Origin of the sequence: Legionella massiliensis (assembly GCF_000756815.1) — a bacterium.
GTDB classification, from domain to species: Bacteria; Pseudomonadota; Gammaproteobacteria; order Legionellales; family Legionellaceae; genus Tatlockia; species Tatlockia massiliensis.
On record NZ_CCVW01000005.1, the window covers coordinates 57,672 to 171,529 of the forward strand.

The following is a 113,858-nucleotide window of genomic DNA, read 5'->3' on the forward strand; positions in this document are numbered from 1 at the left end:
ATCATCTTCATAACTTGCTTCTTTAATAAAATTTGACGCATTAGCAATCAAATTATTTTCATAACTAGATACAATATAATTCAGAGCGTTATTTGGATTTGGAAAAGGTTTCAAAAGGTAGTTATTAGATAGTTTGTGGTTTAATGCATTTAAAAAATTTTCATTGTCATCAGTTAAAACAACCTCTGTTTTAAAATAAAATGCCTTAAAATCTTGATTCACTCAAATTCCTTATTAGTTCCATTATCTGTAAAAAACGTTTTTTCTTTTGTATCTTAAAATCTATCTCATTGGCTTTTCGCTTAAAATAGAAAATCGAAATTTAAGCAAATATGGCAATTATCTATTGCGATAAAAATAGATGCAAGAAAAAATCATAAAAACGTTAGTATTTTCCTCTTATATCTTGTGTCAGTTTATCTCCCCAGAAATATCAAATAAGTAAATGATTGCTTCTTCAAAGTGTTTAGATATTGTGGGAAAGAAAAATATTTACTACTCAGTTTTGCTGTTTGTTGGGGTATTGTTGTTTACTATATAATGCCTATATATAGGAGCTGCATATAGTAATCTCGTATTTATAATTGCTAGGTCTTGGCTTTTAGATAGAGGGTTTGTGCTTATAAGTGAATAACAGTCCTTTGACGTTCCTCTTTTAAGATACCGAATTAATTTTTTTCCATCAATTGTTTGCACAATACATAGTTGATTGACTGCCAAGCTAATTTCTTGGTCATACAATTTTACACCAGCTAAATAGTCACCCTCTTTAAAGTTGGGTAATACTGAATCATCATCTACTCGTTCTAGCAACGCATTTTCTAATAAACTTTGAAAAACAGTAAATTCTTTCTCTATAAGATTTAATGAAGATACTTCAATATTATCGCCATCTGTAAGATTACTTTTAGTAGAAGCAAGTGATGGAGAAGGATCCTTTCCATAAAGAAGCCAATCTGTAGTACAAATCACCCCTAATCTTATTACATGACTAATAATTTTTTCAGCCCCATCAGCAGGCAAACCACCAAATCTACCTAACTCCCACCCTTTGTATGTATTTAGATTAAGGTTACAAAATTCACAAATTTCTTTTCGACTCAAATTAGTTAAATTTCTCAGGCGCTTTAAACGATCCGCTCTTGCTTCTGGCGTTGAAAGCTCATCAGTAATCAAAACTTTTTTTATGTATTCTTTTGTATTCATATCACTCAAAATATTTTCAATCCATTTCGGATTAAATTTAATTGACAAAACAACGAATCGAAGTAAAATGATTTTCGACATAAATTTTTCCTCCATTATGGAGTAAAAAGCATCTTAAATAAAGACACTCATTTTATAAATAACATGGAGGAATAGTGAATACGATTGAATTGTATTGCCAAGCTAGAATAAGTATCGAGCATAAATTTAGAGGTCTTCCTTATGCACATACTCTGTTAGTTAATCACTTAATAGGGCGAGCCAATCCCTTTAATGGAACAGTTAGCAAGATCAGTTATAATGATATTGCCCTTCTTCTAACAATAAACAAGGCTCCTGGACGAAAAGAAAGTGGCACACCGACAAAGCAAACTATCCGCAATTATATCAAATCCATAGAGCGTGAATGTGGTGATCACTTTAAGGTCATTTCAGAAGGCCAGTCGCTCAAATTTCTTTTCCCTCAGTTGCCTAAGATTTTTAGTGAGTTCCTCAAGAACACAGAAGGTAACACAGAGCTTAACTCACCTGATTCCCTTATGGGATTTGGTGCAGAAGGGAATTTAGACGTCCAAGATAACAGAGAAGTTAACACAGAAGCCAACACACCAAAAAGTGCTGTAAAGAATATTAATATATTTAACATAACAAAAACTAACAAACTAACTAACACGCCGACTTCACGTTTTTGTCACAGCAAAAAACCAATTGATGACAACTTTTATCCTAATACAGCAACGATTGAGTTAGCGCTCTCTATGGGACTTAACAAAGTCCTTGATCAAGACGAAATAAATGCCTTTATCCAACACAACAAAAATCACAACACGCAATGGGCTGATTTTAATCCTATCTTTGTTACCTGGTTGGAACGGGATGCTCAATACATAAAAAATAAACAACAAAAGGCACAAAAACCATCAAGGAGTGATAAGAATGAGCGTAACAGCAATCAAAACTCTCTTTACCCAGAAGCACTTAGGCGAGTCAGTGAACTTCATGGCATTTCAATTGAGTCAATCTGGGGCAACCAAAGCAGCGAACACAGCACCAGTGCACTTATCGAAGGAACAGTTATCCAACCTATGGATACAACTGACTGCAATCTACGGGACACTTTTCACCTCTAAGCATGGCATTAGAGATACGGGTGTTTGGTTTACGGCACTTAAGGATTTAACGCCGAAAGCCTTAGAAAGTGGTGTAGAGCGTTTAATGACCTTGAATAAAGACGATAAACTTTGTGAGTTCCCACCCAATTGCCTACAGTTTCGTGCACTGTGCCTAGGCTTTTACAGTGATTTACGCATGCCTTCGGCCGCGGAAGCTCATCGAGAGATTTTGAATTGTGCTTATGCGAAGAAGCCAAAATGGAGTCATGCCGTCGTTAAATTTACAGCTAATCGCCTGGGTCCAAAATTTTTAGCAATCGAGAACGAAGGCCATTCTTTCGCAATATTCAAAGAGGCTTATGAACAAGTTTGTCATTTAATCCGTCAAGGTCATCAACTCCCAGCAATTGAAGAGCCTGTATGGTGTATCCCGCCCCAGTCAAAAGAGATTGCAACAACACAGCTTGCAAAAATACGTCAGTTACTAGGAGTTGTCTAATGAAACAGATTCCACAGTTAAAGCAGTTTACTAGAGAAGAGCTATACAGCCTGCTACGCGCTTGTTCAGAGTCATTGGCTCTAGCCTATCAAGACAATCTTCAAAGCGATTTCTTAGATATTGCTATGGCTGCGCGATTAGCTTGTGAATCGCTCAGGTTCGAAATTGATTCGCAAAACAAAGAGTATTCCATTCATTAACCAGTAGTCTAAAGGGAAGCAACATGACAGCAATGAACGATATTTCAACCTACAGAACAAAAGTTGATGATGTTTGTAGTTCATTACGTACCCTAAGCATTCCTTATTTTTCTATGGTGCTTAGTTTTAATAAGGGTGGCAATATAGTCTTATCCAATTGTGATGGGATTATTCAAGCCTATCAAAGACAGGCTCAACTAGCAGAGTTAAATGCAGAATCGTTAACACTGCGCCTCAATGCGATGTGTGCTGAAAACTACGGCCTATACCCTGTCTATCATATACTACGAAAGCACTCTGAATGCACGTTCTCATTTAGTGTGATTTTGGATAAACCTATCGCGAATGAAATCGATTTTTACTACACAACCCTCAATCAGTTTGAATCTTTTTGTGTGAATTTTGTAGATGAATTTGTTGATTTGATTATTGAAACCAATCCGGCTTATCGGTTTTCCTTTGTGTTTACCAATAAGGCGTTGCGAGAAGCTGTAATCAAACAGGGTTATGAAAATAAGATATCACTCTCTCTAAGAGAGCAGGAATGTATCCTGTTAACGGCACAAGGCAAACAGCCTAAACTCATTGCAAGAGAATTAAATATTAGCCCATTTACCGTTGAGCAGTATCTAAAAAAAATTAGGCGACAGCTAAACTGCGAAACGATAACCCAGGCGATATTTGAATGTATTCAACGAGGCCTGATAGGCTGCGACAATCCCTTTCAAAGAGAAAAACCATCTGTGGCCATGATCTAAGTTATTCCCCCAAAATCATCTGAGCGCCCAGAATGCCTAACCATCAATAGCTAGGCATGGGTATTACATCAAATACGAGACACTTTATTAAGTACACGGTTGATAACTGTCCTACATACACAATGAAAAGGTAAATTAACGATTTGCGGAGGGAAGGATGATTGAATTTTTCACACAATAAAAACAAGTCTTATCACAATTTAATTTGGATTTCAATTCCCCAAATTTGGGGAATAGTATTCACGATATAAACCAAGAATAATGGCTCAATATTAATGAGCGATAGCCACAGACATTGGAGAGAAAAATGTTGGTTATTTCAAAAACTATTGGTGAGGGTATTTCACTCTCCAACGAAGTAAAGCTAACCATATTAGGGATTCATAATAATCAAGTCCGTTTGGGGATTCACACTGACAGTTTATCGGATGTCGTTTTGGAGGATTTGAAGAGTAACGAGACTCAATTGCCCAATATTCAGGATAAGGACAATCACATAATCAATGCACGGGATCATGTGATTTATAGACTCAACAAACCAAACAAGGAACTATAAGCATGTTAATTTTAACCAGGCGAATTGGTGAAACCCTCATCGTTGGGGATGATGTAAATATTACAGTATTAGGCGTGAAAGGAAACCAGGTGCGCTTAGGAGTTAATGCGCCAAAAGATGTTTCTGTTCATCGCGAAGAGATTTATCTGAAAATTCAACAAGAAGACTTCGCGCTACATCAGCAAATCTCAGATTCCATTGCGCCAACAAAGACCAATGTTAGATATAAAAAAAGCCACAATAAGCATTAAAACAAGCGGCTTGCAGTCTAAGTAACTAAAAAAACCATTTCTAACAACAAGGCTGTTAAACGCCTAAAGGCATTTTATTATCAAAAAAAGGAGTAGAACAATGTATTTGGGTAGGAAATCAATCAATAAAGCTGTGGGTTTGTTAAGCGCATTATTACTATCAGGAAATTGTCTTGCCGCGCAGTTCGATAAAGACTCCTTAGCAATTCAGGCAACGTACTTAGGCGTGAGCCTAAATGAATTAGCGAAGGCAAATACCAAAGAGTATTGCTCTTTCGACGTTGACTATTCTGGGACGATATTAAAAAACACAGCCTCTCTAATTCGCGGCAATCGCAATGAAGTAGCCCAAGAAAATTTAGCCTTTGCAGCACGAGCGTTGGAGCGGGTGAGATCTAATAGCGCTGATTGTCGTTTTTTTTCATCAATGGTTCATCCTTATATCGAGCAGACAAGGCAGTTAATCAGTGAATTAAATTGGCTGTTGCATGCCACGGCTCATTAAACCTTAATTCATTGGAAAGGGGAGAACCATGAAACTCAACAAAATAATAAAATCAATGCCTTCAATTGCGGGTGTGGCGGTACTGCTAACGAGCTGTGCTGCAACACAAACCGCCTTAGAACACAGCGCGCTGCAAGTCAGTACCAAGCAAAGTGAAACAATCTTTTTAGAGCCTGTCTCAAAGGCTCAAAAAACGGTTTACGTCTCAATAAAAAACACTTCCGATGAGGACATCAATATAGCCCCTCAATTAAAGGCCGCTTTAAGTTCGCAGGGCTATAAAATCGTTAATAATCCGAAATCAGCACACTACCTGTTGCAAGCCAATGTGCTAAAAGTCGGAAAAATGAGCGTTGCGGCAAGCCAGTCAGCATTGGGTGGTGGTTATGGCTCAGCCCTTGCGGGAACTATCGCGGGTGCTGCCGCAGGCAGTTTGACGCAGTCAAGCACAGGAATGATTGCAGGCGGTCTTGCAGGTGGTGTTCTAGGTTTGGCTGCGGACTCTCTAGTCAAAGCAGTGAACTACACAATGATTACGGATGTGCAAATCTCTGAGCGGGTGGGGAAGGGTGCCGTTCACGAACAGTTTAATGCCAATCTTCAAAATGGGTCTGCATCCGGCACGAGCCAGATAGCCAGCAAACGCAGCGATTATCAGCGTTATCGCACCCGGGTGGTCTCTAATGCAGACAAGGTTAATTTAAAATTTGCTGACGCAAGACCGGCCTTAGAGCAAGGGTTAGTTAAAGTCATCTCAGGGGTATTTTAATGCGCCATAACACATAAAAAACACCGTTAATTCGTTATATAAACCACGTTGATTTGTGATTGAAAATTAGGCAGCTAAGCGCCTAAGGGATTTTTACAACCTAAAAATGGGGGAAAGCCATGAAAATGGGAAAAAAGATAGCAACCTTGATGAAAAAGGGAAGCTATTCACTGGTGTTTGCACTGCTTTCAAATAGTGCTTTTGCCAATGACTTATTGGCTCGTGCCTTAGATGGCGATGTCAAAGACTCGCTGGGAAGTGGATCGATGTTTTGGAAAGTCTTTATTTTGGTGGACATCATTCTTGCAACCGCCGCAGCCGTCAAAACGAAAAACCCCATGGTCTTTGTTGGGGTGACAGCGATTGCCTTTGTTCCAGCATTCTTACTGAAAACCTTTGTTTTTTGAGAGGGTATGCGAATGAGCAACATGAACTATGTTTTCCTAAATCTTATCGATGCACCAAAACGAGTCTTAACCTTAACCTGCGATGAGCTGGTGGTGGCAGGGCTTGGCTTTATGTTGCTCATTATTGCCAATCAAAAACTAGTGGTGGCGATGCTTGGATTGGGCTTGCTGAGTGGTTTGCGCTACTTGAAGAAAGGGGAGGGGCCAAAAGCACTTTTAGTGCTGGCTTATTGGTATTTGCCAAGCGTTATCACCCAGCTTTTCCTGCCCAAATTGCCGCAATCCCACCATCGCGTTTATGTGGCTTAAGGAGAGCAAATGGATTTTAAACCCTATCAAAGTCGCTTAAGCCAGTTATCTGCACGCTTTAATCTGATGGTGGCTTTAGTGTTTGGCCTTCTGCTGTCTAATATCTTGCTGGCTTGCTTTGTGTTTAAGGCATGGAATCACCATAGCATCGAGGTAACGCCCTTTTCAGGCGCGCCGGCTTATTTGAAATCAGCATCGGAGGTCGATGGCCATTATTTAAGTCTGATGGCCGAAAATTTTGTCAATGAACGGCTAAACGTCACACCTGAAACAGTGACAGCCAACCACCAACGCTTGCTTGCCTATGTGAGCCATCAAAGCTACCCACAACTGCTACGGCGCTTAACCAATGAAGCCAAGATTATCAAAGCGAAAAAAATGTCGTCCATTTTTTATGTGGATACCAATAAGGCCAACCCTCACAAACTGACCGTCGTTGTTTCTGGCACCTTGAAACGCTTCGTAGGGCTACACGCCTTAAATGATGAGCGCAAAACCTATGTGTTGCAGTTCCACTATAACGACAGCCGCTTGTCCATCGTGAAGTTTTCGCAGTTATTGGAGAAAGACCATGCGTAAATCATTAAGCCTCGCATTGGCATTATTATCATCGGCCGCTCTAAGTGCCATTCCCGTGAAAGACAATAGCGATACTGCCTTAGCGCTCAGTCAGGGGAACTACAATCGCCTGGTGGTCAAAAACGATAAAATCATGGAAGCAGTGTTTCCTCCAAATTCTATGGCGATAAAACGTGACGAGCAGGATGGCTCCGTCTATATCCTGTTGTCAGCTAGCAATCCCTTTACTTTGTTTTTAACTACAGAAGCAGGTCGGCATTTTTCCCTGACCCTGTCAGGTGAAGAGGCCTTGGGCAAGACCATAGAGCTTATTCCCGCAACGCATGACGTGGCTGTATCCAGAGCGAATGCCCTAAAAACAACCCCTGGGAAAACTGCACAAGAATCAGTCCCCGAAACGATTCTTGCCCTGCTTAACGCGATGGAGCAACAAAAACCACTGGGTTCAGTGCAGGTAAAACGCCAATATGGCAACGTGCAACGTTGGTCAAAGGGGTTAACGCTACTACCTCGCGAATCATGGGACAATAGCAGGCTAAAAGGTGAAATTATTGAGTTGTACAACGGCGGCAAAAAGCCGTTGGACTTAGAGCAGGAGTGGTTTGCAAAAGACCAAACACTAGCGGTTAAATTTTCAAAGTCCACGATTGCACCAGGTGAAAAAGCCATGCTCTACCGTGTTCAGGGGGTCGGTCATGGCTAATTGGCAATGGAATAAGCAGGTGTTAGGGCGTCAGGTGCGTACCTTAGGTTTAGTAGGCGTCGGTCTTTTCTTGGTCGTTGCTGTGATGGTTGGACTTGCGGCAGAGGGACGCCCCAAAAAGAACCTGGCAGCCAAAAAATCAGTCGATTTAACGGGAATTGTGGACGAATCGTTTACTGATGCCGTGGCAGAGCATGCCTTAACCGCTCAACAACTAGAGCTTGAATCATTAAAAAAGCAAATCAATCAATTGACTCTTAACCTTAAATCAATGGGAGAGGCCCAGCAAAAGCAATTGCAGGCGCAAAAAGACGCCTTTAGAGCACAAGTCCAAGAATTGATGGTATCCGCTAAGGAAGAAAAAGACAACGCAACGCCTCAAAGCTCTAAGCCTGCTGGACTAAACACCGTTCAAAACCCACAGCTGTGGCATAACCCCAACGCCTATGCCATGAATACTAGAAGTCTGGGTGGTACACGCCTCTCCGATACAACCTTAACCATTCACACCGTCTCTTTTCGCCCTAAACGACGCCTAACGAAAATAAGACCGCTTAGTTACCTCAACCCCGCTCATTACGTCCCGTCCAATACCTCAGTAAAGGCCGTTATTTTAGGCGGGGCGGATGCGGATGCCTCGGTCAATGGCCAATCGAAAAACAATGGGGTGATGTTATTTAAATTCATTGAAGACGCGAGACTACCTAATGGTCAGCGTGCACGCCTGCATGGCTGTCGCGTCAGTTCGAATTCCTATGGGGATATCTCCAGTGAACGTGCTTTTGCAACGCTTTATAAGTTGTCTTGTGCCTATCCAGGGGAAGCGATTATTGATAAAGAAGTGACCGGCTGGGTGTTTTACAAAGGAAAGGTAGGCATTAAAGGGCAACCGGTCATGAAAGATGGCAAGGTGATGAAATGGGCGGGCCTTAGTGGTGCTTTAGCGGGGATTGCCTCTGCTGCCCAATATGCTCAAAGCACGCAAAGTGTCAGCCCACTTGGAGCAACCTCTGTCGTTTCATCAGGCCATATCGCACCCTTTGCCGCCTATGGCGCGGGGACTAAATCGGCTGACTTATTATCGCAATACTACATCAAGCGCGCCGAGCAATACCATCCCATCATCCCGGTAGGTGCTGGCAATGAAGTCACCATCGTCTTTAAAGATGGCTTTTACTTAGAACCCGATGAGGAACACAAAGCGCATGCGTTAAATGGCGTGAAGATTGAAGGGGTAGCCCATGGATTAAAGGCGCTCAATCAAAACGACACAGACGAACTGATTGCATCCTCGAATGAGCAGCAACCCGCTGAGATGAATTTTACGGTTCCCCCCGAAGTCTTAGAACAGATTGATTCAAGCCGCATAGCCACAGGAGGACTCCGATGAAACAGCTCATTGTTGTTTTCACACTCACTCTCTCAGGCCTTGTAACCGGCTGTGGCACAGTAAATTCCAATGTCAGTTGCAAGGCAGAGGCCACCGATAGTTGCTTGACCATTGAGCAAGTCGATGCCATGACTCGTTTTGCTGATGATGCAAAACCATCCCGCCAACAACGCGGGGCGATGAATGCAGACAATAATCGCCAAAACCTTACAGGCCAACTCATCAAGCAAAACACCGGTCAGTCCATTTGGGTTGCCAAACAGGTGGAGGGGCAATCATGGGCTTAAAGGTGACTGTTTGGCGTGATAAAGCAAGACAGATTCTACATCGGTTTAGCCATCAACTGGGCGAAACGCTAAGCCATGAGCCCCAATCACTCGTTGACCAGCAAAAGGGCTGCGACTCATTGCAGGTGGATTTACCGTCTTTTCGCAGTTTACTGCCTTATGAAACGATGGATGAGGCCTTGTTGTTCATCAATCAGAACTCCATAGGCTTTGGTCTAGCGGTACTACCCTCTTGTGGGGCTGATGAATCACTGATGCACTCACTGGCACAGCTTTATAAAAACAAGCTGCCCGCAGGGGTTGATTGTACGGTGATGCTTTATAAGCATCGCTATGTATCCCAGAGGCTTTCAGAGAGCTTTTCGCCCATTTTAAAACGAGGAGGCATCTTTGCTGAACTGGCTAGAATGAGCATTGATTTTCATCTTAAGGCCATTAAAAAAGGCTATACAAATGGTCGCAATGTGCCGGCACAACTTGCCGACTACTCAGCCTATCTCTTTATCTCAACACGACACCATGCGGCTAACCGACAGGGTTTAATGCGTTTGCGAGAGGATTGGGAGTCTGAGTTAAAAGCAGCCGGCTTTGGTTTTTATCGCCTGGAACACCTTGAGTTTAAGTCCTTAATGCGAACACTGGTATCACCGTCTTTAGATGACATGGTATGGCCATTCATTGACAACGATGAAGACGGATTGGTTCGCGATGCCATTCCTAGTCTTACGAGCGTGTATGAGATTCATGATAAGAACGTTGATATCTCAAGCCAAAATTCAGCGCATGAGGAACAAACCGTCCGAGTTGTTAATTGCCAAATTGCTAAATGGCCTGACTCCAAAGAGGGGAATAATCGCTTTGGTTTATGGCAAACACCGGATTTATTCGCCAATCTGCTAAAGCCTGAGCATGGTATTCAATGCCCCTTTTTAATCTCATTTACCATTCGCGGCGTTAATCGTGAGAAAACAAAAAAACTCACGAAGCGTCGCGCAAAAGATGCGAATAGTAATAACAATGCCGTACAAAATTTTTTAGCACCAGGCACAGCAGAGCAGGCGGCGCAATGGAATCTCGTTCATCAGGAAGTGTCGCAAGATAACATGGATTTATTACCGACCTTTTATAACCTGATGTTGTTTACCGATCCTGAACACGAGCGTGAACACGTCGCGAAGGTTGTCAGCAGTTATCGCCAACACGGATTTACGCTCACCCAAAGCCATGGCACGCAATGGCTTCGCTTTTTAGGCTCCTTGCCGTTTGTGTTAACCGAAGGGCTGTTTTCGCGTTTGGAGTTAATGGGACTGACGAAACGACTGAGTAACTATAACGTGGCGAATCTGCTGCCCTTGGTCGCTGACTTTAAAGGCTGTAAGGAAGGGTTGTTAATGCCCACCTACAGGCATCAATTGTTCTTTTACGATCCCTTTGACGACCGCAATTTATCGATTTCCAATTACAACCGATTGACGGTTGCCTCATCTGGGGCAGGCAAATCCTATTTGCAGCAAGCCTTACTGTTAGACGGGTTATCTCGCGGCCATCAAATTTTTGTCATTGATTTAGGCGAATCCTACAAACATTTATGCCAGATGGTTGGCGGTACCTATGTTGATGCAACGACCATTAGCTTAAATCCCTTTACCCTGTTTGATTTTGAAGGCACGACGGAAATTGAAGGCACAGAGGTCAACAACTACATTCAAATTAGGGACTTACTCGCTATTATGGCAAGTCCTGAACAAGGATTGGATGAAGTTCAAAAAGACTGGCTGCTGGATGCCTTATTAACCGCATGGCGGGCCAAGAAAAATCGCTGTTGTATCGATGATGTGCTGGAGGCATTAAAAGAGATTTTGCACACACCGGTAGGAAAAAATGACCGGCGCCTCAAAGACTTATTAGTGCTGTTAGGTAAATACGGCAAAGACGGGTTATACGGCTCTCTTTGCAATGGCCAAACACCCTTGTTTAACAAATCGATGTTCACCGTGTTTGAGTTAGGTGGCTTTGAATCGAACCCCCAATTACTAATTATTGTGATGTTTGTGATGATAGTGATTATTCAAGGCCAGTTCTATCACGCTGACAGGCGATTAAAAAAGCAATGTAATTTTGATGAAATCTGGCGTGCCTTGATGAAAAGTTCCAACCCCTTGATGGCAAATTTTATTGAGCAGGGGTGGCGTACCGCCAGAAAGTATCTGGCAGGATTTTCAGGGGTGACGCAACAGTTATCCGATACGGAAAATACGGCACAAGGCCGAGCCATTGCCGCCTGCTCTGATACTAAGTTTATTATGAAGCAAGGGGCGTTTAAAGAATATATCGCAGAACATCCCACTTTGTTTAGCCCTTTACAACAACGCGTTATTGAGTCCTTTGGTGAGGCCAAATTACAAGGCTTTTCTGATTTCATGCTCCAGTGTGGTGGGGTGACGACCTTTCATCGCTATTTTTCCGATCCCTTCTCCAGGGTTTTATTCTCCACATCAGGCGATGAGTTTGGGGAGATTGAAGCCTTGATTCAGTCAGGCGTTTCCTTAACCGACGCGATTAAGCAGGTCGCGCTCAAATATTATGGAGCCCTGTTATGCGATTAAGTCCTGTTTATAGTGCGCTAAGCATCACATCGCTCCTGATGGCAGGGTTGTGGTATTCGATGAAAACAACAACAGCGATTGCCTTTTTTGATAAAGAGGCCGTTCAGGGGCAATTTATTCGTCAACTGGCCGAAATAAAGGCGACTGAACCTCAGGTGGAGCAGTCCACAAAACGATTTAATACTGTGCTTAACAACGTACTGCGGGATGCGGCCAAGCAGGGGAATCTAGTCATTTTAAGGAAAACCGATGTGCTTGCTGGCGGTGTTGATATCACTGATGAGGTGCGAACTCAGTTAAGCGTTGCCATGAGGAAGCCATCGTGAATCTAATGTATTACTCAATGCTTCTTTGGTTCGCAATCGCCCAGATCCACGCTAAATCTTTTGGTGTCGTCGGTGAGGTGTTTCCAATTGCTGAAAAGAACTTTTTAACGCTCATCGAAGAACGGTTGGCGACACTAAAAGACAATGGCGAACTAGACGCAATGAATCAGCGCTGGATTCAAACCGCCGCGGCTCATGCGAATAGGCCGGATCCCCTGCCACTTCGAAGAACCCAGCAGTCAACGACTCATAATTACCGGCCTGAAATCTCTTTAAGCCAGGATATCCGCGACGATAAAGGCCACGTGCTGTACGCGCGAGGTACGACGGTCAATGCACTTCAATCCTTGCCATCCTATCAACCCTGTTGGTTATTCTTTAATGCCGATGATGAGGCGCAACTTCATTGGGCTGAAAAACAAATAACGCGCTGTGCAAACCCTAAATTGATACTGACTGGCGGGGCTATCAAATCAACATCAATGCGCTTGCAATCGACCGTTTATTTCGACCAGGCAGGGCGTATCACATCCAAGCTTCATATTACTCACGTGCCGGCAAAGGTAACACGTGAGCAAAATCACTTAGTCATTGATGAACAGGCAATCAAGGAGAATAGCGATGCGCTTTAATGCTCTAGTCCTGCTGTTGTTACTCTTCACCATGACAACCACCAACGCCCGCCAATGCACAGGCCATTTTGTGAACCCCTTGACCGATGTCTGTTGGCGCTGTTTATTTCCTTTATCCATTGGTCATACCCAAGTGGTGCATGGCGCCCTTCCAGATACCGAAAATGCTGCCAGCCCCATAGGGGTGTGTCCTGCTAGTATAGGTGGCGTTCGTGTGGGATTGAACATTGGCTTTTGGGAGCCGATGGCGCTTACCGATGTAACGGATACCCCCTATTGTTTGGTTAATCTCGGTGGCACAAAACTTAACTTAGGCTCAAAGACCAAGCGGGGAGGGCGGCATGTTGTAGGACTTGGGCAAATGCGCGCCTTCTTTCATGTGCATTGGTATAAATACCCACTCATTAATTGGTTAAATTTAATTACCTCCGCAGGTTGCCTGCAAAAAGGGGATTTTGACCTTGCCTATTTAACCGAGCTCGACCCCACTTGGCGCGATTCGGAAATGAGTTTTGTGTTAAGTCCTGAATCCGCTTTGTTTGGTAATCCAGTGGCCGCAAGCGCCTGTAGTGCCGATAGCCTTGCCTCGACCCTCACCAAAAAACCCATCGATAGACTTTTTTGGTGCGCAGGCGCCCAAGGCACGCACTACCCATTGACCGGCCATGTCAATGCCGCCTTATCCCCTGTGCAAACGGCACTGCTTTTGACTGAGCGCATGAATTATAAGATGCATCGCGAGCCACCCTACATCCAGGACTCAAGCCCCAAAGAGGGCGCGATTTGCACGGAGCATCGCTATTTTGTCACGCCCAAGTCCCGTTACCGCTATGAACTGGTCAATCAGGTTGCCGATGGCAAGCATTGCTATCCATCTGGCTTTACAACCCTTGCCTGGGAAGCTGGGAAAATCAAGCCGCATACGCCTGACCAATATGGCTTTTTGGTATGGCGCAAACGTAATTGCACCTTTTTGTGATGGGAGATGGAAATGGTTAATAAAGGCCTGCTGTTTATTCTTGGTTGCTTGGCAATCACGGCCTTGCATGCCACACAGGTTTCTGTGTTTATTAGCTTTTCAATGCCCCAGTTGCTGCTAGAGGAAACCTTAAAAGAAAGCAGCGAGCGACGAATTCCTGTTTATTTGCGGGGGTTATACAAAGACTCCATGAAGGAAACAGCAGCCAAGGTGATGGCGCTAAGCAAGAAGATACCCATGCTCAATCTACAAATTGACCCCACCTTATTTGAGCGCTTTGGCATTGAACAAGTGCCAGCCCTGGTTCTCGATAATGGTAAGGCCTTTGATGTGATTTATGGGCATTTGACCATCAAAGAAGGCTTAGCTCGTATGGCAGGCCACGGCGATGTGACTTTATCGCCACAAGCTGCAAGGAGACTCGCTAATGACTAGAGGCCTTCTCTTCCTACTTTGCTGTCAGCTTATCAGTCTTGCGATGGCGCAAACTCAAAGCGATGCCTTGAATGCACGCAATGCAGCTTTAAACGCCTTAAAGGGGTTTAATCCTTCCAATGTATTCAGTGAGTACACAGCCAATCCAAAAGAATCGGCATTTAAACCGACGACAAACAATAACTCGTTAAGCATTCTCGGATTGAATGGATTGGCAACCAATCCGACGGCCAAAGAGCTCTACCAGCAAGCACAGACTCGCCCCAAAATACAACCAAACACGAACTCTATCGAGAATCGCTATGCGGAGACTTTGTTGGATGAGGCTGATAGGGTTTTAGATGGCGGCTGCTATGTCCAAAAAGGGGGATGCACAATAAATTCGGTCACAGAGCGCTGCGACGAGGCACTCCAATATCAGGCTAATGAATGCCAAGTTAGGCGAGAGGTCAGTATTGTACAAGATGTGCAGCAAGGTATTCGCGTAATTAATGCCGCCAAACATCAACAACAGGTCAGTTTTGATTTAGCAACTTGCGGACAAGACGAGTTCTTTTGTTTTACTGATAATTTAATGGTTTTAAAACCAATCTGTGAAACAGTCGATGTCGTGGTGACCCAATTAGGATTTCCCCTTCGTTTGATTAAAGCCCCCAATTGCCAGGAGTTGACCATTACAGTTGAATTAAGGGGCTTCTCGCCGTTTTACTATCCGCTAACCATCACCTTGACTGAGCGATTTTCAAAAGACGTTGATGCAGGTGAGGATTGCACACACTTCCAAGACAGGATGGCAAGTCAACATTGCTTGTTGTCGGAATCGACCGATTGCCTAAATCCAAATGGCATCGAAATGATTGATGGGTTAGCAATCAAAAGAGCGTGCTGGGGACGCTTTTCGCGCTATCACTGCCCACAAGTGGTATCGACGAATTGCAGTGCATTCATCAATAAGGGCTGCACGCAAACCGGTTCGTTGTGCCTATCCCAAGAGACTAATCGCTGCGAACGTTATGCGCAAACTTTTCAATGTCTGGAGCAAACCTGTTTGCCTGAGCAAACGATTTGCCCTGAAAAACCATTTTGTGCGGCGGGTGATTGTGTGAGTACCAACAATGAGACCAGTGATGATTTTCAAGAGGGGTTCACCCGATTAGGGGCGCTCACGGGAGCAGCCTCTGGGATTGCAGAATCACAAGTGCAACCCGGTGAGCCTAAGCTCTTTAGTGGCCAAAACCTGCAATGCCGCATAGCCGCCCTTCACGTGGGGAACTGCTGTAAGGATAAGGGGCGATTACTTCACTGTCGGCCAGAAGAAAAGCAATTGGCAGTGGCCATTGAAGAAGGGAGGGCAAAGAAAGTAGGGCGCTATTGTGCCCATAAAGCCGCCGGACTCTGTGCAGAGGAGAAAGAGTCCTGGTGTGTATTCTCGTCAAAATTGGCTTCAATCATCCAGGTTCAGGGTCGTTTTGGTCAACTTCACCTGGATTTTGGTTCGGCAAAAGGAACCCACAATCGCGCAAATTGCCGAGGGATTACGCCTGAAGAGTTAGAGCAAATTCAATTCGATACACTCGATTTAACCGCTTTAATGGCTGAGTTGAGCCAGCGCCTGGTTTTGCCAAAGGTCGATACTATCACCCAAAGCACGCAGGAGAAGGCAGAGGCGCTGTACCTGCAAGGAGAGGCTAATGGCTAGGCTTTTAGCTTGTCTTGTTGTTTTGTTGATGGGAGGGGCGCTCATGGCGTCCCCCATGCATACCACAAAGCCTTCTGGTTTTCTTTGGTACAAACTCGATAAAGACCACTCATCGCGTAATAAAGAGAGCAAACGAGGTTTAGCTTTTAACCAACTAAGCTACACGGAACGTGATGCGGTGTTGCGCTACTACACCATGGAAGCACTGCATAAAGCACGATACACCAAAACCGTAAAAGACATGCGCATTTTTTTAGGTCTGCAAGATTACTGGCTTAACGAATCCTCTCGGTTTAAATCGCTGTTTCAACAAACGATGCTAGCGCATCCTGACTATGATTATGCAGTGACTCATCCAACCTCCAATCTTGGTGCCAAAATTACCGATGAAGTTCGTGAGTCTAAAACCATAGCTGTGATAAGCCACTTAGCGCAATCACATGGCCTGCTATTTTTCTATCGCGGAAAAAGCCCTTATGACTTGAAACAAATCCCTATTGTTGTTGATTTTAGCAAGCGCTTTGGCCTTCCCCTAATCCCGATTAGTGTTGATGGCGTCATCAGTCCTGAACTGCTGAATTCCCGATTGGACAAAGGACAGGCTAACCGGTTAGGTGTGCGCTATTTTCCGGCAATACTCTTGGTGAATCCTACGAATAAGCGTGTATCGCCCGTGGCCTTTGGCTTAACCACCCAAGATGTCTTGATGATGCGTATCAAACAAGTAGCAACCCAATTTAAAGGAGATGAGTAATGCGTGCGTCTGTAGTTTTGAGCTTAAGTCTAGCCTTTATTGTCTCTGGTGCGAAGGCCGAAGGGTCACAATGGCTTACCCACATGATTGCGGAAAATGAACAGTCTTCTGCACATCAGGTAGTGCTGGGTAGCAATAAGAAAGATGAGGGATTTTTTAGCACCCATGAGTTGATTGTGTTTTATGGCAGTCAATGCCCCCATTGCAAGCAGTTTGCACCGATAGTCAAAGCGTGGGCGACTCGCAACAACGCACAACTGTTGCCGTTATCCTTGGATAATCAACCCCTACCTGAATTTCCCCAATTCTTACCGGCGACCACCGAATGGATTAACGCTGCCTTTGGAGGCAATGCCATTAATTATCCAGCCACTTTTATTCTAAACCCTGAATCGAAAGCATTGTACCCCGTGGGTTTTGGTTCAATGACTGATGCTGAGCTCAATGGGCGTATGACAATGCTCATTGTAAAAATTAAAGCCTATGAGCGCCGAGGAAGCTTGTCATGAAGCAATTAGCTCTCGCGCTTAGTTTGCTTGGATTTATCCTTCCTACTCAGGCCAATGTCAGTAGCGACCTGGATAATTTTTTTAATGGGATGGGCTATGCCTCTAATGTGACATCACCGGCGGCGTTTGAATCCCAGGCCGCAGGTTTTTTTGGTGGTGGGTCGCTTTATAGCCGTAATCAGGTACGCCAGTATCAGTTGGTGCAATTGGATTTACCCAGCTACCGTGCTGGATGCGGCGGCATTGATCTATTCACCGGCAGCATGAGTTTTATAAGCGAACAAAAATTAGTGGATTTGGGCAAATCAGTGATGACTAATGCGGGGGCTTATGCGGTGGATGTGATGCTGGCCTCTACAATACCTGAACTTAAACAGGTCAGGGATTACTTACAGCAATTGGAACAAATGGCTAATCAGGGCAGCATTAACACCTGTCAGCTTTCGCAAAACATGATTGGCGGCATCTGGCCAAAAACCGCAGAGAGTCAGCAAAAAATTTGTAAAGACCAGGCGGCCATGGGTAAGGAGGGATTATTCAGCGATTACGTGAAGGCACGTATGGCCTGCTCGGGCTCTGGCTTTGATCAGGTGATGAATAAAGCATCACAAGATCCCGAGCGTAAAAAGCAGGTGGTTTTAAATAAGAATCTTGTCTGGTCTTTGTTGCAGGCTAAATCGTTTTTAAATAGTGATAGTGAGCTCGCTGAAATGGTCATGAGTTTAACAGGAACCTTGATTATTGATAAAGAAGGCAAGGTGACCAATGTCCCTTCGCTTGCAGGAAATGCTGATTTAGTAAATGCATTAATTGGAACAGGAAACGGTATTCGGTCAGCAAAAATATGGCGTTGCAAGGACGCTGGTAGCAACAGCCAGTGCATGCAGGTAAGCTTGCAGGATATCAACATTCCACAAGAATCAACACTCACGTACAAGGTGCGGGATATTATTCGCACTATCAATACCAAGCTAGTTAATGACGAAAAGCCAGGTAATCGTGAGCTTAATTTTTTAAGCATGACGTCTTTGCCGGTGATGAAGTTTTTGTCGGTATTAAACAGTATGCACTACGGAAGTAGTGCGGTAGACATTGAAGAATATTCAATGTTGATAGCCCAAGACTTGTTAACTAATTACCTCACTGAATTAATGACTGAAGTAGGCCTTGCCACTGCGGGCTCTGAATTAAATACCGATTTGATCAAGGAAATTCAAAAACGGATTAATGAGGCAACAACTCGTGTGGCCGCTATTGATCCCAAGGTAGGCCGTAAGCTTACAGAAAAGCTCACGCTGATTGAGCGCATGGCGCAGATTGAAAAGCAGGTGGCCTCTCAAATGAACAGTACGGCAGGTTAGGAGAGCAACCTATGATAACGATTCATGTTTTGGCGGGTGGCGAATTATTCCAGCATGTTTTAAATGCAATCACTACCTTTATGAAACAGGACAGCTTTTTAGGTCTTTTGCGAATTACATCGTTGATTGGAATCGTCATGGCCATCATCGGGTTTATTAAAACCCATGATCCGATGGCTTTTGCTCGATGGTTTTTAGGTTATGTATTGTTTGTGAATTTAGTGTTACTACCTAAAACCGCCGTACTGATTGACGATATTTCCGCTGAAACACCGAAACTCGTGGATAATGTACCGGTGGTGTTTGCCTTGAGCGCAAGCCTTGTAACGACTATCGGTTATGGTTTAGCGCAATCCTACGATGCCCTACTTACTCTGCCCAATGATTTGCAATACACCAAATCAGGAGCTCTTTTTGGTTCGCGCCTGATTTCTGCGTCAACGTCCTTTCGTATTAAAGACCCTGAACTCAAGGAAGAAATGAATGAATATTTCCGTGTCTGTGTGGTCGGAGATATTCGCCTCAATCGAAAGTACAGTGTTAGTGAGTTAGCGCATTCCACGGACATTTGGAACCTTATTACTGCGAAAGCCTCACCGCTTCGCATGATTTCTGTGAGCGGCCAATTAGTGACTTGCCAAGATGCTTCAAAACCAGATGGGCAATACAGTTTGCGCAAAAAGCTGGACGCTGAAATCAATAAGGCTTACAAATTTTTTGGAGTGAATTTGTTCGGAAAGCCTAAGAATACCAAGTACGAAGCGTTATTCAGTACTCATCTCAAATCAGCCTTTGATTATTATCAGGGTCTAACAGACTCTTCCAGCAATATCTTTCTGCAAAGCATGATGATTAATGCCATGGGCGATGGTGTGGCGCATTATCAGGCGTTTACCGATGCAACCGCAGGCATTGTGAACCAACAATTTACCAAATCCCAGGTACAACACCGCTGGAGCTGGGAAGTGCTAGGGCAAAAAGCGCTGTGGATTTTGCCGATTACGCATACCTGCGTGACTCTTTTATTGTTTGGTGTGTTTCCTTTGATTATTGCATTAACCACCTTACCTGGCGGAATACGCATTCTTTATGGTTATATGCAGTTTTTTATGTCGCTGCAATTTTGGCCGGTGCTCTTTGCAATTCTTAATGCAGGTATGACTATTTACGGGGCTTCATCATCAAGTGAATACGGTCAGTTTACGATGATCAATCTAGATAAGATTGATGAACTGCATGCCGATATTTCAGGGGCATCGGGCTATTTGATGATGCTCATTCCTTTTCTATCGCATGGCCTAGTGTCTAATTTAGGAGGGGCTTTTAGTAATTTGGCAACCAGCATGATGAGCCATATGCAAGGCTCCAGCATGTCTGCGGCAGGAGAAGCGGCGAGTGGTTCCTTTGGTTTGGGTCAAACCAGTTTTTACAACACCACGGCCAATAATTTTTCTGCCAACAAACACGACTCCAATTGGACGCATTTGCATGGCATGCATACCGAGCAATTGAGTTCCGGGGTATTAAAAACCCTTACAGGCAGTGGCGATAGCGTTTTTGATGTCAGTCCTGGGATGACCAGAGGCGCTATATCGATTAACGCCCAGGAAGGATTAAGCGCCTCGATGAACCAGGCTTATGAGCATTCTACCCAGGCCGCTAAAAACGAATCAGCCCACTATCAACGTTCACTATCTAATTTTGCCCATCGGGCGTTGCAATTATCACAGTTAACAGGACATGACATGCGCTTAGGCGAGGGTGTGTCGGAGTCTGAGACAGGGCAATATTCTAAAGCACTATCCACTATTAGCCATATTGCAGAGGACGTGGCCGCCAAAACAGGGATGAGCAAGGAGGATGCACTGGCACATTTAACCAGTGGTGGATGGGGCGGTACGGCTGGCGTGAAAAGTCAGGGAAGCATTTGGGGTAAATTGGCACAGTGGGGTACTGGTTTTCATGGTGGTGTTGATGCACATGCTAAATTTGAGCGCTCTTCAACCAGTAGTGACCGATATCACACGGGCGTTGATAGTTCGCTTTCGGCAAGAGAGTCAAAAGACTTCAATGAAGCGCTTAATTACGTGAATCATTTTGCGAAGAACCATCATTTTGATGATAGCCATTCCAAGGCAGCGAGCTTAAGCAATCAATTAGGTGCTGACTTACGAGAGGCTGCAACGGCAAGCCATAATGTGGATTCCAGTTTAAATCACGCAGAACGTATCAGTCATGCAAAAAGCTATGTGGAATCCCATTCGGCGCAAATTTCTAAAAATTTGGATCAAGCCTTCCCATCTTATGTTGCTAATGCCCTTGGCGAATCAGCGCGTGATGAGTTGTACAGCCACCCAGGGGACATGCAATCGTTGAATAAGTTACAGGCCTTAGGTCAGGAGTTTATTGCCCATAAACGCGATGAGTTAATTGCTCAGTTTGGTAATCAGGGTAAATCAGCGCAGGTTGAAACGTTCTATCAAAAAGAACATGACTATCTGATGAATAAGGAGCCGCAATTGGCAAGTCAGTTCCATCAAAACAGTGAGCACTTGAGTCAGGAGGCTAAGCAATTGGAGGTGGGCTTTGATTCTAATAAGGCCACCCAACTTCAATACAAGGTTGAAGGTACTATCCAAAACACACAGACACAAAGCGCACAAGGCAAAGACGACATTCAATACCAACACGATGCGCAGTCTACTGACATGAATCATCGAATGGCCGAGGGTAAAACTGATGCACAAAAAAACTTAGTTTTGCCTGAGGATTGGAAATTCACCAACTGGTTCCATAAGGATAAATAGTGATGAATACGAACGAATTAAAACAGGCAATTACTGAGGATTTAAAGCGACTCAAACATCTGGATATAGACATCATTCCTGCAAAAACCTATTACACCGGCTTATTAAAATTAGCGTTCAATGCCTTTTGGAAACTAGGCCTGGTTTTGTTTTTATCCCTATTGTATGTCTATTTAACCTATACCGAGCCCCATGCGTTAATGAACGAGGTGTATTGGGGAACTAGCAAAACACAACCTTCTTATGGAGAGCACATTCAAAAGGCTTTATTCTTAGCAACAGGTATAACGCTGATTGCAACCTTACTCTTAACCCCAACGCTTAATAGCTATTATTTAATTCACTATCACTTGAAAGACAAACTCAAAACGGGCGATTTGCTGATTAGCAAACTACACAACTTCGCCTGGTTGTTTTTTGGTGCCTTTATTCTTTTTTCAATCCTCTTTGCCAGTTATGCAGAACCTGATGCGATGTTTTTATTTGAGATTATCGCCTTAGTGTTAAGTGCCGTGGTCACTTATTTTGTGATGGGCATGGAGTTCAATCGCGTAGGATTGAGTCTCTTACTTACGGGCATCGGGGGGCTATTGAGCAAAAACGAAAAATCCACTCTCTAATCTAACCACTAAAAGACCATAACGTCACATTTTTAGCCATCAACCGGGCATGGCCAGCCACTGCTTTGCCTAAATAACCTTGAAGGAGAACTAATGCGCAATGAGCCCAATTTCAAACACTATACCCGTGGTGGTCAAATTAGTTTTCATAATCTTCGGATGTGGGATCAAATCACCAAAACCTTAACCTTTCTCTGTCTTTTCCTTTGGCTTGTCTTCACCGGAATCATTACCTGGTGGGTGACTTCCTATGAACAAATACAACAAGCAATCGCCTATTACTATGCCTGCTTTTTACATCTCGTGGGGCAAAAACAGTCGTTTACCTTGCCCTTTCATGGGCAAAACTACCGCCAGACGGTGGAGTCACTGCTTCATTACTCCTATTTTAAATCGAATGCTAATCACATGGTCGAGTTGCTGGGTAAGTCAGCCTTGGCTGGGTTTGCTCTCGCTCTTTTCTTAGGACTTGCGCTTGCCGCCTACTTCATTAAACGAGGCAAGGCGCAGCGTGCTAACCAGTTTATAAGGGGTAGCCGCCTAGAAACCATGGACAAGGTGAAACAGCAAATCATTGAGGAACAAGCCTCTTCGGATATTCGAATTGATGGGTTTCCGCTTCTTGCAGGGAGTGAGGTTCAGCATCTGTTAGTGCATGGCACAGTGGGTACAGGGAAAAGCCAACTCATTATGAAAATTCTTGATGCGCTGCGTCAACGAGGGGATAGGGTCATTATTTATGATAAGGGGGCTGCATTCATCCCGCACTATTTTGATGCCAATAGGGATGCCATTTTAAATCCCTTTGATGCGAGATGCCCTAATTGGGATCTGTGGGCAGAGGCACCTCGTGATTCCGATTTTGAAAATATGGCAGAAAGCCTTATTCCCATGCACGGCGACTCTGAGCCTTTTTGGGTGAATGCCGCGCGCACGGTGTTTTCCAGTTGTGCAAGCGTTATGCGTAATGACCCTGAACGCTCGATAGAAAAATTACTGTTATTGCTTTTAAGTTGTGAATTTTCACAACTTGAGCACTACCTTCGGGGGACGCCTGCGGCAACCCTTGTATCTAGCAAGATAGAAAAAACAGCCATCTCTATTCGCTCGGTCATCACCACCTATCTTAAATCCCTCATGACCTTATCAGGGCTTCATTCCGAGGGGTCGCCGTCGTTTTCTATACGCGAGTTCATTATGAATGAACAACACAAGGGCTGGCTTTTTATCTCCTCCAACGGTGAGCAACATACCACCTTAAAACCGCTTATCTCGATGTGGTTGGCTATGGCCTCCTTAACGCTGTTAAGTCTTACACCGAATCCAGAGCGCCGTATTTGGTTTATTTGTGATGAGTTGCCAAGCCTTCACAAATTACCTCTTTTGGGGGAAACCATTGCCGAGGTCAGAAAATTTGGCGGCTGCTTTTTATTGGGCATGCAGAGTTTCGCCCAGCTCACTAAAGTCTATGGTCAAGCAGGAGGGGCTAAGGAACTCTTTGATTTACTCAATACTCGCTTTTTCTTTAGAAGTCCAAGTGCTGATATGGCACGTCTTGTTGCCTCAGAGCTTGGGGAAGAAGAAATTGAAGAATCGCGTGAGAATTATTCCTATGGTGCTAATTCTATTCGTGACGGGATTTCTTTAGGTTCTCAGCGTGTGACACGTCCCATTATCTCCTATCCGCAGGTTCTGGAATTAAAGGACTTAAGCTGTTTTGTTCGCCTGCCAGGACACTATCCAGTCACACAACTTGAACTCATTCATCAAAAACGCCCTATGCAGTTTAAAGGATTTGTCGCACGAGACATGCCGATTATTGAGCATAAGGTACCTCATGATGAAGCGCTTGACTCAATAGAAGACGACTCAAGCCTAGGCAGTGAGATTGTGACCACAACATCTAAAGCCTCTAAACCCAACTCCAATCAAAGAAAGTGCAAGAAAAAAGCGGAAGTCCTTGTGCAAGAAGAAGCTCAACTTTTATAACAACGCCTAAGGATCTTCATGCTTAGTATTCAACCCCTTAAAAGTGCGTCAGGTTCTGCCAATTATTATCTCAACGTGGTGAACTATTACGCCAATGATTCCAAGAGTATTCGCTGGCTAGGCGAAGGTGCCAAAGCCTTATCGCTTCATAATCAATTGGTGGAAAAAGAGCAGATGTTGGCACTGCTTGAAGGTAGACTTCCCGATGGCAGCCAATTAGGTCGAATCGATAAAGACGGCATTCATCACCGACCAGGGTTTGATATGACAGTCTCAGCACCCAAATCGTTTTCAATCCTTTTAGAAAGTGGTGCCGACTCCCGATTGGCCGAGGTTTTAGATAAGGCTGTGGAATGGTTTGTTGCTGAAATGGAACAGGAGTTTGCAGAAGCCAGACTCATGGTCAATGGTGAAATTGAGTACGTGGCTACAAAAAACTTTGTGGTAGCCTCCTTTCGCCAACCTAATTCACGAGCGAACGACCCTCAATCCCATGTCCATTTGGTGGTCATGAATATGACGCAATGCAAAGACGGGAAGTGGCGCTCTCTTGCCTCCGATATGAGTGCTGAGCGGGGCGTTGTCGAACAAATCATGAAAAACCACATTTATGGCGGTTTGAAATTCAGAAACAAACTGGCTAATTTAACCAAGGAACTCGGTTATACCCTGGAAACAACAGGGGAGGGTCTTTGGGAAATAAAAGGTGTTCCCAAAGACCTACTGACCCATTTTTCCAAACGCCGAGAAGACATTGAGCTCTACATGGAAGAACATGGACTTCACGGCGCGCGAGCTGCGAGCAAAGCGACTCAACGAACGAAAATGGATAAAGAAATTGTTGATTTTGCTGCATGGAAAGCCGATATTTTAACCGCTTGTAAATCGTTGGGTTTTGATGCCTTGCAATTTGTGGCACAAACAAAGGAACCTAAACCCCTTTTTGCACGTATCAAAGAAACGGTTGTGCATCAGTTTTTTGATAAAGAAAAATTTCAAACGATTAAGGGCAAGGAAGCAGTCACCCTGGCTATTGAATCGGTCAGCCAACTACATGCGGTATTTTCACCCCAAAAGATTAAAGAGCATGCGTTAAAACACCTCATTGCCTCCGATTGGGTGGTTGATGAGCGTTATATCAATCAAGCGATTGACTACCACATTCGCGAACAAACCCTCTATTGTGCTAGGCATCCTGTCACGCAAAAGCCGCTACTCACCACACCCTGGCAATTGCAGCTCGAAAGCGACACCCTTTCTCGGATGGAACAAGGAAAAAGCGCCATTCACCCGATTGCATCAGCCTTTCAGGTGACCTCCTTTATCACAAACAAAGAAGCTGAACTTCATTTGTCCTTATCACCGTCACAAAAAAAGGCCATGCATGGATTTTTAACCTCCAATGACCGATTCATGGCCATTCAGGGGTATGCGGGAACCGGAAAAACCACCATGCTTAAATTAACCCGAGAATTGGCAGAATCAAAAGGCTATCAGCTACGAGGAATTACCGCAGGAAGCTCTGCGGCCTGCGAGCTGCAATTAAAAGGGGGACTTAATGCGTCTACGTTTGCCCGTGAGCTTATACGTTTAAAAAAGAATGGGGATGATTTAACCCGTACGGTGTTTGTGGTGGATGAGGCCTCGATGTTGTCTAACCCTCAAGGGCATAAAATCATGCAACTTATTGATGAGGCAAAAAGCCAGTTAAAAATTATTGGCGATAGGGCGCAGCTACCCAGTCCATCCTCTGGCCGTTGGTTTAGTCTGATTCAAGATTATGGCATCAATACCGTTGAAATGACGGATAATCTCCGCCAAGAAGAAGGATTACTTAAGGAATCAGCCATTCATGCCAGTCGTGGTGAAATCTATGACGCCGTTGAAAAACTAACGGTGGTTAAAGAATACGAATCCTACCAAGAACGCATTGAAGACCTAGCCAACACCTGGCTAAACCTCTCACCCCTTGAGCGTAAGGAAACGCTTTGCTTTGCGCCAACGCATAAAAACAGAAAAGACATTACGGAAATTATTCGGCAGCGCTTAAAAGAAGAAGGGGTTTTAACTGGCAATACGCATTATCAAAGTATTTTAATCTCACGTCCCATAACCAGTATAGAACTTCGAAACAGTATTTATTACGCGCCAGGTGAAGTGTTGCGATTTAATATGTCGATTCCAAGGTACAACATCAAAACAGGAGATTATTTAACTGTCCAGGACATTAGCTCCAAAAATAAAAAAGCAAATACCTTAAGTCTGTCACGTGATAATGGCCGAAGCATCACCTTACCTTTAAGCGCTCTACCTAAATTCAATCCCTCTGAGAAAGACTTAGAGCGGCCTATCGAGGTGTATCGCGAGGGCAGAATTGAGATTCAAGTCGGCGATACTATTCAATGGAAACGTAATGACCAATCCAAAGCAATCCACAACTCGGATATTGCAACCGTCAAAGCCATTTCCAACGATGAAGTACTTATCATTAATAAAAACAATCAGGAACTTGTCTTAAAACACAGGGACTCGGTATTAAAACATTTAGATCACGGTTATGTCTTAACAACCTATGGGGCGCAGGGTAAAGACAGCAAACGAGGCATTGGTTTAATCGAGAGTTTAAACCGATTTGCAGCAACCATAGAAAACTTTTACGTCGAAGTCACTCGCGCAGTAGAAGAAATGATTGTAGTGACCGATGATAAAAATCATTTAGTTAAGGCAATTACCACCCGTGATTCAGAAAAGGGCTCATCCATTGAGGCAATTGATAGTACGACACTCAAACGCCATGCAATGCAACACAACCCAACCGAACTCGCTTTGCAGCAGGTTATCGCGAAAAAACAAGTCCGTGAAGCGCAGTGGATGCAGATGGAGCAGAATATTGCGTCATACAATGAGGCGCATCTAGGCACTAACCAACTGGCAGCGCCCATTCTGGCTTATAAGATAGTCACTGATAAGGTCTGCTATCGGTTGGCACAAGCGCGATTATCACATGGATACAAAAGTTATCGCCGGGATGCACTAGCGCTTCAAACAGCAAAACTATCTACAAGCTTAACAGACGCTGAGAAAAAGCATTTTAATCACGTCAAACAGTATGTGTGCCTCGCTGAACGGGTCGTTAAAGAGACACAACGTTTAGTTCAACTAAGAGATGTTAAAAATGATAAGGGAATGAATCAAAAAGCCCTACAAAAAGACTACAATGCCTTAAATCAATTGGCGTTTACAATCGCTGCCGATCTTAAAAGCCATAAAGAGTGGCTCACTCATTTTTCCATCGGGGAAGCGAACCGCTTAGGTCTGCCACAACATCATATTGAGACAGAAAACCAGAAAGCCTATACCCGACTGGAGCGCTTATGCAAGCGTGCAAGCCAGTTTCAAATGCGCCAAAAGGTTCTGGATTACATCAAAAGTGATGCGGAGCAAAAACCGTTTCTCGCCCAGCAAATCAAACGAGACTCCAAACTGGCCCATCGATTCATTATGGATTGGGCAAAAACCGAAGGCCAAACTGCCGATACGTTATGGAAAGCGATTCATACCGATGCGCGCACTCAAAGCGATAGACTCTTTCGACAGGGTTTAAGTAGTGAAGGCAAAAAGGCTTTTGATCAAATTAAAGCGCTTAAAACCCTACAGCTGGAACTAAGAACGTCCTGGCAAACTGCTTTAAACGTAGCAGGAAAAACAGACGGACAAAAAATTGCTCCGCAAACCCAGCAATTGCTAATACTTAAAAATAAAGTGTCCGCAGAGCTTATCAAAGCACCTGCTCTCATGGATGTGGCATCTTATTTTAAACTGGATCTCGATAGATTAAAAAAGCACAGTACGCAACACCACTATCGGGAAACAGTCTACCAATTTCAATCTTCAACCAGTCATTTTAAAAAGCGCCTACAGTGTGCACGCCTTATTAAAGAGAACGTTCAGGGGCATTACCCCTATCTAGTTGAAGCGAATATGGACAAACGACTCTTAGCGAAGTATTTGCGTGTGGTAGAGCGAGCAGAACGCCTTGAGGAACTTAAAGACGGTGAAAAGGACGATTATAAAAAAGTACTTCATTATAAAAAGGCAAATCATGAGGCTAAAAGGCATTGGAAAGCCCATTACGCACTCTCGCCGCTAGAGCGCAAAGCCAATGCCCAATTAACTCAAAGTGCAAGCCAACAATCAGGGATTCGAGATGCGCTTGCTTATTCGTTACGTGATTCGCCTTGGCTTGACACTCATTTAAATTTAGAACGCATCGATAGGGATAAAATCAATCAACAGGCAAAAAACCATGAAACAAAGCGCCAGCAAATTCAAGCAATCAACCTGTTGGCTTCAAAACTGATTCAACAATACGCTACTCTTGAGAATCAAAACAATGCAGCCCACATTAAAGCCTGGAAGACGAATTGGACACAGCTCACCGAGGAGCTAAACCGTATTCAAGGTAATTCTTCATTTAAGGAAGCGCTCAAAGGGCATGAATCCCTACTGAAACAGGTGAAGCAATTCGATGCGACCTATAAAGAGCGCTATCAGCTAGAAGAGCCGACTAGACCACCAACACAACAACTCAAGAATCCAACCCTTAGAAAAATTAAAAGCGAGACGCCTTTTCTTGATGCACAGACTATTAATGAAGCTTTAATGGTTAATCCAATAACGTCCTACACTGCCATTTTTGGGGAACCTAATTCGTTAAGCGCAAAAGAAATGCGTTATAGCGGAGGATTGCTAGTGGCACTAAAAGGCAGAAAACAAGGGCTTTGGTATGATTTTGGCGAAGGGCAGGGGGGAACACCCATTGATGCCATTATGTCGTCAAGGGGAATGAACTTTAAAGACGCGCTTCAAGTTGCCGCAGATTTAGCAGGAATTGCCCCAAACAAAAGCACCATTACGTTTATTACGCCCAGATTCAATGCACTCATACAAAAAGATGAACAACAACTGATTGAAAATAAACAAGCCTCTGCAAAAAGTATTTGGGAGGGAAGCTTGCCCATTCAAGGGACATTGGCAGAAACCTATCTTAAAACGCATCGAGGCATTGAACAATGTACCCAGCTCAATGTGCGGTTTTGGCCAAAGGGTGCCAAATGGATTAATTGCGATGAGGAGGGGATTCTAGTTGAGAAAACCAATCAAATACCTGCTCTTATCGTTCCTGCACAGGATGCCAATCATCAATTGACAGGGGTGCAACGGATTTATCTAGATGCGCAGACAGGCGGTAAAAACCGATTTATGGATAACCCAAAACTGTCTAAAGGAGTCATTGAAGGCAGCGCTGCCATTCTACAAAAAGGGATGAAAGGCGCGACTGTATACCTTTGTGAAGGGCCAGAGACTGCCGCCTCAATTGCCGAGGCCTTTCCTACTGCAACAGTCATTGCGTCACTCGGCATCTCAAATATCAAAAATATGGCTCCATTGATTCAACAAGCACAGGGTAAAGAGGTGATTATTGCCGGCGATCATGATGGCGATCAATCAAAAACATCCCTCATTGCCCAAGAAGCTCATGAGGCATTAAAACGCGATGGAATGGATGTGAAAATCGTATTCCCTGAGCCTATAAAAACGTTGACTAAAACAGATTGGAATGATGTGTTAATCCATAAAGGGAAAGAATCAATTAAGGTGCAACTCTCTAAAATTATCACTGTTAACAAGACCAGTTTATTGGACATAAACAGCACCATTACTGCTGACAAATCACCTGCTCTGAGAGAGCCAGTGAAATCAGATCTTCCTATAAAAAATGAGACTTTATTTAAAAATGAAATAGACAGATCTCTGCAAAGGATAAAAGAAATGGAGATTGAGTTATAAACAAATTCATTTCAATTTTAAGAAGAAATCGAAATGAATGTATAGAACAAAAAACAAATTTTTCGCATAAAAACAAGGCGAGCTTAGATAAACAATGATTATATAACCACCTTTTATTTCGCCATTATTATGCAATAACTTTATGAATAATGGAGTTTGTCATGTTAAAAATTTTATTCGTTATATTTGTAATATGCTTTGTAATTGAACGATTAATTCCCGGTTGGAAATTGCCTCATGTTAAAACATGGCCTATAAGAGTGGTACTGATTAATCTAATACAAATTGGCGTTCTTACATTGGCTGGTTATACCTGGGAGCAGTGGTTTTGTTCCTGGTCAATTTTCCATATTTTAAGTCATTTGCCACCATTCCATGGTGGTTTAATTGCTTATTTTATCGCAACATTTGTGTTTTATTGGTGGCATAGAGCTCGTCATGAATTTGATTTTCTATGGGTTGGATTTCATCAGATCCATCATAGTCCACAACGACTTGAGGTTATCACTTCATTTTACAAGCATCCTGGCGAAATGATTGCGAACTCTCTCATTGGCAGTATGCTTGTATATACAGTTCTTGGTCTATCCATTGAAGCGGGTATTGTTTATACCCCCTGTACTGCGATAGGCGAGTTTTTCTACCACACCAATATAAGAACACCTAGGTGGGTAGGATATATATTTCAACGCCCAGAGATGCATCGAATCCATCATCAATTCAACCAACATAAAAACAATTACGGTGATATCGTATGGTGGGATATGTTATTTGGCACCTATGATAATCCCAAAGAATGGTGTCAAACTTGTGGATTTGTTCCCGAAAAAGAGGAGAAACTATTGGAAATGCTAGTCTATAAAGATGTGCATAAAAAATGATTGCCAAATATCCATTTATTAATGATTAATTTAAAAAGAAATCAATCAATATAAAATAGTATTTTTTCAATGAACGGAGAGATTTCCATTAGTATCCATCCGTTTAAAATCAAAACATAATCTATGTTATTTAGCAATCAACTCATTATATTTGTCCATGGTTTCCTGGGTTATTTTTGCGATTTTTTCAGGACTTAACTCAAAATTATCCGTGGCCAATTCTTTAAGAATTCCATTGATTTGAATTATTAATTTATTACAGTGCTCTTCGATTTTTGAGGGCTGCTCGTCTTTATTTTGGTTCTTATTGTTGGCAACAAGTAAGCCTAATTCCACTAATTTTGAAACAGCATAAGAAACGCTGTGCTGTTCCTTTTTGGAAAACTTGAGTACCTGAGCATGAAGGGAATCCGGCATGGTAATCGTAATTCGAGCCATATTTTGTCCTGTAATTGATGAAATTAGGCAGTATGCAATATTGCATACTACTTATTATACAATATATTTGTTTAACTATTAAATTAACTTTAAAAATACTTTATTAACAAGGATAAAAATAAATTAGTATGCATATTTGCATACAGCTTTAAATTTATTATATACTACATTATGTGCATATAAGCATACTGCAGCATGCTTATAAATAGAGCAATTTCTTATGGTTTATGGGAGATGCTTATTTTAAGCATAGAAATATATTAATTATCATATGGTTATATAAATCAACACAGTTGCGAAAGGTGTGCTTGCTTTTAGAAGTTGCTTTTGTTGTATTGTTATTTGCCATGATTTCTTTTGTAATTTTTGTTTGATTATTTTAAGCGCGAATCAATTGCGCGTTTGTGATTGACTCGTTTGATGATGTTTTTTAACATCGTTCTAAATAATTTAAAAAGGAGTTTTTAAATGATAATCGCCATCTTATTTATTATCTGCTTTATCGCCATCTTTATTTTTAATGCCAGATGCGCAAAAAATGCTAGAATAATTTTTGAAAATGAATCAAACCAAACACAGTATAATCCCGCAACAGGACTTCCAATGATTGGTGCATTAGACAGCATGGGAAATTCCATGGGTTCCAGTGCATCTGACAGAAACGATTATTGGAATAGTGATTATCATCGTCTTTCAACATTCAATAGCAGCAGTTATGACCCATTTAGCAATCGATATTAACACAACTGAGGAGTTAAAATTATGGCGTTAATTACCGCTAATAATCCACAAAAAAAAAGAAAAATTTAAAATCGATATAAGCAAGAGAATCTATTCTGAAATAAAGAGTTATTGCTTATGGGCTGACATTGATATTGACTATTTTTTTGAAGAATCATCAATCATGATCTTTGCAAAAGACAAAGACTGGAAAGATTGCAAGAAGAAAAATATGAACATTAAAAAAATAAAGCCGAGTCCATCTAAACATATTATTGGTGTGAATTAATTAAATTGAATATAAAGTATTATCAAATTGCATTTCATTATTTGCTCTTAACGTCCCGTTATATGTTTCACTTTTAAGTATTCCAATTTGACAGATAGAATCAAATAATATTATCAACAAACGAATTATAAAATCACTTAATGTGAGCAGAAAAATAACGATAAATGCGAGAATATTGATTTATAAAATAGGGCAACAACAACTATTTTATTTGGTAGAAAACAGGAACTCATTACGGAGTGCATATTCTTGCTGATTCTGAACACCGATTCCTGCGAAGCTGAACAGTGATTCTTGTGATGCTGAACACAAATCGATAGTTTTTTTGGAGAAGAAGGGGGTATCGACCCCATTCATGTCAAAATTTACGGTTTGGGCTAGAAAAACGCGTTGAATGCAAAACTAATAAACGCTTTTTTATAAAAAAGTCTTCCTATTAAGATTTGTTTTTATATTTTTATTTATTCAAACATCTATTCAGTCTACTAACTATATTCTCTAAGTACCGGCTATAGCCCTTCAATTTAATATAGAAGTAGGTGTTTGATAGGTTGCAGTGTAGGTCTAGACTTCAAACCGTAAATTTTGACATGAATGGGGTTGATACCCCAAGTTTACTGATTCACCATTCCCTACTTAGCTGATTTGAGAATTCTTAACTTATTTTAATATTTCTCGGCCGTCAGTCACATTAATGGAGAAAAAATTAATCAATATTAATCGATAGTCAAGACTGTTTTTTTATTATTTATTTGTTATCATCTTCGACCGATAATCTCCATTCGTAGACGATGTGGATATTTTATTTTACCAATTCGTCTTTTTCTATACATCATCATTTACTTATTCTGCTAAGTTCTTTATCCATAAGGGCTGTTGGTATTCATTGCTTTTAAAATAGCATGTTTTTTTATCCACAAATTCTGTGGATAACTTTGTGAATAGTCTGCTAAATACTTTGAAAACAATGATGGTTAGATGGATGCCCTCTGTTTGAGCAGAGGTGCATTATGCCCCCTGACAGGGATCCTAGTAAAAAAGGGGCATGTTTAATTTTTAATCTCTTTACAGACAGGAGTGAGCATGAGAGCCTTACTTGATGCCGCGATGAAGCTAATATCGGAGCGGTCTTATAGGGGTCGTCTCAGAAAACGCAAAAAATCGTACGCTAAGCCGGTTGCAGGGGTCGTAGCGGTCTGAACTTGCCAGCACCGATCTTTAGTCCCAGGCCTAGTAATTAATTTTAAAATCTAACTCTTGTTCAGGCATCTCTTCAATATTAATTGGTTTAATTTGAATATCATTTGGTTGCTTTGCTTTATCATATTTTTCTCTATATCTTTCCATCTCCTCATCTTTTCTCGAGACAAGATTGAAACTAGTAGTTTGAGCAAAGCTATTTGCTAAATAATGAGTGTGATTTTTTTTATCAAATTCATCTTGCAAATAAACATCATCATTCTCATCTACATCAATAACTAACCAGCTAAAAGTATCTTCGCCAACCGAAACCCTTTGTTGTAGCCCAGTAACCAATTCACCATTAATATTCATTGTGGGAATATGAGCGGCCCCACCCAAGAATATTATCAAAGCATCGGGTTCTTCCCTCTCTACTTTAGTAATCTCTTCTGTAAATGCTTCATTACCTTCTTTTATTCTTAACTTAATCCCGTCTCTGACGACAGATCTAAAATTAGTTTTCTCATTTTCCCCACCTCGTACCTCAATGCCATTAGAAATAGCTAATCGGGCAATATTTCCGATTTCGGTATAACGAGTTTCTAATTGCATGTTGAACTTTGAGGCAATTAACATTTTTTCAGAGGATTCTCTAAGCTGAGGATTAAGGTACGAAGGGATGTGTTCCAATATTAAAATTATTTTTCCTCCGGTTTCCTTTTGGTAATTAACAAGCAAATCCATGTTATTTAATAATAAATTTTTTGATGTTTGACCCAAATGATCTTCAGCTAAAAGAAGCTTTTTAATTAAATTATTTGACAGTAAACCTTTAAGTAAAGCTCTATTGCTATCATGTAGGGTACTAGCAGCCTGTTTAATTAGTGAAGACGAATTACTTGAATTAGGCATAATTACTGCTTTCCCATAAGAATCTGAAATTAATTTCAGTATATTCTTATGCTAGTTATCGTAAAGTTAAATAGATATGAATGTTAGGAATAGCTTATTCCTTTTGGGAAAATGGTGTCCTTTCTGGGCCTAGTGTAATGAAATGGACTCCTCTCCTAATCGAGGCAATACTAATGCCTCGATTAGGAGAGGAGTCCATTTCATTACATTAGGCCTTCATCTCTGGATTCTGGCAATGCCAATAAATTTTCTCTCTCAGTGACAGACAGGATCGAGCGTCGAGGCATACGGTCTCCTTTTTCTTGAAAACGCAGGCATTATAGTAAATAAACACAGAAGCTCCTGTTAACCCCTCACTCTTGATTGAATTTACACTGGGGCAGGTTAGCTCTTGATTAGCAAACGAAATACTGGAGCAGGTTAACGCAACACCTTAAATGACAGATCTTGTCCATTGAAACATACCGTAATACTCTCCCTAAAAGCATATCATTTGTTACAAATGAACATAATACTCCGACCACAATCAGTGCTGCGCCAGTTTCCTGATTATCTTGAATTGCTCCAATATTTCCTTAGCGTGCTTTATTTTCCATTTTCTGAAACGACCCCTTATTGGAGATTTCCCTGTATGATTCTTCCAATTTTGCGTCAGGGCGCGAGCTCCGGAGCTCTAGGCCTAATTGAAACCTTTTTAGTGACGTTTATTTAAATGAGAATGGGGTGTGACAAACAGCGGAATGAAAAGATACTCTAAGCAATTAAGGCATTGAAAATTAATAATTTTACTTTTATCACTTATTGTTAGCTATCGCTTTATAAGCGCGTTTCATTGATTTAAATTTATATTTAATGGATGACTATAGAACTAAATTTGACGTTAGAGTATCTTTTCATTCCGTTGCTTGTCACACCCCAACTATGAAATTGCCTGTGGATTACCAGCACCTTCGCATCCATGTTTGGTCTTGATCCAGAAGTCAAGGAAGAGTACGTATGGTTTGGAGAGACCCGGCGGCCTTCCAGTATGTTAATCGAGAGAAAAGTATGTAGCGCATGGATCACCAATCAAGATGGTCAACACATTTCCTATCCTGTTGGTTTGTCACAATCAGAATCTGTGTTATCGCAATTACAGGATCCCCATCTTTATCCTGAGCTATTTGCCCTAAGCAAGGAAATTAAAAAATGGCGTTTTTATCATCATTTTCGAACAGACCATGAATCATCCATAAGAACTCCACAAATTGGAACTCGAACCCAGGTTTTAGGTAATGATGGTTATAATCTGGCAGCCGCCTTGCAGACCATTATTGAAACAGGTAACAGGGAACTGCTGGCTGAGTCCGTGGATAGACCTTCCCAGGTTCAAAATTAATCATAAACGTTGATAATAAAACACGCTTTGACATTCAGTTGCAAACGCCAGGTATCCTGCGACCTCTGGAAGCCAGAGAGCTTTCGGATGGAACATTACGGTATTTATGTTTGATTGCGGCCTTATTAAGTCCAAGACCTGCGACCTTGCTTGCTTTGAATGAGCCTGAAACGAGCCTGCATCCTGAACTCATGCAACCGCTTGCTGAATTAATAGCCGTAGCTTCTCAATACTCACAAATATGGGTGACCACACATTCGCAAGATCTTGCCATGATGATAGGAAAACTGTCTGGGAATAAACCGATTAACTTAATACGAACAGAGACTGGCACACAAATCGATGGCTTGTCTGCCTGGGAGCAACTTATATAAAACATAAAACAAATCCATTATCTCTAGTGAGATGGCAACAAATTAACATGATTAAATATATGAATTTCACAATAATATAAAAAATATTAATTTACATGATGTTATATACAAATTGCTAGTAAATAAAAAACTCCATTTATTCGCTACAGCTTAGACTGATAAAGGGCTATAAGGGTGTTCTGGGAAATTTCGTACCTTCCTGAAAAGAACCCCTAATAGAAACACCTCTTTACGCAAAATTAAAAGAATTTATTCGGATATCAAAAAATAACCAGGGTGATGATCTAATAAGATGTTGTTTTAATATACAATTAACGCACTTCCATTTTATAGAAGCGATAACTAGCCTGCTGCCTAGGCTTTTAGAAAAATAAACATTCATCGTTGGTTTAGTTGTATAGCTGCGTCGCAACAAATATTTGAATTATTTCTTGAACTATTGTGATATATATAATTAGAATGCCAATAATTTTGGCAAACTGGTAAAATATATGTACTCAAGGTCAGATTCTACTCTAACATTTCAAACTAAGCTTCAACAATTAACACAGTTCAATCAGGCATTAATCTACGGTTTTGATCCGGAGGGCTCTCCGAGATTTTTCCTTGGCTCTACAAAGTGGGAAGGTAATCCCCCCATTTTTAACTGAAGTTAAAAGTAGAGGATTAGGCAACTAGTGCCAATTTTTGCCTTGGAGGAATGCCTCCAATAGCAGTATTTGGACGTTCATTGTTGTATGTCCATAACCATTGTGTGGCATGTAGTTGCACCTCAGCAATAGATTCGAATAAATATTGGCTTAACCAATCATACCGAACAGTGCGATTATACCGTTCAATATAAGCATTTTGCTGTGGATTTCCTGGTTGAATAAAGACCAATCGTATTTGATTTTTATCAGCCCATTGTTCTAGCAACTTAGAGATATATTCAGGGCCATTGTCACAACGTATTTGCCGGGGTTTGCCACGCCATTCAATGATTTGATTAAGAGCTCGTATGACCCGCTCTGCCGGCAAAGATAAATCAACCTCGATAGCAAGACCTTCGCGGTTGAAATCATCGAGCACATTAAATAACCGATAACTCCGACCATCTTCTAACTGAGCATGCATAAAGTCCATCGACCAGCATTCGTTGATTGCAGTTGGTACCGCCAATGCCTCTGGCTTTTCCCTTATTAACCGTTTTTTGGGTTTTATCCGCATGTTGAGTTCTAATTCCCGATAGATTCGATAAACGCGTTTGTGATTCCAAACAAACCCCTTCACATTACGCAAATAGAGAAAACATAAGCCAAAACCCCAATTACGTTGATTCTCGGTTAAACGCATCAACCAATCCGCTATGATTACATTTTCATCATCTAATTGTGGCTGATACCGATAACAGGTCTGACTGAGACCAAATAACTCACACGACAAGCGAATTGAAATATCCTTATTAGCCACCGCCTTTCTCGCCAATTCTCGTCGGCGTGACGGTGTTACCACTTTTTTTCAATGGCCTCTTTGAGTATCTCTGCTTTTAATCGTTCCTCTGCATACATCTTTTTAAGCCGGCTATTTTCAGCTTCCAGCTCTTTTAGCCGCGACATCATCGATGTATCCATTCCTCCAAATTTAGCTCGCCATTTGTAAAATGTAGCAGCGCTAATAACATGTTCTCGGCAGAGTTCTGAAACAGGGGTGCCACCTTCAGCCTGTTTTAGAATCGACAGAATTTGGCTATCTGTAAATTTTGATCTTTTCATGAAGAATCTCCTCCAATATAGCGTATGAGAAAATTCTACTTTTGACATCACTTATTTTTCGGGGGGATTACCGGAAGATCAACTATATCCTGCCGCTGGTCAATATGAAGATATGTTAGAGGGTTATTTATTTGCTCAAAATAGCTTAGTTCCAATTTTTTCTAGAATGGACGATGATGAAATCAATGAAACCGTTTTAATAAATTCTATTAAACAATTACACGGATTTATTGGTAAAACCCTTTTAGAAATAACAAACGATGAATCAGGAAAATATGCTGTCCAGCAAATTATAAGATGGAATCCTTCTACTGAGACTGATAGATTAACTTACTTCACCTTGCATAAAATGCAACATTCAAGTTTAAACGGTAAAAATCCAAGAACTCTCCTTATGGAACTCTTAACACGCGAACTTCACCTTACCAAAAAAGAAGTGATTCAATTTATTAATCTTTTAGAGCGTTTAAAAAATGATCCGAATATAAAGCCTCGCGCTTCCCAATTACAATATATCAATGGTGATATAGCAACACTGACTATGGAAAAATTAGCTGTAGCATATTTAACTGATTTACTTACCCAGGACGAAAAAACCTTAGTTAGTAAAATTGCGACAATTTGCAGAGATCCGGCGGATATCCCTGCAGCGATGGAGTATTTTGCTAAAACAACCCTTGCTCAATGGAAAAGTTGCGATAAACAGGATTTGCGTGCTGTTTCGCAGTTTCTTTCTGAGATGTTTTATCAGCTTACTGATATCCATCCCTTTAGCAATGCAAATGGCCGGACTGCCACATGTCTAGTGAACGTCTTTTTAAGATCAATCGGACAACCTAGTATTTTAATGAGGAACCCAGGAGAAAGAGATCTAAGCTCCTCTTCTTACTCGATGGCTATTGAAAAAATTAATGAAACCAGGACTCCGCTCGCCAACCATATCTATCAACGAATTTTGGATACAAAAATTAGTCCCTTTGCTAATGCAAAGCTTGAGGAAACGATCACATTGCGCTGCAATGTAGTACGTCAACTTAAAATACTACAAGCTAAGAATCCGACACTTGATATCAATAATTATCAGGATACGATGAATCAGTTTTCATGGAACCCTGAAATTTATACCCTTTCTACTCTAGAAGATAAAGTAATATTTATTCTTAAAGGTATGCTTAATTTTTTGGTAAGAGAAGAACAAAAACTAGACCAGAATGCGCAAATACAATCAATCAACCGCAGCTTTATTCCAACAACTTTAACGAGCCCGCAAAAAGAGCAATTAAAACAAGATTTATTTACTTTAACTCAAGTAAATGGTTGGAAAGTTAATCCGCAAAATAATCTAGAATGTTGGATAGAAATTCCGCTAATGAATGAAGCAGAAAAAGTTGCAGCAAAACTGCGAGAGTCGGAAGTAGGCAATGTGCTTGTCTCAAGAAGAAGAGATAATCAAGTCCCTGTTATTAAATGCTCAAATATAAATTTGAGCGTTTTAAAAGATAAAATTATTCCAATCTCTGGCACAAGTTTGGAAGTTAGCTCTTCATCTCTTAGATAACACTTAATGGAATCTGACTCGATTGATTTAATGAGTTTTAGTAATTTATATCAATCGGGTCGGCTTGGATCGGCTTTAATGGGAGTCCATTTCATTACACTAGGCCATTATTTGCATTTGCGCTCACAATAATGATTTTATCGCCATGCCTCTCTCGCCAGAAAAACATTCATTTAGGGGTAAATTCAGACCATTACGACCTTTGAAGCCGGCTTAGCGTGCTTTAATTTCCGTTTTCTGAATCGACCTCAACCACATCAGCATTAGGTGAGTGTTGAAGAATCGACTCATAAACCGGTGTCTTGTCGAAAGCACCATCACCTGTGAAATGGTCAACAACATCATCGATTTGGTGCAGTAAAGCATCAACCTGCTGATCATCCGTTTCAAATCTATCAGTCAGAACACACGCTTCTATATAATGGCTCTGATTGACTGCAGCATGAAATTTTCGCCAGCTTGCTTTGCTTGATAATTCATATTTCTCATTATGCCATTCACTACGACCAAATCGTTTTAACCCCGTAGAATCAATGGCTATTGCATGCATGCCATCTATAGGTTTGTCTGTCTTTTTGTATCTTGGGGTGTTGATATTTAAAGCACTAAGCCTTTTACTTAAGGTACTGAAATCAGGACATTCCAAGTCTAATCTCCTTATCTGAAACAGGGAATTAATAAAACCTTGCGTTTGTCGTAACGGCAGCCGATACACTTGGCGTATTTCATGGCACGTGATGATGGCAAAATCAGTATAACGTTTGGGCGAACCGGTACCATCATATATCCTGCCTTGCTCATACCATTGGTATATGGCCTCCTCTGATAGCCAAACCGCAATACTTCCTCGACAACGCAAAGAATCATTATAGGCGGACCAATTATCAATCTTATAGTGCTGTTTCGGTACTTCCCTACCTTTCTTTTTTGGGTACTTATTTGGCATAGTCCGCTTTTCAAATTCACGGGACAGACATACTAACCAAGGTACAGGACTAATCCTCAAGTTTGTTTGATTATTGAGCTAAGAAACAAAGACCCATTGGACTTCAACTCCCTAAGAGATCGTATTGACCTTGCTACAATTAGGGACTCACGAAAATTTTTACCGGGATATCAAAAACTGCATATAGATAGGTAACGAGACCACATTACTATTAAACAAACACCTTCATAGCTAGAGATCTTTCTCGTTTGGAATCTACCATTCCAAATGCTCATGAGAAATTAATTTTCCTTTAAGGTAATTTTTTTAAACTCCGAAAGTTAGTGCAAAAGAGTCGAAAACCTTGTACTAGATAATTTAATTTTTGGAGAACAAATAATGTTTGGGAAAATATGCGCCAATCTAGAATCTAACATGCTAGTTAAAGATTTTTATACTTACAATAAAATTGACCCGAATGAGTTCACTCTTACCTTATGGTTAGAGAACTGTGTTGGAAATACCATTGGAATACCTCATAAATATGAGGAACTGTCTATCAAAGATGCCTGCAATAAACTGCTAGAAGAAGGAGATCAGCTCCTTCAAAAAAAAGGGTGTCTACCTTCTTCTTTTATTCATCATACTACAATAGCAAAAAGAAAATACTGCCTTAATTTATTAGAAGAATGTAAGGAAGCTCAAATTATTGTTAGCGAATCTCCCCAGCCGAACAAAAGCTGCATTATCAGTTAGGGAAAGAACTTCTCAAGGCGAAAAAGGTAGATCGAGCAGGAGGGAGCTCACAACCCTGACCGCTCGCATCACCTAGGTGCGATGATTGAAATTGATACTGGGGTTGCGGCAAGCGTGTGTGATTAAGGACAACCCTATTATATAGTTTATAGACTATATAATAGGCAAGGTCACGATTAATGAGTTCAACATCTCCGATACGAATAGTTCCTTTATTATGGGATTTATTGAAATTTAAAATAGTGAGCATTAATTAAAAAGAGTTGCATTTAACAATTGGTTAAATATTATCCAGATATAATTTACCCTATGATTAGTTCATTCATGGGCATATAATGTTGGGCAAAATTGATATAGCTACAGCAAATTTAGAATTTTCAGATTCCTCAAGTTCTTCTTACTATGAAGACTCCAAGCGTTCTCCAAAAACATCACCATCACTCCTGTTGCCTCCGACAAAGTTGGTAAAAGAGAAGAAGATAGTTAATGCCACCGAGGCAGTAGACAGTTCAGCGAAACTTTTAGACAAGGATGGACTTACTCGGACTCGTGCAATAATTCAGTTCCGTAGAGAGTTTTGTGAGTTTGTTTGCAACAATGTTGGGGTATTTGAGGATGGAGCCTACTTATTGGTTTCTATGGATAAAGAAAGTAACCCAGCAAACGATCGGATGCATCTTTACCCTGGTTCAGGAGTGAAATACCGCGAAGGAGCAGAGGTTCCAGAAAAATTCAGAGACCCGCAAAATCCCCTCCAGATGCACCCAATTCTAGATCTTCAAATAAGGCAAAAGGCACACAGAGTGTTCCATGAGGGCATTCTAGGAAAAAAAATTTCCATCCTCCAAACTATCCTGCCACACCCATTTGTAGATGGCTACCAGTCAAGAGGTGGAGGAGCGATTCTGATTTCAGATACAGAACTACAGCCCCATTATAAATCCGGTGTCTTGAATGGCAAATGGACTCTCCCTCTAATTGGCGAGAAATTAGCATATGGCGATTTACCAGAAGCCGATCACTCGAGATTCAAGGAAGCCATGAGAAAGACAACTGGTAAGGCGATTATTGAAAGCACTGTTGCAAATAATACCAGAGCTGTTAATCAAGCTGACAATACAGAAACTTCTGAGGACATTTCTCAAAATCTTGCAACACAAGAGTTTTATAATAATGACGCTGAAGTTTCAATAAGTAACAAAACCATAGAACGTTATAAATCTCGCCTTCAATTTTTCAGTCCCTTGTTGGAAAAGCAAGGAGAATCACAAGGCAAGGATTTAGCCAACTCTGCTGGAATACTGTTTTTTGCTTTTCTTATACCAACTGTGGCTGGTTGGCTATATTTAGCTCTTGAGCTTTTTAATGTAATTAATGAATTATTTTCTAAGAATGAAAATGGACAGAACAATGCTCTTTGCCATTAAAAGATGAGCTGGTTAGATTATAACTTTGTTTTCAAAGGACAGTGGTTCTAAACATTTTTGACTTTACAGCAAATAAGAGTGGATTGATTATTTCCTCAATTAACCTATTAATTTTATTACAACTGCTAGTTAATCTTGCTACCCTCAAGAGGAGCATGGTTACTAAATGACACTAGCCAAAGACTTACCAATGGTCATTGAAAAATCACAAGATGAGATTGAGCAAATCATTGCATTAGTGCAATCATCAAACTTATCTGAGGAAACAAAACTTTTTGTCATTGGGTGTATTAACCTGGCTTCTTGGATTCCCAGGGCATTGGTCGAGCATAAAATCACTGTATCCAATTTAAAACGTCTTATCTTTGGCAATGGGAATAAGGCTACGAAACAACAAGACAACTCTCTAAAAAAAGAACAGAATAACACCGCTCCAGAAGAGCCTACACCCAGCACATCAAATAATGAGAGCCATGAGCCCAAAGCCCCCAAAGGACATGGAAGACTACCACATACAGCCTACAACAATGCAGTCGAACACCATATTACTTTGGAACAGCTAAGCGCAGGCCAACTTTGCCCATTTGACTGCGGTGGCAGGCTGGCATCGTCAACTTAACTTTGAGCTAAACTGAGTTCGATTAACTCGGAGACAAAGATGCTAAAGACAAAGCCGAAAAGATATCGTTATCCGCTAGAGATTATTAGTATTGCGGTATGGAGTTATCATCGGTTTAATGACAGTTATCGAGATGTATCAGAGCGGCTCCTGTATCGAGGCATTGAGGTGAGTTATGAAATGGTACGTCAATGGTGCATGAAGTTTGGCTCTCAATTTAAGGATGTGATAAAGAAGCGAGAGCCCAAGCCTTCAGATAAATGGCATTTGGATGAGCAGCGACTGCGCATCAACAGTGAGGTGTATTATTTATGGCGTGCAGTAGTTGAGGAAGGCTTTGAGCTGGATGTATTCCTGCAAAAACGTCGAAACAAAAAGGCTGCTATTCGCTTCCTATCTCGCCTACTAAATTCCTATTCCAAACCACGCGTCATTGTGACAGACAAACCAAGAAGCTACAGGAAGCCCATTCAAGAGATGAGCAAAGGCACAGAACATCGGTCGCACAAAGGGCTCAATAACCGAGCTGAGAATGCACATCAACCCACCAGGAGGAAAGAAAAATGCCTCATTCGTTTCAAATCACCAGCTAGTGCTCAGAATGTTCTGGCGCTCATGGGTAAAATCAGAAATCTCTTCGCCATAACTGTTGGTCGTTACACAAGCTCAGCATCACAGCAGCGACTTCAATTCCTGAAAGCCAAGAATATTTGGCACGAGGCTGCTCTCGAGCTTCTTTGCGCCTAAAATTCAACTGTAGAGCTTTCTTGCGTCACGCTTTGTTAAGTTGACGATGCCCATAGACCTCATCGAGCAAGTAAGGGGCTGGCTAGAGTGGTCTTGCTAGTCTACTCAACCACGGCCCCTTAAAGTTAATAAAACATGACTTTTGGTTATAAAAGTCTGACAGCGCCCCAAAAAGGCCTGGGACTAAAGATCGTGCTGTGAAGTGTAAAATCAACTTAACTTCCTAATTGTAAAATTGCTTTCGTACTTCATGAGTTTATGCTAATCTTGGCTCAAAAATCATCAGAGTACAATAACCAATACTTCCGATACAGTCTAAAATAGGAACTTTAATGAGCAACAAGGAACTGTCTAAATCATCCATTGAAAATTCTCAGCATCGGATTTTGGTTGACGATATTGTTCAATTAATTCGGCAAGGACAGCGCCGTGTTGCAACTGAGGTCAATGCGACGGTTGTTTTGCTGTATTGGACTATTGGGAAGCGGATTAATGATGAAATACTTACCGATAAACGAGCTGACTATGGCGATCAAATTATTGATAGTGTTTCAGCTCAGTTAAGTCGCCAATTTGGGAAAGGTTATAGTCGGTCTGCATTGTTTAGGATGGTTCGTTTTGCCAAACTTTATCCTGATAGTCAAATTGTCGCTACAGTGTCGCGACAATTGTCATGGTCACATGTTGTACTTCTTTGTCAGATGGACGAAGAAATTAAACGGGATTTTTATTTACAAATGACCTGTATTGAGCATTGGTCTGTTCGAACTCTTCGGGAGAAGATGGGTTCAATGGTATTTGAGCGTACAGTGATTAGTAAGCAACCTGAAGAAGTCATTAAGTATGAACTTAAAAAGCTAGCCCAAACACAACAGTTAACTCCTGAGCTTGTTTTTAGAGATCCTTGTTTTCTGGATTTTATTGGACTGAATACAAAATACTCTGAATCTGATCTAGAGAATGCCATATTGGATCATATTGAAGAATTTATTCAAGAATTAGGCAGTGATTTTTGTTTTGTTGCCAGACAAAAAAGAATGGCGACAAAGCAGAAAGACCGATATCTCGATTTATTGTTTTTCCACCGCAGCATGCGCCGGCTGATAGCGATAGAGCTCAAATTAGATCGCTTCGAACCAGAGCATAAAGGCCAAATGGAATGGTACTTACGTTGGCTTGATAAAAACGAACGTAAAGAAGGTGAAGAAAAACCCTTGGGCATTATTCTTTGTGCAAGCAAAGACGAGGAAGATGTTGAATACCTAGAATTAGATCAGTCAGGAATACATGTTGCACAATATTTAACGCAACTACCATCCAAGGAGTTGATGGAGTCTAAATTACACGATGCGATTGTCAATGCAAAACAACAACATGAGATGCAATTATTAAATTTGGGTAAGCCATGAGTCGGATTCGATGGCAATTTACTGAAGAAGAGCTTTCAATAGTAAGAACCAAACACAAAAATAGTCAGCTTTATTTTGCGCTACAGCTAAAATATTATGAACACTCTATGGAGTTTATAGAGAATATTACTAGTCTATCTACCAAAACCGTTTATGCAGTGGCTAAAAAACTTGAATTATCTACTCAATTAAAACCTTTATCTAAAAAAACTCAAACGATTTATCGACAGGTAATAAGGGAATATTTTCAATCTAAAGCTGTCAGTGCAACCGATGAAATACTCATTAAAAATTGGTTAATTGATATAGTTTTTCCCCGCGAATCATTGAGCATAGAACAATTAAAGGAGCGAGTTTCTGATTTTTTGATAAAACAGAAAGTTGAATCGCCAAGTGAAGGGGCGCTAGAACGGGTTATTAAAAGTGCGAAACAACAACATGAAGAAACCTGGTTTGAGTCAATTTATATGGAACTTGATTCTGAGGCCAAAAATTACCTTGATAAGCTTTTAATAATCGAGAAGAATGTTTCTCGCCTATCAGAGATTAAACGATGGCCAGGCGGTTTATCACTGGAAACAATTCTAGATGAAGCAGAGAAGTTGAAGTTTCTAAAATCAATTATTTTGCCAAAAAGTTTAAATGATATCCCAAATAAAGCCCTGCAGCGCCATTACCGCAATATATGCACGAAGTACCCTAGCGCAATTAAAAATATGCCAATCAGCCATCGATATGCACTGCTCGCTGTTTTTTCACTTATCAAACGAAGACAGGTTACTGATAATTTAGTTGATCTTTTAATCCGCTTAACTCAAAAGATCGTGACTTCGGGTGAAAACAAACTTAAAAAAGAGCTATCAAAAGTAGTTGAAATTAAAAAGGGATGTAACCGTAAAGTACTATTAAATACTTTGATTACTACGATTATTAAATATGAAGATCACATCATTAAAGAAGCAATTTATCCTGTTATACCTAAAGAGCGCTTAGAGGCTATTCAAGAGAATGACTCAAAAAAAACAATCTCTTATGACGGATTAGTTCATGAGCGATCTAGAAACTCTTATTTAAAGCATTATCGTAGGATGATAGCACCTGTGCTAGAGCTGTTGGACTTCAAGACTAATAATGCACACTATCAACCAATCATCGAGGCATTATCTCTCGTACAGTCTCAATTGAATAGTGGCACAACCTATTATCCCACAAATCTGTGTATTCCTATTGATGGCGCAGTTAAAAATATCCATAAACCTTTAGTTCTAGAGCATACTGAACAAGGGGAGCGTATTAATAGAATTAATTATGAGCTTTGTATACTTAGAAATTTAAGGGATAAATTACGTGTTAAAGAAATTTGGATACAAGGGGCCTATCAATATAGGGATCCAGAAGAGGATGTGCCGCAGGATTTTAATGAAAAGAAAGAGTATTACATTAACTTATTAAAAAAACCAAAATCAGCAAAATACTTCATTCGTCACTTGAAGCAATTATTAAATAAAAATCTGGCTTTATTTAATAAAGAACTTCCCAAGAACCACAAAGTATCTATATTAAAAAAACCACTGGGGCACATAAAAGTCGCCCAGTTGAAAGAGCAACCTCCGCCACCACAACTTGAAGTTATTAAACAAGAGGTCTTTAGGCGCTGGCCCAACACAAGTCTATTGGATGTATTAAAAGAGACTGATTTATTTGTCGATTTTATCAAAGCCTTTACACCGAGCGGTCCCAAAGAAGGGCTTGATGTAGAAACATTAAAAAAACGATTGCTATTAGTCATATTAGGTTATGGTACTAACACCGGATTAAAAAGTGTCAGTGCAGGTAATGACGATGTAACTTATCAAGACTTGAAGCATGTAAAACTGCGCTATCTTGATGCGGATAATTTACGTGATGCCATAAGAATGGTAGTTAACCAACTATTTGAGATTCGTGCACCGGAAATATGGGACTATTGCACTACCGCTCTTGCATCTGATTCAACACACATTGGAGCCTCTGATCAAAATTTAATGAGTCAATGGCATCCCCGCTATCACAAAAAAGGGGTCATGATTTACTGGCATGTTGATACAAAATCTGTATGTATTTACTCACAGTTAAAGAGTTGTACCTCATCTGAAGTATCGTCAATGATTGAAGGCGTACTTCGTCATTGCACTGATATGAGTGTAAAAAAGAACTATGTCGATACTCATGGTGCAAGTGAAGTTGGCTTTGCTTTTTCATATATGCTTGATTTTGATTTGTTACCCCGCTTCAAGAATATTCATACACAAAGCCTATATGTCGCAGAAAAAGATGACTTAGATAAATATGGCAATTTATCTGCAATTATTTCTCGATCAATCAATTGGGGTCTCATCGAGTCGCAGTATGACCAAATCATAAAATATACAATTGCTTTGAAGTTAGGAACCGCCAATGCTGAGGCAATCATGAAAAGGTTCACACGAGATAATTTACAACATCCTACTTATAAGGCGCTTAGCGAGCTTGGTAAGGCAATTAAAACAATATTCTTATGCCGTTACTTAGGCTCTGAAGAGCTGCGACGTGAAATTCATGAGGGGCTAAATGTTGTAGAGCGGTGGAATGGCATTAATGACTTTATATTCTATGGTAAAAAAGGAGCATTTCGTACTAACAGACCAGAGGAGCTGGAATTGTCCATGCTTTGCTTACACTTGCTACAATTAAGCATGGTCTATATTAATACGGTTATGCTTCAGCAGGTGCTCAAGGAATCGGACTGGTTGGCTAAGATAACTATAGAGGATAAGCGAGCCATCACTCCACTATTACATGAGCATATTAATCCTTATGGAGTCTTTGTTCTTGACTTAAACTCCCGTCTTGCTATTAACCATCCCGCTCTAAAAGAGGCTGCATAATGGACAAACGAACTGGCCCACGAAAAAAAGCATTGCAGATTATAAAATATTTCAGGCATGAGCACCCTGATTACAATTATCTTCGCACGGTTTTTCAACATTTAAGAAAAGAGCTTAATGTTGCTGTAACAGCCGAATCAAAAAAATTACCTTACGTGCCAACAGAGGCTGAGCTAAAAAAATATTATGAGGTAGTTTGGCAGACAAAAAACATGCAAGATATGCTGATTATCAAGACTTTGCTCTATACTGGGATTCGTGTCAGCGAATTGATCAGGCTTTCTATAGAGGACATTGATTTTGATCGTTGTCAAATGAGAATAACTGCTGGAAAGGGAAAAAAAGATAGAATAGTTCCGTTTCCAAAAAGTTTTCGAGAAACTTTAGCAATGCATGTCTCAAATGCTAATAAAAACAAGCAGGTTAGCTTATTTGAATCATCTTGGAAAAGGCCGTATTCAGATCGGGGTATTCGTAAAATGCTGGAAAAATACAGCGAATTAGCTGGTATGAGCCATACCATCTCGCCTCACAAATTAAGACATTTTTTATTCACTTGGTTGAAAGCTCAAGGAGTTGATGATGCACTAATTCAACCCTATTCAGGCCATGAAACTCGCGCCTCTCTTGAGGTATACTCGAAATTGTCACTATCGAATGCTCAAGACATCTACGATGAAAAAATTAAAGATTTTCCGGTGTAATGTGAAAATTTTTACACTTCACAGCACGATCTTTAGTCCCAGGCCTGATTATCCATTGAACGGTTCTTATTTTTCTATTGTTTTCTCAAATTAAAAACCGAGTTTAAGATGGAGCAAAAGACCTTTTATAAAGGAGAATAGCAATAGAATTGAAAAAGCATGTTTATATCAACACAATATAAAGTTGTATTTAAAATACACCTTTAATATAATAAGTAGGAACCTACATCATAAGGAGCGTTACCATGTTAATGACTCACAAACCTGCTCAAACAATAAGTGATAAAATTGCCTTCGGTCTCGTTAAATTTTTTCGCTTTTTTGCAGATACTTTTTTCCAAAAGCGATACGGCAATCGCGCGATAGTTCTAGAAACTGTGGCTGCTGTTCCTGGTATGGTTGGTGCTGCCTTATTGCATTTGCGATGTTTAAGAAAAATTAAAAACGATGAAGGATGGATTAAAACCTTGCTGGATGAGGCAGAAAATGAACGAGTTCATTTAATCACTTTTATGTATATCGCGAAACCCAATTGGTTTGAGCGGTTCATCATTTTTACGGCACAGGCCATATTTGTAGTACTGTATCTTATAATGTATGTTATTTCTTCTAAAACAGCCCATCGTTTTGTGGGGTACCTTGAGGAAGAAGCGGTGGTTAGTTATACCCATTATATCGAGGAGCTAGATAAGGGTGCAATTGATAATTGCCCAGCCCCGCAAGTGGCTAAAGAGTATTGGGGTTTGGAGGAGCATGCACGATTACGTGAGGTGCTATTGGCTGTACGTCATGATGAGGAAGAGCACCGAGATGTGAATCATCAATTGGCTGACACGCTTGCTCAAGGGCAGGCCATTTTAACGGCATTGAAAACGGAGCAGCCTCGTATGGACGCGAAGAAACGTTAACAGATGCTGAAATGAAAAATATTTGATAAGGGATAGTCATGAACACACAAAATGATGATTTAATCTGTTACAAAAGTATACCCATTGATCCTCATGGAAAGCTCAAGTTCTTTCTTGAAAAACACAGTACGAAAGAGGGGACTTGGGGGCATCTGACCCTTCATGAAGGCGAAATTGATTTTGCTTTTTTAGATGGGGAAGGGCATGAGCTTTCACGTACACGGCTCAATAAAAACAACGCCAAATTATCTATTCCTCCTGCTTCATGGCATAAAATCATTCCAGTGAGTGCAGATTTTAATGCTCATCTTCAGTTTTATTGTAAACCGCATCGATATTTTAATAAGAAATACCATATGGGTGCACTGCATGGCGACCTATTCTATGCGTACCAAACTTATTTATCACATCAAAAACACCACAACATTCTTGATGTGGGTTGTGGTTCGGGGAGGAATCTGTTGTATTTTGCAAAACTTGGCTATCCTATTACTGGAGTTGATATCAATCAATCCGCATTAGAAAACATTAAGACGGTTGCCCAAGAAGAAAATCTAACCCAGGTCGATACTTTGCTACATGATTTAAATCAACCTCTAACTCTCACAAAAGAACAATATCACTTTGTGTTCTCTACAGTAACGCTGCAATTTTTAAATACTGAGCGTATCCCCTCCTTACTAACGGAGTTGCAAGAGGCAACAGCAAAGAATGGTTATCATTTTTTGGTTTTTCCTGTTCAATCAGAACTCTATTCATTACCTAATTCATTTACCTTTTTACCAAAACACGAGGAGCTTTATCATTTTTACCAGAATCGTGGTTGGTCTATATTGGAGTATAAAGAGTCGGTAGGCCATCTTCATAAAAAAGATGAGTCAGGTAGGCCAATATCCGGTTTATTTGGTTTGCTGCTTGCTCAAAAAATTATTTGATTGAATCAATCCTGGTTTTTTGTTTATTGAGTGATTCTCAGCAAAGCAAATAACTCGTTTTTATTGTGTAATACATCTGCCAAAGTGTAGCGTTCCAAAACACTGATAAAGGCGCTTTGTGCTTCATGTAAAATACTCTTGAGTTTGCATACCGGGGCAATGCAGCAATTTGCTTTTTCTTTATTAAAACAAGGAACCAAATCAAAGTGTGGCTCAAGTTTAATGATCAACTCACCCAAATTAATGGTTTCAGGAGAAGCTGCCATTAGGATTCCGCCATTCTTGCCGCGTATGGTCTTAATCAGCCCAAGTTTTGCTAAATTATGGATGATTTTGATCATGTGGTTGATGGAGATGGAGTAAGCTTCAGTAATGTCTTTAATAGTGCATGAGTCTTTTCTTAGCGCAATATAAATTAAGGCGCGTAGCGAGTAATCGGTAAATTGAGTCAGTTGCATAAAAATTCCTGTTAAATTTATTGACGCCTATTATTTCTTTTTATAAGATGCATATCAAATACATCTTATAGGAGTATACCATGTTTGAGTCGCTATTTGACCGATTAGGCGGACAAAATGCTGTCAATACTGCAGTAGATATCTTCTACCGCAAAATGTTACTGGATGAAAGAGTAAACTATTTTTTCGATGATATTGATATGGAGCAGCAAATTCTCAAACAAAAGGGATTTTTAACCATGGTTTTTGGTGGACCTAATCAATACACCGGAAAGAACATGCAAGAAGGGCATCGTCATTTATTGGAACGCGGATTAAACGATTCACATGTGGATATTGTGCTTGAACATTTGGGGGCAACGTTAAAAGAGCTGGGTGCTCATGATGAAGACATTCAAAAAGTTGCTACGATTGCCAATAGTGTTCGCGATGAGGTTTTGGGGCGCGCCTTATGAATACAGTAGAATTCAACCATCAGTCGTACACTTTGGCTCCTGACGAAAACCTTTTACAGTGTTTCCTGCGCCATGGAGTTGATTATCCTAACTCCTGTCAGGCAGGAATTTGCCAATCGTGTTTGATTAAAGCCAAAGAGGGTGAAGTCAATCCTATTTGGCAAGAAGGATTACCCGAAGTGCTTAAAGCTCAGGGTTATTTTCTTGCCTGTCTTGCAAAACCAGTCGCACCGCTTTATGTGACCTCACCAGATGCAGCAGAGTGCGAGGTGGAGGCTCAAATCATAAGCCTAGAACGACTCAATCAGAATGTGATTCAAGTGAAACTTAAGGTAGGGAATCTTGACCTTTGGATCCCAGGACAATACCTGTCCCTTATTAATCCTGAGGGAACCATGCGAAGTTATTCAATTGCTAATATTCCTACTCAGGATGGATATATTGAGTTGCACATTAAGGTTTATTCTCATGGTGCTATGGGGCAGTGGCTTTCGCAAAAAGCAACAAAAGACATGTCAGTTACGCTTAGAGGTCCTTTTGGCCAATGTTATTACTACAACCCAGATAAGCTTATGTTTAATCTTTTATTAGCAGGGACTGGAACGGGATTGGCACCGCTCATTGCAATTATTAAAAGTGCATTAATCCAAAAGCATGAAGGAAACATCACCTTGGTACATGGAGGTTTGGTTGATGAGGACATTTATTACAAAGAAGAGCTTGAAACATTGTCTTTGTTATTTCCTAACTTTTATTATGATCCATGTGTACTTCAAAGTCAGAGAGGATGCTATCCCGAAGCTTCAATTGAAAAAAGGGTATTGACGCACTTGAATGATCCGAATCAAACTCAAGCGTATGTATGTGGCCCTAAAGAGACGACCAACAAGTTAAAAACACGACTTTTTCTTGCAGGAGTCCCTTCAGCAAAAATTTACAGTGATGTTTTTCTATAATACGACATCTGAGATTAAGGGTATTGGCAAGTAATTGCTAATCGCTCTTTTATCTTCATCGTACTTTGTTATTTGCTACCTAAATTGAACTCATATATTGTTTTAGGCCTCATTCACAGATTGAGGCTCTGTGCGTTTAATTTGTGCTAATTTTGGGTAAAAAGGTTTTAATTTTATAATAAAATCGTAGGCCATAAACAAGGCACCCAGTGCAAAAACAACATCTCCAGGGAGGCGTAACCACTGCCACAACAACGTTGTATTATAAAATTCAAGACTTCGTGCATGGGCAAATCCATGCTCATAAACATCCATCAATTGTGCCCATCCGATAGGAAAGAAATTCAACACAATCCAAAGAACTAGGCCTATGTTATAGAACCAAAATGCCCAAGTACCTAAACGGTCACTCCATGGAAATCGATTTCCCGCAGCATAACGTAAACAAAAATAAATCAATCCCAAACCAAGCAGACCAAACGCACCAAACAAAGCAGTATGAGCATGATTTAAGGTTAAAAACGTTCCATGTTCATAATAATTGACGAGTGGTGCATTGAGTGTTCCTCCGCCGAATACTCCTGCGCCAACAAAATTCCAAAAGGATGCACCAAAAATATAAAGATAAGCTAAATTGTAGGTATAATCTCCTCTGCGCTTGATGAGTTGGCGCTCTTCAATCGCATCGATAATAAGAAGAGCTAAGGGTAAGACTTCAATAAAAGAAAACATGGAACCAAGTGGTACCCATATGTCAGGTGTACCCGTCCAATACCAATGATGTCCTGTACCAATGACTCCACCTAAAAAGATAAGAATGGTTTCAAAGAGCATGGCTCGCTCCGCCAGAAGACGAGAAACAAGACCAGTTCCCATTAAAATATAGGCTGTAGCGCATACAGCAAAAAATTCGAATGATTGTTCTACCCAAAGATGAACAACCCACCAGCGCCAAAAATCAGTAATGGTAAATGATTTTTCTATTCCGGTTAATGGGATCATTCCAAAGCAATAGAGTATTGCAACATTTAACGTACTTGCCCAAAAAAGATGCTCAAGATGGATTCGTCCAGTCCAAAACTCAACAGTCGCTGTTTTTAAGTGATTCCAGGTGGGCCACATCCCGCGAAACACAATAAAACTCCACAGGAAAAGCCCTAAACAAAATCCTATTTGCCATAATCGACCCAACTGGAGATAAGATAAACCCTGATTGCCAATCCAAAACCAGGCTTGATTCACATAGCCCATAATCCCTAAATAATCGCCAATAATTGCTCCACCAACAATAAACAAAGTTACCCAAAATAAGAGTTCCACATAAAAGCCTTGTCTTTTCGCCTCTTTTTTAGAAATCAGAGGCACAATAAAAACAGCAGCACTGATCCATGAAAGAGCAATCCAAACGATTGGTGTCTGAATGTGTACATCACGTAAGAAATTGAAGGGTAAAAAATTATTAAGATGAACTCCATAAAAGTCAGTGCGCTTTACATAATAATGCGCAAGAAGTGCGCCAACCGCAATCTGGACGAGAAGGATAAGTGCCACAATTACAAAATATTGTCCTACTTTACGCTGGCTTGGAGTCAATGGTTCGAAGTCCAAAAATAAGGGTGTTTTAGGTGCATTGTCCGGCGCACTGAGATAACGATGATAAATATAGAGCACTGCACCAAAACCTAAAAAGACAAAACAAAACGAAACCCAGGTCCAGTAAAAAGTATGAGGTGTTGGACTATTACCCATGGTGGGTTCATAAGGCCAATTGTTCGTATAGGAACTGTTTTGGCCAGGTCTACGAGCAATGGTCGTCAGCGATGAATAGATAAGAAAATCTGCCGTTTGTAACGCACTTTGCTCATCCAGGCTGTATGCTTTGGTCCAACCTGCTTCAGCATCATGATTGAGTAACGTTTGTGAGATTTCAGTACGTATCTGTTGTATGGCTTCTGTAAGAGGTTGAGATAAGATACTCGTTTGATGACTAAGATCTATTTGTTGGAGCTCATGTTGCATTGTTTTACGAACTACATACTGATCTCCTTCAGATAAACTCGCAAACGGCTTCTTTCCAAAACGCTGCTGCGCTATGTTTTCTTCGGTGAGCCTACCCAGTCGCACCAGATATTTTGCAGTGTAATCTTCCCCAAAATAAGAACCCATCCCATAAAGGCTCCCGTAATCCATAAGATCAGCGCGCTGAAATCCTGCTTTACCTGCGACAATATCTTCTTCTGTCATGATGATTTGTCCCGAAGAAGATATAAATTTTTGGGGTAGGGGAGGAGCCAATTGATAGGTTTTCACTGTACCCCAAATGATAATGGTGAAACAGATTATTGCTGTGATTAAGAGAATCCATTTTAAAACATTTGAAACAGGATCGATTTGGTTATTAGGCGTTCCATTGCTTGCATCGCATTGACTCATTAAATTTCTTCCCTTGGTGCTTGTATTATTTTTGCATGAGGGTTTTATTTTTATAACAAAATAATTCGTTATACCCAACCCAAATGACTCAAATTGTTCTATCTGTTTGACAATAGAGCGAAACAAGTTATTGTTTTATAATAAGATATAATATCATCAATAAGAAATAGTATAAATTTTATAGTATTCATTTTGAGATGAATTATGTGTACTTGGAACCTCATCCAGTACTCTTAGATTTCTTTATTTTAAAAGAGATACACAACTTGTGGCTATAAGTTGTATTTTAAATACAACTTTTGTAATATGAATGTAGTTCGGTGCTTAAGAGATTCATAAGGAGACAAAACCATGCATCTTGATCCACTTATTTTGTCACGCCTGCAATTTGCATGGGTTATTGGCCTTCATATTCTGTTGCCCGCGTTCACTGTAGGACTTGCTTCTTATATTGCCTTACTTGAAGGCGTTCATTTTATATCAAAGCGCGAAATTTATTTTCGTATTTCAACCTTTTGGACGAAAATTTTTGCCATTTCTTTTGGAATGGGGATTGTTTCCGGCATTGTCATGCCCTTTCAGTTTGGTACCAATTGGAGTCGTTATGCAGATTCCACGGCGAATGTTCTCTCACCACTTTTCGCGTATGAAGGGCTTACCGCATTTTTTCTTGAAGCAGCGTTTCTAGGAGTGCTCTTATTCGGTCGTAAATTGGTTCCTCGTTGGGCTCATTTTGGGGCTGCATTGATGGTCGCATCCGGTACACTCATCTCCTCATTTTGGATTCTGGCAGCAAACAGCTGGATGCAGACTCCAGCAGGCTATAAGATTGTGGATGGGCGTTTCTTTCCGGCAGATTGGTGGAGTATTATTTTTAATCCCTCATTTCCCTACCGTATTTTGCATAATGTCACGGGCTTTTACATCACTACCGCTTTGGTCGTCATTTCTGTGGCTGCTTATTTTATTCGTAGAAATCAATTTGTATCCGAAAGCCGAGTGATGCTTTCAATGACATTCTGGCTTTTAACGCTTCTTGTACCGTTGCAAATCGTCTTAGGCGATCTACACGGGTTAAACACACTGAAATATCAACCGGCAAAGCTTGCAGCAATCGAAGCACATTGGGAACCAGAAAAACGGGCTCCGCTTATTTTGTTTGCTCTTCCTGATGAAAAGAACGAAATGAATCATGCGGTGATTGAAATTCCATTGTTGGGGAGCCTTATTCTGACGCATGAACTCAATGGAGAGGTCCCAGGACTAAAACAATGGCCGGCTAACGAGCGCCCTCCAGTCGCAATCCCATTCTTTTCATTTCGTATTATGGTGGGTCTAGGCATTATAATGCTTGTCTTGATTGCCATTAGTTTATGGTTACGAATACGTCATCGTTTGTATGATACTCCTTGGTTTTTACGTACCTGTCAGTTTGCGGCTCCTCTTGGTTTTCTTGCAGTACTTGCAGGTTGGGCAACCACGGAAGTGGGTCGCCAACCATGGACCGTTTATGGGTTGCTGCGCACCTCTGATTCGGTTACTCCTTCACTGGCAGGTAGTGATGTTCTTCTTTCTCTGCTTGGTTACATAGTTGTTTACCTTATTATATTTCCTGTCGGTGCTTTTTTAATGGCACGAATTGTTCGCAAAGGATTTGCTGAACCAGAAGGCATTGAATTACCTATAGAAGGGGGTCAACATGCAAGTCCTATTACTTTCACGGAGCACCAATGATGATAATTGATTTTGCTCCTTTATGGACTGTCCTTCTTGCTGCGGCAGTGTTTTTCTACGTTTTGCTTGATGGTTTTGATTTAGGCGTGGGCATGCTTTATGGCCTGGCTCCAGACACAAAAACCCGTAATTTAATTATGAATTCTATTGCACCTATTTGGGATGGTAATGAAACATGGTTGGTATTTGGTGGTCTTGGCTTACTTGCCGCTTTTCCACTGGCCTTCGCCATTATTATTCCAGCTGTTTATTTTCCCATTTTAGTCATGTTGTTGGCCTTGGCTTTTCGTGGTGTTGCCTTTGAATTTCGTTTCAGAGACGCAGCTCATGTGACCTTTTGGGATCATGCGTTTTGTTACGGCTCAATGATTGCAACGTTTGCTCAAGGAGTCGTGCTTGGGGCATTTATTCAGGGTTTTAAAGTCGATGGGCGTCATTTTGTGGGCAGTTCTTTTGATTGCTTCACCTGGTTCTCTGTATTTACCGGTGTTGCACTCGTCTTTGGTTATGGTTTGTTGGGTGCAGGGTGGTTGATTCTTAAAACGGAAGGGGGTTTGCAACAAACTGCACGTCGGCAAGGACGCTGGTGTTTTCTGGGCGTACTTGCAGCAATTGTTATTGTAACTCTTTGGACGCCACTGATGGATGCGGACATCGCGCATCGCTGGTTTTCTTGGCCCAATATGGCTTATTTGTCACCTATACCGGTTATCACCATTCTCCTTGCCGTCTTTGAATGGCGGATGTTAAACAATAACTCTGAAATTGGCTCTTTTATTGGTGGGGTTGGATTATTTTTTATTTCCTACATTGGGATTGGTATTAGCTTGTTCCCCATGATTATTCCGCATCAATATACTTTATGGCAAGCAGCATCCCCTCCGGAAACCCAAACGTTCTTAATTGTGGGAACGATGTTTTTATTGCCTGTAATTCTTATGTATACAGCTTGGTCCTATTGGGTATTTCGTGGAAAAGTTCGGGCTGATGTTGGCTATCATTAATGGAAGTTTTTGCAGATATTTTAAAGCATCAACGTGTAGGCTTTTAATCCAAAAAAATTTCAGAAAATATCAGGTGCCCCATCGTCTTGAGATTTAAATGCAGGTGTTTGTGATGAGCGAATTGACTAAAAAACATATTGAGAAACTGGTAAAGCATTTTTATCTCAGGGTACAAAAAGATGAATTGCTCGGTCCCATATTTAACGACATGGCACAAGTTAATTGGGATCAACACATCAAACTGCTTTCTCAATTTTGGAACAGTATTATGTTAAAAACCCATGAATACCATGGCAATGCGTATGAAAAACATGTGCTCATTGGGCAAAAAACTCCTATTTATGAGGCACATTTTAGTCGTTGGCTCGATTTATTTAAGCAAGAAGCGGTAAAACACCTGCCCTCTGAGGCAGCCAATGACATGATACAAAAAGCTTCATTAATCGGAAAATCATTACAGTTTGGCATGATAGGGAAATCATGAAAAGTTGCAGGTGTGATTTTCAAAATAACGAAATAAGATGATGTTTGTTGTTTGCGGATTAAATCATAAAACGGCGCCAATTAATGTGCGTGAAAAAGTCGCCTCATCTTCGGCTATCCAAGATTTTTTGCTCCATAACCTATTGAGTCTTCCTGATATTAATGAAGCGGCTATTTTATCTACCTGTAACCGCATGGAAATCTACTGCTATACCCATAATCCACGAGTCCTTTCTTCCTGGCTTGCCCAAACACATCAATTGCCTGTTGAATCCTTAGCCCCTTTTTTATACCTGCATCAAAATGACCAGGGAATAAAACATACCCTACGCGTTGCGAGTGGCTTGGATTCCATGATGATTGGTGAACCTCAAATTTTGGGGCAAATGAAACAGGCTTATCAACAGGCATGCAACTTTGGAGCAATTAAAACCAAACTACGCCCTATTTTTGAAACTATTTTTAGTGCTTCAAAACGTGTGCGTACTCAAAGTGGGATAGGTACAAACCCAGTTTCTGTTGCCTATGCCGCAGTTCAATTAATCGGTAGGTTTTTTAAAGACTACAAATCGCTCAATGTCCTTTTGATTGGCTCGGGTGAGACAGCCTCCTTAGTTACAAAATATTTACATCAACAAGGTGTTCATCGTTTTCTAATCGCAAGTAGAACAATAGAACATGCCCAAAAGCTTGCCAAAGATTTTAATGGAAAAGCCATTGCACTTCATGATCTATCACATTTTCTACCACAAGCAGATGTAATTGTTTCTGCCACAACCTGTCCCATCCCTTTTATTAATAAAAGGCTGGTAGAAGAAGCTTTGTCGCAAAGAAATGATGCACCCATGTTCTTTTTAGATTTAGCAGTTCCTCGTGATATTGAGTCTCAGATTAACGAATTAGCACCAGTTTATCTCTATAATATTGATGATTTGCAAGTCATAATCGAAAAAGGAATGGATGAACGACATCAAGCCGCATTACATGCAGAACAATTGATAGAAGATGAATTAAACCTATATATTCAGAAACAGCGAGCCCTTAAAGCCAAAAATCTGATTTGTGATTATCGTAACCAAATGCACCATTTAGCACAAAAAGAGTTGGAGCATGCGTTGAAAAAACTTTCTTCGGGGTTATGCCAACAGCGCGTTTTAAATGAATTGAGTGAGCGTTTGGTGTATCAACTCATGAATATCCCTACTGCAATGAGCATAAGACATAGTCTCGAAGAGGACCACGAAGAGGTAATGAGCTTAGCACATTATCTTTTCAGTAAAATATAGAGTGGTTTACTTAACAACTTGATACTCAGTCTATACTAAATTTAAACCTAACTATCAGATGGTCTCTAAGTTAATAAATAGTCTCCTAAAGGATGAGCCATGAAAAAATCAGGCGATAAACAGGACAATAAAAAATTACAGTTGAATGCATCCAAACTTAGTCTGTCACATTTTTTGCATTGCGTTGCAAGAGGCGAACAGGAAGAAGCCGAGCGCCTATTGAATATACCAGTACAAAAAAATGGCAACTATGAAAATCTGTTGTTAGCACAAGAAACATTCACCGATTATTCAGATCGAACATTTGTATGTACTGCTTATGAGTATGCCTATTGGGCAAAGGATACACACATGTGCCGGATGCTGGAACAATATATGGATAAGGACACAAAATCGGATCTGTTAAAACGCTGCAAGTCGATAGAGAGGGATGGATTGAAGTACAGCCAACAGATTACACAGGTTGATGGGACCAAGCGTGTTGAGCAGTATTGTACAAAGCATTTTGACTTTACTCCACTCAAAACAGCATTGGAACAATATATTCAGGGATTTGCTCACTGGAGTTGGGATGAGAGAAAAAAGGCCTGGATGGCGGTAGGGGTAGCCCAGCGTGATCTTCCTGTTCATGTGATTAATGAATATTGCAGGCCGGATCGGACGTTTTATCCATTGCCACTGTTTGACGAAGATAAATTACCTAGAGTTATCACCTATTACGATCATCATATACGCAGTGATGTCTCATTGTATCCTTTGGTTATTTCTGACTCTTCTGGTCTTGGTGTTGATTTTGCATTAATTCGTGGCCGGTTTCGACCGGTGGCGGTACGAGCGCGACGCTGTGGCTCCGCGCTGCGGGCCGCGTGTGAATTAGCAGCCATTAGCCACCTTGATGAAGTAAGAACTACCGATCTCAAGCAGTCGGTTGAAAACCTGGGGTAATTCGAAAGAGCTGGTGAATGGGATTATCCCGTTTTTTAAAATGATGAATAAGGTTTTGCAAGAAATAATATCTCTTCATATGTTGAGGAGCGATTCAAAACTTTGTTCCTATGGGGGAATCTGCCAAACTTTTTTATAATGTTGTAATGCTGAGTCGCGGATTTTGCATGATTAAATAATCTTAAAGATAATTCTTGGTCAGCGATGTTTTCGCTATGCATGAAAGGCATGTACATAAAATGTCTTTTTTCATCAGTGGACAATTTTTTATCCATGCTCTGTTCAATTGCTAGTTTTGCTAAATTTAAAGCTTTAAGGTCAGTTGCAAAAGCCTGTGGAGATCCTCTAAAAAAGTTACGCGGAAATTGATCGAATATTATAATGAGACTTAACATTCCATCCGGCGTTTTTTTCCAGAAATCTAGTTTATCAGAACAAGCATCTTGATATGTTATTAAAAACTTATCTTTAATTAAGTTATCAAATTTTTTGTTTTTAGCAAACCAATATCGTTTTGATTCTGGAGCAAACCAGAAGTTTAAGATTTCGGAAAATGAAGAGTTAAGTTCAGGGATCATTCTGTCAATAAATGTAATATAAATATTAATAATACTCTTTAGTGATGCTTGAGAATAAGCATCATAAGAATAAATCAGTATAAAGTTCTGCTTTTGGATCCATAGCATAAGCTGAAAAATCAGTTACACCACTCTGTATTAATACCTCTTCATCTATAAAAAAATTACCTGTCACCAATTTTGACGGTTGAGTTAGTATCCAATGAGCTGCATCAGCAATGATCTGCGGTTTTCGACTTGCCATATATATTTCGTTAGGAAAATGAACTCGAATGGCGTCTGTCGCTATGGTTGTCCTTGGCCACAAGGAATTAACAGCAATTCCTGCTTTTTTTAACTCTTCAGAAAGCCCTAAAGTACACATACTCATACCGTATTTACTCATAGTATAAGCTAAATGAGGAGCAAACCATTTTTTATCCATATTCAATGGCGGAGATAAAGTCAAAATATGCGGATTAGTGCTTTTTATTAAATGCGGAATTGCAGCCTGAGAGCAAGCATAAGTTGCACGTGCATTAACTTCTTGCATCAAATCATAACGCTTCATAGGCGTATTAAGAGTATCTGTTAAACTAATTGCACTTGCATTATTTATTAAAACATCGAGTTTTCCAAAAGTTTCTATGGTTATATTTATAGCATTTTGGATCTGCTCTTCATCCCTAACATCAACCATTAAAGGAAGTGCCTGTCCACCAAGACTTTCAATTTCCTTTGCCACAGAGTAAATAGTTCCCTCAAGTGTTGGATGAGGTTGTGTGGTTTTCGCTGCAATTACAATACATGCCTTTTCTGTTGCAAATTTTAAAGCAATTTCCCGTCCTATTCCTCTGCTGCCTCCAGTAATAAACAAAACTCTAGTCATTTTTTTTCCTTAATTTTGTTGCCACCACCAATCCAGGCTAAAAACATACGCATTAATTTTCCATAAGGGGGTTCTAGCTGGTTGTTATCTCGATGTTAACGTGACTATTAATTGAATTCGAAATAAAACAATTTTCATGGGCTTTTTCACGCATTTTATTTACAGTATCATCGTCAGGAAGTTTAGATCCACCAAATTTAATTTTGGGATGCAATGTAATTTCTGTAACGCTAATTTTTCCACGCTCATTTTTATTCGTTATGCCAATAGCTTCATCGAGATAACTATCAATGATATAACCATTTTTGCAAGCTACTGCCAGAAATGTTTGCATATAACAACCCGATAATGCTGACACGAGCAATTCCTCAGGATTAGTCAATTCTGATTTACCAAAGTAGTCCTTTGGATTTGATGCTTGAATGTTTTCTCCACCGCTAAATGTGATCATGTAAGTACGATCATAGGTTTCATAATTAAAATCTTGCCCATTACGTTGCCAGTGAATAGAAGCTAAATGATTTCCCATAATGCCCTCCTTTTCTATAAACATGATTTAGTATTCAGAAAATTCTTCTGCAAATAAGCTCTAACGTGTATTTTCTTATTATTGTTTGTTACTCTACATGAGACAATCAAGTTTTCGCTAATAGTATAGTTAATAACGCCACTGCATTGTTGTGCCGAGTTTCCTTAGAACCATACAATAAAGTTACATTTTTATTTTTGGCTTCTTTTAAAATAACATCGATTTCTTCTTGTTTCTCAGTTAATTCCTCTGCATAGCGTTTTTGAAATTCAATCCACTTATTGGGATCATGATTAAACCATGTACGTAAAGAATCACTAGGTGCAATGTCTTTTAACCACAGATCAATCTGAGCGTCACTTTTTTTAATGCCACGAGGCCAAAGTCTGTCCACAAGAATTCGAAACCCATCTGATTTATTTGATTCCTCATAAATTCGTTTCACATGAATATTCATTGTCTCTGCCCCTGGGAGATGGCACGGCTTATTAATTTAAGTTTTTAACATTCCTCTTAGTACATAGTGTAAAATTCCCCCATTTTTGTAGTAATCTAATTCATTTAAAGTATCAATTCGCAAGATTAGATGAATCTCATTTTGAGTCTTATCTTCTTTATGGATAATAATTTTTACTTGCATACGTGGTTTCATCTCATGAGTAAGACCTACAATATCAATGAGTTCAGAGCCTGTAATTTGCAGTGTTTTACGGGTAACCCCTTCAGGAAACTCTAAAGGTAGAATTCCCATCCCTATCAAATTTGAACGATGGATTCGTTCAAAACTTTCTGCAATGACGGCTAACACACCTTGAAGCTTTGGCCCTTTTGCCGCCCAATCTCGAGAAGAGCCTGTTCCATATTCTTTCCCTGCAATGATAACCAATGCGGTGCGCTCCTTTTTATAACGCATTGCTGCATCATATATGGGTAGGATTTCATTACTGGGAATGTGTTTTGTAAAACCTCCTTCAACATCAGGCGTCATTTCATTTCTAATACGGATATTAGCAAATGTTCCTCGCATCATGACTTCATGATTTCCGCGACGCGATCCATAAGAATTAAAATCTTTGATTGAGACTCCTTTGTATTGTAGGTATTTTCCTGCAGGGCTGTCCGGCTTAATGGAGCCTGCAGGTGAAATATGATCGGTAGTAATACTGTCTCCAAAGAGTGCTAAAATTCGAGCTCCTTTTATTTCTTTAATTTTTTCGGGGTTCACATTCATTTCATCAAAATAGGGTGGGTGTTGAATGTAGGTTGAATTCACAGGCCAGGCATAAGTATCTGATTTGGAAATTTTCATCGCACGCCATTCATCTGTTCCTTCAAATATATGTGCATAAGTGTCATGAAACATGTTTCTGCTTATTTTTGCTACTTCACATGCAATTTCAGCATTTGTTGGCCATATATCTTTTAAATAAACAGGATTTCCTGATGCATCTTTTCCAAGTGGGTCTTTTGTCAAATCAATCAATGTGGTCCCTGCAAGTGCAAAGGCCACAACAAGCGGTGGTGATGCAAGCCAATTTGCTTTAACAAGCGGATGAATACGTCCCTCAAAATTACGATTACCTGAAAGTACCGCTGAAACAATCAAATCATGTTCAATCACCGTTTTTTCTACAGATTCGAGAAGTGGTCCGGAATTTCCAATACACGTGGTACACCCATAACCTACCAATGTGAATCCTAGTTCATTAAGATATTTTTGTAAGTTAGTTTCTTCCAAATAGCGAGTGACTACTTGAGAGCCTGGCGCAAATGAGGTTTTGACCCACGATTTTCGTGTTATTCCTTTTTCCACCGCTTTTTTTGCTAACAATCCTGCTGCAACAAGTACATTGGGATTAGATGTATTGGTACAACTGGTAATTGCAGCAATAACTACATCTCCATGATGCATTTCAAAATTTGAATCGGTAATAAACGATTTTTCCTTTTCTTCAGTACGGTTATTTTCTGTTAAGAATTGATGAAAAGTACTTGTCAGATAGGACAATTCAATGCGATCTTGTGGGCGTTTGGGGCCAGCAATACACGCTTTAATCGAGGATAAATCCAGTGTCACTATGTCGGTATAAACAGGCTCAAGATGAGGATCATGCCATAGTCCTTGAGTTTTCGCATAAGCTTCAACAAGAGCAATGTCTTGCTCCTCTCGTCCACTTAAACGCAAATAATCAAGGGTTATTTCATCAATAGGAAAAAAACCACATGTAGCACCATATTCAGGTGACATATTACCAATCGTTGCTCTATCCGCAATGGATAAATAACGTAGCCCATCACCAAAGTATTCAACAAATTTACCAACGACCCCTTTTTCACGCAAAAGATGGGTGATAGAAAGCACTAAATCAGTTGCTGTAATTCCCTCCTGTAACTGTCCTACCAATTTTACCCCAATGACTTCGGGAATGAGCAATGAAATGGGCTGTCCTAACATAGCCGCTTCTGCTTCAATACCCCCGACTCCCCACCCAAGTACCCCAAGACCGTTGATCATGGTCGTATGACTGTCTGTACCTACTAACGTATCAGGGTAGGCATATATTTTTCCGTTGATTTGCTGTGTCCAAACCGTTTTAGCCAAGTATTCTAAGTTAATCTGGTGACATATTCCGGTATCAGGCGGTACAACGCGGAAATTTTTAAATGCTTTTTGTCCCCACCGTAAAAATTCATATCGCTCATGATTTCTTTCCATTTCCATCTGTGCATTGACTGTAAACGCATTTGGAGTAAGGAATTCATCAACTTGTATGGAGTGATCAATAATCAGATCAACAGGAGAAAGTGGATTAATTTTTTCTGAGTTTCCACCAAGCTTTTTAATAGCAGCTCTCATTGCAGCGAGATCGACAATAGCTGGAACACCAGTAAAATCCTGCATTAAGACACGTGCAGGACGATAAGCTATTTCATGATCGGACGATTTTAATTTTAACCACTCAATAATTGCTTTGAGATCATCTACTGTAACGGTGTGTCCATCTAAATGACGAAGTAAATTTTCCAATAAGATTTTTAAAGTGAAGGGTAGTTTGGATAAATCCTTCAATCCTCCCTGTTCTGCCTCCTTCAAGCTGTAGTAATGATATTCATTTCCGTTGACTGAAAGGATTTGTTGTATGCTTTTGTGGAATTCATGGGTTAGAACAAGGTTTGATGAGGTTCTATGATGTTTTAGGTCATGTGTTCCAGCTGCCCAAGAGGGAGGGTCGCTTGCTGGAAAGGATTCCTCTGAAGACTCATTTATAATCGCCTGGTTTCTTTCCAACTTTGGACTTATGATCCAATTTATCCATCTTTTGATTTGCAACATGGCGATATCCTTATCGAAAAATTTTGCATGATAAAATTTTAGAAGCTAGATATATATTATAGTTAATTATTTGTGCGAATAACTGACTCAGTATGCAAGAAAAGAATGTGCCAAATTTAAAAGTTATGGTTGCTTCGAAGAACGAGTGTGTGTATCGCCTATCCGTTTGTAATTTACAATTTTATTTTGTATGACGAATTTATTTATTTTATTTTTATTCAATAGACTATAATTATCAGTATATTACTATGCATTGCTTGTAAAGGGTAAAGACGTCATCAATAATTACAGAAAGGTGAAAATATGCCATTTTCAGAAGCACTTGTAGAGGAAATAGTCCCTGTAGCGCAGAAACGTCTTATAACCATTAGAGACGATACTCCTTTATTAGAGGCCGCTAAATTTCTTGATGGTCGACACATCAATCTTGTCGTTATTTGCGACAAGGATGGAACAATGGTTGGTATCATTACTCGAACGGATGTTGTTCGCATGATGGCAGTGTGCCAGGGTTGTGGTTGTACCGTCTCTGTTGCGACGGTGATGACTAAAGATGTTATTTGCTGCCGTCCAACCGATTTGTTGCGAGATGTATGGACGACTATGAAAGAGCAAAATCTTTTGCATGTCCCTATCGTGGACGAGAATTTCAAACCGTTAGGGGTAATTAACGCACGCGATGCTCTTTTGGTTCTTATGGAAAAAGCAGAGTTTGAGAGCTCACTATTACGCGATTATGTTATGAACGTTGGATATAGATGATTTTGTGACGATAAGATTTAGAATCTAACTGAGAAATTCATCTTGAATTTTAGAGATTTGAAAAAAAAGTAGCCAAGATAAATTAGTCTTTTATCTTCTGAAGCGCTGATCCTTTATGCATGGCCATATGATCTGTTTTGTCGCTTTGAATCAAATATTGCGGCTCTTCTTTTGATGCATGAACGGTATAATTTTTAAATTTAATTTCAGAAGTAATTATTTTTTTAATTGTTCCTCTTACCCTTCCTGCTTCTGAGTTCCATTCAACATGATCGCCTATTTTAAACTCTTTTTTCATGAATGTATTCTCCTATCCATAGTTCAGATATCAAACAAGCCCTTAGCTTTTAGTTTCTGTAGCAATAAATGAAAATAAATCAATCCGGCATAGGGGTACCATTTTTGGGTAATCTGTGAAATCTGCCTGTAATCTAATTTTGTTTTAATCTGCAATAAGTTTTGTAAATTGTTTGACGCACCTACATCATCTCCTGGAAACATGTCAATTTTTCCTAGTCCACGTAACAAAATATATTCTGCAGACCATCGCCCAATTCCCTTAAATTGGCATAAAAATGCGACAATCTCATTGTTCGTCTTATCTTCTAAATGATGAAACAAGGTTTCATCAGAACTAATTCTAGTCGATAACTCAATAAGTGTTTCGCATTTATTGGTGCTATAGCCTAATTTTTTTAATTCCAAAATGGAGCAGTTTGCTACATCTTTGGGTATAGGGAATGCATAAAATGTTTCATCAGCATTATGGATATTTTTTCCAACATATTGAATAAAGCGGTTTTGAACTTGTAATCCTGCGTCAAGTGATAATTGCTGACAGGAAATTGCATTCACAAGTGCTTCAAAAATACTTGGAAATCGTGGTGGTTTCAGACCTTTAAATTGCCTTATTATAGGAGCTAAATGAGGATCTTGTTCTGCAATGCGATAAAAATCGATTAAGTTGCAGTTCAGACCAAACATCTTTTCTAATAATCGAACTAACTCTTTTTTTATTTTGGGGCTAATTGTTTGGTTGGTTGATACTAAAATTTCTTGCTCATTTTTTTGCTCTACATCCACTTTAATCAATTGATTTTCAATAAAAAACAATCGTGTGTAGCGGTTTTCACGCCATAAATCAACAATATTTTTGCTCCTTCTACGCAATGCCCATACCGTATAATCAAGTCTGAATGGTTGTAGTGGGAACAAAAGAAATGAAGTATCCATATTATTATTTTTTAATAAACTCTTTCTATTGGTTCCAATGGATCTACAAAATTAGGCTTCATATTGACAGGACGGTATTTGACCTGTTCATCTAAAAAAACAACGATGTGTTTTAACCAACCCTTATCATCGCGTTTTGGATAATCTTCACGGCTGTGTGCTCCTCTACTTTCTTTACGAGTTAACGCAGCTGTAGCAGTCATTAAAGCAACGTCCATCAAATTATCTAATTCTAAGGCTTGGATTCGTGCTGTATTAAAAATATTGCTCGTATCCGTTAAAACTGCATGCTGAAGCCGTGCACGCAATTCCTTTAATTGGTTGAGTCCTTCTAGCATGTGTTCTTCCATGCGAAATACACCAAAATTAATTTGCATTACTTTTTGCATTTCTTGTCGAATCAGTCTGTAGTCCTCTCCTTTTTTAGAATTATTCCAGCGATTGATTTGCGCACATGCTGCTTCAATATCACTTTCGGTGACAGAATGTAGCGGTAAATCTTCTTTAATTGCTTTTTCAGCATGTAAGCCAGAGGATTTACCAAACACAACCAAATCCAACAAGGAATTACTGCCCAAACGATTGGCACCATGAACTGAGACACAGGCACATTCACCGATTGCATAAAGTCCTTCTACGATTTGATCTTCATCCTTATTGCCTATTGTAATTACTTGACCATGTACATTGGTTGGGATGCCACCCATCATATAATGACACGTAGGTGTTACTGGAATGGGTTCATGAATCGGATCGGTATGTGCAAAAGTGATTGCTAATTCGCGTATTCCAGGTAGTCGTGAATTGATAACTTCCGCACTTAAATGATCGAGTTTTAATTTTACATGATCAATACCGCGTGTGTTAAAGCCATTACCTGCACGCAGTTCTAGTGCTATTGCGCGAGAAACAACATCACGGGAAGCAAGATCTTTGGCATGTGGCGCATAGCGTTCCATAAAACGCTCACCATTTTTATTGATAAGATATCCACCTTCACCTCGTACTGCTTCAGTGATTAAGATACCAACACCTGGTAATCCTGTTGGATGAAATTGCCACATTTCAATATCTTGCAGCGGCAGTCCTGCACGTAATGACATTCCTAACCCATCACCTGTATTAATCAATGCATTGGTGGAGGTTTCAAAAATTCTACCGGAACCACCAGTTGCAAGAATAGTGGCGTTGGCATTAAAAAATGCTAATTCACCTGTCTCGATGCATAGCGCAACTACTCCTGCAATTTTATTTTGAGCGTTTTTTACAAGATCAATCGCAAACCACTCATTGAAAAAGTGCGTTTTGGCTTTGACATTATTTTGGAACAAAGTATGAAGCAATGCATGTCCTGTGCGATCTGCAACAGCACATGTACGTTGAGCAACTCCTTTTCCATATTCTATTGTCTGCCCCCCAAAAGCGCGTTGATATATTTTTCCATTATCCAGGCGTGAGAAGGGCATACCCATATGTTCTAAATCATACATCGCATCAGGTGCCATTTTACACATGTATTCAATGCTATCTTGATCACCTAGGTAATCTGATCCTTTAACGGTATCAAACATATGCCAGCGCCAGTCATCAGGATGAACATTACCTAATGCGGCAGCAATTCCACCTTGAGCGGAAACGGTATGTGAGCGGGTGGGATATACTTTCGAAATGACTGCAACTTTTAATCCTGAATGTGCCAGTTGTAATGAGGCAGTCATTCCAGCACCTCCTGCGCCTACAATTACTGCATCAAATGTATACTGTGCTAAATTCATTTTAAGTACTCCGTTAAGCTATTTTCCATAAAATTTCAACACCCCAAAAAAAATACACAATCAAGGTGAAAATGACTAATACCTGGATGATTAATCGAATAGTAAAGAGGTTGATGTAATCGGTAATGACGGTCCAAATTCCAACCCAGGCATGCAAAAATAAGCTTAACAATGCAGTAAGTGAAAATACTTGCATCCATGTGGTAGAAAAGAAATGTCGTAAAGAGGCATGATCAAGATTTGGGTGGAGGTAAAAAAATCCTAATAAGACAAAAAAATAAAGGGCTATGACAAGAGAAGAAAAACGTTGTACTAACCAATCTTTCAAGCCACTCCCAGTTAAACTCATACTCACCGATAATTTGTTTACCATAACCAGCTCCCTAATAATATTGCTGCGAGGAGGGTTATTACTACGGTTATTCCTCCGCTTAAGCGTGCGCTTTTAAGGCTTTCTCCTATTCCAATATCCATCAATAGATGACGAATGCCCGCAATGAGGTGATACCATAGTGCAACTAAAAATAGCCATAATAATAATTTGACAGGAAGATTTGTTAATAGTGTTTGCACCCGTTCAAATCCATCTGTTGTGCCTGTAGCACTATCCAGCATCCATAATAAAAAGGGGATCAGCAAAAACAAAAAAATACCTGATAATCGATGTAATAGAGAAATAATAGCGGTGAATGGATAGCGAATAGTCAATAAATTTAAGTTACGAAATTGATGCTCATTCATCATTAATTTCCTTTGCTGAATTAGAAAAATTAAGATTCCTTTTTCGTCATTATTCGACGGATATCTGCTATAGCTGCAGAAGGATTTAAATGTTTTGGACATACCACCGTACAATTCATTATGGTTCGACACCGAAAAACACTAAATGGATCCTGTAAATCAGCTAAACGTTTATCCGTTGCTGTATCGCGGCTGTCTTGAAGAAATCGATTGGCCCATAACAAACCTGCAGGTCCAATAAATTTTTCTGGATTCCACCAAGATGAAGGACAAAAACTGGTGCAACACGCGCATAAAATGCATTCATATAGTCCATCTAACTTATCACGTTCTTCAGGTGTTTGTAGTCTTTCTGTTCTTGGTGGCTCGGTGTCGTTTTGTAAATAAGGTTGAACACGTTCATACTGTTTAAAAAATAAGGTGAAATCCACCACTAAATCGCGAATTACCGGCATATTAACCAATGGCCTTATCACTATGGGCGGAGTTAAAGATGAGAGTGATGTGATACACGCCAAACGATTTAACCCATTAATGTTCATGCCATCAGAACCACATACACCCTCACGGCAAGATGCACGAAATACAAGTGTTTCATCTTCTTCTTTTATGAGTTGAAGTGCATCCAGCACCATCATGTCAGAGCCTTGGGGAATTTCCAGTTCATAATCCTTCATATAAGGTGCTGAATCAGTTTCTGGATTGTAGCGGGAAATAGAAAATCGCATTAAGACCTCCTGTCTTTTAAGATACAAATAAAATCATATTCCCTGGAATCTATTAATATTTAGTATCCAGAAAATTCTTCCATACGAATCGTGTCATCATCAATACCTGCTTCATTTAACATGTGATGCATTGCAGACACCATAGCCGCTGGACCAGATATGTAATAAATAGGCTTCGCTAAATCTTTAATGAATTTTGAGAGCATTTTTTTATTAATATAACCTGTTTCATTTTGCCACGCTTCCTTCGATTTACTTATATCAGTCATGGTAGGGATAAAATGATAATGGCTATTTTCTCTTTCAAGAGACTTTAGTTCATCCAAAAAAGCAGTATCCTCTGGTCGATGATTGGAGTAAAAAAGGAAAAGTTCATGTGGTAATTTATCTCTTGCAGCTTGGATTACAATACTTCTAACAGGCGTGATGCCAATACCTCCAGTGAGAAAGACAGCAGGAGTTTCTTTTTTATTATGAAGGGTAAACGAGCCATGAGGGGCATCGAGTTGAAGCTCACTACCTAAGGGAAGGTTTTTTAAAACGCGTTTAAAAGCAGTGTCTCGCATACGAGTTGTCACCATTAAATCCTTTGCTGAGGGAGGTTGAGTCAATGAGAACGCACGAGTGTTACCTTCTGCATCAGTTTCTTGAGGATTGATTAATGTAAACTCTCCAAATTGGCCTGCTTTAAAATTGAATCCATCCGGTTTTTCAAACATGAATGCCATAGTATTTTCGGCTATTTCTTGTTTACTGACTAATTTAATCGTGTAAACAGACATTATTTCTCCTTAAATACGTCGCTATATTCTTTTAACACTCTATATTAATAGTTTTTATTTATAGTGTAGTGCATTAGTTCATTTTATCGTCATATGGCTTAAGTAGCATTTTTGTAACGGTTAGCATGAAAAATGGTTTTATGAAATTTTTTATATCATAAATAAATAATAATTCATAAATGCAAAAAGAAACATGGATAAGATGAGATTAAAAGTTGTATGTCCGTTAGTTTTTAATTGGTCGCGTCTGATTATTAGTTTTATATAGGGTTTTTATGTACTATAAAAATTATATAGCTTTATTGGAGAACATTTATATTGTTTATGAATAACTCAATATGGATATAACAAAAAGCAACGATACTTGAATCTCTTAAAGAAAAATTCAATCGTTTGTTCAAAGACCTTTTGTAAGGAGTTGCTGTGGTCAATCAAATATGTAGTGCATCAAATAGCATTACTCTACGGGTTCGTATAAAAAACTCCCGAGGAGCTTTCGGTGCATTAACAGCTGCTATTGAAAAAGAAGGTGGGCAAATAGGAGCTATTGATACTGTGCGTGCCGAAACAGATGCTCAGATCCGCGATATTACCATTTATACATGTGGCCCTAATCATGCGGAAGCAATAGTTGATCTATTGCGTACGATACCTAATATAGATGTGATTAACGTGTCTGATCGTACTTTTTTGGCCCATCTTGGTGGGAAAATTGAGATTAAAGGTCGAATTCCATTAAAGACCCGGGATGATCTATCAATCGCTTATACCCCAGGTGTTGCGCGAATTTGTACTGCTATTTATAAAAATCCAGAAGACGTATATAACCTTACAATTAAAAGAAATATGGTTGCAATAGTCTCTGATGGAACTTCGGTCTTAGGTTTGGGAGACTTGGGACCATATGCTGCCATTCCTGTCATGGAAGGAAAAGCATTATTGTTTAAAGAATTTGCCAATGTCGATGCATTTCCTATTTGTTTGGATACTCAAAATGTAAATGAAATCGTTACAACCATTAAGCATATTGCTCCGATATTTGGTGGGATTAATTTGGAAGACATTTCGGCGCCTCGTTGTTTCGAAGTAGAGGAACGATTAAAAAAGGAATTGAATATTCCAGTATTTCATGATGATCAACATGGAACAGCAGTAGTGCTGTCAGCTGCAATGATTAATGCACTAAAAGTAGTTAAGAAAAAACCCGAAAATATTAAAGTGGTTATAGTAGGTATTGGTGCAGCCGGTACAGCATGTACCAAAATGTTACTCAATTTAGGTGTAAAAAATATTATTGGTTGTGATTGTTACGGCGTGCTTTATCATGGCAAAGCAGGATTGCAAAAAGCTCACCAATGGTATGCAAAACATACCAATCCTAATCTTGAAAAAGGGACCGTACATGATGTAATCAAAGGTGCCGATGTGTTTATTGGTGTTTCTAAGCCTGGAGTCATTACAGCAAAAGATGTAAAAAAAATGAATAAAGACGCTATAGTATTTGCAATGGCTAATCCAACACCAGAAATCATGCCAGAAGAAGCAAAAAAATACGCTGCCATTGTTGCAACAGGGCGTAGCGATTATCCAAATCAAATTAATAATGTACTTTGTTTCCCGGGTATTTTTAGGGGAGCGCTCGATTGTATGGCCACGGATATTAATGAAGAAATGAAGCTTGCTGCAGCTTATGCTATAGCAAACGCTATAGAAGAAAAATATCTAACTTACAATTATATTATTCCAAGTGTGTTTGATACCAACGTGGTAAAGTTAGTGGCGCAAGCGGTAAAAGAAGCTGCCATTAAAACGGGAGTGGCACGTAAATTAAAAATATAATTTTGTTTTTATCATCATTTAATTTTTGAGCGACAAAAAGGTGTCGTTCATACAATTTACAGAAAATTCAATTATGGCAAATAGTTCTTTCTAAAAAAGGTATTAAAGAGCGTTATGAAGTACCTCGATAAAGTTTTATGAATATAAGGACATTGTTTATGCCTAAGCTTTATACGATTGGACACTCGACACATACTCTGCAGGAATTTATTGAAATTTTGCATGCGCATCAAATTATGCATGTCGTTGATGTGCGCACAATTCCAAAATCGAGTCACGTGCCATGGTTTAATGAAAAAGAGCTCGAAAAATCGCTTCGAATGGAGAACATAAATTATACGCATTTATCAAAATTAGGTGGTTTACGTCGAACAGTTAAAAATTCTATTAATAAAGGATGGCGCAATGCAAGCTTTCGTGGCTTTGCGGATTACATGCAAACACCTGAATTTTTCGAAGGACTAAAAGAGTTAAATGGTTTAATAAGGAAAGGTCGTAAAGTAGCAATCATGTGTGCTGAAGCAGTACCATGGAGATGTCATCGATCCCTGATTGCAGATGCTGAAATAGTTCGTCATTATATTGTTTGGGAAATTATGAGTAAAACCTCTGTACGTCCCCATACATTGACCTCATTTGCAGTAGTTAATAGAAAGAAGCGACCCATTCAGATTTATTATCCAGGTTGAGTTTTCGTAACATAAGATATTACTTGGAAGGAATTTGGGTATTTAAATTACAAGGAATTGTATCATGAAATCAAAAAATTTTTATCGTTGATTATTTCCATTATTGCTTAAAAAATGTTTTAACAAAACGATGCTGTGGTAAACGACGCACAAGGGAACAAACATGAGTGACTTATTGGATACGGCAATGAAGCTTTTGTCAGAACGGTTCTATTCGGAGCATGAACTTGGCAAACAATTAGAAAAAATGTTTGCAGATAAACCCGATATTTATGCTTTAATTCAGAAAACCCTAAAGCGCCTCAATGAGCTCCATTTGATTAATGACCATCGTCTTGCAGAGGGCATTGCAACACGTTATGCCCACAAGGGAAATCGCTTTATTATGCAGGCTTTGCGACAAAGAGAAGTCCGTGACGAGGTGATTGAGGACGTATTAGCTCAACTTGGCGATGAATACTCAAGGGCTTTGTATGAAGCACGTCGAAAAAGTAGAGGGTTAAGTGGTGAGTATCCTGAAAAATCAAAAACACGAATTTATCGTTTTTTAAGTGGTCGGGGATTTGCCTACGAAACTATCCAGGCAGTTTGTAAACAGTTGAGTCAAGCGTGTCGCCATTTTTTGAGAAACCTTCCGGGACGTCCAAGTCCCCGAAAGGGACAAAAAAAGGCGACAAGTATGCCTCCGGCGGCCCTGGCCGTCCTGGTCCCCCTTGATTTTGATCCCCCTTCGGGGCTCAAAATCTGCGCTCCCCAATGACTGACGCCTTTTCGTATGGCCTTATATTTTTCCTTCGGAAAAACATCCGGCCCTAAGGCTTCCAGGGACTACTCGCCCGCGCCTTCGGCTCTCCATGGCTCGCAGCGTTAGATACCCTCGAAGTTGACCATTCATCTCAAGAAAGCTTGGCTCCTGAATTTAAAAAATACATTGTTAATTTTGTTGGAAATGGCATGTGTTATGAACAAATTATTGCGGACATGCAGGCCGATGCAGCTGAATTGGAATGTAATGTAGTTGGTTTTAATCTGCGCGGTGTGGGTAATAGTACTGGCCATCCCCAATCCAAACAAGATTTGGTTAACGATGGAATAGCGCAAATTCAGCGTTTATTGGATGCTGGTGTATCTGCTGAAAATATCACTTTGAAAGGACACTCCCTGGGCGGCGGTATATCTACTCTGGTTGCTGATCATTTTCATAAGCAAGGATACAAAGTTAATCTGTTTAACGGCCGCTCATTTTCCTCTCTTACTAACTTTGTAGTAGGCCAGATTCGCACCGGTAGTTCAGAGACAGGTCATGAAGAAACGTTCGGTGGAAAACTTTTGGGCTGGCTCGCCAAACCTTTCGTTTCTTTTGCTGTCCGCTTAGTTAAATGGGAAATGGATGCAGATGATGCGTTTAAAGCAATTCCAGCAGAATATAAGGAATATATGTTGGCACGAACCAGACGAGAAATGAGAACGGCAGAGGTATTGGATGATCCAGTTATTCCTCACTATGCGTCGCTCCACGCCGCACTCAAAACAGAGCGTCAAATACAAAAAGACAACCTTGATGACGTGATTGCAACAGCACCTAATGCAACCAGAGATGCCGCGAAAAAAGCCAGAGCCTCTTATCAAGATAGAAAAATGGAAAATGATAACCCTCGTGGACATGGTCATGTTACGCCAATGGATAATCTCCATAGCCGCTCAGGCAAAACCGCAACGACTTTTTTTAGAGAGTTTGTGGGCAGGGCACATAGCGAACATGGCAACAAGCCTGCTGTCGATAACCCCTCTTTAATTTAAAACTGGTTGGCTTGGTGTGTACGCCGCACCAATTTTCGGGGCATCGTCATTTTGATCTTGCCTCGAAATTCCGGATACCAACTATGCGTTAGTTTCATAGGTAATCTGGCCATACCATCGAACTATGAAATACTCTGAGAATTTCAATTTGCTCTGATTTAATGCGATAGGGAACAATAAAAGGAGTTCCGCTAATGATTAATTCGCGTGTGTCAAAAATTCGGCCTACTCTACCCATGGCAGGGTTATGAGAAAGTAGCCCTACAGCTTTGATGATTTTTATAACGACACCAACAGCTCCTTTCGGGTTATCTCGTGCAATATACTCTTCAATTTGCATTAAGTTTTTTTGTGCTCCTTTAGTCCATTTTATTCTCACTCTTCCTTATCCTCCCAGAGCTTAAGGATATCGTTATGATCGACTAATTGGCCGTTATCTGCTTCTGCCAGTCCTTTTTTAATTTCAGCAAGCTGCCATTCTTGGGTTTTAAGGTATTCATTTATAGCCTCGGCAGCTAAATAGGATTTGCTACGATGAGTAACCTCCGCCAATCTATCTAAACGAAATTTCATCTCTGATTCCAACCGAATAGTCATTGTCGTTGAGCTCATGTAATTTCTCTAATGTGTTTTGATGTACACATTATAGCACAATAAGACTTGATTCAAATATTTTTAAGCATTTCATGGTATTTGCTATTGGGATATATAACGTACCTTATCTACCCTAAACTAGGTATAATGAGAAAAATGCTCACGGAGAAGGCCTTGAATTTATTGGATGCGCAAAATGATAAAAATCGAAAGTTTGGGGTAGATAAGATTTTTCATCCCCTGGCTGTACATTTTGATACCAATTCCTTGTCAGCCTGGTTGTCATTTTATTTTCAGGTGCATGTCAAAGGAGCACCTCTAAAAACAGAACAGGCGAAACAAAAAGACCTGGCAAAATTCTTAAATTTCTATCAAAGCGAAGTAGGGCATGACCTGGTGGATAATTGGACACCAGCAGTCAGCAAGCAATTTCAACGATCATTGTGCAATACGGTTTCTGAGAAAACAGGGAAGGCTTATAAGGCAACATCCATTAATCGCACCATGGCAACGGTGCGACATGTTGGTCGTTGGCTGCATCAACAAAGACCATTAATTGCGGGAGACCCTTTATCAGGCGTTAAAGATTTACAAACAGATGCTCCGGAATGGAATGGACTAACATCTAAGCAACTCATGCGTTTAAAGGCTGCTTGTGAACAACGGGCAAAAATATGCACCCGTAAAAATCAAAATGCTTTGTTAGAAACAGCCGTGTTTTATGTGCTTTTATGTACTGGCTTGCGAGAGTCAGAGTTGGTTTCTTTAAATGTTAATCAGTACCATTCTAAAGGGCTGCATTCAGTGATTCGTCATAAAAGCAAAAGGGTGACTAATAAAATACCTCTGCCTCAAGAAGCAAGAGAGCATTTGGATAATTATTTAAATAGTCGGGAACTTGATCCTGATGAACCTTTATTCATCAATAAGGTAGGGAACCGCATCAACACCCGCAATATTTATCGGCTTTGCCAGAGAGTATTACGGCAAGTATCCGCATTGTTAAATGAAAATGAGCAGTTTGAGTTTACACCTCATAAATTGCGACATACTTTTTTGAAGAAGGTCACTGACAAGCATGGGGTACATTTTGCACAAGAGCTGAGTGGAAACGTTTCGATTAAGGAAATTTTCCGCTATGCCAAGCCAAGCGAAGAAGAAATGCAATCGACAATTGAAGAGCTATTTGAAAACTAATGTATACCCACGAATGACAATAAGACCAGCATGTTTCTCATAACAGTTCTATAATGAAATTGAGAGCATTTTCCTTAAGAAATATAATTCAAATTTGGAGGTTTTAATGTCTCAAAGAACTAGTTATAAAAGAATTATCATTTGCTCTACTCCCTTCAATTTACTTAAAGGCGGTTTCTCAACAAATGGACACATGGAAATTCATACAGTGAGGGGTGTTTCAGTCAAAAAATTTCCTGGTTTGCAAGCTAGGATTTTTGCTACAGAAGATGAAGCGGATGAGAATTTTACTCTTGAAGCAAGAAGAATAATCGACCAATTAATTCCATAACTGCGTATCCGGTTATTAGCTTCATACCCCATTGAAGAATTATTTAAAAATAATTTTATATTCAGTTATCTGAGAACTAAGGAGCCAGGAATGGAGGAGGGGTGTGAATACATTAAAGATATTAATAATTGCGTTCAGAATTGCTCGATTATTTGTAAGAAGGTAATTGATAATATCAATTATTATCGTGCGCTAAAGATATGCCATGGTGTAAACAGAGATTTGAAGGATATACGAGATGACTTATTAGATGCATTCCTAAGCCAAGGAATAATCGCTGCCTGTGATTTATTAATAGATCATGATTCACCGATTAATTACATTAAAATTCAAAATAAAATTTCTAATGAATGTATTGAAAAAATAAGAAAAAAACAAATCATGAAAAAAATGACAGATTGGAGCGATATGTATAAAAAAGGCGAGGAATATTCCATATTAACAGACAAGAATAAAGGGATTCGTTTTTTAAGAGATAAAGTGTTTGCTCATACTGATAATCAAGGCTTATTTCTTGATATCGCTGACGAAATTATTGATGGTTTAGCTAAAGTGATTAATCGTTTGTATGAATTATATAGAGAATTATTAAGTGGGCTAGCCGACGATGATGAGCGAGCGTTAATTGCAAGAGCACAGCCGAGCGTAAATAAAAATATGCAACAATCTATGGATAAAGCGACTTTGTTAACCGGTTTATTCATCGAAAATAAAAAGCAATGAGGGATCTTGATCCAACAGAGGAATTATAATGTCATTCACATGTAATATAGATAAAACTGATCGGATAAATCGTGCAATAATTGGTGTGATATTGTGTATTGCGGCACTGTTTGAAATGGGGAAATTTTACTATTTCACATTGGGGTTTGCATTGATCATAGAGGGTATCATTGGTTGGTGCTCTATCCCTTTTGCTCTCGGAAAAATCAAGCGATTGTTCAATATACGCCCTATTAAATAGCCAATGGCGGAGAATTCCTTTCCAAATAAATTATGAAGCAGTCTAAGAACGCTTAATTATAGGCTTCTTTTTTCTTTTTTATTGCCTATCTATGAAGTCTAATCTTTGTGATAAGTAACTATCAAAAAATGAAAAACCAATTCATATGATGGGGTTTTAAGTTATCTCGCAGCCATCTACAAGGGATATACTTTAGTGATAGTCTTCATAGCTGCCTGTAAACAGTCAAATTGAATTTATTAATAGAGTGAAAAACGAATGATAGATCACGTTTTGATATATGTAAGCGACCTAGTAGAAAGTAAGTGTTTTTATGAAAAAGCGTTTACTCCTTTCGGTATCAGCATTGCTTTTGGAGAAGAAGGGAAATTTTGGTCATTTGATATTGGCAATGGCGCGCTTTTTGAAATTGCTCAATATCAAAACAAGGATAAACTGACACCTTGCCACATTGCATTCCGCGCAAAAAATCAAGATCAAGTCAAAAAGTTTTATGAGGCTTCAATTGAAGCTGGTGGAAAATGTAATGGTGAACCTGGCTTAAGGCCACAATACACCAAAAACTATTACGCTGCTTTTATAATTGACCCAAGCGGACATAACATTGAGGCAGTTTTCGACTCTAAGGCCTAGAGGCTACCCGACAAATATAATAAAGGGGACTGGTATGCATGCAAATACAAAGGAAATTATCAGTGATCTCGTAGTTGCCACTAGAATTTTGGTAAACGAACAGGTTATCGATGGCTTTGGTCATGCTTCTGTTCGTGACCCATGCCGGTCTGACCGTTATTTTATGACACGCGATAACTTTAGTTGGACTGATGCAGAAGACTACATTATTGAGTTGGATTTAGACAGTAACCCTTGCGGGTCGAATAGATCGGGGCCCTCGTTAGAGCGCTTTATTCATGGCGAAATTTATCGAGCACGGCCTGATGTTAATGCCATTGTTTATACAAACTCTCCGGTTTTAATTCCTTTTGGTGTTAGCAAAACACCTTTGCGACCGCTATATCATATGTGTGGATTTTTAGCCGCAGGTGCTCCGATATTTGATATACAGCATAAACATGGGAAGACGAATATGCTGGTTCAGAGTAGTGAAATTGGACGTTCATTAGCTTCGTCGCTCGGCAAAAGTGCTGTGGTGCTGATGCGCGGCCACGGCGCCACGATTGTTGGAAGCTCGTTGAAGGAAGCCGTATTTCGAGCAGTCTATGCAACGATCAATGCTCGTTGCCAACCAATCGCTATGCAGCTTGGAGAGCCAAAATTCTTGGATCATGAAGAGGCCGTTAAGACTGATGAACTTCACCATGTTGTCTTGAGCCGCCCTTGGGACTACTGGAAAAGCAAGCTATAAATAGGAAATCTATGGGGCTCAGGGAGTAACGGAAACGTTAACGTCGATAAACTACTTCCTATTACTGAGGAGCAGCCCTCTAAAGGTCCTGGCTGGGTTTTACTATCCAAAACCCATATCAATATAAAAATCTTGCAATACTAGCAAAATGCTTAACTTTCAGATTCTATTCCAAAAAACGATGGGTTTGCGGACTCCGCTCACTTTTTTTCAAAATTAGAAAATAACCCCGAAAGCCAGTTCGAAAACTCTATACATTAATCAAAGTTCATTTTATTCTATTCTTTTAGTCTTTCTGAACAACAAGGAATAATAATGAGAGTAGGGTATGCCAGAGTTTCTACCCATGAACAAAATTTAGACTTGCAATTGGATGAATTGAAAAAGGCGGGGTGTGAGCAAATTTTTACTGATAAGATTAGTGGTTCTGTATCTGAACGACCTGGATTCTGACTTTTCTGCAATCTTGCAGAAAAGTCAGGTTGCTATTAGAGGCTTATTTGCCAAATTGATTAGCATTATGCGGGGGGGAAGCCGGTTGCAATTCCTCAATATAAACAGCCGTTAATTTTTTTGATTCAATTAGCCTTGTTAACGGCTTAGAAGCAAAAGGACGATAGAAATGTGCTGTCTGATTTTCGCTGGCGAGATTGGTTAATCTGATAAAATCTTCTTTCTCGAGCTTTATATCTAGGAAGCCCTGTTGTTGATATTTAGCCTGCAATTTTTCTAAGGCTATACGCACCTCATCTATATCAAAAGCCATTATATTACGCGCTTTTAGCCAAGGGGTTCTTTCTGCTGCCTGATTGACGTGAGCACTAGTATCGGCTAAAAGAGTCTGTAGTGCGGCGAGTTTCATTGTGGGAGCAACGCCCATGACGGTTGCATAATTCATCTTCCACTCGTAACTAACATCTGAGTGTACTGTAGTGTCATACCGCAAATTAGCTATGATTGTTTCGATAAATCCCTTGTGTTCAGCAACTTCTATATCTACTTTTTTCGATAAGAGCTTGGCAATACATTCTGCATAACCTTCACCAACTGCATCTAATCGACCGCCACCAAAACAAAGCTGTAAGCCATCCCGGGGGGGGGCAGATGCCTCTAGAGATTGACAATCTTCTGGAAGCTCTCGAACGTATCCCAACATCAAAAATTTACATTCGCCGTTTGGCATCTCTGTTGGCACGATCACGGTGACCCCAATTCCTGGTCTATAGACATCCAGTGCTCCCCCTTTCGCAGTTAAATTAAAAAAATCCTCTGCCTTTTGTTCAGGATTAAATGGATTAAATTTATCAAAATTTAAAGTTTTTACTAACACATCTAAACTAGCTGCCACAATAAGTTCTCCTCTATGTTGAATTTGCAAATTATTTTGTGCAAAAAAGACGTTTTGTTGCAAAATTAGCTAGCTACTTATTCGTCAACTGTTACTTTTCAGCAAGCCTACATTATATAATAAATACCCGCCCCTAATAATATAAAATTTAAATATACAGTATTTAAAAATAATAACTCTTAATGAGTTTGATGCTCGTGAATTACTTGATTTAAATTATGGTTTTCTTGGTAATGTAAAATTTTTGCTAGATGATAATGTGAAAGAGACTGAAGATGAATTACACCATGCAATTGTGAAAGTATACCGAATTTAAATTTATAGTTTATCAATATCTTCGGTAAGACTATACTATTCTAAAACTACTACAAAAGGTTAGTTAATTAACAAAAAGTATGTCATAAAAATTATCCCTTTTATTGACAGAAGGCAAAGGAAAAAAATTATTAATTAATTTAGTGGAGTCCTTCATTTTAGCTATACTAATAAAATTTTTAAGTTCTTTCTCCGAAACTCTTTTACTATCAACATAACTTAATAGTTGATAAAGTAAAAAAGGAAATGATTTGTTCTTAAAAGAACCTAAATCAATTGTTTTTTCAGATAACAAGCCATTAATATTTATATATCTGAAATCTAATTTCTTTGTGATCTTTCTGCTGAGACTTGTTTAGCATTTTGAGGCCATTGTCATAATAATATTGGCTGTAAAGATTCCAGGTTTCCAAATCAACTGAGGAGTTTCTGCATGCTGCAGAAACTCCTCAGTATTCTCTGCGAATATTCCTAAACAGGTCTACAAAGAAAAATATCATCCAAGCTTCAAAGCCATGTTGGCTTTACAAAAATATTATATGGCCATGCCCTTTCATCGCCAGGACTATTTTCAATCACTGCTTGGTTTTCCTATAGCAGCATGGTAATCCCCCCGAAAAATAAGTGATGTCAAAAGTAGAATTTTCTCATACGCTATATTGGAGGAGATTCTTCATGAAAAGATCAAAATTTACAGATAGCCAAATTCTGTCGATTCTAAAACAGGCTGAAGGTGGCACCCCTGTTTCAGAACTCTGCCGAGAACATGTTATTAGCGCTGCTACATTTTACAAATGGCGAGCTAAATTTGGAGGAATGGATACATCGATGATGTCGCGGCTAAAAGAGCTGGAAGCTGAAAATAGCCGGCTTAAAAAGATGTATGCAGAGGAACGATTAAAAGCAGAGATACTCAAAGAGGCCATTGAAAAAAAGTGGTAACACCGTCACGCCGACGAGAATTGGCGAGAAAGGCGGTGGCTAATAAGGATATTTCAATTCGCTTGTCGTGTGAGTTATTTGGTCTCAGTCAGACCTGTTATCGGTATCAGCCACAATTAGATGATGAAAATGTAATCATAGCGGATTGGTTGATGCGTTTAACCGAGAATCAACGTAATTGGGGTTTTGGCTTATGTTTTCTCTATTTGCGTAATGTGAAGGGGTTTGTTTGGAATCACAAACGCGTTTATCGAATCTATCGGGAATTAGAACTCAACATGCGGATAAAACCCAAAAAACGGTTAATAAGGGAAAAGCCAGAGGCATTGGCGGTACCAACTGCAATCAACGAATGCTGGTCGATGGACTTTATGCATGCTCAGTTAGAAGATGGTCGGAGTTATCGGTTATTTAATGTGCTCGATGATTTCAACCGCGAAGGTCTTGCTATCGAGGTTGATTTATCTTTGCCGGCAGAGCGGGTCATACGAGCTCTTAATCAAATCATTGAATGGCGTGGCAAACCCCGGCAAATACGTTGTGACAATGGCCCTGAATATATCTCTAAGTTGCTAGAACAATGGGCTGATAAAAATCAAATACGATTGGTCTTTATTCAACCAGGAAATCCACAGCAAAATGCTTATATTGAACGGTATAATCGCACTGTTCGGTATGATTGGTTAAGCCAATATTTATTCGAATCTATTGCTGAGGTGCAACTACATGCCACACAATGGTTATGGACATACAACAATGAACGTCCAAATACTGCTATTGGAGGCATTCCTCCAAGGCAAAAATTGGCACTAGTTGCCTAATCCTCTACTTTTAACTTCAGTTAAAAATGGGGGGATTACCGATGCTGCAATAGGAAAACCAATCAGTGATTGAAAATAGTCTTGGCGATGAAAGGGCATGGACATATAATATTTTTGTAAGGCTAACATAGCTTTGAAGCTTGGATGATATTTTTCTTTGCTGACCTCTTTGGGTATAGGGCCCTCGGGGAGTAATGGAACGGCCAACTGACTTAAGCATTTAAATTATTTATAAACAATAAGTTATTCATGCATAAGCAGAACCCAAACAACTTGAATTATATAACAATACTTATCCCGGATTTCGCAGTTATCTTGCTGTGGTCCTTCGCAAAAACTCGAATTGATTCCCTTTTAGGCCGTGTGTGCGTGTAGCACCTGTTTTCGGACTAGATTAGTTCCCATTTGCCTTAAATAGTTGGCATTAATCACTTTAAATGTTTTGGATTTGATCAAAAATGTTATTTGCTAAGATAAGGGTTTGGAGCCCAACGGAGCGGAAACGTACGATAAGAACGAACAACATGATTTATAGGCAATTAAAAAAACAACAAATCGATTGTCAAAGTGTATTCTAATGAGCTTCAAAAATATAAATAAATCAAACTGTTCTTTATATTCGCTTAGCGTATGTTTCCGCTCCGTTGGACTCCAAATCCCCTATTCAAACAAGACTGGATTTTATTGATTAAGGGCTATTGAGATTCGGTTACATGACAATAAATCTCATCTATACCAGGATTAGAAGAAATTTTATTGATTGTGTACTGAAGATTCATGTTAGTACTTAAAGCATTAGTCAAAGCAGGAGTAGAAGCACCAGGATAATGAGCAATATCAAATTCAAACTCATGATGCTCTTTATCTGACTCAGCTGGGATTACTCGCATTATTCCTGATAAAACGGCATTTGCACCACCTATAGTAAAACAAGAAACTGTCCACGTTGTATTTTTACTAGGAGCAAAAGCAGGGAAAATCAATACATCGTTTTCCTTGAACTGATTCACTGGCTGTGGAATTCCCCATCCAACTGGGATATTAGCCGCAAAAGAAACTGAACACGCCAAACTTAAAACTATAGATGACGCTAGCAATACTGGTCTTTTCTTATTCATATAATTCCACCTAAAAATAATAAAACACAAATCCAATTTGTTGCACTGGTAGAATAGCTGTAGTGAAACTTTTAAGTCAATTGGAAATATAGTTATTTGATTTTTAAAAGAGCAACCCAAGGCATTATTGGGGTAAGTTAGGATACCTGGTAGATGAGTCATTTTGAATTTAGGCATCGTCAACTTAACAGAGCGTGGCGCAAGAAAGTTCTGCTGTTGAATTTTAGGCACAAAGAAGCTCGAAAGCAGCCTCTTGCCAAATACTTTTGGCTTTCAGGCGCTGCAGGCATACTTGTCGCGTTGACGAGTGAATTCTGGGGACTTGGATGTCCCAGAATTTATGACGAGGTAGCGACACGCTTGTTGTTTATAAATAATTTAAATGCTTAAGTGGGTTGGCTGTTCCATTACTCCCCGAGGGCCAGCTACAACATGAAATTTTGAACCAATATCAATGCCTGCAGCATTAGCATGAATAATAGCCATGCCTGATGGTTTATTAAATGAGCTCATTCTTTTCCTCTCAAATAAAATCAACCAAAGAGCGGGGTAGCAATTAAAAATCACCTTCCTAAACGGGGTCACTAATGTGCCTCCAATGCCGGGTACGCAGTACACCCTGGACCATGTTTTTTAACGGGGTTTAAACCACCAATAAGCGGACGGTCGCTCTCTTTGGAAAATAAAGTATAGAGAAAAAATGAAGTGGAGTTTCTATTTAACAGGGTAAGATCAGGTCTTTCGGTTGTTTTTTAGTATTTCACGCCCCTCTTCATGCTCAGCAATACGAGCTTTCAGGCGTCTCAACTCTAGTTCTTTCTCATCATGCTTGGGCTGATTAGGGAACGCATTTTCTTGTTTCTTATGTAACTGTTTACGCCAGTTATATAGATTATTTTCAGCAACCCCCAGTTCCTTGGCTACTTGCCTTACTGACTTATTTCTTTGCTCAAGGAGCTCTACTGCTTTTATTTTAAATTCTTTTGTGTAGCTGTTGTTGCTCATCATTACTCCTAGTTTCTGGGATTATACCCATTAAACAAGGTGTCCGGTAAATCGAGGGAGGTTCATGTTGATAGTCACGGCCAAAGTGAGGTCGCTTTTGCTTTCTCCCACTTGCTGGGATTTGATTTGTTGCCACGCCTTAAGGCCATAGCCAGCCAAAAACTCTATCGGCCCGGGACTATAATCGGTGATTACCCAAATCTGGAGTCGATACTGACACGTCCTATCAACTGGGAACTAATCATCCAACAATATGATGAGATGATCAAATATGCGACCGCGCTCAAGCAAGGCACCTCCGATCCAGAAGCTATACTGCGCCGTTTTACCCGAAATAACATCCAACATCCCACGTACAAGGCGCTTGCCGAATTGGGCAAAGTGGTCAAAACCATTTTCCTGTGCCGATACATTGATTCTGAAGAACTTCGCCAGGAGATCCACGAAGGGCTGAATGTCGTAGAAAACTGGAACAGCGCAAATTCATTTATCTTTTATGGCAAAGGTGGTGAAGTCGCGACTAATCGACTTGAGGATCAGGAGTTATCGGTTCTGGCACTGCATTTGTTGCAAATCTCCCAGGTGTACGTTAACACCTTGATGATTCAGCAGGTGCTTAAAGAGCCAAACTGGTTATCACGAATGAAATTGGAGGATCTCAGGGCATTGACACCGTTAATCTACTCTCATGTGAATCCCTATGGGATATTTGAACTGGATATGAATACGAGATTACCCATTGAAGTAGCAGCTTAAAAGTTGGCGGTTATCGCAGCTACCCGGTCACTACCCCTATCAGTGATTATTTCTCAGTGAAGATTGGTAATGCGGTTAACGTATTTTTTAACTACTGAGCCCCTCATAAGGGGCTTCTATATTGAATTTTGCATTAAAATAACTTGAGAAAGCGTAACAAGTAGAAAGGAAAATATGAAATTTTCGAAGCCATGACCAGTTTAGTCTGGATATGCGGAAAAACCCAAAAATTCATAACCACTATAAAAAATCAAGAATATAATTTAATTTGTTCTTAATTTAATCATTTTATAGTTCCTGTTAATTACTTTCATAGAGAGCGAAAAAATGTACAAAGGTAGTAGACCAGAATTTGAAAAAAGTTCAATACCTTCACAGAGTGAGCAAGATTTACTGGCTCGCCTTGCAGACGCCGAAAAACGGGCGCTACAAGCAGAAAGAGATTTGGCCTTAGAAAGAGCTAGAATTGCTGAAGCTCGCGTTAGAGAGTTAGAAAAGACTATAGCTGAAATACAACGATCTAATTCCTCCTCTCAATCAGCTCCTAGGCCTACTTATAGTGCGCAGTGGGATTTTTTTAGCTGAAGATATTCCATTAATTTAACCCACAATTAAGTGGTTCAGCGACCAAGAAATTATTTGAACGCGCTTATCATGTATATGGTGATAAGGCGTATGTTCGCCTGGCAATGATTGCCACACCCCGATATCTATCAAGCAATGAGGCGCAACGAGCATGTGAATATTTTATACCAGACGTAAAGTCAACGTTCTTTACTATCCTGATGTGTTGTTGCCTGCACTTATAAATCACTATTCTCGCATTTATCGGTAATTTCCTCTTGCAGCCAGCGCTGGGTCCATACATGACGGTGCCTTTCCAGGGCTTGATCGCTCATCCTATCGATAATGATTTATTAGATTATCTTCTAGTTCATTTTCTGTTTCATTCTGAGTTTGCGGTAAGTCTGTGTGGATAGATAAGTTGTTCACCAATGAACGACTTGTTGCTGAGTATAATTTATTGTCGCTGGTCAAGCACCCCTTCAGAAAACTCAGCTATTTCGCGTTGAATTGAGAGTGTGGAAAAAGGGTGATAAAGAAAACCCCCGATTTTAATTGTAAACATATCATCTTGTGATATAATTAAATAATGAAAGCAATAGATCATTCATTGGAAAACTTATTAGACCTTAATGGTGAGAGAATCGTAATTGATGAGTCTCTCGGATTATGGGTTAAGTTTGAGGTTATTAAAACACCAAATAGACATCAAGGTATTAAGTACTCGTTGACATTACATGATAAATCAAAAAAACGAATCATGGGTTTTGATAATAGCCATGAAATAGAGTATGGCGCAAAGAGGGGAGTTCGCCCTGAAAGGACATTTGATCATTGGCATTATGATGCGAAGGATCAAGGACGACCTTATGACTATATTAACGCTGGACAGTTGTTAGAAGATTTTTGGAAAGAAGTTGAGAAGCGCGTTGAGGCGCTTAAGGAGAGTAAATAATGAATAAGGCAAAAATAGGCATTATGTCCCTTGAGCAGTATAAGCAACGCACAATTGCTATTGCAAAGGGGTTATATAAGCCCAAAAAAGATGAACCCAAAATTTGGTTTACATCTATGAAATCGTTGGCAAATGTATTATCTGAAGAGAATCAGCATTTGCTAAAGTTAATTATTGAAAATGAACCCCAATCGGTTTCTGACTTAGAGGCATTAACTGGATATAAGAGGAAGGCTAATAATATTTTAAGAACCTTAAGAACTATGGAACAATATGGCCTGGTTAAGCTTGAAGAAAGTCCGAATAAAATTCATAGGGGAAGGACACGTTTAATGCCTAAAGCATTGTACGATGAGTTTGATGTTGAATTTTCACTTCAGCAGGTTTGTTAATCTTTTAGCTATCGACAAGCCCATAAGGAGTAATATGCGCGATAAAGTCAACGTTCTTTACTATCCTGATATGGATGTATCGCCAACTACTCTAAAAAAATGCATTTTATTTTTTGATGAAATTCATTTTATGGATAGGCCTGCATTGACTATTGGCAATTTTGGATTAATAGGTGCACCATCACCATTAAGAGCAGTAGAAAAATCCTTTCGAGAAGATGCTGGGGTACCTTTATATGTTCATGGAGTTAATGGCGGAGTTATTTCGGCTGATTTACTGGAAAAAGTAAAATCAGACTTAAGTGATTATTCTTTCATAGAAAATTATAGACAAGGTCTTACAGCGTCAAATACCTTTAGGGATCAGCAGGTTCCTGAGGGAAATTATGGTTCATTTGGAAGCAACCAAAATGAACTTATAAAGCTATTTGATAATATAGACTCTTCTGCATTGCATTCACTACAAGCAATAGATTTGTTGGAAATGCATATTTCTCCTTTTGATGTATCAAATCCTGAAGCTGTACGTGCATTTTTATTGCACAGAATTGCACTATGTTCTGCTCAGATAAATTTTGCACTAATGGAAGGAGCCAGAAATGGCTTTAAACCCTTAGCAGATGCACACCCATATGCTAATCTTTTAAACTCGCAGTATATGCGTGCTGTAAATATGCTAGGGGCTACAGATAATAAAATTAGTGTTGCAGATCTTAGTTTCGCAATATTCGATGCATTAATAGCTAATGAATGCATAGAAAATATGGATATTAAAGATGTAGTGGATTATAGGAAAAAATCTGAAAAAGCTAGGGAAGAGTTCTTGGAATATCTTTCATCTATTCAATCTAGGCAAGCTCATATACCACTAAATGAGGATTATTTAGGAGAAATTAGAAAATTAATAGATAAAGAAATTGTTCCAGCTGTAACTACCTTTAGGAAAAAGCTGGAAACCATTGGTGAGGGATTTACGAGCACATTAATTAAGGGCGTTATAAACGGGATAGCCGGATTTAGTGGGGTACATATATTCACCGATATTTCATGGATACAACTTACTGCTTTTGCTGGAATAACAGGCCGATATGTACTAAATGCAGCGGTAGATAATTATTTTGCAGAACGTGCTTTGAGACGAGAGTGTAGTATTTCCTATGTATTATCATTAGAAAAGCATAAGTCAAAAAAACAATAAAAAACGAATGCGCGCTAACTGTGAGTTAATGTCAATAAGTCTGATTAATTTTATAATCAGACTTAGTGTACTTGGCATTCGGCACCCCTCTCTTAACTATTCGTCATTCGCCGTATTTAAAAATCTTTGTCGAGCAGTCTCAATAGATTGATGCAGCTTCTTTTCCAATTCTTCTTTGGGTGGTAACGTTGTAATATATTCAGCAACGTGTATACCACTTTTGTCCAATTCTAACAGCTCTATTTGCTCATGAGTTTTTCCAGTACATAATATGATACCCAATGGAGGATTTTCACCAGGTTCTTGTTCATATTTTGCTAACCAACGGAGATAAAGCTCCATTTGCCCCTTATAAGCTGCGTCGAATTCCCCAAGCTTCAAATCTAGAGCGCAAATTCTGCGTAGACGTCTATTATAAAATAACAGATCAATGTAATAGTCACGACTGTCTATTTGTATGCGTTTTTGCCTTGCAATAAAACTAAAACCAGAGCCCAATTCCAATAAAAAATGCTCAATCTCACGTAAAATAGCATCCTCTAAATCTTTTTCAAGGTATCGATCTTTCATATCCAGAAAATCGAGAATGTATGGGTCTTTTAATATTAGATCCGTGCTGACTTTGTCAGAATCTCGAATTATTTCAATTTCGTGACGTATTAATTCTTCTGGTTTCTTGGAAAGTGCTGTGCGTTCAAATAACATAGATTGAATCTGTTTTTCTAATGTACGGGTACTCCAACGCTCAACGCGACACATTTCAGCATAAAAATCCCGTTTTAGTGGATCTTTTATAGGTATTAATGATCTAAAGTGTGTCCAGCTCAATTCTCGTCGCAGTGCGGCGACAATCTTCTCATCAGAAAAAGTATCTGCAAATTGGATCATGCGTCTTAAGTTTTTTTCCTCAAATGAGCGGCCGTACTCCGATATCAGATTTTTTGATAAATTTTCAATAATACCCTGCCCATACTCGGCGCGACTATCTTTTAGGATTTCAACATTGATCCGATGACCAATTTTCCAATACAACATAGTCAACTCAGCGTTTACAGCTAAAGCTACTTTTTGCCTTGAGGTAATAATAAGCTGTTGAATATCTTCTAATAATGGCTTGTGATCAAAAGTTCGTGTAATTGGTTTAGTCATAAACTGCCCATACAGTGATGCCTTCTTGTTTCTAAATTGAGTATCTAGATCAATGGCCAAGGTATTAATGGGGTAATTATATAACACTAAAGAATAATGTCTGCATGCAGGCATTATTGATAAATAAATTTTGTATGGCAAAAAAACGGGGATTTTCTTTATTTCTTTCCCTAATTTCTCAATTCAACGCAAAGTAAGGGCTGAAACTGTTAAGAAATTTGGTAAAAAATTCAAAGTTAAATTATTATCTTTGGGTTTCTTAACTGAAAGGGATAAAAATGCTATTGGGACATGCTCGCGCCTCAACAGATGATCAAAATTTAAACTTACATTATGATAGATTTCATTCAAAAAGCAGGTTGTTTAAAAATTTATAACGATAAATCACTGGCAGCAAATTAACTAGACCCGATCTCGAATTTGCTCTAAAGGTAATATAATTGTTGTCTATCTCCTGGAGGGAAAAGGCTTTGGCTTAAGAGTGTTCATGAATCAATTGATACTACTTCAAGCTTGGGGAGGCTAATTTTTCATATATTCAGCGCATAGCTGAATTCTAGCTTGAGCAACAGGCAAGATAGGCAGTAAACCTCAAAAGCTTAGCAATGAAAAGGTAAAACTTGCTAAAGAGCCCTATAATGGTAAGAACATGGACTATAAAATAGGTGTTTCAAAACCGACTTTATAACCGATATTTAGGTAATACATCATCTAAAGCACAATAAATATGAACAAAAAAACTATATTGCAAGATCACAAAAAGAAAGGGAGAAAGTTAATTCCTCCTATCATGCAACTAGAGAATATTCATGAATACTCATTCATTGATAATACTCTACCTTCTTTGATATGGATGTCCGCTTTAATTTTAAGAGCGGAAGAAAAAGAAGCAGTAAATAAAATAATTGACTTTATAAAGATATGTGATGAGACTATCAATAACGGTGAGCATTTTGCTTTCTTAAGCAGTTTTTATAAGCTCGATAAAAATCAAAAGAAAATAATTTTAAAAAAAATTGATGAAGAAACCGTTGTTTTTTTTCAAAATCACTTAGCACATCATTATTATTTTTTTGAAGAGAGCTACCCTCTTGATTTTATATTTAATGCCACACCTGACCTTTTGAAAGAAAAGGCTTTACAGAAATTAATGGATGACGTTAATTCTCTTCTAGATCGATTTAGTCAACACTCAACCATAGTCCAGACAACAGCTTATGTATCATTGTTAATAACTGGCAAAGTAAAAATATCAAATAATATTATCTTTCCAAACCCCGATATCATATTTACTTCCCCTGCTTCAGATGAAGCAAAGAGAGTTAGCTCTCATGTAAGAGCAGCATTGAACGTGATTCCTAACTTTAACATTTCTGACGATGATAAAGCAGATAATGAATGGGCTAACTTATTCTGGAAAAAAGCTTTTAAACTAAAAGGTTGCATGTAAATGGAAGAATTTGCTAAAAAAGAAAATTTTTTGCTTAATTATGAAAATCATTTAATTAAATTATTTGAAAAATTTTGGGGGAAAATCGAAATAGAGTATGACAAACTTGATGCATACTCAGTAATTGGTGGTTTATTATCAAGGCAAGTTACACTATCAATTGAAATGGCAAGATCCCCAAATATCTGGAATGGTCATTCAGCCCCTTTATTTTTAAGAGCCATGATAGATTTATTTATTGCTCTTGCATGGATAATGAATGATCTTGAAACAAGAGCTAAACAATATATCCTACATGGATTAGGGGATAAAAAACTGCTGTTAGAACATTATAAAGCAAGTCAATTAGAAGAGTTTTCAGAGAATAGAGAGTTACTTATAGAATCTTGTTCTCAATGGATAAATAGCCAAAGAAATGAACATATGGTTGAGGTAAATTTAGGAAATTGGGCACAACTTGACTATAGACAAATGGCAAAAGAAACAGGACATGAAGATTTATATAACTTTTCCTACAAGCCCTTTAGCCACGCATCTCATAATATGTGGCCTCACATTTCTATGTATAACAGTAAAATATGCAACAACCCTCTCCACAAGAAACATTTTATACCTACTCTTATTGATACGGAGTTGGATTTTTATTACTTACACCTATCCTGCAAATATCTTGATATGACATATCAATTATTTGTAGATAAATTCTCATTAACTCTAACTGAACCTTTACCATTAGACTGGTTAGAGGAGCATTTAAACAACCAATAAGTTATTTAGATTTTAAAGGCGGTGCCTAGGTGTTGCTGCTCGACCTTATAAATTACTATTCTCGCATTTATCGGTATTTTTCTGCTCACATTAAATGACTTTATAATTCACTTGTTGACCACATTATTTGACTCTATCCAGCAAGCTGTCCAAATTAAGTGATTTTATCCGTCCTCAGTTCTCACATTATTTGATTTAAACGGTCAGGTTCACCGTTTAAATATCAATTTAAAGAAAACATTAAAACAGCTAATTTTTTATGAACCTATCCCACTAATATAAAATTGATTACACTATCTTTTTTTGAAAAACCATTGAATACAGGGATGATATGAGTGGTCGGTTTGTAGGATTAAGTGATGTTGAGTGGTTATTGTTTTCTGATGTATTAGATGTAAAGACGAAGAAACGCAGTCGAGGTATGCCTGCAGTTTCACCTCGTAAGGTTCTGAATACGTTGCTTTATATTTTGATTAGTGGTTGCCGATGGTGTGACGTCCCTCAGAATGAGATTTTTGCCTCTAAAAGTTCTTCTCATCGCTGGTTAACCCGTTGGGAAGCTGACGGTACATTAGAGAGCTTGCGGCATCGTATTTTAGAAATCGCTTCTGCCAATGGTCTAATTAGGTGGGAGCACGGGGCTGTTGATGGCTCCTTTTCCCCCTGGCAAAGGAGGCGGTGAAGGCATTGCTTGGGGAGGCAAAGGAAAAGGGGTTTTAATCCACATTTTAACTGATGGCAGTGGTATGCCATTATCTCATGTGGTTACTCCTGCCAATGGCGATGAACGTAAGCAGGTCGAGCGATTATTAGAGCAAGTTAAAGTAAGGACTTCTGAAAGAGGGAGGGCTCGCTCTTGCCCAAAAGTCATTGCGGCTGATAAAGGTTATGATTCAAAAGGGCTAAGACTGTGGTTGAGGAAAAAAGGTATTCGACCACAACTTCCGAAAAGGCAATGGAAAAGCAAGCCTAACAGAGGAAGGCCAATAAAAACCGATAAGCCTAGATTTCAGATGGAACGCTGTTTTGCCTGGCTACAACGCAAGTATCGCAGACTCGTTGTGCGCTGGGAGAGAATTGCAAGATGTTTTCATGGATTCGTAACTATTGCTGTATGTCATCTATGGGTTAAACGTTTAGTGGGATAGTTTCATGATAGTTTTAGTATCCACCAGATATATAAAAATGATTATTATACAAGATGACTGTTATTTGGGCTATTCAAATAACTGATTTGTCAAATCAAAATTTAACTCTCTGCATCGCAATTTATACTGCAATGTATGCATCTCTTTTCCCTCTGGCTAGCAATGTTGCACACTCGACAAATCCGACGAAGCAGGATGCTCATCTCGACTGGCTCGCGCGTTGCGGACCAGAGGTATATAACATTCGGAACGGCACTCCCCTCTTTTTATCGCTTCATTAGCAATAACAATTGGCTTTCTTTACCGAGAAGATGAGATTGGCGAATCCATATGCGGCCCATTAGATCCGGAAGCCCTGTTTTCGCTTGGATCATCCGGCTTAAAAAATTGAGGGCCTTGCGTGCGAACTTCAATCCTAAGCGCACTTAAAATCCGGCCTTGTTCCTCTATATGTTTTTTCTGAATGACACTCTTCAGGAAGAACACAGGCTCACGGAAATTCACCATTTCTGGCGCATCTCTTAATACCTTAAGCCACTCCATAATTGATTCATAAGGAAATTCGTTATAGAGAAATTTTAATTGGTCTTTATGACATAACCACAAAGCACGTCTTTTCTCAGAACTAAGTCTAAGTGCAAAATCGCTCATCTGCGCAAATCTCGCGGTTACCAAGGTTAGAGCTAAATTAAAAATCCCAAAGGTTTTTCCAGCACTTTTAAACCAGGTTTTTAAGGCTTGGGGATTTTTTACATAATAAGCCGCAAAATAGGCAAGTGCCACAGGATTACCCTTAAGCGCGTCTGGAACGAAATATCGTCGTGTCGGTGTATAGCCCAAAGGCATCCGACTAGGACATTCCTCGCCAACCGAGCGAGCATCAGGCTGAACCTGGTTATCCCAGCAACTTTTCTCATAAACAGAAAGAGCAAGTCCCTTTAGGCTATTATTGCGATAGGTAATATTCTCCGCGGCTCGTCTAGACAACTCACTTTGCAACCCAACTGGACTAATCTTAGGTAGATAAAATCCACTCTCAAAAAAGGCATCAATAACTGCCACGTTTTTGATACTAACTGCATGCTTTAAAGAATGCATCTTGTCTGCGCCATGAGCTATTAGCACCTTAATCACAGCAATATGTTTATTTCGAACAGCGACACTAAGTAGGTCCTTCTCTCCGTGAATTTCTTGATTAATATCAATATCCTCTGCTTGCAGCAGTAACTCGACTATCTTAACATGACCCTTGTCTGCAGCGGCATAAAACGGGCTATATTTATATGGAGATGCTTCATCAACCACAATACCCCTTGCTTGCAGCAATTGCTCGACTACCCTGACATGACCATAGAAAACGGCACTACAAAGCGGGGTAAACCCTCTTTGATTTGCTTGATTAACATCAATACCCACTGCTTGCAGCAATTGCTCGACCACCTTGTCATGACCATTTTGTGCAGCAATATGCAGCGGGGTAAACCCGCTTTGTGGTGCTTGATTAACATCAATACCCACTGCTTGCAGCAATTGCTCGACCACCTTGTCATGACCCTTGGCAGCAGCAACAAAAAGCGGGGTAATACCTCTTGGATCAGCTTGATTAACATTAGCCCCTGCTCGTAACAGCACTTTCACGGTCTCAATATCGTCATTAGATTTGTTGATTGCAGCTAAAAGTGGCGTCGATCCATTTTCACTTCCTAAAGTCGGATCAGCGCCAAGAGTAATTAACTGCTGTGTAGTAATAGAAAATCCATAGTAAGCACTAAGAAGACAGGCGGTTACTCCATTTGGCTTCCTAAGATTCATGTCCGCCCCAAGCTCCTTTAATTGAGCAATCAGAGAAGGATTATCAAAACAAGCGGCAAGATGTAGGGGCGGTGTGTAGGAAATAATATTAATCTCAGCGGCCATCTCTTCTCGAATCGGCTGACGGCAAATTAGAGCCCACTGTAGGCGAGAAAAACTGGTTTCGTGATTGGTTGCATAGGTATACAAAGCATCGGCCAGGGTTTCGGGTAAGCGATGATGAATAAGAGTAGCCAAAATACTTGGCCTTCCTAGGTATTTTTTTTCCGGCACCGTATCCTGAAGCACTTCAACCAAGAATTGCAGGAGCTGTTCTTGTTGCGGTTCTTCAAAGCTAACTTCCCCAATCCTATCCGCAGAGAATAATTGAAAACATAGCCTATTCATTTCTTGAACAGGGGAACGCGAGAATAACTCTTCGATGCAGTGCTGATAGTAGTCCTTCCCCTCTTTGCCAGTATCAGACAGATTCATACCTAATAAATGCCTATTGATTAGCTCGCTCCAATTCACTGTTTCTCCATCATCACTCAAAACAGCGCTACTTGATGACGGAGAAGAAAACGCGGTGGATACAGAATCAGAAATGCCAGGATTAGTTCTTGGCCGTTTCACATTCGATGAGGAGGATTCTTCTAAAGCATGTTTTTTAGGCACAATCACTTACTCCACTTAAAATATCTTTGATAGCACTCAAAACTAAGAAGCGCTTCGACTGCTAAAAATTAAGCAAGCATTATGAAAGGGGGTAAATTAAGCGACAATTAAAATTGATCCTTGTTTTTTCATAGTGATTATGAATTTATTACTTTAGAGTTTGCCTAAAGCGGACAAGGTTCAAAATAAATAATATGTACTTGTACTAGAGGTTTATAAGCTTTTCTGCCAGACAATTTAATGAGGGCTTAGTAATGGCTACAACATCCCAAGACATTTTTAAAGCGGTGCTAGGAAAAGCTTTTGAAAACCCCCACAGTCGACCTAACATCCTCCTAGTGAGTGAATTACCAGAAAAAATTCATCGTGAAACCTATTATATTATTCAAAAAAAGGATTCCCCCTTAGAGATTGTTTATGTCACCGATACGCTCAATAGTAATGAGCTTCAGATAAAGGATGAAACCGAGTTTTTGCAGGAAGTACTGTCGTTGCTCAAGGGAAAAAACGAGGCACGTTTATCGAAAAACGACTTAGCAAGCTTGATGCGCCAATACAGCCCTCACCCCCATTTTAGATTCCGATGAGCTAGCTCGTCAGTTTGCCATCCAGACCATTTATCACGAGAAACCGGTGATTTATAACGGTAGCAAACAAAGAAGCTTATCTGAGACAAATCAAACAGTTGCTTGATTATTACAAAAATGAACTCGTTCCGTATTATTTTAATACCAGGTCAAAGATCCAGCGCACTCGACGATATTAATAATTTTTATAACAAAGTTGATAGAGAGACTTCTAATCAATCCACTGAAATCATGCAAACCTTGCAAAGTGCTTTAGCATTTAATGCTTATGTGTTTTCTCAGAAAAACGACAACCAACTTGGTAGTAATTTCCGTAATCTTAGTGAGCAGATGGGGCATTGTGGGCCAGGCTCAATAACCTCCGTCATTCTGCAAGCGAGCGAACTCAAAGGTCTCATTAGCAAAAATACTGAATTATCGAATTGGCTCACACAACTTCGCAAAACCACCTTCGATAGATTAATTCAACAACATAGAGAAGATAAAGACGTTAGCGTTGGCATGGATGTCCACTTGCGACCAACCTTCTTGGCTCTACCCCAAAAAAGTTGTTTCATTCGAGAAAAAGTCGATTCTATATGAGGTCTTAAAATACTTTCTGTAGTCACTTCCTCATGGTCGAAAAAACGATACGCTGCTTTTGTTTCATGCCATCCTCCACACGCGGCTGGAATACTTAAATTAGGTGAATTTCCTAATTGATCAAATAAAGAAAGTAAGCGCTTATGAAGTCTTTTATCCCCTAGATTAACCGTTTTCATCTCGTCTGCTGCCCAATTCATATTTATCATCCTGATTACGAAATCGGCAGTATACAAATTAGACGACTGAATAACATCACTTAATCCTACAAACCGACCACTCATATCATCCCTGTATTCAATGGTTTTTCAAAAAAAGATAGTGTAATCAATTTTATATTAGTGGGATACGTTCATATAAAAATATAAATAAATTACAATGAGTTATATTAAATTATTAAGATAGTAAAATGGTTCGTTTTTAATAGCTATTGTGGTAGGTGAAAACAACAGTACACTGGTCATACCAGGACTTGCTTGGACTCATGTTTGAATGAGCACGTGGCGGCTTACGCCGCCGAGCTTCTTCATCGACATAATGTCAATTCGGTCAAATCTGAGATACTTGCTGATGATTATTTAGCGTCATCTGGTCTCCAAGTTGCGATTTGAGATCGATAAAATCGTTTGTTCTTACTTTACATAATGCCGTCAAGGCAATTAAATCTAGGCCGCCCGCGGCTCCGCAACCCCACGCATCACGCGATAGGCGCACGCCGCACCACCCGCCCTTAAATATTGCAAAATCAACTGCCAATTTCGAATCAGCACTAAACCAATTTTCATACGTGCCAGTAAACCAATTAATAAATTGTTTCGATGATTTTGGCTGTACCGTAAACTCTGGTACTGGCTCAAAAGGAACTTCGGAACAGTATTCATAAACAACATGCATAGGAAGAAGCTTTTGTGCACCACCAACACCTTCTCGCCACTGATTATCAATGGTATCCCAATTCTTAACCCCTGGCGCTTTTATCGAATCTACTTGCGTTTGCAGCTCTTTAATGATGGTATTTTCGAAATCAAAGTGCTTCTCGGTGATAGTTTCTCCACGAAAGGTATAAGTCACACCCTCTGTGTTGAGTTTCTCATATTGAGTAAGCAACTCCGCTACTAGCTCCTTGCAGTCCTCATCTTTGGATAAGCAGTTTAGCATTAAGGTCCACATGTGCTTATCTAGGGCCCAAAGCGCATATTCAAAAGCACTAATAGTTTCAAAAGTACGGCCTGACCTATCGGTCACGCTTGCTTTTTGAACGAGTAACTTGATGTTTTTCTTTAGTAGCGCCGCAACCTTATCATGCTCACCACGCACCACATGGTGTAATAATTGGTGGGCATTCAATGCCGGTTTAAACAACTGCTTATAATTTGCTGTAGTCGAAGAGACAGCAAGGTTGACTACATCAGGTGCTGTTAAATGAGCGGCTAGATTCATTTTTATTTCTGGTGGTAGACCGTCAAAATCAAATTTTCCTTGCATGCTTTTTTCGCCCTTAATAAGAAACTGGGCTCAATTTTAGAAGTTATGCATTAAGGATTCCTTGGCGATGAAGGAAAAATTAGAAAGGCTTATTCCTGTTTGGAATATCGACTTTAAACGTCTGACTGATAAAATCAATTAATGTGAGAACTGAGAACGGATAAAATCACTTAACTTGGACAGCTTGTTAGATAGAATCAAATAATGTGGGCAATAAACTATTTATAAAGTCATTTAATGTGAACAGAAAAAAACCGATAAATGCGAGAATAGTAATTTATAAGGTCAAGCAGCAACACCTAGGGGCATGAATACTCGATCCTATACAATATGATATACCCTTATTTTTATTCAAAAAGTCAAAGGGCGAGTAAATATAATAAACTTTGATTTATGGCTAGAGATTACGAACCAATTTCTTGGGGTAAATATTTGGCTTACCCCACCTAATTGAATTGTTCAAAAAATTCATCGTTTAATGTTTGTTAAAATAGATTCTTTTACAGACCTTTAAGCATGATCAGTTGAGCATTTAACCTATTCATACACAATTACTGGTAATTAGCTGTTTATGGTATAATTGATTTGTGACATTAAGATGCAACTCATCTTATCCTTAAATAAAAATTTCTAGGAGATATTTCTTGGCAAATTTTTGTACACCCTCAACCTTAGGTTTGTAAATGTAAAATAGAGGGGCAAGGAGATTTAAGACTGTTCAGTTCATGACAATGTCGCAAGACGAGAATTGAAGTATTTATGGTTTACATTATTTCTAACAAAAAATTATTTTGGTTAGAGAATTACCTGAGGCTGTAAATACATTCTCTTTTATCCAAAATAACTTGGTCGATAACTTTATTTGAAATCAATAATAAAGTTTATATTTCAAACAATTCCTCAATTGTTGATTGCATTTCTTCTTGACTTGGTTTGGCATATCGAAAAATTTCCTTAATAGATACATTTCCACTAATTTCCTGTGCAAAATGCACCCCATGTTTATCTGTCACCTTCTTTAAGAAGGTATGTCTTAATTTATGTGGGGTAAATTCAAATTTTTCGTGATCAGGTAAAAAAGCTAAGGCTTGTTTCAAAACCCGTTGACAAATCCGATAAACATCTAGCGTCTTGAGGCGAGCCCCATAACGACTAACAAATAATGGCTCTCCTGGTTCTGGACTTCTAGTTTCAAGATAACTTTCGAGTACTCCCCTCGCCTCTTGTGGTAATGGGATTTTATTGGATACCCGTTTTGATTTATGGCGTAGAACTTGGTGAAGACCTTTGCTGTGATATTGAAAGACATCTAAAGAAACCAATTCCGATTCACGAAGTCCTGTACTCAACAAAATATAAAATATAGCCGTTTCCATTAAAGGGTTTTGGTTTTTGCGGGTACAACTTTTAAGTCTTTGCTCACAAGCTGATTTTAAGCGCATCAGCTGTTTGGATGTTAGGCCATTCCAATCTGGCGCATCAGTTTGCAAATCTTTGACTTGAGCAAGCGGGTCACCCGCAAGTAAGGGGCGTTGCTTATGCAACCATCGACCAACATGGCGAATTGTTGCCATCGTTCTGTTCACTGATGTTGCCTTATAAGGCTTTCCTGTTTTTTCAGATACCGTCTTACAAAGTTGCCGTTGGAATTGCTTGCTAACCGCAGGTGTCCAACTATCGACCTGATCGTGCCCTACTTCATTTTGGAAAAAATTTACAAATTTGGACAAATCTTTCAGTTTCGCTTGTTCGGTTTTTTCGGGAGCACCTTTCACATGCACTGAGTAATAATAGGACAACCATACCGAAAGCGAGTTGTTGTCAAAATGGACAGCCAAGGGATGATTAATCTTATCTATCACAAACTTTTGAGTTTTTACATTTTCTATCATTTTTGCCACTCAATAAATTCAAGGGATCATTAATTGGCATTTTAAGCCATTTTGCCTATTTGGGATAGATAAGGTACGTTATCTACCCCAAACATGCTAATATCTGCCCGACACCATAAATACCCCTCTGCCCTCTTAAATTGTTCTGGGATAAAAAGTCGGCTCACCTTATAATAGCGCATCAGGCTATAACCCCGGATTTAATAATGAACATCAGTCAATTAGACGTAGAAGAACAAATAATAAATCTCAGAAACACTCACGTTATTCTGATTCAGACATCGCCGCTTTATACGGAGTAGAAACAAGGGATATTAATAAGCAGTCAAAAACAACCCGGATAAGTTTCCTGAGAACTATATTATTCAATTAAATAAACATGAAAAAAATGAACTGGTGGAAAATTTCCACCGGTTCAATGGACTAAAGCATTCAACATACAACTATTCACTATGCGCCATGGCCTCTATTTAGGAGATTATCACCTGTATGAATAATTCAAATAAAGTAGTTGTATCCATGATGAAATATGTTTGGATATTATATTTTCTTAAACGCGATCCTAGAGTTAATTGGAAAGCTAAATTAGTTGTACTTATAACTCTCGCTTATGCATTGAGCCCAATTGATTTAATTCCTGATTTCATTCCTATTTTAGGATTACTAGATGATTTAATAATTATCCCTTTAGGGATTTACTTAGCTATTAAACTAATACCTCAAGAGGTTTGGAATGACTGTAATCGGCTTGCAGAGATTGCTATTGATAAAGGTGATTTATTACCAAAAAACTGGGTGGTTGCGTCAATTATTGTGTGCTTGTGGGTAATTATCATCGCTCTGATTGCTAAATGGCTATGGCATTTTTTTCTTTCTTAATGATCAGGCCTTATTTAATCTACTTGCTGCTGGTTGATTTTGCAAGAGCTTGGTAATATTCATTTCTTTCTTTTTTATATTGGTCTTCAAAGGTAATCTAAATGTTGCACTTACGAACCATTTCTCCAACGTTTGCCGCTTTTGGTGCCGCAGTATTTTTTGGCGGCAGCACGCCTTTTGCCAAACAATTTGTTGGGCAAATATCTCCTTTGCTACTTGCTGGATTGTTGTATGCTGGTAGTGGTATAGGATTAATTTTAGCTCGCTTAATTAAAGACCGCGGTTGGGAACATTCGGGATTAGTAAAAAGCGATTGGACTTGGCTCTTTGGTGCTATTGGTTTTGGCGGAATTTTAGGACCTATATTATTAATGTTCGGCTTACAACAAACAAGTGCTGCAACAACATCCTTATTGTTAAATCTTGAAGCAGTACTCACTGCCTTATTAGCATGGATTGTTTTTAAAGAAAATACGGCACATCGAATTGTGTTTGGTATGTTGTTGATTGTTGCAGGAGGCATCTTATTGTCATGGCCTCAAGGTCAAACACGTGATCAAAATCTACTGGGTCCAGTTGCCATTGTGGGTGCTTGCCTATGTTGGGCTATTGACAATAATTTAACTCGCAAAGTGTCCACTGGTGACCCTTTTTTCATTGCAGGAAGCAAAGGCCTTATTTCAGGCATGGTTAGTATAAGTCTTGCTCTTTGCTTTGGATTGGCATTTCCTCCGTGGTTGACAACAGGATATGCGTTATTGGTTGGATTTATTGGTTATGGGGCAAGCCTTGTTTTATTTGTTCTTGCTTTACGGGGCTTAGGAACAGCAAGAACAGGCGCGTATTTTTCGATAGCACCTTTTATCGGTGCCGCCATTGCGATTTTATTTTTTCATGAAACAACTTCTCTATCATTTTGGATTGCATCTTTATTAATGGGGATGGGTGTCTGGCTGCATCTCACAGAACATCATGAGCATGAACATGCTCACGAATTACTTGAGCACAGGCATAGCCATATTCATGATGAGCACCACCAACATACCCATGATTTTCCATGGGATGGCAAGGAGCCACATACTCATCATCACTATCATAAAACGATAAAGCATTCACATCCTCATTATCCAGATGTTCATCATCGACATGATCATAAATAAGTATATTTCAATGTAAATTTTGTGCTTGAATTGATGTAGAGGATCACTTTCTATTTGGTTTGTTAGGTGAAGTCATTATTTTATTGCTTTCAGTTGGAGTTTATGACAATCATTCGTTTTATCTTTCCTAATCCAATAAAACTCAAGAAATTAACCATTTTCACTATCATTTATTAAATAATTTTTCTTGGAAATTCGTCGTTCTTGCCACAACAGATACACTGCGGGAATCACAATTAAGGTCAGTATGGTAGCACTCACCATTCCTCCCACCATTGGTGTAGCAATACGTCGCATGACTTCTGATCCTGTTCCCCCAAACATCATAATAGGGAGCAAGCCACCAATAATGGCAGTAACGGTCATGAGCTTTGGTCGCAAACGAAGCAATGCTCCTTCAATCACTGCCAAGTGTAAGTCTTCTTGAGTCAGTTGTCGCTTTTCTCGTTGTGCCAATGCCTCTCGACGTTCAAGTGCATGATTAAGAAACACCAGCATCACTACTCCAGTTTCAGCAGCAACACCTGCGAGCGCTATAAAACCTACCCCTACAGCCACTGATACATGATAGCCTAATATATATAAGAGCCAAATGCCTCCGATTAGAGCAAACGGCAAAGTGGCTAAAATAATAACCACTTCTGCCATGCGCCTAAAGTTTAAATAAAGTAATAAAGCAATGATAAAAAGAGTAACGGGAGCAACGACTTTTAAGCGCTCTTTTGCACGTTCTAAATATTCATATTGCCCTGACCAGGACAATGAATAACCTGCGGGTAATTTGAGTTTCTTACTAAGCGCTTCTTGTGCTTCATTAACATAAGACGCTAAATCACGCCCGGTGATATCCACATAAATCCAACCGTTAAGCCGAGCATTCTCGCTGCGAATCATGTCAGGACCTTCGGTAATATCAATACGCGCAATTTCACTCAAAGGAATCGTAGCCCCTGTTGCAGTCACAATGGGAAGCATCCGCAATCGCTGCAGTGAGTCGCGAATCTCTCGTGGATAGCGCAGATTCACCGGATAACGCTCACGCCCCTCTACCATTTGAGTTACATTAAGCCCACCGATTGCCGTTTCAATCAGCTCCTGGATAGTCCCAATCGACAAACCATAGCGAGCGGCTTTAAGTCGATTAATATCAATGGTCACGTAACGACTGGAAGCCACACGCTCTGCATAAACTGAGGCCGTACCTGGGATTTGTTTTAATATCGTTTCAATTTCTTGACCAATTGATTGAATGGTTTTTAAATCAGCGCCAGCGACCTTAATGCCAACCGGTGTTTTAATGCCGGTGGCTAACATGTCAATGCGTGTACGAATCGGCATCACCCAAGCATTGGATAAACCGGGTAATTTGACCCGTAAAGCGAGCTCTTCACGAATTTTCTCCAGGGTCATACCAGGACGCCATTCACTCTTTGGCTTAAATTGAATTGTTGTTTCTACCATAGACAATGGCGCCGGATCGGTTGCCGTTTCGGCTCTGCCTATTTTGCCAAAGACTGTATCGACTTCAGGGACCGTGCGAATCAATTTATCTGTCTGTTGTAAAATGCGCTGCGCTTCCCCAATAGATACCCCTGGAAAAGTAGTGGGCATGTAGAGTAAATCTCCTTCATCTAAATCAGGCATGAATTCACCACCCAACCGGGTAACTGGCCAAAATCCGATTAACAAGATGACACCTGCCAATAGTAAGATGGTTTTGGGTCTTTTTAATACCACATCAATCGCTGGACGATATACCGCTCTCAATGCGCGATTAAGGGGGTTTTCTTCTTCAGGCCTTATTTTACCGCGAATCAAATAGCCCATGAGCACGGGTACCAAGGTGATGGCAAGTACTGCTGAGGCCGCCATCGCATAGGTTTTGGTGTAGGCTAAGGGAGAAAATAATCGCCCTTCTTGAGCTTGCAGCGTAAAAATCGGTAAAAAACTAAACGTGATAATCAATAGAGAGAAAAATAAAGGAGGCCCCACTTCAAGGGCTGCTTGCTGAATAATTGGCCAACGATTTTTAGAAGAGTCAGGTTCTTTCTCAAGGTGCTTATGCGCATTTTCAATCATTACAATGGCGGCATCAACCATCGCACCTATTGCAATTGCAATTCCCCCCAATGACATGATGTTGGCATTAATACCCTGCCAATACATGACCATGAAGGCAATAATAATCCCCAGAGGCAAGCTAATGATAATAATGAGTGATGAGCGAAAATGAAATAAAAACACAATACAGATTAAGGAAACCACAATAAATTCTTCAATTAATTTATCGCGAAGTGTATGGATTGCTCGCAGAATTAAGCTTGAGCGATCATAAGTGGTAATCAGTTCCACGCCTTTTGGCAAACTCGATTTCAATTGGGCTAATTTGTTTTTTACATTGGCAATCGTCTCCATGGCATTTTGTCCATGACGCATCACAATAATACCACCAACTACTTCACCGTCTCCATTTAACTCTGTGAGTCCGCGACGCATTTGTGGTCCTAATTGCACATAAGCAATGTCTTTTAATAAAATAGGAACTCCATTTTTTCCTAATCCTACTGGCGTCTGCTCTATGTCTTGAATGGACTTCATATACCCTTTAGCCCGCACCATGTATTCTGCTTCTCCCATCTCAATGGAAGAACCCCCAGCTTCCCTATTGCCGTTCTGAATGGCTGATTTAACTTGCTCCAAAGTCAAGCCATAAGCGCGCAGTCGATTGGGTTCTAAGATTATTTGATATTGCTTGACCATTCCTCCTGCGGTTGCCACTTCGGCAACCCCAGGTACTTTTTGCAGTTCGTATTTAAGAAACCAATTTTGTAAACTGGTTAATTGCGCCAAATCATGAAGTCCAGTCTTATCCACTAAAGCATATTCATACACCCAACCCACACCAGTAGCATCAGGACCCAATGCCACTTGTGCACCACTTGGAAGACGGTTGGTAATTTGGCTTAAATACTCCAATACACGCGACCGGGCCCAGTAGAGATCGGTACCGTCTTTGAAAATGATGTACACATATGCCACTCCAAAACCGGATTCGCCTCGAACCGTTACGGCTCCTGGAACCGCTAACATGGCGGTTGTAAGCGGGTAAGTCACCTGATCTTCCACGACTTGAGGTGCCTGTCCTGGGTAATCTACTTTAATAATGACCTGCACATCGGATAAATCAGGAATCGCATCCACTGCGGTATTGCTTAGAATGTAGGGAGCTGACAACAGAATAAGCGCTGTGGCTAATAAAATTAAAAAACGATTTTGTAGTGACCAGCGAATAATTCCTGCAATCATTTATCCTTGTCCTTTTTCATCTTGATAATGACAAACTGGTCATTTTCTTTTTTTAAAAAGAATTCGATCGTATCGCCAATTTTAAACTCACTAATCGGAATGGTTTTGACCACTAAAAAATCCATGGTCATAGCAGGCCAATCTAACTTAGGAATGGCATCATGTTGTAAGGTTATTATGTGGGTCTTTGCGTTGATTGATCTGATGATACCTCGAGCCTCAATCGCTTGGGTTTGCGAGGGTGATTGCTGAGTTGATTTTTGAGAAGATTCAAGGTGTTCCAAGCCCACTTTCAAATTACTTTCTGAATCAATCAGGAACTGACCTGAGGTGATCACGTTCTCGCCGACTTGAAGTCCTGAAAGAATTTCAATGCGATCTCCTGACTCGATTCCTGTAGTTACCGAACGCACCTGAAAACCATATTTCCCTAAAGAGACAACCACCCGCGCGCCTTCACTGCTTCGAATGAGCGCTTCGAGTGGAATACTAAGAACATCTTGTTTTAATTCTGCTACTAAACTGATGCTAGCATACATATTAGGCTTTAAAAGACCCTCGAGATTGTCAAACAAAAACCTCACCTTCAAGGTTCTCGTTTTAAGATCGACTTCAGGATAAATGTAGTCGACTTCTCCTTTCCAAATCGTTCCGGGAAATGCGGTTAATTGGGCTTGAGCCTTTTCTCCCGTTTTAACCCAATTGGCCTCTTCCTCAAACACCTCGGCAATCATCCAAATGTTGGATAAATCAACAATACTCATCATTTCTGTCTCAGGAGTCACATACATTCCTTCTCGCACATTGAGCATGGTTACCACACCACCTTGATGTGGATAAATATCAATTAAATGACTTGATTGCCGTGTTTTTTTTAATTGTGCAATTTGCTGTTCTGGAATGTGAAATGTTTGTAGTTTTTGGTAAGACGCATTGATTAATGTTTGATTCTTACTGTCAAGAGCAATTAAATATTCTTCCTGAGCATTCACTAATGTTGGCGAATACAATTGCAACACAACTTGACCTTTTTTAACCACATCCCCCACCGCCTTCACCAATAGTTTTTTCACCCACCCATTTGCATAAGCATGGATGTGACTGATGTTATTTTCGTTAGGCACCACATAGCCTACTGTTTCAATTCGCCGCGCTAAAGAGCCTTTAATCACAGGAGCGGTTCGAACGCCCAAGTTATTGACTAGAGAAGGTGAAATCTGAATCGTTGAAGCCCCTTGCTCTTGGGTATCTTCTGCATAAACAGGAGTCAATTCCATTCCCATGCGTGATTTTCCAGGTTTTGAATAGTGAATAGTCGGTTCCATGGAATCAATCCAATAAAGCGGTTTTTTTTTCGTAGTTTCTGAGGTGGTTTCTTTATTATTTATTATCGCTAAAGGGCTTAGGTAATAGCCTATTATTACTCCAAGCAGTAGGGCAAAACCCGTTATGAATAAAGAATATTTCTTCATTGAACCTTACCTTCTAAATACAAAAGCATTGCGCGAGATTTAGCGCGCTCCACGTGTAGTTGAATCGATTCCAGCTGAATAGTTAGTTCATTACTATAGGCTCTTAATACATTGTTTAAATCAGCACTAGTATTTTGATAAGCGATTAAAGAGGCCTTTGCATTTTGTCGAGCTTCAGGAATCAGCTGCCTTTTGTACACTGCTTCCCGAGCTCCTAAACGATTCCAAATGGAATATTGCGTGTTGAGTACTTGTAATAAATCACGATAATGGATTTGCTGATCAAATGTTGCAGCAGCCAATCGGCTATAAGCCGCTCGCATTTGCCTGTCTTGTCGATTGGCTGGAAAGAAGGGTAAATCAACCGTGACTTGTGCACCAACAAAATCAGAACGCGGCATTCCATCCGGCATGCGTCCTTGACGCTTAGCATAGCCAACATTTAACATCCATCCCGGTTTATATTGCTCTGCTGCAAACGCCACCTCACTGTGAGCCGCTGCAATCGCAGCAGCATCGATATTTAATAGAGGATGTTGAGGTAGACATCCTTGTAATCGCTTAAGTGAGGGTAAGGCCGGCCATGAGGGAATGGAAAGTGCTAAGGGACGATGGGCATCTCTTCCAACCCACCTTTCTAATTGAGCGTGCAAGACACTGATTTGTTGTTGAATCTGAATTTCTTGATCATTAAACTTCGAAACTTCTAACTGCACTTGTAAAACATCCGATTGATTTGTTTTTCCCGTTTGATATTGTGAAGTCGTCACCTTAAATAAATTTTTATACAATAATCGATTGGCTTGTAAAATGCGCAGCGCTTCGGTCCAGTAATAGAGTTCTAACCAAGTTTCTCGTACATTGCGAATTAACGTTAAGGCTTTTTCGTGCGCTTTTCTATGCTCCGCAAGTGCTAATGCCCTGCTTTGTTTTGATTTCATGGATAAGGAATGACCACGAGCAAAAGTTTGTTGCAATCCTACTTGCTCCATCGTCATTTCATCTTGGGTAAAACTAAAAGAATCAGTCGGCACATTAGCAACTCCAACGACCAATTGCGGATCAGTTAATTGACCCTCAGCAATGGCTTGTTGTTGTAATGCCGCACTCGCTGCTTGAAAGCGGTGTAATTCAGGGGATGTAGTAAGAGCTAGCGATTCTGCTTCAGATAAAGTAAGCTTTTTTTCCTGGTTGATAGCCAATACAGGCAGACTTATGGTCACAAAGATAATTAGAATAACCCATCGAATGGGGCAATGTTGTTTCATGTGATAAAGTCCATTCCATGGGGCCTATCTAAATGGGATGAACCAATTATGAATCACCCCAATAGTAATTATTAATTCTAACACCATAAATTCTTTCATAACCACTAAATCCATCAATGTTTGGCATGTTCCAATAATAAGGCAGTTAAAAAAACGGTTCTAAAATGTATTTAATGGTTGAATAGATAGGTTATAACTAAGAAATAATGAATTAATATGCTATCAAAATCTTAATAATTATTAATAGTAAGATAACAAACCACTGCCAGTAATAGCCCAAATCTTTCCATTCGTTTTGCTATAAGTAAAGTGGAGGGGAAAATTTTCGTAATGATGTTTTTTTTGACTTGTTCATTTGAAACTAAACTAACAAGGAAGTTATAGTGAAGATAAGGAGAATCACATGTTTCATTGCGCGATTTAATTATCTTTTTTGGCGGGTGCTGAATTCTTCCATATCCATATCTGTTTTTATTTTCTTGACTCATTTCCCTCTCAACTTGAGGTACATAATATTAACCCCACGGCTAAATAAATAGGGAATTCTAATTAGCGCCGTTATAACCTAGTCGCTATTAGTATGGGCTATAAAGCGAGATAAAAAACATCAAAACATCGCTAGCTAATTAAATCTCTATGGATAAAATAAATAGTCTTCCTATACTGGAGAAAGCTTGGATCACCAATAATCAGCAATCGTTTAAAGGGATTGGAGAACCATTGCTCATTGGAACAGGCTATGGAATTATGGCTAAGAACAACTCCCAAAACTAATAAACAGAGTGAATAAAGCACTAAAGACCCAGTACGCAATAATATTTATCTTTCTTTATATAGGAAATATTTTCATACCATTCCCATGCACTAATGATTATAAACGCTTTCATTTCCATTCTTTTTAAATTAGAGTTAATCTATTGAAACTAATACGGATAGTAACATGATTAGATTTTTTGTATTTTTAACACTTTTAGTGTTCTTATGCTCCTGTTCCTCGTCTACAGAAAGCACTAAATCCAATGATGACGCTCCAAAGAAACGCAGCTTCGGAGGCTATCATCCTCCCCATTCACGACATTAACAGCGAATAAATTACTCTCATTAAAAGGCGAGCCGTTACGGTTCGTGCTCCTAGACACAAAAATTATAATCGCTATGCAAATATAACAATGATACTTATATATTATGAAAGTACTCACCTAACTTTTATATTGCTACAATTTAGTAAAGCATCACTATTTGATTAAACAGCCATCTTTTCACATTCTTCGGCGCAACGATTGCACGCTTCTGCACAACGTTTACAGTGATCCATCTGTTGATGCTTTCCACATTCTTTTGCACAATCTCTACAGACCTTAGCACACAAAGCACAAATTTCCTTAGCATATTTCGATCCTCTAGCCATCATTTCTGCAGCTAAAGAACATAGTTGTCCACAATCCCTATCAAGCTGAATACAACAAACCATGTCTTTCACCTTATCTTCTTGAAGACAAGCTGTCGCGCAATGTTCGCATTCAGTAACACAAGCCAAACAAGCATCGATACACGATTGATATTGTTCATGAGCCATAATAATTTCCTTATGATATATGAGATAAAAATCCTTTGAGTGGCAAATACCATTCATAGGCCAACAACGTACTCATCTAGCATAGTCGATAAACTCCAAATTTGCGACTACGTTTATATTCATATCACTACTTCTAAAAACGAATCTTTCAATTAGGCGTTGAGCTCTTTATATTAATCTAACAATATCTGACTGGTTAACTACCTGTTATATTATTTGCTACTGATTTAGAGGATTTTAAACCAAAGAAAAAGACTATACTCTGAATAAATAATATACAAATAATAATCTTGTGACACAAAGGCTAATAAACCATGAATCGTTCATTTTATTTTCTTGTCATTGAGGAGTCCAGTATTGCTCGAATTATTATTCGCATTCAACTCCTGCAATTAGGGCAACGAGTTGATGTGATCTCAAGCTTAGAAGAGGCGTGGGACAATATAAAATCTGTAGCTTATGATATGATTCTCATCGATAGGAAACTATATAAGGTTGATAACCCAGAAATAACTTCCTTTATACAGCGGCACATTAAAAACGATACTGCACCCATTATCGCCATCACCGCTCAAACACAACACCAAGAAGAGGATGCATCCTATATAGCTCCATCCTATTTCTACAAACCTATTAATCAGCATCATGCATTAGCACTTATTGACTATCTAGACAATAGATTAAACAAAGAAAAATAACTACACGTCTGCGCATTGAAGAAAAAAAAATTGTTTTCATGAATTCAATAGCTATAGGCAGTGGCAAGTACCATGACATTAAAATAAAATCCCTATTCCAAATGTCAGGGTATTCTGCTTAGAAGAATTACCTGTACTCAGTTGGAATGTTTTAAATGCACCATAATCTTGTTCATATTCATATTCGGCATAGAGATTTAATCCTGGCATTAATCGATAATAAGGTCTTACAATATAGCGCATTTGATTAAGCCCACTACCAATTTCTGCGATTGCCACCGTCTTTGATGCTAAAATGCCACGTATTCCTGTTCTTATAAAAAAATTGTTAGTAATTTGGGTGTCACGAGAAAACTCAGCATCCAATTTGGCACTACCTCGATAAAAATATCCGCGAATATTGGTATCAATAAAATAAGGCATTAATCCTTCAATTCCAATTCCTGGCTGCCAATAAGGTGTTTGTGCCGGACGATTAAAATAATTAGCACCTGCTTTTATCGCCCAGAATTGACTAATAAGACGCCAATAAAATATATCGATATCCGCATTTTCTACAGATCCTTTGCTCATCTCTGCATCATTGGTATACAGCTCAAGTTTATTGTAATCTGGGCCGTATAAGCCTTTATAGGTGAGGCGCTGGGCATTATGGAAGGGATCTGCTCCAACATCGAGGAAGGTCGCCCGCCATAAACCTGCGGGATGGGCCATTGGATGGTTCACCAGTGATGTATCCAATGGGCGTACCTCATCCACTCGAACGATTGGTCGGTTAAAGTAAGGGGTTGATTTCACAACATTCTGTGGTTTGGCTTCTCCTTTTGCGATTTCAATGATCGTAGAATATTGAAATACTCGCGACATACCCGTCATCATGTGATAAAGCAGATGACAATGAAAAAACCATTGTCCGCTTGCGTCAGTATCAACATCCGCTGTGACCGTAGCGCCGGGAGCTATATCAAGCGTATGCAATAAAGGATCATAACTACCATGTCCATTGCGTAAAATAAACCAATGGCCATGAATATGCATAGGATGGCGCATCATCGACGTATTGGTAAAAATAAAACGATAACGTTTATTAGGTTCTAAAAGGATAGGATGGGCTTTATACTCTGGAATTCCGTTGATAAACCAGATAAAACGGTCCATATAACCAAATAACTCCATATTAATAACACCATCTACCGATTTATTAGGATCATTCGTTTTAACAGCAGATGTTAAGTCTTGATATTTTGTTCCTATTGTTTTTTGAAACGAATTAGGAGGAGAAATGGTATCCCCTATGATTGTTGGTTCAGTCGGCATTTTCATGCTTGAATTCATCTTCATACCTGAATTCATTTTCATACCTGAATTCATCTTCATCCCTGAATTCATCTTCATCCCTGAATTCATCTTCATCCCTGAATTCATCTTCATCCCTGAATTCATCTTCATCCCTGAATTCATCTTCTTGTCTGAATTCATTTTCTTGTCTGAATCCATTTTCTTGTCTGAATCCATTTTCTTGTCTGAATCCATTTTCATGCCTGAATCCATTTTCATGCCTGAATCCATTTTCATGCCTGAATCCATTTTCATGCCTGAATCCATTTTCATGTCTGAATCCATCTTCTTGTCTGAATCCATTTTCTTATCTGAATTCATTTTCTTATCTGAATTCATTTTCTTATCTGAATTCATTTTCTTATCTGAATTCATTTTCTTATCTGAATTCATTTTCTTATCTGAATTCATTTTCTTATCTGAATTCATTTTC

Annotated in this window: 111 protein-coding genes and 2 pseudogenes (1 of these 113 only partly in view); 76 read left to right on the forward strand and 37 right to left on the reverse strand. The window is 39.6% G+C overall.

Features of this window, described 5'->3' with window-relative positions:
* On the reverse strand, positions 1-222 hold the 5' portion of the coding sequence (locus tag BN1094_RS18015; protein WP_044012660.1) for a response regulator. 693 nt of this gene lie to the left of the window's left edge; 222 of the gene's 915 nt are visible here — the first part of the coding sequence; the start codon lies at positions 220-222; the stop codon falls past the left edge of the window.
* A 273-nt stretch (positions 223-495) separates the two neighbouring features.
* The gene (locus tag BN1094_RS18020) at positions 496-1,287 is read right to left on the reverse strand and encodes a S24 family peptidase (RefSeq protein WP_044012661.1); all 792 of its coding nucleotides are present in this window, start codon (positions 1,285-1,287) and stop codon (positions 496-498) included.
* Positions 1,288-1,361: 74 nt separating this feature from the next.
* Here BN1094_RS18020 and BN1094_RS18025 point away from each other — a divergent pair, with 74 nt between their 5' ends.
* The 28 genes from BN1094_RS18025 to BN1094_RS18160 all read left to right on the forward strand — a co-directional run bounded on the left by BN1094_RS18025 (position 1,362) and on the right by BN1094_RS18160 (position 30,979).
* Positions 1,362-2,336, forward strand: coding sequence for a Vir protein (locus BN1094_RS18025; protein ID WP_245614411.1), 975 nt, complete (start codon positions 1,362-1,364; stop codon positions 2,334-2,336).
* Between the two features lie 85 nt (positions 2,337-2,421).
* Complete coding sequence (locus BN1094_RS18030; RefSeq protein WP_245614412.1) at positions 2,422-2,817, forward strand: hypothetical protein; 396 nt, start codon at positions 2,422-2,424, stop codon at positions 2,815-2,817.
* Entirely contained in the window at positions 2,817-3,017 is a 201-nt protein-coding gene (locus BN1094_RS18035) for a hypothetical protein (protein WP_044012663.1), read from the forward strand. Before BN1094_RS18030 ends, BN1094_RS18035 begins: the two co-directional genes overlap by 1 nt.
* 23 nt (positions 3,018-3,040) lie before the next feature.
* On the forward strand, positions 3,041-3,775 hold the full coding sequence (locus tag BN1094_RS18040) for a helix-turn-helix transcriptional regulator (RefSeq protein WP_044012664.1): 735 nt from the start codon (positions 3,041-3,043) through the stop codon (positions 3,773-3,775).
* A 307-nt stretch (positions 3,776-4,082) separates the two neighbouring features.
* Positions 4,083-4,331: a carbon storage regulator gene (locus BN1094_RS18045; RefSeq protein WP_044012665.1), complete on the forward strand. Its 249-nt coding sequence runs from the start codon at positions 4,083-4,085 to the stop codon at positions 4,329-4,331.
* A gap of 2 nt (positions 4,332-4,333) precedes the next feature.
* Positions 4,334-4,582: a carbon storage regulator CsrA gene (csrA, locus tag BN1094_RS18050; protein WP_044012666.1), complete on the forward strand. Its 249-nt coding sequence runs from the start codon at positions 4,334-4,336 to the stop codon at positions 4,580-4,582.
* Between the two features lie 100 nt (positions 4,583-4,682).
* A complete protein-coding gene (locus BN1094_RS18055) occupies positions 4,683-5,087 on the forward strand; it encodes a hypothetical protein (RefSeq protein WP_052403382.1) in 405 nt (134 codons plus the stop codon).
* A 28-nt stretch (positions 5,088-5,115) separates the two neighbouring features.
* A complete protein-coding gene (locus BN1094_RS18060) occupies positions 5,116-5,856 on the forward strand; it encodes a complement resistance protein TraT (protein ID WP_044012667.1) in 741 nt (246 codons plus the stop codon).
* A 119-nt stretch (positions 5,857-5,975) separates the two neighbouring features.
* Positions 5,976-6,263: a hypothetical protein gene (locus tag BN1094_RS18065; RefSeq protein ID WP_044012668.1), complete on the forward strand. Its 288-nt coding sequence runs from the start codon at positions 5,976-5,978 to the stop codon at positions 6,261-6,263.
* A 12-nt stretch (positions 6,264-6,275) separates the two neighbouring features.
* The gene (gene traL, locus BN1094_RS18070) at positions 6,276-6,572 is read left to right on the forward strand and encodes a type IV conjugative transfer system protein TraL (protein ID WP_044012669.1); all 297 of its coding nucleotides are present in this window, start codon (positions 6,276-6,278) and stop codon (positions 6,570-6,572) included.
* Positions 6,573-6,581: 9 nt separating this feature from the next.
* Complete coding sequence (traE, locus tag BN1094_RS18075; RefSeq protein WP_044012670.1) at positions 6,582-7,151, forward strand: type IV conjugative transfer system protein TraE; 570 nt, start codon at positions 6,582-6,584, stop codon at positions 7,149-7,151.
* Complete coding sequence (traK, locus tag BN1094_RS18080; RefSeq protein WP_044012671.1) at positions 7,144-7,854, forward strand: type-F conjugative transfer system secretin TraK; 711 nt, start codon at positions 7,144-7,146, stop codon at positions 7,852-7,854. The genes traE and traK overlap by 8 nt, the downstream gene beginning before the upstream one ends.
* On the forward strand, positions 7,847-9,244 hold the full coding sequence (locus BN1094_RS18085) for a TrbI/VirB10 family protein (RefSeq protein WP_044012672.1): 1,398 nt from the start codon (positions 7,847-7,849) through the stop codon (positions 9,242-9,244). The genes traK and BN1094_RS18085 overlap by 8 nt, the downstream gene beginning before the upstream one ends.
* Positions 9,241-9,531: a conjugal transfer protein gene (locus BN1094_RS18090; protein ID WP_044012673.1), complete on the forward strand. Its 291-nt coding sequence runs from the start codon at positions 9,241-9,243 to the stop codon at positions 9,529-9,531. Before BN1094_RS18085 ends, BN1094_RS18090 begins: the two co-directional genes overlap by 4 nt.
* Complete coding sequence (gene traC / locus BN1094_RS18095; protein WP_044012674.1) at positions 9,522-12,137, forward strand: type IV secretion system protein TraC; 2,616 nt, start codon at positions 9,522-9,524, stop codon at positions 12,135-12,137. The genes BN1094_RS18090 and traC overlap by 10 nt, the downstream gene beginning before the upstream one ends.
* Positions 12,128-12,463, forward strand: a complete 336-nt coding sequence (locus BN1094_RS18100; protein ID WP_044012675.1) for a TrbI F-type domain-containing protein — start codon at positions 12,128-12,130, stop codon at positions 12,461-12,463. The genes traC and BN1094_RS18100 overlap by 10 nt, the downstream gene beginning before the upstream one ends.
* Before the next feature lie 5 nt (positions 12,464-12,468).
* Complete coding sequence (traW, locus tag BN1094_RS18105; RefSeq protein WP_099909047.1) at positions 12,469-13,095, forward strand: type-F conjugative transfer system protein TraW; 627 nt, start codon at positions 12,469-12,471, stop codon at positions 13,093-13,095.
* Between the two features lie 31 nt (positions 13,096-13,126).
* Entirely contained in the window at positions 13,127-14,074 is a 948-nt protein-coding gene (gene traU, locus BN1094_RS18110) for a conjugal transfer pilus assembly protein TraU (RefSeq protein ID WP_245614414.1), read from the forward strand.
* Between the two features lie 12 nt (positions 14,075-14,086).
* Positions 14,087-14,509, forward strand: coding sequence for a type-F conjugative transfer system pilin assembly protein TrbC (trbC, locus tag BN1094_RS18115; RefSeq protein WP_044012678.1), 423 nt, complete (start codon positions 14,087-14,089; stop codon positions 14,507-14,509).
* The gene (gene traN / locus BN1094_RS18120; protein WP_044012679.1) at positions 14,502-16,208 is read left to right on the forward strand and encodes a conjugal transfer protein TraN; all 1,707 of its coding nucleotides are present in this window, start codon (positions 14,502-14,504) and stop codon (positions 16,206-16,208) included. Before trbC ends, traN begins: the two co-directional genes overlap by 8 nt.
* Complete coding sequence (traF, locus tag BN1094_RS18125) at positions 16,201-16,962, forward strand: type-F conjugative transfer system pilin assembly protein TraF (protein ID WP_044012680.1); 762 nt, start codon at positions 16,201-16,203, stop codon at positions 16,960-16,962. Before traN ends, traF begins: the two co-directional genes overlap by 8 nt.
* Positions 16,962-17,471: a type-F conjugative transfer system pilin assembly thiol-disulfide isomerase TrbB gene (gene trbB / locus BN1094_RS18130; protein WP_044012681.1), complete on the forward strand. Its 510-nt coding sequence runs from the start codon at positions 16,962-16,964 to the stop codon at positions 17,469-17,471. Before traF ends, trbB begins: the two co-directional genes overlap by 1 nt.
* Positions 17,468-18,832, forward strand: a complete 1,365-nt coding sequence (locus BN1094_RS18135; protein WP_044012682.1) for a conjugal transfer protein TraH — start codon at positions 17,468-17,470, stop codon at positions 18,830-18,832. Before trbB ends, BN1094_RS18135 begins: the two co-directional genes overlap by 4 nt.
* An 11-nt stretch (positions 18,833-18,843) precedes the next feature.
* Positions 18,844-21,639 (forward strand): conjugal transfer mating-pair stabilization protein TraG, encoded by a 2,796-nt coding sequence (traG, locus tag BN1094_RS18140; RefSeq protein WP_044012683.1) that lies wholly within the window; start codon positions 18,844-18,846, stop codon positions 21,637-21,639.
* Between the two features lie 2 nt (positions 21,640-21,641).
* Entirely contained in the window at positions 21,642-22,259 is a 618-nt protein-coding gene (locus tag BN1094_RS18145) for a hypothetical protein (RefSeq protein WP_044012684.1), read from the forward strand.
* Between the two features lie 93 nt (positions 22,260-22,352).
* Positions 22,353-24,248: a type IV conjugative transfer system coupling protein TraD gene (traD, locus tag BN1094_RS18150; protein WP_081935204.1), complete on the forward strand. Its 1,896-nt coding sequence runs from the start codon at positions 22,353-22,355 to the stop codon at positions 24,246-24,248.
* 18 nt (positions 24,249-24,266) lie between these two features.
* Entirely contained in the window at positions 24,267-30,098 is a 5,832-nt protein-coding gene (gene traI / locus BN1094_RS19045) for a conjugative transfer relaxase/helicase TraI (protein WP_052403383.1), read from the forward strand.
* A gap of 260 nt (positions 30,099-30,358) precedes the next feature.
* Positions 30,359-30,979: a sterol desaturase family protein gene (locus BN1094_RS18160; RefSeq protein WP_218054629.1), complete on the forward strand. Its 621-nt coding sequence runs from the start codon at positions 30,359-30,361 to the stop codon at positions 30,977-30,979.
* Between the two features lie 126 nt (positions 30,980-31,105).
* Here BN1094_RS18160 and BN1094_RS18165 read toward each other — a convergent pair whose 3' ends face one another.
* The gene (locus BN1094_RS18165) at positions 31,106-31,417 is read right to left on the reverse strand and encodes a hypothetical protein (RefSeq protein WP_044012686.1); all 312 of its coding nucleotides are present in this window, start codon (positions 31,415-31,417) and stop codon (positions 31,106-31,108) included.
* 468 nt (positions 31,418-31,885) lie between these two features.
* Here BN1094_RS18165 and BN1094_RS18170 point away from each other — a divergent pair, with 468 nt between their 5' ends.
* Positions 31,886-32,158, forward strand: coding sequence for a hypothetical protein (locus tag BN1094_RS18170; protein WP_141650516.1), 273 nt, complete (start codon positions 31,886-31,888; stop codon positions 32,156-32,158).
* 1,498 nt (positions 32,159-33,656) lie between these two features.
* Here BN1094_RS18170 and BN1094_RS18175 read toward each other — a convergent pair.
* The gene (locus BN1094_RS18175; protein WP_044012688.1) at positions 33,657-34,520 is read right to left on the reverse strand and encodes a hypothetical protein; all 864 of its coding nucleotides are present in this window, start codon (positions 34,518-34,520) and stop codon (positions 33,657-33,659) included.
* A 1,027-nt stretch (positions 34,521-35,547) separates the two neighbouring features.
* Here BN1094_RS18175 and BN1094_RS19050 point away from each other — a divergent pair.
* Positions 35,548-35,898 carry an AAA family ATPase gene (locus BN1094_RS19050; RefSeq protein ID WP_052403384.1) on the forward strand — a complete coding sequence of 117 codons (351 nt, stop codon included), beginning with the start codon at positions 35,548-35,550 and terminating at the stop codon, positions 35,896-35,898.
* Positions 35,899-35,936: 38 nt separating this feature from the next.
* Positions 35,937-36,272, forward strand: coding sequence for an AAA family ATPase (locus tag BN1094_RS19055; RefSeq protein ID WP_176695323.1), 336 nt, complete (start codon positions 35,937-35,939; stop codon positions 36,270-36,272).
* Positions 36,273-36,938: 666 nt separating this feature from the next.
* Here BN1094_RS19055 and BN1094_RS18185 read toward each other — a convergent pair.
* A protein-coding gene (locus BN1094_RS18185) for an IS3 family transposase (RefSeq protein ID WP_099908999.1) occupies positions 36,939-38,026 on the reverse strand; the annotation gives its coding sequence in 2 pieces (ribosomal slippage) (positions 36,939-37,765 and positions 37,765-38,026; 1,089 coding nt in all).
* Between the two features lie 112 nt (positions 38,027-38,138).
* Here BN1094_RS18185 and BN1094_RS18195 point away from each other — a divergent pair.
* Positions 38,139-39,584 carry a Fic family protein gene (locus BN1094_RS18195; protein WP_044012689.1) on the forward strand — a complete coding sequence of 482 codons (1,446 nt, stop codon included), beginning with the start codon at positions 38,139-38,141 and terminating at the stop codon, positions 39,582-39,584.
* A gap of 250 nt (positions 39,585-39,834) precedes the next feature.
* On the opposite strand, the pseudogene BN1094_RS18200 reads toward BN1094_RS18195, so the two are convergent.
* Positions 39,835-40,530, reverse strand: a pseudogene (locus tag BN1094_RS18200) (IS5 family transposase); the annotation flags it as partial.
* A 378-nt stretch (positions 40,531-40,908) separates the two neighbouring features.
* On the opposite strand from BN1094_RS18200, the gene BN1094_RS18205 reads away from it, so the two are divergent.
* The 9 genes from BN1094_RS18205 (at position 40,909) to tehB (ending at position 50,920) form a co-directional block, all read left to right on the forward strand.
* The gene (locus BN1094_RS18205; RefSeq protein WP_052403387.1) at positions 40,909-41,265 is read left to right on the forward strand and encodes a hypothetical protein; all 357 of its coding nucleotides are present in this window, start codon (positions 40,909-40,911) and stop codon (positions 41,263-41,265) included.
* Positions 41,266-41,600: 335 nt separating this feature from the next.
* Positions 41,601-42,692 (forward strand): hypothetical protein, encoded by a 1,092-nt coding sequence (locus BN1094_RS18215; protein ID WP_044012696.1) that lies wholly within the window; start codon positions 41,601-41,603, stop codon positions 42,690-42,692.
* Positions 42,693-42,858: 166 nt separating this feature from the next.
* A complete protein-coding gene (locus BN1094_RS20160; RefSeq protein ID WP_245614416.1) occupies positions 42,859-43,311 on the forward strand; it encodes a hypothetical protein in 453 nt (150 codons plus the stop codon).
* 39 nt (positions 43,312-43,350) lie between these two features.
* Positions 43,351-44,058, forward strand: coding sequence for an IS6 family transposase (locus tag BN1094_RS18225; RefSeq protein ID WP_044012699.1), 708 nt, complete (start codon positions 43,351-43,353; stop codon positions 44,056-44,058).
* 332 nt (positions 44,059-44,390) lie between these two features.
* Positions 44,391-45,467, forward strand: coding sequence for a PDDEXK nuclease domain-containing protein (locus BN1094_RS18230; RefSeq protein ID WP_044012701.1), 1,077 nt, complete (start codon positions 44,391-44,393; stop codon positions 45,465-45,467).
* A complete protein-coding gene (locus BN1094_RS18235; protein ID WP_044012703.1) occupies positions 45,464-48,373 on the forward strand; it encodes a Tn3 family transposase in 2,910 nt (969 codons plus the stop codon). The genes BN1094_RS18230 and BN1094_RS18235 overlap by 4 nt, the downstream gene beginning before the upstream one ends.
* Positions 48,373-49,077: a tyrosine-type recombinase/integrase gene (locus BN1094_RS18240; protein ID WP_044012706.1), complete on the forward strand. Its 705-nt coding sequence runs from the start codon at positions 48,373-48,375 to the stop codon at positions 49,075-49,077. Before BN1094_RS18235 ends, BN1094_RS18240 begins: the two co-directional genes overlap by 1 nt.
* Positions 49,078-49,322: 245 nt before the next feature.
* Positions 49,323-49,985: an alternative oxidase gene (locus BN1094_RS18245; RefSeq protein WP_044012709.1), complete on the forward strand. Its 663-nt coding sequence runs from the start codon at positions 49,323-49,325 to the stop codon at positions 49,983-49,985.
* A gap of 38 nt (positions 49,986-50,023) precedes the next feature.
* Positions 50,024-50,920 (forward strand): SAM-dependent methyltransferase TehB, encoded by an 897-nt coding sequence (gene tehB, locus BN1094_RS18250; protein ID WP_044012714.1) that lies wholly within the window; start codon positions 50,024-50,026, stop codon positions 50,918-50,920.
* 23 nt (positions 50,921-50,943) lie between these two features.
* Here the strand turns inward: tehB and BN1094_RS18255 are convergent, their stop codons facing one another.
* Positions 50,944-51,378: an Rrf2 family transcriptional regulator gene (locus BN1094_RS18255; protein WP_044012718.1), complete on the reverse strand. Its 435-nt coding sequence runs from the start codon at positions 51,376-51,378 to the stop codon at positions 50,944-50,946.
* A gap of 80 nt (positions 51,379-51,458) precedes the next feature.
* On the opposite strand from BN1094_RS18255, the gene BN1094_RS18260 reads away from it, so the two are divergent.
* Together BN1094_RS18260 and BN1094_RS18265 are read left to right on the forward strand one after the other, a co-directional pair.
* On the forward strand, positions 51,459-51,833 hold the full coding sequence (locus BN1094_RS18260) for a group I truncated hemoglobin (protein WP_044012721.1): 375 nt from the start codon (positions 51,459-51,461) through the stop codon (positions 51,831-51,833).
* On the forward strand, positions 51,830-52,789 hold the full coding sequence (locus tag BN1094_RS18265; RefSeq protein ID WP_044012724.1) for an FAD-binding oxidoreductase: 960 nt from the start codon (positions 51,830-51,832) through the stop codon (positions 52,787-52,789). The genes BN1094_RS18260 and BN1094_RS18265 overlap by 4 nt, the downstream gene beginning before the upstream one ends.
* Positions 52,790-52,891: 102 nt before the next feature.
* Here the strand turns inward: BN1094_RS18265 and BN1094_RS18270 are convergent, their stop codons facing one another.
* Positions 52,892-55,222 (reverse strand): nitric-oxide reductase large subunit, encoded by a 2,331-nt coding sequence (locus tag BN1094_RS18270; protein ID WP_044012727.1) that lies wholly within the window; start codon positions 55,220-55,222, stop codon positions 52,892-52,894.
* Between the two features lie 351 nt (positions 55,223-55,573).
* On the opposite strand from BN1094_RS18270, the gene BN1094_RS18275 reads away from it, so the two are divergent.
* The 5 genes from BN1094_RS18275 to BN1094_RS18295 all read left to right on the forward strand — a co-directional run bounded on the left by BN1094_RS18275 (position 55,574) and on the right by BN1094_RS18295 (position 60,674).
* The gene (locus BN1094_RS18275) at positions 55,574-56,956 is read left to right on the forward strand and encodes a cytochrome ubiquinol oxidase subunit I (protein WP_044012730.1); all 1,383 of its coding nucleotides are present in this window, start codon (positions 55,574-55,576) and stop codon (positions 56,954-56,956) included.
* Positions 56,953-57,960, forward strand: coding sequence for a cytochrome d ubiquinol oxidase subunit II (gene cydB / locus BN1094_RS18280; protein ID WP_081935206.1), 1,008 nt, complete (start codon positions 56,953-56,955; stop codon positions 57,958-57,960). Before BN1094_RS18275 ends, cydB begins: the two co-directional genes overlap by 4 nt.
* Positions 57,961-58,072: 112 nt before the next feature.
* On the forward strand, positions 58,073-58,444 hold the full coding sequence (locus tag BN1094_RS18285) for a group III truncated hemoglobin (protein ID WP_044012961.1): 372 nt from the start codon (positions 58,073-58,075) through the stop codon (positions 58,442-58,444).
* 37 nt (positions 58,445-58,481) lie between these two features.
* Positions 58,482-59,729 (forward strand): glutamyl-tRNA reductase, encoded by a 1,248-nt coding sequence (hemA, locus tag BN1094_RS18290; protein ID WP_044012733.1) that lies wholly within the window; start codon positions 58,482-58,484, stop codon positions 59,727-59,729.
* A gap of 99 nt (positions 59,730-59,828) precedes the next feature.
* Positions 59,829-60,674, forward strand: a complete 846-nt coding sequence (locus tag BN1094_RS18295) for a hypothetical protein (RefSeq protein ID WP_044012737.1) — start codon at positions 59,829-59,831, stop codon at positions 60,672-60,674.
* 35 nt (positions 60,675-60,709) lie between these two features.
* Here the strand turns inward: BN1094_RS18295 and BN1094_RS18300 are convergent, their stop codons facing one another.
* From BN1094_RS18300 to acnA, 5 genes are all read right to left on the reverse strand, one after another.
* On the reverse strand, positions 60,710-61,252 hold the full coding sequence (locus BN1094_RS18300; RefSeq protein WP_044012965.1) for a DUF924 family protein: 543 nt from the start codon (positions 61,250-61,252) through the stop codon (positions 60,710-60,712).
* A gap of 61 nt (positions 61,253-61,313) precedes the next feature.
* On the reverse strand, positions 61,314-62,120 hold the full coding sequence (locus BN1094_RS18305; protein ID WP_044012741.1) for an SDR family oxidoreductase: 807 nt from the start codon (positions 62,118-62,120) through the stop codon (positions 61,314-61,316).
* 73 nt (positions 62,121-62,193) lie between these two features.
* Positions 62,194-62,649 carry an OsmC family protein gene (locus BN1094_RS18310; protein WP_044012746.1) on the reverse strand — a complete coding sequence of 152 codons (456 nt, stop codon included), beginning with the start codon at positions 62,647-62,649 and terminating at the stop codon, positions 62,194-62,196.
* Between the two features lie 106 nt (positions 62,650-62,755).
* Entirely contained in the window at positions 62,756-63,106 is a 351-nt protein-coding gene (locus tag BN1094_RS18315) for a DUF488 domain-containing protein (protein ID WP_044012751.1), read from the reverse strand.
* 36 nt (positions 63,107-63,142) lie between these two features.
* Positions 63,143-65,983: an aconitate hydratase AcnA gene (gene acnA, locus BN1094_RS18320; protein WP_081935207.1), complete on the reverse strand. Its 2,841-nt coding sequence runs from the start codon at positions 65,981-65,983 to the stop codon at positions 63,143-63,145.
* A 303-nt stretch (positions 65,984-66,286) separates the two neighbouring features.
* Between acnA and BN1094_RS18325 the strand changes: the two genes are divergently transcribed.
* Positions 66,287-66,745: a CBS domain-containing protein gene (locus BN1094_RS18325; protein ID WP_044012754.1), complete on the forward strand. Its 459-nt coding sequence runs from the start codon at positions 66,287-66,289 to the stop codon at positions 66,743-66,745.
* Between the two features lie 82 nt (positions 66,746-66,827).
* On the opposite strand, the gene BN1094_RS18330 is transcribed toward BN1094_RS18325, so the two are convergent.
* The 7 genes from BN1094_RS18330 to BN1094_RS18360 are packed head-to-tail and all read right to left on the reverse strand — an operon-like array spanning position 66,828 to position 72,004.
* Entirely contained in the window at positions 66,828-67,043 is a 216-nt protein-coding gene (locus BN1094_RS18330; RefSeq protein ID WP_044012760.1) for a hypervirulence associated TUDOR domain-containing protein, read from the reverse strand.
* A 23-nt stretch (positions 67,044-67,066) separates the two neighbouring features.
* Positions 67,067-67,978 carry a DNA-3-methyladenine glycosylase family protein gene (locus tag BN1094_RS18335; protein WP_044012764.1) on the reverse strand — a complete coding sequence of 304 codons (912 nt, stop codon included), beginning with the start codon at positions 67,976-67,978 and terminating at the stop codon, positions 67,067-67,069.
* 11 nt (positions 67,979-67,989) lie between these two features.
* A complete protein-coding gene (gene sdhA / locus BN1094_RS18340) occupies positions 67,990-69,753 on the reverse strand; it encodes a succinate dehydrogenase flavoprotein subunit (protein WP_044012768.1) in 1,764 nt (587 codons plus the stop codon).
* A gap of 13 nt (positions 69,754-69,766) precedes the next feature.
* Positions 69,767-70,126: a succinate dehydrogenase, hydrophobic membrane anchor protein gene (gene sdhD / locus BN1094_RS18345; RefSeq protein WP_044012771.1), complete on the reverse strand. Its 360-nt coding sequence runs from the start codon at positions 70,124-70,126 to the stop codon at positions 69,767-69,769.
* The gene (sdhC, locus tag BN1094_RS18350; protein ID WP_245614418.1) at positions 70,120-70,497 is read right to left on the reverse strand and encodes a succinate dehydrogenase, cytochrome b556 subunit; all 378 of its coding nucleotides are present in this window, start codon (positions 70,495-70,497) and stop codon (positions 70,120-70,122) included. The genes sdhD and sdhC overlap by 7 nt, the downstream gene beginning before the upstream one ends.
* A 26-nt stretch (positions 70,498-70,523) precedes the next feature.
* The gene (locus BN1094_RS18355; RefSeq protein WP_044012778.1) at positions 70,524-71,222 is read right to left on the reverse strand and encodes a succinate dehydrogenase iron-sulfur subunit; all 699 of its coding nucleotides are present in this window, start codon (positions 71,220-71,222) and stop codon (positions 70,524-70,526) included.
* 59 nt (positions 71,223-71,281) lie between these two features.
* Positions 71,282-72,004, reverse strand: a complete 723-nt coding sequence (locus BN1094_RS18360) for an FAD-dependent oxidoreductase (protein ID WP_044012781.1) — start codon at positions 72,002-72,004, stop codon at positions 71,282-71,284.
* A gap of 423 nt (positions 72,005-72,427) precedes the next feature.
* On the opposite strand from BN1094_RS18360, the gene BN1094_RS18365 reads away from it, so the two are divergent.
* The 4 genes from BN1094_RS18365 (at position 72,428) to BN1094_RS18380 (ending at position 76,332) form a co-directional block, all read left to right on the forward strand.
* Positions 72,428-73,843 (forward strand): NAD-dependent malic enzyme, encoded by a 1,416-nt coding sequence (locus BN1094_RS18365; protein ID WP_044012785.1) that lies wholly within the window; start codon positions 72,428-72,430, stop codon positions 73,841-73,843.
* Positions 73,844-74,001: 158 nt separating this feature from the next.
* Positions 74,002-74,532: a DUF488 domain-containing protein gene (locus BN1094_RS18370; protein WP_044012789.1), complete on the forward strand. Its 531-nt coding sequence runs from the start codon at positions 74,002-74,004 to the stop codon at positions 74,530-74,532.
* A 163-nt stretch (positions 74,533-74,695) separates the two neighbouring features.
* On the forward strand, positions 74,696-75,292 hold the full coding sequence (locus tag BN1094_RS18375) for a regulatory protein RecX (RefSeq protein ID WP_081935208.1): 597 nt from the start codon (positions 74,696-74,698) through the stop codon (positions 75,290-75,292).
* Between the two features lie 194 nt (positions 75,293-75,486).
* The gene (locus BN1094_RS18380) at positions 75,487-76,332 is read left to right on the forward strand and encodes an alpha/beta fold hydrolase (RefSeq protein WP_052403389.1); all 846 of its coding nucleotides are present in this window, start codon (positions 75,487-75,489) and stop codon (positions 76,330-76,332) included.
* A gap of 94 nt (positions 76,333-76,426) precedes the next feature.
* Here BN1094_RS18380 and BN1094_RS18385 read toward each other — a convergent pair whose 3' ends face one another.
* Positions 76,427-76,711, reverse strand: coding sequence for a type II toxin-antitoxin system RelE/ParE family toxin (locus BN1094_RS18385; protein WP_044012793.1), 285 nt, complete (start codon positions 76,709-76,711; stop codon positions 76,427-76,429).
* Positions 76,708-76,944, reverse strand: a complete 237-nt coding sequence (locus tag BN1094_RS18390; protein WP_044012796.1) for a CopG family ribbon-helix-helix protein — start codon at positions 76,942-76,944, stop codon at positions 76,708-76,710. Before BN1094_RS18390 ends, BN1094_RS18385 begins: the two co-directional genes overlap by 4 nt.
* 138 nt (positions 76,945-77,082) lie before the next feature.
* Here BN1094_RS18390 and BN1094_RS18395 point away from each other — a divergent pair, with 138 nt between their 5' ends.
* The 7 genes and pseudogenes from BN1094_RS18395 to BN1094_RS18425 form a co-directional block, all read left to right on the forward strand.
* Positions 77,083-78,123, forward strand: coding sequence for a tyrosine-type recombinase/integrase (locus BN1094_RS18395; RefSeq protein ID WP_245614419.1), 1,041 nt, complete (start codon positions 77,083-77,085; stop codon positions 78,121-78,123).
* Positions 78,124-78,229: 106 nt separating this feature from the next.
* A complete protein-coding gene (locus tag BN1094_RS18400) occupies positions 78,230-78,454 on the forward strand; it encodes a hypothetical protein (protein WP_044012802.1) in 225 nt (74 codons plus the stop codon).
* Between the two features lie 90 nt (positions 78,455-78,544).
* Positions 78,545-79,177: a hypothetical protein gene (locus BN1094_RS18405; RefSeq protein WP_044012805.1), complete on the forward strand. Its 633-nt coding sequence runs from the start codon at positions 78,545-78,547 to the stop codon at positions 79,175-79,177.
* Between the two features lie 28 nt (positions 79,178-79,205).
* Positions 79,206-79,418 (forward strand): YgaP family membrane protein, encoded by a 213-nt coding sequence (locus tag BN1094_RS20325; RefSeq protein ID WP_044012808.1) that lies wholly within the window; start codon positions 79,206-79,208, stop codon positions 79,416-79,418.
* A 258-nt stretch (positions 79,419-79,676) separates the two neighbouring features.
* Positions 79,677-80,051 carry a VOC family protein gene (locus BN1094_RS18415; protein WP_044012811.1) on the forward strand — a complete coding sequence of 125 codons (375 nt, stop codon included), beginning with the start codon at positions 79,677-79,679 and terminating at the stop codon, positions 80,049-80,051.
* A 34-nt stretch (positions 80,052-80,085) separates the two neighbouring features.
* On the forward strand, positions 80,086-80,784 hold the full coding sequence (locus BN1094_RS18420) for a class II aldolase/adducin family protein (RefSeq protein WP_044012814.1): 699 nt from the start codon (positions 80,086-80,088) through the stop codon (positions 80,782-80,784).
* A 315-nt stretch (positions 80,785-81,099) separates the two neighbouring features.
* Positions 81,100-81,231 (forward strand): annotated as a pseudogene (locus BN1094_RS18425) (recombinase family protein); the annotation flags it as partial.
* 49 nt (positions 81,232-81,280) lie between these two features.
* Here the strand turns inward: BN1094_RS18425 and BN1094_RS18430 are convergent.
* The gene (locus BN1094_RS18430) at positions 81,281-82,132 is read right to left on the reverse strand and encodes a hypothetical protein (protein WP_044012820.1); all 852 of its coding nucleotides are present in this window, start codon (positions 82,130-82,132) and stop codon (positions 81,281-81,283) included.
* Positions 82,133-83,122: 990 nt separating this feature from the next.
* Between BN1094_RS18430 and BN1094_RS18445 the strand changes: the two genes are divergently transcribed.
* Positions 83,123-84,210, forward strand: a protein-coding gene (locus BN1094_RS18445) for an IS3 family transposase (RefSeq protein WP_099908999.1) whose coding sequence is annotated in 2 segments (ribosomal slippage) — positions 83,123-83,384 and positions 83,384-84,210 — 1,089 coding nt in all. Because the reading frame shifts where the segments join, the coding sequence is not laid out codon by codon here.
* Positions 84,211-84,905: 695 nt separating this feature from the next.
* Here the strand turns inward: BN1094_RS18445 and BN1094_RS19715 are convergent.
* From BN1094_RS19715 to BN1094_RS18465, 3 genes are all read right to left on the reverse strand, one after another.
* Positions 84,906-85,559, reverse strand: a complete 654-nt coding sequence (locus BN1094_RS19715; protein ID WP_141650517.1) for a hypothetical protein — start codon at positions 85,557-85,559, stop codon at positions 84,906-84,908.
* Between the two features lie 147 nt (positions 85,560-85,706).
* On the reverse strand, positions 85,707-85,841 hold the full coding sequence (locus tag BN1094_RS20215; RefSeq protein WP_281175085.1) for a hypothetical protein: 135 nt from the start codon (positions 85,839-85,841) through the stop codon (positions 85,707-85,709).
* Between the two features lie 219 nt (positions 85,842-86,060).
* On the reverse strand, positions 86,061-86,333 hold the full coding sequence (locus BN1094_RS18465) for a transposase (RefSeq protein WP_044012832.1): 273 nt from the start codon (positions 86,331-86,333) through the stop codon (positions 86,061-86,063).
* Between the two features lie 15 nt (positions 86,334-86,348).
* Between BN1094_RS18465 and BN1094_RS18470 the strand changes: the two genes are divergently transcribed.
* The 5 genes from BN1094_RS18470 (at position 86,349) to BN1094_RS20165 (ending at position 90,198) form a co-directional block, all read left to right on the forward strand.
* Positions 86,349-87,089: a Tn3 family transposase gene (locus BN1094_RS18470; protein WP_281175086.1), complete on the forward strand. Its 741-nt coding sequence runs from the start codon at positions 86,349-86,351 to the stop codon at positions 87,087-87,089.
* A 327-nt stretch (positions 87,090-87,416) separates the two neighbouring features.
* Entirely contained in the window at positions 87,417-87,674 is a 258-nt protein-coding gene (locus tag BN1094_RS18475) for a hypothetical protein (protein ID WP_044012835.1), read from the forward strand.
* A gap of 568 nt (positions 87,675-88,242) precedes the next feature.
* Complete coding sequence (locus BN1094_RS18480; RefSeq protein ID WP_044012838.1) at positions 88,243-88,608, forward strand: toxin-antitoxin system TumE family protein; 366 nt, start codon at positions 88,243-88,245, stop codon at positions 88,606-88,608.
* Positions 88,608-89,000, forward strand: a complete 393-nt coding sequence (locus BN1094_RS18485) for an HVO_A0114 family putative DNA-binding protein (protein WP_044012841.1) — start codon at positions 88,608-88,610, stop codon at positions 88,998-89,000. The genes BN1094_RS18480 and BN1094_RS18485 overlap by 1 nt, the downstream gene beginning before the upstream one ends.
* Before the next feature lie 34 nt (positions 89,001-89,034).
* Positions 89,035-90,198, forward strand: a complete 1,164-nt coding sequence (locus BN1094_RS20165; RefSeq protein WP_245614421.1) for a hypothetical protein — start codon at positions 89,035-89,037, stop codon at positions 90,196-90,198.
* Between the two features lie 96 nt (positions 90,199-90,294).
* Here BN1094_RS20165 and BN1094_RS18505 read toward each other — a convergent pair whose 3' ends face one another.
* The gene (locus BN1094_RS18505) at positions 90,295-91,347 is read right to left on the reverse strand and encodes a PDDEXK nuclease domain-containing protein (RefSeq protein WP_044012844.1); all 1,053 of its coding nucleotides are present in this window, start codon (positions 91,345-91,347) and stop codon (positions 90,295-90,297) included.
* Between the two features lie 727 nt (positions 91,348-92,074).
* Here BN1094_RS18505 and BN1094_RS18510 point away from each other — a divergent pair.
* The 4 genes from BN1094_RS18510 (at position 92,075) to BN1094_RS18520 (ending at position 94,713) form a co-directional block, all read left to right on the forward strand.
* Positions 92,075-92,797 (forward strand): hypothetical protein, encoded by a 723-nt coding sequence (locus BN1094_RS18510; RefSeq protein WP_044012847.1) that lies wholly within the window; start codon positions 92,075-92,077, stop codon positions 92,795-92,797.
* On the forward strand, positions 92,798-93,565 hold the full coding sequence (locus BN1094_RS18515) for a DUF5677 domain-containing protein (protein ID WP_044012850.1): 768 nt from the start codon (positions 92,798-92,800) through the stop codon (positions 93,563-93,565).
* Between the two features lie 331 nt (positions 93,566-93,896).
* On the forward strand, positions 93,897-94,247 hold the full coding sequence (locus tag BN1094_RS19400) for a transposase (RefSeq protein WP_081935210.1): 351 nt from the start codon (positions 93,897-93,899) through the stop codon (positions 94,245-94,247).
* The gene (locus BN1094_RS18520; protein ID WP_044012852.1) at positions 94,213-94,713 is read left to right on the forward strand and encodes an IS5/IS1182 family transposase; all 501 of its coding nucleotides are present in this window, start codon (positions 94,213-94,215) and stop codon (positions 94,711-94,713) included. The genes BN1094_RS19400 and BN1094_RS18520 overlap by 35 nt, the downstream gene beginning before the upstream one ends.
* A gap of 300 nt (positions 94,714-95,013) precedes the next feature.
* On the opposite strand, the gene BN1094_RS18525 is transcribed toward BN1094_RS18520, so the two are convergent.
* A complete protein-coding gene (locus tag BN1094_RS18525) occupies positions 95,014-97,182 on the reverse strand; it encodes an ankyrin repeat domain-containing protein (RefSeq protein ID WP_044012857.1) in 2,169 nt (722 codons plus the stop codon).
* A 254-nt stretch (positions 97,183-97,436) separates the two neighbouring features.
* Here BN1094_RS18525 and BN1094_RS18530 point away from each other — a divergent pair, with 254 nt between their 5' ends.
* Positions 97,437-97,769 carry a hypothetical protein gene (locus BN1094_RS18530; RefSeq protein WP_044012860.1) on the forward strand — a complete coding sequence of 111 codons (333 nt, stop codon included), beginning with the start codon at positions 97,437-97,439 and terminating at the stop codon, positions 97,767-97,769.
* Between the two features lie 102 nt (positions 97,770-97,871).
* Positions 97,872-98,351, forward strand: a complete 480-nt coding sequence (locus BN1094_RS19950; protein ID WP_218054630.1) for a hypothetical protein — start codon at positions 97,872-97,874, stop codon at positions 98,349-98,351.
* On the opposite strand, the gene BN1094_RS20330 is transcribed toward BN1094_RS19950, so the two are convergent.
* From BN1094_RS20330 to BN1094_RS18545, 3 genes are all read right to left on the reverse strand, one after another.
* On the reverse strand, positions 98,234-98,635 hold the full coding sequence (locus tag BN1094_RS20330; RefSeq protein ID WP_081935211.1) for an IS4/Tn5 family transposase DNA-binding protein: 402 nt from the start codon (positions 98,633-98,635) through the stop codon (positions 98,234-98,236). The two genes, BN1094_RS19950 and BN1094_RS20330, sit on opposite strands and share 118 nt — an antisense overlap.
* 265 nt (positions 98,636-98,900) lie before the next feature.
* Entirely contained in the window at positions 98,901-99,836 is a 936-nt protein-coding gene (locus tag BN1094_RS18540; RefSeq protein WP_044012866.1) for a hypothetical protein, read from the reverse strand.
* An 881-nt stretch (positions 99,837-100,717) separates the two neighbouring features.
* Positions 100,718-101,728 (reverse strand): tyrosine-type recombinase/integrase, encoded by a 1,011-nt coding sequence (locus BN1094_RS18545; RefSeq protein WP_044014165.1) that lies wholly within the window; start codon positions 101,726-101,728, stop codon positions 100,718-100,720.
* Positions 101,729-102,091: 363 nt separating this feature from the next.
* Between BN1094_RS18545 and BN1094_RS20335 the strand changes: the two genes are divergently transcribed.
* The 3 genes from BN1094_RS20335 (at position 102,092) to BN1094_RS18555 (ending at position 103,767) form a co-directional block, all read left to right on the forward strand.
* The gene (locus BN1094_RS20335) at positions 102,092-102,202 is read left to right on the forward strand and encodes a hypothetical protein (protein ID WP_425411926.1); all 111 of its coding nucleotides are present in this window, start codon (positions 102,092-102,094) and stop codon (positions 102,200-102,202) included.
* A gap of 15 nt (positions 102,203-102,217) precedes the next feature.
* Positions 102,218-102,607 (forward strand): YkvA family protein, encoded by a 390-nt coding sequence (locus BN1094_RS20340; RefSeq protein WP_044012869.1) that lies wholly within the window; start codon positions 102,218-102,220, stop codon positions 102,605-102,607.
* Positions 102,608-102,708: 101 nt separating this feature from the next.
* Entirely contained in the window at positions 102,709-103,767 is a 1,059-nt protein-coding gene (locus BN1094_RS18555) for a DMT family transporter (RefSeq protein WP_044012872.1), read from the forward strand.
* A 150-nt stretch (positions 103,768-103,917) separates the two neighbouring features.
* Here the strand turns inward: BN1094_RS18555 and BN1094_RS18560 are convergent, their stop codons facing one another.
* From BN1094_RS18560 to BN1094_RS18580, 5 genes are all read right to left on the reverse strand, one after another.
* Positions 103,918-107,073 carry an efflux RND transporter permease subunit gene (locus BN1094_RS18560; RefSeq protein WP_044012874.1) on the reverse strand — a complete coding sequence of 1,052 codons (3,156 nt, stop codon included), beginning with the start codon at positions 107,071-107,073 and terminating at the stop codon, positions 103,918-103,920.
* Positions 107,070-108,545: an efflux RND transporter periplasmic adaptor subunit gene (locus tag BN1094_RS18565; protein ID WP_081935212.1), complete on the reverse strand. Its 1,476-nt coding sequence runs from the start codon at positions 108,543-108,545 to the stop codon at positions 107,070-107,072. Before BN1094_RS18565 ends, BN1094_RS18560 begins: the two co-directional genes overlap by 4 nt.
* On the reverse strand, positions 108,542-109,813 hold the full coding sequence (locus tag BN1094_RS18570; RefSeq protein WP_044012877.1) for a TolC family protein: 1,272 nt from the start codon (positions 109,811-109,813) through the stop codon (positions 108,542-108,544). The genes BN1094_RS18565 and BN1094_RS18570 overlap by 4 nt, the downstream gene beginning before the upstream one ends.
* Before the next feature lie 230 nt (positions 109,814-110,043).
* Positions 110,044-110,301 carry a hypothetical protein gene (locus BN1094_RS18575; protein ID WP_044012880.1) on the reverse strand — a complete coding sequence of 86 codons (258 nt, stop codon included), beginning with the start codon at positions 110,299-110,301 and terminating at the stop codon, positions 110,044-110,046.
* 755 nt (positions 110,302-111,056) lie between these two features.
* On the reverse strand, positions 111,057-111,389 hold the full coding sequence (locus BN1094_RS18580; protein ID WP_044012885.1) for a four-helix bundle copper-binding protein: 333 nt from the start codon (positions 111,387-111,389) through the stop codon (positions 111,057-111,059).
* A 314-nt stretch (positions 111,390-111,703) separates the two neighbouring features.
* Here BN1094_RS18580 and BN1094_RS18585 point away from each other — a divergent pair, with 314 nt between their 5' ends.
* The gene (locus BN1094_RS18585) at positions 111,704-112,087 is read left to right on the forward strand and encodes a response regulator (RefSeq protein ID WP_044012889.1); all 384 of its coding nucleotides are present in this window, start codon (positions 111,704-111,706) and stop codon (positions 112,085-112,087) included.
* Positions 112,088-112,165: 78 nt separating this feature from the next.
* On the opposite strand, the gene BN1094_RS18590 is transcribed toward BN1094_RS18585, so the two are convergent.
* Positions 112,166-113,858: multicopper oxidase domain-containing protein (locus tag BN1094_RS18590; RefSeq protein WP_176695325.1), on the reverse strand; the 1,693-nt coding region annotated here is incomplete at its 5' end.

What these genes read in the sequence shown, in the direction of transcription:
- BN1094_RS18020 (WP_044012661.1), bottom strand. Translation starts at nt 1,287, where the DNA reads ATGTCGAAAATCATTTTACTTCGATTCGTTGTTTTGTCAATTAAATTT.
- BN1094_RS18555 (WP_044012872.1), top strand. Translation starts at nt 102,709, where the DNA reads ATGTTGCACTTACGAACCATTTCTCCAACGTTTGCCGCTTTTGGTGCC.
- BN1094_RS18225 (WP_044012699.1), top strand. Translation starts at nt 43,351, where the DNA reads ATGCTAAAGACAAAGCCGAAAAGATATCGTTATCCGCTAGAGATTATT.
- BN1094_RS18325 (WP_044012754.1), top strand. Translation starts at nt 66,287, where the DNA reads ATGCCATTTTCAGAAGCACTTGTAGAGGAAATAGTCCCTGTAGCGCAG.
- BN1094_RS18580 (WP_044012885.1), bottom strand. Translation starts at nt 111,389, where the DNA reads ATGGCTCATGAACAATATCAATCGTGTATCGATGCTTGTTTGGCTTGT.
- BN1094_RS18305 (WP_044012741.1), bottom strand. Translation starts at nt 62,120, where the DNA reads ATGACTAGAGTTTTGTTTATTACTGGAGGCAGCAGAGGAATAGGACGG.
- BN1094_RS18195 (WP_044012689.1), top strand. Translation starts at nt 38,139, where the DNA reads ATGTTAGAGGGTTATTTATTTGCTCAAAATAGCTTAGTTCCAATTTTT.
- BN1094_RS18485 (WP_044012841.1), top strand. Translation starts at nt 88,608, where the DNA reads ATGAATAAGGCAAAAATAGGCATTATGTCCCTTGAGCAGTATAAGCAA.
- BN1094_RS18515 (WP_044012850.1), top strand. Translation starts at nt 92,798, where the DNA reads ATGGAAGAATTTGCTAAAAAAGAAAATTTTTTGCTTAATTATGAAAAT.
- BN1094_RS20160 (WP_245614416.1), top strand. Translation starts at nt 42,859, where the DNA reads ATGACACTAGCCAAAGACTTACCAATGGTCATTGAAAAATCACAAGAT.
- hemA (WP_044012733.1), top strand. Translation starts at nt 58,482, where the DNA reads ATGATGTTTGTTGTTTGCGGATTAAATCATAAAACGGCGCCAATTAAT.
- BN1094_RS18240 (WP_044012706.1), top strand. Translation starts at nt 48,373, where the DNA reads ATGGACAAACGAACTGGCCCACGAAAAAAAGCATTGCAGATTATAAAA.
- BN1094_RS18205 (WP_052403387.1), top strand. Translation starts at nt 40,909, where the DNA reads ATGTTTGGGAAAATATGCGCCAATCTAGAATCTAACATGCTAGTTAAA.
- BN1094_RS18355 (WP_044012778.1), bottom strand. Translation starts at nt 71,222, where the DNA reads ATGCGATTTTCTATTTCCCGCTACAATCCAGAAACTGATTCAGCACCT.
- BN1094_RS20215 (WP_281175085.1), bottom strand. Translation starts at nt 85,841, where the DNA reads ATGAGCTCATTTAATAAACCATCAGGCATGGCTATTATTCATGCTAAT.
- BN1094_RS20330 (WP_081935211.1), bottom strand. Translation starts at nt 98,635, where the DNA reads ATGAGTGGTCGGTTTGTAGGATTAAGTGATGTTATTCAGTCGTCTAAT.
- traK (WP_044012671.1), top strand. Translation starts at nt 7,144, where the DNA reads ATGCGTAAATCATTAAGCCTCGCATTGGCATTATTATCATCGGCCGCT.
- BN1094_RS18035 (WP_044012663.1), top strand. Translation starts at nt 2,817, where the DNA reads ATGAAACAGATTCCACAGTTAAAGCAGTTTACTAGAGAAGAGCTATAC.
- traW (WP_099909047.1), top strand. Translation starts at nt 12,469, where the DNA reads ATGTATTACTCAATGCTTCTTTGGTTCGCAATCGCCCAGATCCACGCT.
- BN1094_RS18380 (WP_052403389.1), top strand. Translation starts at nt 75,487, where the DNA reads ATGTGTTATGAACAAATTATTGCGGACATGCAGGCCGATGCAGCTGAA.
- acnA (WP_081935207.1), bottom strand. Translation starts at nt 65,983, where the DNA reads ATGTTGCAAATCAAAAGATGGATAAATTGGATCATAAGTCCAAAGTTG.
- BN1094_RS18545 (WP_044014165.1), bottom strand. Translation starts at nt 101,728, where the DNA reads ATGATAGAAAATGTAAAAACTCAAAAGTTTGTGATAGATAAGATTAAT.
- traN (WP_044012679.1), top strand. Translation starts at nt 14,502, where the DNA reads ATGACTAGAGGCCTTCTCTTCCTACTTTGCTGTCAGCTTATCAGTCTT.
- traL (WP_044012669.1), top strand. Translation starts at nt 6,276, where the DNA reads ATGAGCAACATGAACTATGTTTTCCTAAATCTTATCGATGCACCAAAA.
- BN1094_RS18415 (WP_044012811.1), top strand. Translation starts at nt 79,677, where the DNA reads ATGATAGATCACGTTTTGATATATGTAAGCGACCTAGTAGAAAGTAAG.
- BN1094_RS18390 (WP_044012796.1), bottom strand. Translation starts at nt 76,944, where the DNA reads ATGAGCTCAACGACAATGACTATTCGGTTGGAATCAGAGATGAAATTT.
- BN1094_RS18405 (WP_044012805.1), top strand. Translation starts at nt 78,545, where the DNA reads ATGGAGGAGGGGTGTGAATACATTAAAGATATTAATAATTGCGTTCAG.
- traC (WP_044012674.1), top strand. Translation starts at nt 9,522, where the DNA reads ATGGGCTTAAAGGTGACTGTTTGGCGTGATAAAGCAAGACAGATTCTA.
- BN1094_RS19400 (WP_081935210.1), top strand. Translation starts at nt 93,897, where the DNA reads ATGAGTGGTCGGTTTGTAGGATTAAGTGATGTTGAGTGGTTATTGTTT.
- BN1094_RS18065 (WP_044012668.1), top strand. Translation starts at nt 5,976, where the DNA reads ATGAAAATGGGAAAAAAGATAGCAACCTTGATGAAAAAGGGAAGCTAT.
- BN1094_RS18100 (WP_044012675.1), top strand. Translation starts at nt 12,128, where the DNA reads ATGCGATTAAGTCCTGTTTATAGTGCGCTAAGCATCACATCGCTCCTG.
- BN1094_RS18165 (WP_044012686.1), bottom strand. Translation starts at nt 31,417, where the DNA reads ATGGCTCGAATTACGATTACCATGCCGGATTCCCTTCATGCTCAGGTA.
- traU (WP_245614414.1), top strand. Translation starts at nt 13,127, where the DNA reads ATGACAACCACCAACGCCCGCCAATGCACAGGCCATTTTGTGAACCCC.
- BN1094_RS18480 (WP_044012838.1), top strand. Translation starts at nt 88,243, where the DNA reads ATGAAAGCAATAGATCATTCATTGGAAAACTTATTAGACCTTAATGGT.
- BN1094_RS20325 (WP_044012808.1), top strand. Translation starts at nt 79,206, where the DNA reads ATGTCATTCACATGTAATATAGATAAAACTGATCGGATAAATCGTGCA.
- BN1094_RS18255 (WP_044012718.1), bottom strand. Translation starts at nt 51,378, where the DNA reads ATGCAACTGACTCAATTTACCGATTACTCGCTACGCGCCTTAATTTAT.
- BN1094_RS18360 (WP_044012781.1), bottom strand. Translation starts at nt 72,004, where the DNA reads ATGTCTGTTTACACGATTAAATTAGTCAGTAAACAAGAAATAGCCGAA.
- BN1094_RS18330 (WP_044012760.1), bottom strand. Translation starts at nt 67,043, where the DNA reads ATGAAAAAAGAGTTTAAAATAGGCGATCATGTTGAATGGAACTCAGAA.
- BN1094_RS19050 (WP_052403384.1), top strand. Translation starts at nt 35,548, where the DNA reads ATGTTAATCGAGAGAAAAGTATGTAGCGCATGGATCACCAATCAAGAT.
- sdhA (WP_044012768.1), bottom strand. Translation starts at nt 69,753, where the DNA reads ATGAATTTAGCACAGTATACATTTGATGCAGTAATTGTAGGCGCAGGA.
- BN1094_RS18530 (WP_044012860.1), top strand. Translation starts at nt 97,437, where the DNA reads ATGGCTACAACATCCCAAGACATTTTTAAAGCGGTGCTAGGAAAAGCT.
- BN1094_RS18030 (WP_245614412.1), top strand. Translation starts at nt 2,422, where the DNA reads ATGACCTTGAATAAAGACGATAAACTTTGTGAGTTCCCACCCAATTGC.
- BN1094_RS18270 (WP_044012727.1), bottom strand. Translation starts at nt 55,222, where the DNA reads ATGAGTCAATGCGATGCAAGCAATGGAACGCCTAATAACCAAATCGAT.
- BN1094_RS18245 (WP_044012709.1), top strand. Translation starts at nt 49,323, where the DNA reads ATGTTAATGACTCACAAACCTGCTCAAACAATAAGTGATAAAATTGCC.
- traD (WP_081935204.1), top strand. Translation starts at nt 22,353, where the DNA reads ATGCGCAATGAGCCCAATTTCAAACACTATACCCGTGGTGGTCAAATT.
- BN1094_RS18170 (WP_141650516.1), top strand. Translation starts at nt 31,886, where the DNA reads ATGATAATCGCCATCTTATTTATTATCTGCTTTATCGCCATCTTTATT.
- trbB (WP_044012681.1), top strand. Translation starts at nt 16,962, where the DNA reads ATGCGTGCGTCTGTAGTTTTGAGCTTAAGTCTAGCCTTTATTGTCTCT.
- BN1094_RS18575 (WP_044012880.1), bottom strand. Translation starts at nt 110,301, where the DNA reads ATGAGTCAAGAAAATAAAAACAGATATGGATATGGAAGAATTCAGCAC.
- BN1094_RS18400 (WP_044012802.1), top strand. Translation starts at nt 78,230, where the DNA reads ATGTCTCAAAGAACTAGTTATAAAAGAATTATCATTTGCTCTACTCCC.
- BN1094_RS18055 (WP_052403382.1), top strand. Translation starts at nt 4,683, where the DNA reads ATGTATTTGGGTAGGAAATCAATCAATAAAGCTGTGGGTTTGTTAAGC.
- BN1094_RS18135 (WP_044012682.1), top strand. Translation starts at nt 17,468, where the DNA reads ATGAAGCAATTAGCTCTCGCGCTTAGTTTGCTTGGATTTATCCTTCCT.
- traF (WP_044012680.1), top strand. Translation starts at nt 16,201, where the DNA reads ATGGCTAGGCTTTTAGCTTGTCTTGTTGTTTTGTTGATGGGAGGGGCG.
- BN1094_RS18315 (WP_044012751.1), bottom strand. Translation starts at nt 63,106, where the DNA reads ATGAATATTCATGTGAAACGAATTTATGAGGAATCAAATAAATCAGAT.
- BN1094_RS18300 (WP_044012965.1), bottom strand. Translation starts at nt 61,252, where the DNA reads ATGATCCCTGAACTTAACTCTTCATTTTCCGAAATCTTAAACTTCTGG.
- traE (WP_044012670.1), top strand. Translation starts at nt 6,582, where the DNA reads ATGGATTTTAAACCCTATCAAAGTCGCTTAAGCCAGTTATCTGCACGC.
- BN1094_RS18395 (WP_245614419.1), top strand. Translation starts at nt 77,083, where the DNA reads ATGCTCACGGAGAAGGCCTTGAATTTATTGGATGCGCAAAATGATAAA.
- BN1094_RS18565 (WP_081935212.1), bottom strand. Translation starts at nt 108,545, where the DNA reads ATGAAGAAATATTCTTTATTCATAACGGGTTTTGCCCTACTGCTTGGA.
- BN1094_RS18295 (WP_044012737.1), top strand. Translation starts at nt 59,829, where the DNA reads ATGAAAAAATCAGGCGATAAACAGGACAATAAAAAATTACAGTTGAAT.
- cydB (WP_081935206.1), top strand. Translation starts at nt 56,953, where the DNA reads ATGATGATAATTGATTTTGCTCCTTTATGGACTGTCCTTCTTGCTGCG.
- BN1094_RS18265 (WP_044012724.1), top strand. Translation starts at nt 51,830, where the DNA reads ATGAATACAGTAGAATTCAACCATCAGTCGTACACTTTGGCTCCTGAC.
- BN1094_RS20165 (WP_245614421.1), top strand. Translation starts at nt 89,035, where the DNA reads ATGCGCGATAAAGTCAACGTTCTTTACTATCCTGATATGGATGTATCG.
- BN1094_RS18260 (WP_044012721.1), top strand. Translation starts at nt 51,459, where the DNA reads ATGTTTGAGTCGCTATTTGACCGATTAGGCGGACAAAATGCTGTCAAT.
- trbC (WP_044012678.1), top strand. Translation starts at nt 14,087, where the DNA reads ATGGTTAATAAAGGCCTGCTGTTTATTCTTGGTTGCTTGGCAATCACG.
- BN1094_RS18540 (WP_044012866.1), bottom strand. Translation starts at nt 99,836, where the DNA reads ATGCAAGGAAAATTTGATTTTGACGGTCTACCACCAGAAATAAAAATG.
- BN1094_RS18045 (WP_044012665.1), top strand. Translation starts at nt 4,083, where the DNA reads ATGTTGGTTATTTCAAAAACTATTGGTGAGGGTATTTCACTCTCCAAC.
- BN1094_RS18175 (WP_044012688.1), bottom strand. Translation starts at nt 34,520, where the DNA reads ATGCCTAATTCAAGTAATTCGTCTTCACTAATTAAACAGGCTGCTAGT.
- BN1094_RS18285 (WP_044012961.1), top strand. Translation starts at nt 58,073, where the DNA reads ATGAGCGAATTGACTAAAAAACATATTGAGAAACTGGTAAAGCATTTT.
- tehB (WP_044012714.1), top strand. Translation starts at nt 50,024, where the DNA reads ATGAACACACAAAATGATGATTTAATCTGTTACAAAAGTATACCCATT.
- BN1094_RS18585 (WP_044012889.1), top strand. Translation starts at nt 111,704, where the DNA reads ATGAATCGTTCATTTTATTTTCTTGTCATTGAGGAGTCCAGTATTGCT.
- BN1094_RS18090 (WP_044012673.1), top strand. Translation starts at nt 9,241, where the DNA reads ATGAAACAGCTCATTGTTGTTTTCACACTCACTCTCTCAGGCCTTGTA.
- BN1094_RS18465 (WP_044012832.1), bottom strand. Translation starts at nt 86,333, where the DNA reads ATGAGCAACAACAGCTACACAAAAGAATTTAAAATAAAAGCAGTAGAG.
- BN1094_RS18215 (WP_044012696.1), top strand. Translation starts at nt 41,601, where the DNA reads ATGTTGGGCAAAATTGATATAGCTACAGCAAATTTAGAATTTTCAGAT.
- BN1094_RS18505 (WP_044012844.1), bottom strand. Translation starts at nt 91,347, where the DNA reads ATGACTAAACCAATTACACGAACTTTTGATCACAAGCCATTATTAGAA.
- BN1094_RS18570 (WP_044012877.1), bottom strand. Translation starts at nt 109,813, where the DNA reads ATGAAACAACATTGCCCCATTCGATGGGTTATTCTAATTATCTTTGTG.
- BN1094_RS18230 (WP_044012701.1), top strand. Translation starts at nt 44,391, where the DNA reads ATGAGCAACAAGGAACTGTCTAAATCATCCATTGAAAATTCTCAGCAT.
- BN1094_RS18375 (WP_081935208.1), top strand. Translation starts at nt 74,696, where the DNA reads ATGAGTGACTTATTGGATACGGCAATGAAGCTTTTGTCAGAACGGTTC.
- BN1094_RS18475 (WP_044012835.1), top strand. Translation starts at nt 87,417, where the DNA reads ATGTACAAAGGTAGTAGACCAGAATTTGAAAAAAGTTCAATACCTTCA.
- traI (WP_052403383.1), top strand. Translation starts at nt 24,267, where the DNA reads ATGCTTAGTATTCAACCCCTTAAAAGTGCGTCAGGTTCTGCCAATTAT.
- BN1094_RS18235 (WP_044012703.1), top strand. Translation starts at nt 45,464, where the DNA reads ATGAGTCGGATTCGATGGCAATTTACTGAAGAAGAGCTTTCAATAGTA.
- BN1094_RS18040 (WP_044012664.1), top strand. Translation starts at nt 3,041, where the DNA reads ATGACAGCAATGAACGATATTTCAACCTACAGAACAAAAGTTGATGAT.
- BN1094_RS18060 (WP_044012667.1), top strand. Translation starts at nt 5,116, where the DNA reads ATGAAACTCAACAAAATAATAAAATCAATGCCTTCAATTGCGGGTGTG.
- BN1094_RS18420 (WP_044012814.1), top strand. Translation starts at nt 80,086, where the DNA reads ATGCATGCAAATACAAAGGAAATTATCAGTGATCTCGTAGTTGCCACT.
- sdhD (WP_044012771.1), bottom strand. Translation starts at nt 70,126, where the DNA reads ATGGTAAACAAATTATCGGTGAGTATGAGTTTAACTGGGAGTGGCTTG.
- sdhC (WP_245614418.1), bottom strand. Translation starts at nt 70,497, where the DNA reads ATGATGAATGAGCATCAATTTCGTAACTTAAATTTATTGACTATTCGC.
- BN1094_RS18085 (WP_044012672.1), top strand. Translation starts at nt 7,847, where the DNA reads ATGGCTAATTGGCAATGGAATAAGCAGGTGTTAGGGCGTCAGGTGCGT.
- BN1094_RS20340 (WP_044012869.1), top strand. Translation starts at nt 102,218, where the DNA reads ATGAATAATTCAAATAAAGTAGTTGTATCCATGATGAAATATGTTTGG.
- BN1094_RS18275 (WP_044012730.1), top strand. Translation starts at nt 55,574, where the DNA reads ATGCATCTTGATCCACTTATTTTGTCACGCCTGCAATTTGCATGGGTT.
- BN1094_RS18145 (WP_044012684.1), top strand. Translation starts at nt 21,642, where the DNA reads ATGAATACGAACGAATTAAAACAGGCAATTACTGAGGATTTAAAGCGA.
- BN1094_RS18510 (WP_044012847.1), top strand. Translation starts at nt 92,075, where the DNA reads ATGAACAAAAAAACTATATTGCAAGATCACAAAAAGAAAGGGAGAAAG.
- BN1094_RS18560 (WP_044012874.1), bottom strand. Translation starts at nt 107,073, where the DNA reads ATGATTGCAGGAATTATTCGCTGGTCACTACAAAATCGTTTTTTAATT.
- BN1094_RS18310 (WP_044012746.1), bottom strand. Translation starts at nt 62,649, where the DNA reads ATGGGAAATCATTTAGCTTCTATTCACTGGCAACGTAATGGGCAAGAT.
- csrA (WP_044012666.1), top strand. Translation starts at nt 4,334, where the DNA reads ATGTTAATTTTAACCAGGCGAATTGGTGAAACCCTCATCGTTGGGGAT.
- traG (WP_044012683.1), top strand. Translation starts at nt 18,844, where the DNA reads ATGATAACGATTCATGTTTTGGCGGGTGGCGAATTATTCCAGCATGTT.
- BN1094_RS18335 (WP_044012764.1), bottom strand. Translation starts at nt 67,978, where the DNA reads ATGGATACTTCATTTCTTTTGTTCCCACTACAACCATTCAGACTTGAT.
- BN1094_RS18370 (WP_044012789.1), top strand. Translation starts at nt 74,002, where the DNA reads ATGCCTAAGCTTTATACGATTGGACACTCGACACATACTCTGCAGGAA.
- BN1094_RS18520 (WP_044012852.1), top strand. Translation starts at nt 94,213, where the DNA reads ATGGCTCCTTTTCCCCCTGGCAAAGGAGGCGGTGAAGGCATTGCTTGG.